At 45.7% G+C, this 113,332-nt stretch carries 121 protein-coding genes and 2 pseudogenes; 84 read left to right on the top strand and 39 right to left on the bottom strand.

All coding sequences use genetic code 11. The features are described 5' to 3' along the window. Window positions 1–48: 48 nt before the first annotated feature. The gene (locus PL85_RS07985) at window positions 49–396 is read left to right on the top strand and encodes a 5-carboxymethyl-2-hydroxymuconate Delta-isomerase (RefSeq protein WP_017043199.1); all 348 of its coding nucleotides are present in this window, start codon (window positions 49–51) and stop codon (window positions 394–396) included. A gap of 17 nt (window positions 397–413) precedes the next feature. Beyond that, window positions 414–839 (top strand): DUF805 domain-containing protein, encoded by a 426-nt coding sequence (locus tag PL85_RS07980; protein WP_026027889.1) that lies wholly within the window; start codon window positions 414–416, stop codon window positions 837–839. Window positions 840–915: 76 nt separating this feature from the next. On the opposite strand, the gene PL85_RS07975 is transcribed toward PL85_RS07980, so the two are convergent. Both PL85_RS07975 and PL85_RS07970 read right to left on the bottom strand, forming a co-directional pair. Continuing rightward, window positions 916–1,254, bottom strand: coding sequence for a DUF3135 domain-containing protein (locus PL85_RS07975; protein ID WP_013855858.1), 339 nt, complete (start codon window positions 1,252–1,254; stop codon window positions 916–918). A gap of 116 nt (window positions 1,255–1,370) precedes the next feature. Then, window positions 1,371–1,988: a helix-turn-helix transcriptional regulator gene (locus PL85_RS07970; RefSeq protein ID WP_115339355.1), complete on the bottom strand. Its 618-nt coding sequence runs from the start codon at window positions 1,986–1,988 to the stop codon at window positions 1,371–1,373. 252 nt (window positions 1,989–2,240) lie between these two features. Between PL85_RS07970 and PL85_RS07965 the strand changes: the two genes are divergently transcribed. Then, window positions 2,241–2,531 carry a co-chaperone GroES gene (locus PL85_RS07965; protein ID WP_010317634.1) on the top strand — a complete coding sequence of 97 codons (291 nt, stop codon included), beginning with the start codon at window positions 2,241–2,243 and terminating at the stop codon, window positions 2,529–2,531. A 69-nt stretch (window positions 2,532–2,600) separates the two neighbouring features. Then, the gene (gene groL / locus PL85_RS07960; protein WP_115339354.1) at window positions 2,601–4,229 is read left to right on the top strand and encodes a chaperonin GroEL; all 1,629 of its coding nucleotides are present in this window, start codon (window positions 2,601–2,603) and stop codon (window positions 4,227–4,229) included. 77 nt (window positions 4,230–4,306) lie between these two features. On the opposite strand, the gene PL85_RS07955 is transcribed toward groL, so the two are convergent. Beyond that, window positions 4,307–5,314 carry an NADP-dependent oxidoreductase gene (locus PL85_RS07955; protein ID WP_088729191.1) on the bottom strand — a complete coding sequence of 336 codons (1,008 nt, stop codon included), beginning with the start codon at window positions 5,312–5,314 and terminating at the stop codon, window positions 4,307–4,309. Between the two features lie 141 nt (window positions 5,315–5,455). Here PL85_RS07955 and PL85_RS07950 point away from each other — a divergent pair, with 141 nt between their 5' ends. Continuing rightward, window positions 5,456–6,409 (top strand): LysR family transcriptional regulator, encoded by a 954-nt coding sequence (locus PL85_RS07950; protein ID WP_232473089.1) that lies wholly within the window; start codon window positions 5,456–5,458, stop codon window positions 6,407–6,409. 742 nt (window positions 6,410–7,151) lie between these two features. Further along, complete coding sequence (locus PL85_RS07945) at window positions 7,152–7,466, top strand: type II toxin-antitoxin system ParD family antitoxin (protein ID WP_088729189.1); 315 nt, start codon at window positions 7,152–7,154, stop codon at window positions 7,464–7,466. Here the strand turns inward: PL85_RS07945 and PL85_RS07940 are convergent. Beyond that, window positions 7,444–8,430 carry an IS630 family transposase gene (locus PL85_RS07940; RefSeq protein WP_088729188.1) on the bottom strand — a complete coding sequence of 329 codons (987 nt, stop codon included), beginning with the start codon at window positions 8,428–8,430 and terminating at the stop codon, window positions 7,444–7,446. The genes PL85_RS07945 and PL85_RS07940 overlap by 23 nt on opposite strands. Before the next feature lie 2 nt (window positions 8,431–8,432). On the opposite strand from PL85_RS07940, the pseudogene PL85_RS07935 reads away from it, so the two are divergent. After that, window positions 8,433–8,750 (top strand): annotated as a pseudogene (locus PL85_RS07935) (TCP-1/cpn60 chaperonin family protein); the annotation flags it as partial. Between the two features lie 190 nt (window positions 8,751–8,940). Continuing rightward, window positions 8,941–9,498 (top strand): VC2662 family protein, encoded by a 558-nt coding sequence (locus tag PL85_RS07930; protein WP_026027420.1) that lies wholly within the window; start codon window positions 8,941–8,943, stop codon window positions 9,496–9,498. 49 nt (window positions 9,499–9,547) lie between these two features. Here the strand turns inward: PL85_RS07930 and PL85_RS07925 are convergent, their stop codons facing one another. Both PL85_RS07925 and epmB read right to left on the bottom strand, forming a co-directional pair. Further along, window positions 9,548–10,021 (bottom strand): MgtC/SapB family protein, encoded by a 474-nt coding sequence (locus tag PL85_RS07925; RefSeq protein ID WP_013855863.1) that lies wholly within the window; start codon window positions 10,019–10,021, stop codon window positions 9,548–9,550. 72 nt (window positions 10,022–10,093) lie between these two features. Then, window positions 10,094–11,116 carry an EF-P beta-lysylation protein EpmB gene (epmB, locus tag PL85_RS07920; RefSeq protein ID WP_115339353.1) on the bottom strand — a complete coding sequence of 341 codons (1,023 nt, stop codon included), beginning with the start codon at window positions 11,114–11,116 and terminating at the stop codon, window positions 10,094–10,096. A 33-nt stretch (window positions 11,117–11,149) separates the two neighbouring features. Here epmB and efp point away from each other — a divergent pair, with 33 nt between their 5' ends. Continuing rightward, on the top strand, window positions 11,150–11,716 hold the full coding sequence (efp, locus tag PL85_RS07915; RefSeq protein WP_017043203.1) for an elongation factor P: 567 nt from the start codon (window positions 11,150–11,152) through the stop codon (window positions 11,714–11,716). A gap of 124 nt (window positions 11,717–11,840) precedes the next feature. On the opposite strand, the gene frdD is transcribed toward efp, so the two are convergent. The 4 genes from frdD to frdA are packed head-to-tail and all read right to left on the bottom strand — an operon-like array spanning window position 11,841 to window position 15,189. Beyond that, window positions 11,841–12,218, bottom strand: coding sequence for a fumarate reductase subunit FrdD (frdD, locus tag PL85_RS07910; RefSeq protein WP_010317640.1), 378 nt, complete (start codon window positions 12,216–12,218; stop codon window positions 11,841–11,843). A gap of 12 nt (window positions 12,219–12,230) precedes the next feature. Then, window positions 12,231–12,614, bottom strand: coding sequence for a fumarate reductase subunit FrdC (gene frdC / locus PL85_RS07905; protein ID WP_094127512.1), 384 nt, complete (start codon window positions 12,612–12,614; stop codon window positions 12,231–12,233). 2 nt (window positions 12,615–12,616) lie between these two features. After that, a complete protein-coding gene (locus PL85_RS07900; protein WP_115339352.1) occupies window positions 12,617–13,375 on the bottom strand; it encodes a succinate dehydrogenase/fumarate reductase iron-sulfur subunit in 759 nt (252 codons plus the stop codon). After that, window positions 13,375–15,189 (bottom strand): fumarate reductase (quinol) flavoprotein subunit, encoded by a 1,815-nt coding sequence (gene frdA, locus PL85_RS07895; protein WP_013855868.1) that lies wholly within the window; start codon window positions 15,187–15,189, stop codon window positions 13,375–13,377. The genes PL85_RS07900 and frdA overlap by 1 nt, the downstream gene beginning before the upstream one ends. A gap of 244 nt (window positions 15,190–15,433) precedes the next feature. Between frdA and epmA the strand changes: the two genes are divergently transcribed. From epmA to cysE, 5 genes are all read left to right on the top strand, one after another. Then, a complete protein-coding gene (gene epmA / locus PL85_RS07890; RefSeq protein ID WP_115339351.1) occupies window positions 15,434–16,408 on the top strand; it encodes an elongation factor P--(R)-beta-lysine ligase in 975 nt (324 codons plus the stop codon). 156 nt (window positions 16,409–16,564) lie between these two features. Next, on the top strand, window positions 16,565–16,999 hold the full coding sequence (locus PL85_RS07885) for a rhodanese-like domain-containing protein (RefSeq protein WP_010317649.1): 435 nt from the start codon (window positions 16,565–16,567) through the stop codon (window positions 16,997–16,999). A gap of 167 nt (window positions 17,000–17,166) precedes the next feature. Next, window positions 17,167–17,634 (top strand): protein-export chaperone SecB, encoded by a 468-nt coding sequence (secB, locus tag PL85_RS07880; RefSeq protein ID WP_013855870.1) that lies wholly within the window; start codon window positions 17,167–17,169, stop codon window positions 17,632–17,634. A gap of 211 nt (window positions 17,635–17,845) precedes the next feature. Then, a complete protein-coding gene (gene gpsA / locus PL85_RS07875) occupies window positions 17,846–18,874 on the top strand; it encodes an NAD(P)H-dependent glycerol-3-phosphate dehydrogenase (RefSeq protein WP_115339896.1) in 1,029 nt (342 codons plus the stop codon). An 86-nt stretch (window positions 18,875–18,960) separates the two neighbouring features. Next, the gene (gene cysE, locus PL85_RS07870) at window positions 18,961–19,782 is read left to right on the top strand and encodes a serine O-acetyltransferase (RefSeq protein WP_010317654.1); all 822 of its coding nucleotides are present in this window, start codon (window positions 18,961–18,963) and stop codon (window positions 19,780–19,782) included. A gap of 62 nt (window positions 19,783–19,844) precedes the next feature. Here the strand turns inward: cysE and PL85_RS07865 are convergent, their stop codons facing one another. The 3 genes from PL85_RS07865 to argE form a co-directional block, all read right to left on the bottom strand. Then, window positions 19,845–20,384 (bottom strand): PadR family transcriptional regulator, encoded by a 540-nt coding sequence (locus PL85_RS07865; protein ID WP_234826548.1) that lies wholly within the window; start codon window positions 20,382–20,384, stop codon window positions 19,845–19,847. 366 nt (window positions 20,385–20,750) lie between these two features. Continuing rightward, on the bottom strand, window positions 20,751–23,384 hold the full coding sequence (ppc, locus tag PL85_RS07860) for a phosphoenolpyruvate carboxylase (RefSeq protein ID WP_026027891.1): 2,634 nt from the start codon (window positions 23,382–23,384) through the stop codon (window positions 20,751–20,753). 232 nt (window positions 23,385–23,616) lie between these two features. After that, the gene (gene argE, locus PL85_RS07855; protein ID WP_115339349.1) at window positions 23,617–24,753 is read right to left on the bottom strand and encodes an acetylornithine deacetylase; all 1,137 of its coding nucleotides are present in this window, start codon (window positions 24,751–24,753) and stop codon (window positions 23,617–23,619) included. A gap of 155 nt (window positions 24,754–24,908) precedes the next feature. On the opposite strand from argE, the gene argC reads away from it, so the two are divergent. The 4 genes from argC (at window position 24,909) to argH (ending at window position 30,046) form a co-directional block, all read left to right on the top strand. Then, the gene (gene argC / locus PL85_RS07850; protein WP_115339348.1) at window positions 24,909–25,910 is read left to right on the top strand and encodes an N-acetyl-gamma-glutamyl-phosphate reductase; all 1,002 of its coding nucleotides are present in this window, start codon (window positions 24,909–24,911) and stop codon (window positions 25,908–25,910) included. A 23-nt stretch (window positions 25,911–25,933) separates the two neighbouring features. Then, entirely contained in the window at window positions 25,934–26,725 is a 792-nt protein-coding gene (argB, locus tag PL85_RS07845) for an acetylglutamate kinase (protein WP_010317663.1), read from the top strand. 93 nt (window positions 26,726–26,818) lie between these two features. Beyond that, the gene (locus PL85_RS07840; RefSeq protein WP_017043213.1) at window positions 26,819–28,042 is read left to right on the top strand and encodes an argininosuccinate synthase; all 1,224 of its coding nucleotides are present in this window, start codon (window positions 26,819–26,821) and stop codon (window positions 28,040–28,042) included. 129 nt (window positions 28,043–28,171) lie between these two features. Further along, a complete protein-coding gene (argH, locus tag PL85_RS07835; RefSeq protein ID WP_115339347.1) occupies window positions 28,172–30,046 on the top strand; it encodes an argininosuccinate lyase in 1,875 nt (624 codons plus the stop codon). 193 nt (window positions 30,047–30,239) lie between these two features. Here the strand turns inward: argH and PL85_RS07830 are convergent, their stop codons facing one another. The 3 genes from PL85_RS07830 to PL85_RS07820 form a co-directional block, all read right to left on the bottom strand. After that, complete coding sequence (locus tag PL85_RS07830) at window positions 30,240–30,494, bottom strand: DUF3624 domain-containing protein (protein ID WP_013855880.1); 255 nt, start codon at window positions 30,492–30,494, stop codon at window positions 30,240–30,242. 129 nt (window positions 30,495–30,623) lie between these two features. Further along, window positions 30,624–32,093: a dihydrolipoyl dehydrogenase gene (locus PL85_RS07825; protein ID WP_115339895.1), complete on the bottom strand. Its 1,470-nt coding sequence runs from the start codon at window positions 32,091–32,093 to the stop codon at window positions 30,624–30,626. Window positions 32,094–32,206: 113 nt separating this feature from the next. Next, a complete protein-coding gene (locus PL85_RS07820; protein ID WP_013855882.1) occupies window positions 32,207–32,935 on the bottom strand; it encodes a redoxin family protein in 729 nt (242 codons plus the stop codon). Window positions 32,936–33,081: 146 nt separating this feature from the next. On the opposite strand from PL85_RS07820, the gene oxyR reads away from it, so the two are divergent. After that, complete coding sequence (oxyR, locus tag PL85_RS07815) at window positions 33,082–33,972, top strand: DNA-binding transcriptional regulator OxyR (RefSeq protein ID WP_026027425.1); 891 nt, start codon at window positions 33,082–33,084, stop codon at window positions 33,970–33,972. Window positions 33,973–34,008: 36 nt separating this feature from the next. Here the strand turns inward: oxyR and PL85_RS07810 are convergent, their stop codons facing one another. After that, on the bottom strand, window positions 34,009–36,507 hold the full coding sequence (locus PL85_RS07810) for a penicillin-binding protein 1A (RefSeq protein ID WP_115339346.1): 2,499 nt from the start codon (window positions 36,505–36,507) through the stop codon (window positions 34,009–34,011). Window positions 36,508–36,656: 149 nt separating this feature from the next. Between PL85_RS07810 and pilM the strand changes: the two genes are divergently transcribed. The 14 genes from pilM to PL85_RS07740 all read left to right on the top strand — a co-directional run bounded on the left by pilM (window position 36,657) and on the right by PL85_RS07740 (window position 51,938). Then, on the top strand, window positions 36,657–37,667 hold the full coding sequence (pilM, locus tag PL85_RS07805) for a type IV pilus assembly protein PilM (RefSeq protein ID WP_115339345.1): 1,011 nt from the start codon (window positions 36,657–36,659) through the stop codon (window positions 37,665–37,667). After that, window positions 37,657–38,259: a PilN domain-containing protein gene (locus PL85_RS07800; protein ID WP_081245065.1), complete on the top strand. Its 603-nt coding sequence runs from the start codon at window positions 37,657–37,659 to the stop codon at window positions 38,257–38,259. Before pilM ends, PL85_RS07800 begins: the two co-directional genes overlap by 11 nt. Further along, on the top strand, window positions 38,252–38,845 hold the full coding sequence (locus PL85_RS07795) for a type IV pilus inner membrane component PilO (RefSeq protein WP_013855887.1): 594 nt from the start codon (window positions 38,252–38,254) through the stop codon (window positions 38,843–38,845). The genes PL85_RS07800 and PL85_RS07795 overlap by 8 nt, the downstream gene beginning before the upstream one ends. Continuing rightward, window positions 38,832–39,353, top strand: coding sequence for a pilus assembly protein PilP (locus tag PL85_RS07790; RefSeq protein WP_013855888.1), 522 nt, complete (start codon window positions 38,832–38,834; stop codon window positions 39,351–39,353). Before PL85_RS07795 ends, PL85_RS07790 begins: the two co-directional genes overlap by 14 nt. 53 nt (window positions 39,354–39,406) lie before the next feature. Continuing rightward, a complete protein-coding gene (locus PL85_RS07785) occupies window positions 39,407–41,092 on the top strand; it encodes a type IV pilus secretin PilQ (RefSeq protein WP_412766527.1) in 1,686 nt (561 codons plus the stop codon). A 186-nt stretch (window positions 41,093–41,278) separates the two neighbouring features. Then, window positions 41,279–41,800: a shikimate kinase AroK gene (gene aroK, locus PL85_RS07780; RefSeq protein WP_010317691.1), complete on the top strand. Its 522-nt coding sequence runs from the start codon at window positions 41,279–41,281 to the stop codon at window positions 41,798–41,800. Between the two features lie 24 nt (window positions 41,801–41,824). Then, window positions 41,825–42,913: a 3-dehydroquinate synthase gene (gene aroB / locus PL85_RS07775; RefSeq protein WP_115339343.1), complete on the top strand. Its 1,089-nt coding sequence runs from the start codon at window positions 41,825–41,827 to the stop codon at window positions 42,911–42,913. 48 nt (window positions 42,914–42,961) lie between these two features. Next, window positions 42,962–44,455 (top strand): AAA family ATPase, encoded by a 1,494-nt coding sequence (locus PL85_RS07770; protein WP_115339342.1) that lies wholly within the window; start codon window positions 42,962–42,964, stop codon window positions 44,453–44,455. Window positions 44,456–44,524: 69 nt separating this feature from the next. Beyond that, window positions 44,525–45,355: a Dam family site-specific DNA-(adenine-N6)-methyltransferase gene (locus PL85_RS07765; protein ID WP_013855892.1), complete on the top strand. Its 831-nt coding sequence runs from the start codon at window positions 44,525–44,527 to the stop codon at window positions 45,353–45,355. Between the two features lie 112 nt (window positions 45,356–45,467). After that, window positions 45,468–46,142 carry a ribulose-phosphate 3-epimerase gene (gene rpe, locus PL85_RS07760; RefSeq protein ID WP_013855893.1) on the top strand — a complete coding sequence of 225 codons (675 nt, stop codon included), beginning with the start codon at window positions 45,468–45,470 and terminating at the stop codon, window positions 46,140–46,142. A gap of 95 nt (window positions 46,143–46,237) precedes the next feature. Beyond that, window positions 46,238–46,924 (top strand): phosphoglycolate phosphatase, encoded by a 687-nt coding sequence (locus PL85_RS07755; protein ID WP_026027427.1) that lies wholly within the window; start codon window positions 46,238–46,240, stop codon window positions 46,922–46,924. 155 nt (window positions 46,925–47,079) lie between these two features. After that, window positions 47,080–48,096: a tryptophan--tRNA ligase gene (gene trpS, locus PL85_RS07750; protein WP_013855895.1), complete on the top strand. Its 1,017-nt coding sequence runs from the start codon at window positions 47,080–47,082 to the stop codon at window positions 48,094–48,096. Between the two features lie 155 nt (window positions 48,097–48,251). Next, complete coding sequence (locus PL85_RS07745) at window positions 48,252–49,016, top strand: substrate-binding periplasmic protein (protein ID WP_088718007.1); 765 nt, start codon at window positions 48,252–48,254, stop codon at window positions 49,014–49,016. Between the two features lie 306 nt (window positions 49,017–49,322). Continuing rightward, window positions 49,323–51,938 (top strand): ExeM/NucH family extracellular endonuclease, encoded by a 2,616-nt coding sequence (locus tag PL85_RS07740; protein WP_115339341.1) that lies wholly within the window; start codon window positions 49,323–49,325, stop codon window positions 51,936–51,938. Window positions 51,939–51,983: 45 nt separating this feature from the next. Here PL85_RS07740 and PL85_RS07735 read toward each other — a convergent pair whose 3' ends face one another. After that, the gene (locus PL85_RS07735) at window positions 51,984–52,874 is read right to left on the bottom strand and encodes a LysR family transcriptional regulator (protein WP_017043227.1); all 891 of its coding nucleotides are present in this window, start codon (window positions 52,872–52,874) and stop codon (window positions 51,984–51,986) included. A gap of 335 nt (window positions 52,875–53,209) precedes the next feature. Here PL85_RS07735 and PL85_RS07730 point away from each other — a divergent pair. From PL85_RS07730 to PL85_RS07695, 8 genes and pseudogenes are all read left to right on the top strand, one after another. After that, window positions 53,210–54,054 (top strand): annotated as a pseudogene (locus tag PL85_RS07730) (TauD/TfdA dioxygenase family protein). Further along, the gene (locus PL85_RS07725) at window positions 54,051–55,487 is read left to right on the top strand and encodes an FAD-binding protein (RefSeq protein WP_115339340.1); all 1,437 of its coding nucleotides are present in this window, start codon (window positions 54,051–54,053) and stop codon (window positions 55,485–55,487) included. Before PL85_RS07730 ends, PL85_RS07725 begins: the two are co-directional and overlap by 4 nt. Before the next feature lie 76 nt (window positions 55,488–55,563). Next, window positions 55,564–57,306 (top strand): L-tyrosine/L-tryptophan isonitrile synthase family protein, encoded by a 1,743-nt coding sequence (locus tag PL85_RS07720; RefSeq protein WP_115339339.1) that lies wholly within the window; start codon window positions 55,564–55,566, stop codon window positions 57,304–57,306. 310 nt (window positions 57,307–57,616) lie between these two features. Beyond that, window positions 57,617–58,195 carry an aminodeoxychorismate/anthranilate synthase component II gene (locus PL85_RS07715; protein WP_115339338.1) on the top strand — a complete coding sequence of 193 codons (579 nt, stop codon included), beginning with the start codon at window positions 57,617–57,619 and terminating at the stop codon, window positions 58,193–58,195. 378 nt (window positions 58,196–58,573) lie between these two features. Next, on the top strand, window positions 58,574–59,785 hold the full coding sequence (locus tag PL85_RS07710) for an aspartate aminotransferase family protein (RefSeq protein ID WP_026027324.1): 1,212 nt from the start codon (window positions 58,574–58,576) through the stop codon (window positions 59,783–59,785). Window positions 59,786–59,851: 66 nt separating this feature from the next. After that, the gene (astA, locus tag PL85_RS07705; RefSeq protein ID WP_026028416.1) at window positions 59,852–60,871 is read left to right on the top strand and encodes an arginine N-succinyltransferase; all 1,020 of its coding nucleotides are present in this window, start codon (window positions 59,852–59,854) and stop codon (window positions 60,869–60,871) included. 31 nt (window positions 60,872–60,902) lie between these two features. After that, window positions 60,903–62,360 (top strand): succinylglutamate-semialdehyde dehydrogenase, encoded by a 1,458-nt coding sequence (astD, locus tag PL85_RS07700; RefSeq protein ID WP_115339337.1) that lies wholly within the window; start codon window positions 60,903–60,905, stop codon window positions 62,358–62,360. Between the two features lie 68 nt (window positions 62,361–62,428). Beyond that, window positions 62,429–63,223, top strand: coding sequence for a DUF1338 domain-containing protein (locus PL85_RS07695; protein WP_013855906.1), 795 nt, complete (start codon window positions 62,429–62,431; stop codon window positions 63,221–63,223). A gap of 103 nt (window positions 63,224–63,326) precedes the next feature. On the opposite strand, the gene crp is transcribed toward PL85_RS07695, so the two are convergent. The 6 genes from crp to PL85_RS07665 all read right to left on the bottom strand — a co-directional run bounded on the left by crp (window position 63,327) and on the right by PL85_RS07665 (window position 68,883). Further along, window positions 63,327–63,959 (bottom strand): cAMP-activated global transcriptional regulator CRP, encoded by a 633-nt coding sequence (crp, locus tag PL85_RS07690; protein WP_010318741.1) that lies wholly within the window; start codon window positions 63,957–63,959, stop codon window positions 63,327–63,329. A 241-nt stretch (window positions 63,960–64,200) separates the two neighbouring features. Continuing rightward, window positions 64,201–65,070, bottom strand: coding sequence for a phosphoribulokinase (locus tag PL85_RS07685; RefSeq protein ID WP_010318742.1), 870 nt, complete (start codon window positions 65,068–65,070; stop codon window positions 64,201–64,203). Between the two features lie 82 nt (window positions 65,071–65,152). Beyond that, window positions 65,153–65,359 carry a YheU family protein gene (locus PL85_RS07680; RefSeq protein ID WP_115339336.1) on the bottom strand — a complete coding sequence of 69 codons (207 nt, stop codon included), beginning with the start codon at window positions 65,357–65,359 and terminating at the stop codon, window positions 65,153–65,155. Between the two features lie 59 nt (window positions 65,360–65,418). Beyond that, window positions 65,419–66,426: a hydrolase gene (locus PL85_RS07675; RefSeq protein ID WP_115339335.1), complete on the bottom strand. Its 1,008-nt coding sequence runs from the start codon at window positions 66,424–66,426 to the stop codon at window positions 65,419–65,421. Window positions 66,427–66,482: 56 nt separating this feature from the next. Beyond that, a complete protein-coding gene (locus PL85_RS07670; protein ID WP_010318745.1) occupies window positions 66,483–66,962 on the bottom strand; it encodes a TIGR02444 family protein in 480 nt (159 codons plus the stop codon). Between the two features lies 1 nt (window position 66,963). Next, the gene (locus tag PL85_RS07665; RefSeq protein ID WP_081245136.1) at window positions 66,964–68,883 is read right to left on the bottom strand and encodes an ABC transporter ATP-binding protein; all 1,920 of its coding nucleotides are present in this window, start codon (window positions 68,881–68,883) and stop codon (window positions 66,964–66,966) included. A gap of 132 nt (window positions 68,884–69,015) precedes the next feature. On the opposite strand from PL85_RS07665, the gene kefG reads away from it, so the two are divergent. From kefG to rplQ, 37 genes are all read left to right on the top strand, one after another. Continuing rightward, window positions 69,016–69,603 carry a glutathione-regulated potassium-efflux system ancillary protein KefG gene (gene kefG, locus PL85_RS07660; protein ID WP_174223808.1) on the top strand — a complete coding sequence of 196 codons (588 nt, stop codon included), beginning with the start codon at window positions 69,016–69,018 and terminating at the stop codon, window positions 69,601–69,603. After that, a complete protein-coding gene (gene kefB / locus PL85_RS07655; RefSeq protein ID WP_094147275.1) occupies window positions 69,587–71,386 on the top strand; it encodes a glutathione-regulated potassium-efflux system protein KefB in 1,800 nt (599 codons plus the stop codon). Before kefG ends, kefB begins: the two co-directional genes overlap by 17 nt. A gap of 31 nt (window positions 71,387–71,417) precedes the next feature. Further along, window positions 71,418–71,618: a YheV family putative zinc ribbon protein gene (locus PL85_RS07650; protein WP_010318749.1), complete on the top strand. Its 201-nt coding sequence runs from the start codon at window positions 71,418–71,420 to the stop codon at window positions 71,616–71,618. A gap of 97 nt (window positions 71,619–71,715) precedes the next feature. Beyond that, window positions 71,716–72,330 carry a peptidylprolyl isomerase gene (gene slyD, locus PL85_RS07645; protein WP_115339334.1) on the top strand — a complete coding sequence of 205 codons (615 nt, stop codon included), beginning with the start codon at window positions 71,716–71,718 and terminating at the stop codon, window positions 72,328–72,330. Between the two features lie 216 nt (window positions 72,331–72,546). After that, on the top strand, window positions 72,547–73,488 hold the full coding sequence (locus tag PL85_RS07640; protein ID WP_013855914.1) for an isoaspartyl peptidase/L-asparaginase family protein: 942 nt from the start codon (window positions 72,547–72,549) through the stop codon (window positions 73,486–73,488). Window positions 73,489–73,617: 129 nt separating this feature from the next. Next, window positions 73,618–74,916, top strand: a complete 1,299-nt coding sequence (locus tag PL85_RS07635) for an adenylosuccinate synthase (RefSeq protein WP_013855915.1) — start codon at window positions 73,618–73,620, stop codon at window positions 74,914–74,916. 218 nt (window positions 74,917–75,134) lie between these two features. After that, a complete protein-coding gene (motX, locus tag PL85_RS07630; RefSeq protein WP_013855917.1) occupies window positions 75,135–75,770 on the top strand; it encodes a flagellar protein MotX in 636 nt (211 codons plus the stop codon). A 161-nt stretch (window positions 75,771–75,931) separates the two neighbouring features. Continuing rightward, on the top strand, window positions 75,932–78,379 hold the full coding sequence (gene rnr / locus PL85_RS07625) for a ribonuclease R (protein ID WP_017046740.1): 2,448 nt from the start codon (window positions 75,932–75,934) through the stop codon (window positions 78,377–78,379). A gap of 17 nt (window positions 78,380–78,396) precedes the next feature. Next, on the top strand, window positions 78,397–79,137 hold the full coding sequence (gene rlmB / locus PL85_RS07620; protein WP_017042851.1) for a 23S rRNA (guanosine(2251)-2'-O)-methyltransferase RlmB: 741 nt from the start codon (window positions 78,397–78,399) through the stop codon (window positions 79,135–79,137). Between the two features lie 423 nt (window positions 79,138–79,560). Further along, window positions 79,561–79,872, top strand: a complete 312-nt coding sequence (gene rpsJ, locus PL85_RS07615; RefSeq protein ID WP_001181007.1) for a 30S ribosomal protein S10 — start codon at window positions 79,561–79,563, stop codon at window positions 79,870–79,872. Window positions 79,873–79,886: 14 nt separating this feature from the next. Next, a complete protein-coding gene (gene rplC, locus PL85_RS07610) occupies window positions 79,887–80,516 on the top strand; it encodes a 50S ribosomal protein L3 (RefSeq protein WP_013855921.1) in 630 nt (209 codons plus the stop codon). A 16-nt stretch (window positions 80,517–80,532) separates the two neighbouring features. Next, on the top strand, window positions 80,533–81,135 hold the full coding sequence (rplD, locus tag PL85_RS07605; protein ID WP_010318759.1) for a 50S ribosomal protein L4: 603 nt from the start codon (window positions 80,533–80,535) through the stop codon (window positions 81,133–81,135). Then, window positions 81,132–81,434, top strand: coding sequence for a 50S ribosomal protein L23 (gene rplW / locus PL85_RS07600; RefSeq protein WP_010318760.1), 303 nt, complete (start codon window positions 81,132–81,134; stop codon window positions 81,432–81,434). Before rplD ends, rplW begins: the two co-directional genes overlap by 4 nt. Window positions 81,435–81,450: 16 nt before the next feature. Beyond that, a complete protein-coding gene (rplB, locus tag PL85_RS07595) occupies window positions 81,451–82,275 on the top strand; it encodes a 50S ribosomal protein L2 (protein ID WP_013855922.1) in 825 nt (274 codons plus the stop codon). 20 nt (window positions 82,276–82,295) lie between these two features. Continuing rightward, complete coding sequence (gene rpsS, locus PL85_RS07590) at window positions 82,296–82,574, top strand: 30S ribosomal protein S19 (RefSeq protein ID WP_010318762.1); 279 nt, start codon at window positions 82,296–82,298, stop codon at window positions 82,572–82,574. A gap of 10 nt (window positions 82,575–82,584) precedes the next feature. Next, a complete protein-coding gene (gene rplV, locus PL85_RS07585) occupies window positions 82,585–82,917 on the top strand; it encodes a 50S ribosomal protein L22 (protein WP_026027327.1) in 333 nt (110 codons plus the stop codon). A 19-nt stretch (window positions 82,918–82,936) separates the two neighbouring features. Continuing rightward, entirely contained in the window at window positions 82,937–83,635 is a 699-nt protein-coding gene (rpsC, locus tag PL85_RS07580; RefSeq protein ID WP_010318764.1) for a 30S ribosomal protein S3, read from the top strand. An 11-nt stretch (window positions 83,636–83,646) separates the two neighbouring features. Then, a complete protein-coding gene (rplP, locus tag PL85_RS07575) occupies window positions 83,647–84,057 on the top strand; it encodes a 50S ribosomal protein L16 (RefSeq protein WP_010318765.1) in 411 nt (136 codons plus the stop codon). Continuing rightward, complete coding sequence (rpmC, locus tag PL85_RS07570) at window positions 84,057–84,248, top strand: 50S ribosomal protein L29 (RefSeq protein WP_010318766.1); 192 nt, start codon at window positions 84,057–84,059, stop codon at window positions 84,246–84,248. The genes rplP and rpmC overlap by 1 nt, the downstream gene beginning before the upstream one ends. Further along, complete coding sequence (gene rpsQ / locus PL85_RS07565) at window positions 84,248–84,502, top strand: 30S ribosomal protein S17 (protein WP_013855925.1); 255 nt, start codon at window positions 84,248–84,250, stop codon at window positions 84,500–84,502. Before rpmC ends, rpsQ begins: the two co-directional genes overlap by 1 nt. A gap of 160 nt (window positions 84,503–84,662) precedes the next feature. Then, on the top strand, window positions 84,663–85,034 hold the full coding sequence (gene rplN / locus PL85_RS07560; RefSeq protein WP_010318768.1) for a 50S ribosomal protein L14: 372 nt from the start codon (window positions 84,663–84,665) through the stop codon (window positions 85,032–85,034). 12 nt (window positions 85,035–85,046) lie between these two features. Beyond that, entirely contained in the window at window positions 85,047–85,364 is a 318-nt protein-coding gene (rplX, locus tag PL85_RS07555) for a 50S ribosomal protein L24 (RefSeq protein WP_010318769.1), read from the top strand. A gap of 24 nt (window positions 85,365–85,388) precedes the next feature. After that, window positions 85,389–85,928: a 50S ribosomal protein L5 gene (gene rplE, locus PL85_RS07550; RefSeq protein WP_010318770.1), complete on the top strand. Its 540-nt coding sequence runs from the start codon at window positions 85,389–85,391 to the stop codon at window positions 85,926–85,928. Between the two features lie 17 nt (window positions 85,929–85,945). Next, window positions 85,946–86,251 (top strand): 30S ribosomal protein S14, encoded by a 306-nt coding sequence (gene rpsN / locus PL85_RS07545; protein ID WP_010318771.1) that lies wholly within the window; start codon window positions 85,946–85,948, stop codon window positions 86,249–86,251. Between the two features lie 29 nt (window positions 86,252–86,280). Next, window positions 86,281–86,673, top strand: coding sequence for a 30S ribosomal protein S8 (gene rpsH / locus PL85_RS07540; RefSeq protein WP_010318772.1), 393 nt, complete (start codon window positions 86,281–86,283; stop codon window positions 86,671–86,673). Window positions 86,674–86,683: 10 nt separating this feature from the next. After that, window positions 86,684–87,217: a 50S ribosomal protein L6 gene (rplF, locus tag PL85_RS07535; RefSeq protein WP_010318773.1), complete on the top strand. Its 534-nt coding sequence runs from the start codon at window positions 86,684–86,686 to the stop codon at window positions 87,215–87,217. Between the two features lie 9 nt (window positions 87,218–87,226). Further along, window positions 87,227–87,580 (top strand): 50S ribosomal protein L18, encoded by a 354-nt coding sequence (gene rplR / locus PL85_RS07530; protein ID WP_013855926.1) that lies wholly within the window; start codon window positions 87,227–87,229, stop codon window positions 87,578–87,580. 14 nt (window positions 87,581–87,594) lie between these two features. After that, a complete protein-coding gene (gene rpsE / locus PL85_RS07525) occupies window positions 87,595–88,095 on the top strand; it encodes a 30S ribosomal protein S5 (RefSeq protein WP_010318775.1) in 501 nt (166 codons plus the stop codon). A 5-nt stretch (window positions 88,096–88,100) separates the two neighbouring features. After that, window positions 88,101–88,277: a 50S ribosomal protein L30 gene (gene rpmD / locus PL85_RS07520; RefSeq protein WP_004398455.1), complete on the top strand. Its 177-nt coding sequence runs from the start codon at window positions 88,101–88,103 to the stop codon at window positions 88,275–88,277. 5 nt (window positions 88,278–88,282) lie between these two features. Continuing rightward, complete coding sequence (gene rplO / locus PL85_RS07515; RefSeq protein ID WP_010318777.1) at window positions 88,283–88,717, top strand: 50S ribosomal protein L15; 435 nt, start codon at window positions 88,283–88,285, stop codon at window positions 88,715–88,717. Window positions 88,718–88,737: 20 nt separating this feature from the next. Then, on the top strand, window positions 88,738–90,072 hold the full coding sequence (secY, locus tag PL85_RS07510; RefSeq protein ID WP_017046739.1) for a preprotein translocase subunit SecY: 1,335 nt from the start codon (window positions 88,738–88,740) through the stop codon (window positions 90,070–90,072). Window positions 90,073–90,099: 27 nt separating this feature from the next. Beyond that, on the top strand, window positions 90,100–90,213 hold the full coding sequence (rpmJ, locus tag PL85_RS07505) for a 50S ribosomal protein L36 (RefSeq protein WP_000868186.1): 114 nt from the start codon (window positions 90,100–90,102) through the stop codon (window positions 90,211–90,213). Window positions 90,214–90,360: 147 nt separating this feature from the next. Beyond that, entirely contained in the window at window positions 90,361–90,717 is a 357-nt protein-coding gene (gene rpsM / locus PL85_RS07500) for a 30S ribosomal protein S13 (protein ID WP_010318779.1), read from the top strand. A gap of 20 nt (window positions 90,718–90,737) precedes the next feature. Then, complete coding sequence (rpsK, locus tag PL85_RS07495; RefSeq protein WP_001118870.1) at window positions 90,738–91,127, top strand: 30S ribosomal protein S11; 390 nt, start codon at window positions 90,738–90,740, stop codon at window positions 91,125–91,127. 27 nt (window positions 91,128–91,154) lie between these two features. Continuing rightward, entirely contained in the window at window positions 91,155–91,775 is a 621-nt protein-coding gene (rpsD, locus tag PL85_RS07490; protein WP_013855928.1) for a 30S ribosomal protein S4, read from the top strand. 23 nt (window positions 91,776–91,798) lie between these two features. Beyond that, complete coding sequence (locus PL85_RS07485) at window positions 91,799–92,791, top strand: DNA-directed RNA polymerase subunit alpha (RefSeq protein ID WP_010318781.1); 993 nt, start codon at window positions 91,799–91,801, stop codon at window positions 92,789–92,791. Between the two features lie 26 nt (window positions 92,792–92,817). Then, window positions 92,818–93,204 (top strand): 50S ribosomal protein L17, encoded by a 387-nt coding sequence (gene rplQ / locus PL85_RS07480; RefSeq protein ID WP_017042856.1) that lies wholly within the window; start codon window positions 92,818–92,820, stop codon window positions 93,202–93,204. A 180-nt stretch (window positions 93,205–93,384) separates the two neighbouring features. Here rplQ and PL85_RS07475 read toward each other — a convergent pair whose 3' ends face one another. After that, entirely contained in the window at window positions 93,385–94,005 is a 621-nt protein-coding gene (locus tag PL85_RS07475; RefSeq protein ID WP_010318783.1) for an FKBP-type peptidyl-prolyl cis-trans isomerase, read from the bottom strand. A 235-nt stretch (window positions 94,006–94,240) separates the two neighbouring features. Here PL85_RS07475 and PL85_RS07470 point away from each other — a divergent pair, with 235 nt between their 5' ends. Next, a complete protein-coding gene (locus PL85_RS07470; protein ID WP_064625935.1) occupies window positions 94,241–94,804 on the top strand; it encodes a LysM-like peptidoglycan-binding domain-containing protein in 564 nt (187 codons plus the stop codon). Between the two features lie 23 nt (window positions 94,805–94,827). Here PL85_RS07470 and PL85_RS07465 read toward each other — a convergent pair whose 3' ends face one another. Further along, entirely contained in the window at window positions 94,828–95,280 is a 453-nt protein-coding gene (locus tag PL85_RS07465; RefSeq protein ID WP_115339333.1) for a GNAT family N-acetyltransferase, read from the bottom strand. 177 nt (window positions 95,281–95,457) lie between these two features. Here PL85_RS07465 and dbpA point away from each other — a divergent pair, with 177 nt between their 5' ends. Beyond that, the gene (gene dbpA / locus PL85_RS07460) at window positions 95,458–96,843 is read left to right on the top strand and encodes an ATP-dependent RNA helicase DbpA (RefSeq protein ID WP_017042859.1); all 1,386 of its coding nucleotides are present in this window, start codon (window positions 95,458–95,460) and stop codon (window positions 96,841–96,843) included. 50 nt (window positions 96,844–96,893) lie between these two features. On the opposite strand, the gene PL85_RS07455 is transcribed toward dbpA, so the two are convergent. The 8 genes from PL85_RS07455 to cpdB form a co-directional block, all read right to left on the bottom strand. Further along, entirely contained in the window at window positions 96,894–98,663 is a 1,770-nt protein-coding gene (locus tag PL85_RS07455; protein WP_115339332.1) for a lysophospholipid acyltransferase family protein, read from the bottom strand. A gap of 4 nt (window positions 98,664–98,667) precedes the next feature. Beyond that, window positions 98,668–99,120, bottom strand: coding sequence for a hypothetical protein (locus PL85_RS07450; RefSeq protein WP_013855934.1), 453 nt, complete (start codon window positions 99,118–99,120; stop codon window positions 98,668–98,670). 10 nt (window positions 99,121–99,130) lie between these two features. Then, window positions 99,131–99,568 carry a YHS domain-containing (seleno)protein gene (locus tag PL85_RS07445; RefSeq protein ID WP_115339331.1) on the bottom strand — a complete coding sequence of 146 codons (438 nt, stop codon included), beginning with the start codon at window positions 99,566–99,568 and terminating at the stop codon, window positions 99,131–99,133. A gap of 10 nt (window positions 99,569–99,578) precedes the next feature. Further along, window positions 99,579–100,346 (bottom strand): NRDE family protein, encoded by a 768-nt coding sequence (locus PL85_RS07440; protein WP_115339330.1) that lies wholly within the window; start codon window positions 100,344–100,346, stop codon window positions 99,579–99,581. Between the two features lies 1 nt (window position 100,347). Next, window positions 100,348–100,896 (bottom strand): hypothetical protein, encoded by a 549-nt coding sequence (locus tag PL85_RS07435; RefSeq protein WP_013855937.1) that lies wholly within the window; start codon window positions 100,894–100,896, stop codon window positions 100,348–100,350. 34 nt (window positions 100,897–100,930) lie between these two features. After that, a complete protein-coding gene (locus PL85_RS07430; protein WP_088721324.1) occupies window positions 100,931–102,064 on the bottom strand; it encodes a D-alanine--D-alanine ligase in 1,134 nt (377 codons plus the stop codon). Continuing rightward, window positions 102,061–102,648: a DedA family protein gene (locus PL85_RS07425; RefSeq protein WP_047690508.1), complete on the bottom strand. Its 588-nt coding sequence runs from the start codon at window positions 102,646–102,648 to the stop codon at window positions 102,061–102,063. The genes PL85_RS07430 and PL85_RS07425 overlap by 4 nt, the downstream gene beginning before the upstream one ends. Before the next feature lie 319 nt (window positions 102,649–102,967). After that, window positions 102,968–104,929 (bottom strand): 2',3'-cyclic-nucleotide 2'-phosphodiesterase, encoded by a 1,962-nt coding sequence (gene cpdB, locus PL85_RS07420; RefSeq protein WP_115339329.1) that lies wholly within the window; start codon window positions 104,927–104,929, stop codon window positions 102,968–102,970. A 289-nt stretch (window positions 104,930–105,218) separates the two neighbouring features. Here cpdB and cobA point away from each other — a divergent pair, with 289 nt between their 5' ends. The 4 genes from cobA to cysC all read left to right on the top strand — a co-directional run bounded on the left by cobA (window position 105,219) and on the right by cysC (window position 109,246). Continuing rightward, window positions 105,219–106,097, top strand: coding sequence for a uroporphyrinogen-III C-methyltransferase (cobA, locus tag PL85_RS07415; protein WP_094133341.1), 879 nt, complete (start codon window positions 105,219–105,221; stop codon window positions 106,095–106,097). 91 nt (window positions 106,098–106,188) lie between these two features. Next, a complete protein-coding gene (cysD, locus tag PL85_RS07410; RefSeq protein WP_234826547.1) occupies window positions 106,189–107,097 on the top strand; it encodes a sulfate adenylyltransferase subunit CysD in 909 nt (302 codons plus the stop codon). Between the two features lie 17 nt (window positions 107,098–107,114). Next, complete coding sequence (gene cysN / locus PL85_RS07405; protein WP_115339327.1) at window positions 107,115–108,545, top strand: sulfate adenylyltransferase subunit CysN; 1,431 nt, start codon at window positions 107,115–107,117, stop codon at window positions 108,543–108,545. A gap of 83 nt (window positions 108,546–108,628) precedes the next feature. Then, a complete protein-coding gene (gene cysC, locus PL85_RS07400; RefSeq protein ID WP_047690501.1) occupies window positions 108,629–109,246 on the top strand; it encodes an adenylyl-sulfate kinase in 618 nt (205 codons plus the stop codon). A 42-nt stretch (window positions 109,247–109,288) separates the two neighbouring features. Here the strand turns inward: cysC and PL85_RS07395 are convergent, their stop codons facing one another. The 5 genes from PL85_RS07395 to PL85_RS07375 form a co-directional block, all read right to left on the bottom strand. Then, window positions 109,289–110,188 carry a TIGR03899 family protein gene (locus PL85_RS07395; protein WP_088721320.1) on the bottom strand — a complete coding sequence of 300 codons (900 nt, stop codon included), beginning with the start codon at window positions 110,186–110,188 and terminating at the stop codon, window positions 109,289–109,291. Between the two features lie 295 nt (window positions 110,189–110,483). Continuing rightward, a complete protein-coding gene (locus PL85_RS07390) occupies window positions 110,484–110,984 on the bottom strand; it encodes a DUF3299 domain-containing protein (protein ID WP_013855946.1) in 501 nt (166 codons plus the stop codon). A 9-nt stretch (window positions 110,985–110,993) separates the two neighbouring features. Continuing rightward, window positions 110,994–112,253 (bottom strand): ABC transporter permease, encoded by a 1,260-nt coding sequence (locus tag PL85_RS07385; RefSeq protein WP_115339326.1) that lies wholly within the window; start codon window positions 112,251–112,253, stop codon window positions 110,994–110,996. Next, window positions 112,250–112,966, bottom strand: coding sequence for an ABC transporter ATP-binding protein (locus tag PL85_RS07380; RefSeq protein ID WP_013855948.1), 717 nt, complete (start codon window positions 112,964–112,966; stop codon window positions 112,250–112,252). The genes PL85_RS07385 and PL85_RS07380 overlap by 4 nt, the downstream gene beginning before the upstream one ends. 69 nt (window positions 112,967–113,035) lie before the next feature. Next, the coding region (locus PL85_RS07375; protein ID WP_139788274.1) for a ZrgA family zinc uptake protein at window positions 113,036–113,332 on the bottom strand (297 nt) is incomplete at its 5' end.

The following is a 113,332-nucleotide window of genomic DNA, read 5'->3' as shown; positions in this document are numbered from 1 at the left end:
GGCTCACCAGTGTTGAAATTTGATCATGAATGAAGAAAAGGAATTCGTATGCCCAACCTTGTTATGGAATACTCGAACTCTGTGGATGAACGTGTGAATGTTCAAGGGTTATTGGAAGATCTTCACCAAGTCGCACTTCGCTGCGGATTATTTGACGCTGACTCAGTAAAATCACGGGCGCTACGCTGCCACCATTGGTGCATTGGTGAAGAGGGCGACAGTGTTGATTTTATTCACCTCAGCTTTGATTTACTGTCAGGGCGGACACCTGAACAAAAAAGAGAGTTGTCACGTCAATTAATGGCGGTATTGCAACAGCAAGCTAGTCAAGTCAGGAGTCTGACCGTGAATGTGCGTGATATGGATAAAGATTGCTTCCAAAAGGTTGTAAATTAACCATTTTAGGTAACAAGATGTCGATTAAAGAACTGCTATTTTCATTTCAAGGACGCATCGGGCGCAAAGTATTTTGGATGTGGAATCTCTGTTATTACGCGTCCATTATGGGCTTCGCACTCGCTGCAAACCAAATATTTCCTGCCTATACGCACCTGATCTTGCCGCTGTTTTTGCTAGTGGTGTTACTGCCTGATTTGGCCATCACGGTAAAACGTTGGCATGACAGAGATAAGTCTGCTTGGTGGTTATTGCTTAATGTCCCTTTGGTGATAGGCCGTATGAGTATGCCTTTTGCGAGTGCCGAGATCGCCACTCAAGCCAGTATGACAGAGTCATTGGTATCGCTGGTCGCACTGGTTTGTGGCTCATGGATTTTAGTCGAATGTGGTTTTATGAAGGGAACGCAAAGCCGCAACCGCTACGGACCTGAACCTGAGTAAACTTGATAGAAAAAAATTGATGAAACAACAGGAGGCCAATGCCTCCTGTTGTTTTAAAAAGCTTCAAATAGCGAGGTTAACGCCAGTCGCTGTGGCGCGGCACAAATGGAATGATGGTCGCGCTCGGTTGAGTGCGCGCCGATTCGCCATCTAAGGCATTTCTAAATTTCATCATCTGTTCGCCGAGCTCACGCATCAGCATAACATTAGCATGGACAGGGTTTTTGCATTGGCTCACCACCAAGTCAATGTGACTTTGCTGAGCCCATAACCTGTCTTGCATGTTGTTGGAAGAGGAGAGGATCATCTCTTCACAGATATCTTTTTTCAGTTGCGTAAAGGCATCTGGATTATGTTTGGCAAGTTCAACCAACTCATCAAAAGAAGGTAAGGCCTGTTTTTGAGGGGGCTCCATATCTTTCTCCTTTACACTATTTCTCTGTTGATTATTTTATCAACACAATGAAAGCATAACCGATCAATAAGGTAGGAGTTGGAACGAAATCGCCATTTCTTACTAATGAGACGATCTTAGCGTGGTGTGATTTGATAACGGCAGCGACGCTCACCCATAATGATGTGTTCGCTCCGCTCAACTACATATTGCTCACCGATCAACGTTTGGAAAATATTAAGTTCAGATTGGCACAGATTAGGGCAGCGTACCGCAGCTTTACAGATAGGGCAATGGTTCTCAATTAAAGTGTAACCGTTCGTTGATGGTATGAGCTCTGCCATATAGCCTTCTTGCTCACGAAGCGTCACTAGCTTAGCTAGTTTTTCTTCTAAACTGTGGCAATCAATTAATGCGTGTTGATACTGTGCTAATGTGTGAGCTTCACGCTCTGCCGCCACTTTGGCTAGTCCTTCTTTACCAAAAAGGTGCTCAACAGCATCAATCACTTGGATGATCAACTCGCCATGCCGATCAGCAAATTGGTCGTGGCCTTGTTGTGTCAAAGACCAGTGTCGAGTAGGGCGTCCGACTTTTACTTTGACATCATGAAACGCCACAATGCCATCATCTTCCAAACTTTGTAGGTGCTGGCGAGCCCCCATGGTGGTAATACCTAGGTCGTCGGCCAGTCGTTTAGCGGTTACCGCTCCATCGCGTTTGATGGTTTGAAGTATTCGGTCAATGGTTTTCATCGCATTCCTCTGTTTGCCTTATCTATTATGAAGAAGCAGCTTAATAAAGCAAATTATTGACTATACAGGATGAGCCGCTAGTAACTTTTGTCAGCACAGAACCAAGATTCGCTATCAATTCGTTAAATAGATCACAAAATTTTCGCTTTCCCCCCTTGGGATCCCTTGCTTGCTCCCCCACTTATCACTCACGAGCTGAGTAATCAGCCTTTTCATAAACCTAACGGAAAATCTAATCAGGAGAGACGACCGATGAACATTCGTCCATTACACGACCGAGTTATCGTTGAACGCCAAGAAGTTGAATCTAAATCTGCTGGTGGCATTGTTCTAACAGGTTCCGCTGCAGAGAAATCGACTCGCGGCGTCATCTTAGCAGTAGGCAAAGGCCGAATCCTTGAAAATGGTTCGGTACAACCGCTGGATGTCAAAGTAGGTGATACGGTTATTTTTGCAGAAAGCTACGGTACTAAAACGGAAAAGATCGACGGTAAAGAAGTGCTCATTATGTCTGAAAACGACATCATGGCGATTGTCGAGTAAGCATTGAGTAATTTTTGCTCTGATTCAAAAACGATTGATTAAAACAGAATTTAGAAAAGGAAATTAAAGATGGCTGCTAAAGACGTTAAATTTGGTAACGATGCACGTATTAAAATGCTAGAAGGCGTTAATATTCTAGCCGATGCAGTAAAAGTCACCCTTGGCCCTAAAGGCCGTAACGTTGTGATAGATAAATCGTTTGGTTCACCTATTATCACCAAAGATGGTGTCACTGTTGCGCGTGAAATTGAACTGGAAGACAAATTCCAGAACATGGGTGCACAAATGGTGAAAGAAGTTGCTTCTCAAGCTAACGATGCAGCGGGTGACGGAACGACAACCGCAACGGTATTAGCGCAAGCGATCATCACTGAAGGCTTGAAAGCTGTAGCAGCGGGTATGAACCCAATGGATCTTAAGCGTGGTATCGACAAAGCTGTCGTGGCGGCGGTTGAAGCGTTGAAAGAGCTTTCAGTACCTTGTTCAGACACTAAAGCTATTGCGCAAGTGGGTACTATTTCTGCGAACTCGGATTCAAGCGTGGGTAACATCATTGCTGAAGCGATGGAAAAAGTGGGCCGAGATGGCGTTATCACTGTTGAAGAAGGCCAAGCACTGCAAGATGAACTCGATGTAGTGGAAGGTATGCAGTTTGATCGTGGTTACCTATCTCCTTACTTCATTAATAACCAAGAAGCGGGCAGTGTTGATCTAGATAGCCCATTCATCCTATTGGTTGATAAGAAAATTTCTAACATTCGCGAACTGCTTCCTGCACTTGAAGCGGTAGCAAAAGCTTCTCGTCCACTACTGATTGTGGCGGAAGATGTTGAAGGTGAAGCATTGGCGACGCTGGTTGTGAACAACATGCGTGGCATTGTAAAAGTTGCTGCCGTGAAAGCACCTGGTTTTGGTGATCGCCGTAAAGCGATGCTACAAGACATTGCTACCCTAACGGGCGGTACTGTGATTTCTGAAGAGATCGGTCTTGAGCTTGAAAAAGTGACCTTGGAAGATCTAGGCCAAGCGAAGCGCATCTCTATCACTAAAGAAAACACCACCATCATTGATGGTGCAGGTGAAGAGCAAGCCATTAAAGGTCGCGTTGCACAAATTCGTCAACAAATTGAAGACGCAACTTCAGATTACGACAAAGAAAAACTACAAGAACGCGTGGCCAAACTGGCAGGTGGCGTTGCAGTGATCAAAGTCGGTGCAACCACTGAAGTTGAAATGAAAGAGAAGAAAGATCGTGTAGAAGATGCACTGCATGCAACTCGCGCAGCCGTTGAAGAAGGCGTGGTTGCGGGTGGTGGTGTTGCACTGATCCGTGCGGCTGCTAAAGTTGCGGGCCTTGAAGGTGACAACGAAGAGCAAAACGTAGGTATTCGTGTTGCACTACGTGCGATGGAAGCACCAATTCGTCAAATCGTGAAAAACGCGGGCGAAGAGGATTCTGTTGTGGCTAACAATGTTCGCGCTGGTGAAGGTAACTATGGTTACAACGCTGCGACGGGTGAATATGGCGATATGATCGACATGGGTATTTTGGACCCAACCAAAGTGACTCGTAGCGCATTGCAATTTGCTGCGTCAGTTGCTGGGCTTATGATCACAACAGAAGCGATGGTAACCGACTTACCACAGAAAGAATCTGCTGGCATGCCTGATATGGGCGGCATGGGTGGCATGATGTAGTAGAGTGAAAACTCTATAATTATAGCTCTAACTATTTAAAAGAAGCCCAAATATTACCATTTGGGCTTCTTATCTATTTAGTCAACAAAATTAATAACGATTTTTCCTTTAGCACGTCCTTTTACTAAACTATTAAATGCTTCTACGCTGTTATCAAACTTGTAAACTGAGTCAATTACTGGGGTTATTGTATTGGCAACATATAAATCAGCTAGGGCAGATAGTTGCTGACCATTAGGTGACATTAATACAAAGCGGTACAATGCTTTCTTTTGCTCTGCTGCTTTTGTTACTTTTCTAGCTTTTAAGGCGAGTAATCCGCGAATAAAAAAGCTTAATCCTAAATTTTTAGTTGTTTGACCATCAAGGTCACCAGAAACAGAAACAACACGTCCACCCATTTTTATAACTTTAAATGCGTCTGCTGTGTAGTCTCCACCTAAAGTATCAAACACGACATCAAAGTCTTTAACTTCATTGAGGTAATTTTCAGTTTTGTAATCGATCACTTGGTCAGCACCAATTCTTTTGACTAAGTCAACATTTGCTGTGCTTGTTGTGGTTGCGACAAAAGCGCCTAAACTTTTTGCTAACTGAATGGCAACCGTGCCTAAGCCACCAGAACCTGCATGAATTAATACTTTTTCACCTGATTGCAACTTAGCAATATCGATTAACGCTTGGTATGCGGTTAGGCCAACTAACGGTATGCTTGCTGCTTCTTCATGGCTCAAATTGTTTGGCTTCTTAACGATATGATCGGCATCAGAAACAGCATATTCCGCTAGTGTGCCTGCATAAGGTTCAGCGACTCTTGAAAAAACTTCATCACCAATGGCTAGTCCTTTTACGTTTGCCCCAATTTCTGCAACAACGCCACTGACATCACGGCCGATACCTGCAGGGAATGTAAGTTTTGAAAAAGCTTTCATATCGCCTCGCAACACTTTGTAGTCAATCGGATTAATACTTGCAGCATGCGTTTTGATTAATACTTGGTTGTTGCTAATTTGTGGTTTTGCTACCGTTTGAAATGCTAAGCTAGTATTTACATCGCCGTATTGGGTCATCATTAATGCTTTCATGTTTTTATTCCTAATTTAATATTTTATAAGGGAGTTAATGCATTGCTGCAACTCGATTGAGATGAATGTTACAGATAAGCTGTCTAAAGAAAAATAGGTAAAACGGCAAATCACTATTGTCTTTAAAACAACAATAGGGCATTGTTTGGCATTATTGATACAGGTTATGCGGGTATTATGGATAAAATGAGGGCTCTGCGTTACTTTAAACGTGTAGCGGAATTAAAAAGTTTTAGTTTAGCAGCGCAAGAATTTTCAGTGCCGTCTTCTTCTATTTCGCGACGAATTAAAGATCTTGAATCAATACTAGGGTTAGAGTTATTAAAGCGCTCAACTCGTATTGTTGAGCTAACAGAACTTGGCTCACTCTATTACGACATGATTATTGAGGGGCTGGAGAAGCTCGATGATGCCGATGAATTGATGATGCAGCGTATGAGTACACCCGAAGGGATACTAAGAATAAGTGCCATGCCTAGCTATGGTGAGCAAATACTGTCGCCTATATTAGAAAAATTCCAGCAAGATCACCCGTTAATAACCCTTGATTTAGACTACTCTGATAGCCTGACCGTGTTAGGTAAAGACCCCATTGATATTGCTATTCGTTCTGGTTTTGCACCTGATGAGCGCGTTGTGGCGAAACAATTAAGTAAAAATAACTTTAAATTAGTAGCGTCGCCAAAACTGCTGTATTCACTTCAACTTTTGTATAACAAAGAGGTGTTATCTTTTCAAGATTTAGAACATTGTCCGACCTTACAACATAGAGTCGCCAGTGGTGCGCTCCCTTGGTGGGTTAATGAAAACAGTCACTGGAAAAAAATTGCTATTAATCCTGTTGTTATTTGTAACAACGGGAAAACATTATTAAATGCGGCGTTGACTGATCGAGGACTGATGTTAGCGCCGTCTTGGGGAGTAGATAAATATATTGAATCAGGGGAGTTAGTTGAAGTAGCAACTGACTTTCCAATAAATATTACTCAGCGTGCTGATGCCGGTATTTTTATATTGTATCAACGCTCAAAGTATCAAATTTCTAAAGTAAAACTATGCATAGATTTTATCATGCATCAACTCAATATTGATTAATTTTATCTAAATTTTTTAAAAAGTTATTGTCATCCTCCCTCTGGGCTAACCAGTGTTCTATCTCACTTTGGCCAATTAATGTAACTTATAACTCGGCTCGGGGGCGTTATGCCTTATGAAAATAATACTTAACCTCAACTCGGGTTAATGAACGAGTATAAAATCCGTTAACTATCTAATAATTTAACAAAAAACAATTTATTGAATAAATGGAATGCAAGTAATTGGATTTAGTTGGATAAGTATTTATATATAAAAATTTTAAATATAACACTAAAGTTGATTATTTCATTAAAATTCAATTGGTTAGAGTTAGTTCCGAATAATTAGGGGGTTAAAGTGGGGGGTGATAAGTAATCCCAACTCAATAAGTCCTATTAAAACAAAAGGATAAATGCTATATGGGGGAACATGTAGTAGATTTTAGCCTAAATCGCTTTTCTAGGAAGCCATAACATATTGATGTTATATCTTTTTTTTGTTTCTGTTTTTCAACAAACGTTATAATTTTAGGGGTTAAAGTGGGGGCGATAATTTCTTCCATATGGTTAGTTCTATAAATACAAGGTGATAATTCATCCATGGGCAGCATATTGTGGCTTTCAGTAGCGTGATCGTATCAATTAATGATGCCAGAAAAGTAGTCAACTGACTTTTACTTTCATCACTCTCTTTTAGTTAAACTTGAATTGGGCGCATATAGTGCGCATAATATGGGTATTAAATGGTTGGAGTGTTAATTATGAATATTACTTTAGGCAAAGAATTCGAAAGAAGGATCACAGAGAAAGTCTCTGATGGTTTATATACCTCAGCGAGTGAAGTGATCCGTGATGGGTTGAGATTGTTGTTTGAAAAAGATGTGACTAAAAATCAACAGCTCGAAATATTACGCGAAGAAGTAGCTAAAGGTTTTGAACAGCTAGCTGCGGGCGAATCGTCAAATCGCAGTGTTATGGATATATTTGAACAAGCCTCTATTTCCGTAAATAAACAGTCTGAAAGTATGGGCGACAATGCCAACCTATACCGAATCAACTTGAAGATGCAGGCTTGAGAACCTGAAAATGATCATTAATTCGAGATGTCAAAGAGCCTGCGATCTCTGGAAGAGTCACAGAAAAAAATTGGTCTATTGCCGCCTTGAAGTCCCGTTTTCTTTTGAAGTAAACGTTGTTCCTCGACTTCTCATTCATTACTTTCCATAGCCGCTCTATTGGGTTGAGGTTTGGACTGTAAGGTGGAAGATAATGCAGTTTAATATTCAGGACAAACGCCGCATCTTTGACTAAGTCACTGCGGTGATATCCCGCACCATCTAATATGATATGAAGCTTATGGGCTAACGAATAACTCTCTCTTAACTTACAGAAAAAACGAACAATCGATTCACTGTTAATGCTCTCATAGTCGTGAACAATGGTTGCACCAATATCCGACAGGTTCAGTGCGCCAATAATGTTCAATCGGCTACGATTACCCGTTGTTTCAATCACTTTATCCTGACCAGTACGTATCCAGCCATGCGATATCTTTGTTGATAGTGTTGGGTGAACTGCATCGATAAAGACTATCGATTCATCCTCGCCACAGCTTGCCTTTAGCGCTTCATACGCCTCTATGAATGCTTGCTGTTTTGCTTCATCAAACTTGTGTGGTATGCCTTTCGGTTGCTTGTAGCTAAAACCATTATGGTGAAGCCATTTGTTCATACCAGAAACAGTATAATCAAGCCCAAACGTCTCTTTAACATAGGCGACAATTTGATGAGTATGAGAATAGGTTTTCTCAGTCAAATGCTCGATTAGGTGCATGGTTTGAATAGCAGAAAGCTTGCTTTGGCTTCCTCCATTCTCAGGCTTAAGTTTTTCAGAAAGTACGTAGTCACTGAGGTGACGTGCAACGGTCGATTCATGAATACGAAGAGCTTGTGAAATCATAGTCTGACTCCAGCCTTCAGAAGCCAGCAAAACAGCCTTAATACGGTCGCAAACTCGACTATCACGCTCAATGTCGTGCATCTGTTCGAGTTGCACTACGTGCGATGGAAGCACCAATTCGTCAAATCGTGAAAAACGCGGGCGAAGAGGATTCTGTTGTGGCTAACAATGTTCGCGCTGGTGAAGGTAACTATGGTTACAACGCTGCGACGGGTGAATATGGCGATATGATCGACATGGGTATTTTGGATCCAACCAAAGTGACTCGTAGTGCACTACAGTTCGCAGCTTCAGTCGCGGGCCTCATGATCACCACAGAAGCTATGGTGACTGAGCTACCGAAGAAAGAAGCGGCAATGCCTGATATGGGTGGCATGGGCGGTATGGGAGGGATGATGTAATCATCCTCTCTCAATAAGAAACCGGAGCTTGCCTCCGGTTTTTTTTCGCATAATTAGCTCAATCCTGACGTTTGAGTGATCCGACTCTTCTAGACTTCGTCTCTTCACTGATCACAATTTGGTGATGATGTGAGTGGAATAGCGTGAACAAACCAAATATTAACGGTTTCATTGGTCAATGGAGATCTTTATGAAAAAAGTACTTTCAGCACTAGCCGTAGTGGCTGCGTTATCTTCTTCTGTTGCGATGGCTGGCACTCCAGTTATGTTTTCTTCCATCAATAACTTCAATGCGCCGGATGAAAATGCGGTATCAGGCGTTCGTGTTGCGGCTCTTTACGGTAAAGTGAATGAGGTTAAAGGCTTAGATCTCGCCGTTGTTGGATTATCTGAAACTGACTCTACGACGGGTGTAAATTTAGGTCTTTTAGGGGCATCGAAAGTCAATCAAGAGATGACTGGTGCTTCACTCGGTTTGTTAAACTGGAATACAGGGCAAACCGTGGGTGCTAACGTGGGTGTAGTGAATCTGACCAACAATGTACAAGGTGCTAACGTCAGTCTAGTGAACTACTCTGAAGGTAATACCATGGTTGATGTTGGTGCAGCAAACTTCTCTGATACATCGAAAGTGCAAGTGGGTTTGTTCAACAAAACCACAAAAATTGAAGGTGTTCAGGTTGGTCTAATTAACTGTGCGGATAACGGTTTCTTTAAGTGTTTTCCTATCATCAACTTTGCTAAATAGCCGATGAATTGAAATCGAAAGAGCAGCATCAAGCTGCTCTTTTTTCACCTTATGTACGACGACGAAAGCGTTGATGAACACCACGGCGCAAACTTTGAAAGCTATTTTCTACCTTATCCACGCCATACAACACACACAATGCTAATACCGTGATAATGATGGATTGCTGTAAGTAACCAAGACCGATCATCAATCCCAGTGATGCCAGTACCCAAATAACAGCGGCTGAGGTGACGCCATGGATTTTCCCATCTTGAGTCATCATCACGCCTGCGCCTAAAAAACCAACCCCAGTAATAATTTGTCCAAGCACGCGAGCTTGATCTAAAGTGTTAGGGGACAGTGATACGGCCATCGCTAGAAAGAGATAAGTCCCTGAGATGATTAATATTGATGTGCGAATGCCCACAGGTTTACCGCGGGTCTGGCGTTCAACGCCAATCAGTAACCCATTGATAGCACAGCACAATAATGCAGACCAACTGAATGGACTAAGATCAAGAAATTGTCCGAGAGATTGCATGATGGTTTTCCCAAAAGTATGAAGGTAAGAGTTCGTTGATTGACACCGAACCGCTCTTTTGAAGTTCTGTAATTACTCAAGATGCAGATCGAGTGGCGTTTTACTGGCTCTGCCACCGATTTCTCGAGTTAGCTTAGCAACAAGATAGCCCGATACTCGCTCAATGACACCTGCCATTATTTCTTTTGCTTTTTGATCACTAACAAAAAAGTGCGCTGCGCCTTGCACTTTATCCAGCACATGCAAGTAGTAAGGCAAAATTCCTGCATCAAATAACGTTTCGCTGAGCGCGACTTGCGCGTCAACGCTATCATTGACACCTTTTAACAATACACCTTGGTTGAGTAAGGTAACATTGATGGCGCGCAGACGACTCATCTGCTGTTTGAATTCTAGATTGATTTCATTGGCATGGTTAATGTGCGTCACCAAAATGACTTGTAAGCGAGTTTCACGCAGCAGATCACACAATGCATCGGTGATTCGAGCGGGGATCACCACGGGCAAGCGCGAGTGAATACGCAACCGTTTAATATGAGGCACGCTGCTGATTGCATCGATGAGCCAACGCAGTTCTTCATCTTTCGCCATTAACGGATCACCGCCCGATAAAATGACCTCATTGAGCTCGGGATGCGCGGCAATATAGTCGACACTTTGCTGCCACACCGGCTTTGAGCCTTTATTCTCTTGGTAGGGGAAATGACGACGAAAGCAGTAACGGCAGTTAATCGCACAACCACCTTTGACTATCATTAGCACTCGGTTGCGGTATTTATGCAGCAATCCCGGAATGGCATTGTTTTGCTCATCAAGCGGATCATTTGAGTACCCATCATGCCATTCAAACTCTTCATTGAGTGGCAAAACTTGACGCAACAGGGGATCGTAAGGGTTTCCTTTTTCCATGCGATCGACAAAACTTTGTGGCACCCGTAGTGCGAAGAGTTTGCGTGCGGCAAACCCGTTTTGCCAAAGGGCAGGATCAATCTCTAACTGCTGGAGAAGCTCTGCAGGGTTTGAGATCGCATTCGTTAATTGTTGAAGCCAGTTTTGCTCAACAGAATCAAGTTTTCGGGTTATTATATGCGGCATTGAATTTAACTCGAAGAATGGTAAGAGGAAAAAATGGCTACTGTTAGCACGAATGAATTTAAAGGCGGTCTCAAAATTATGCTTGATAATGAGCCTTGTGTCATTCTCGAAAATGAATATGTGAAACCAGGTAAAGGCCAAGCCTTCAACCGTGTCAAAATCCGTAAACTTCTTTCTGGCAAAGTGTTGGAAAAAACATTTAAGTCAGGTGATTCAGTAGAAACGGCTGACGTAATGGATATCGATCTTGATTATCTCTATAACGACGGCGAATTCTACCACTTTATGAATAATGAAACATTCGAGCAAATTGCGGCGGATAATAAAGCGGTGGGTGAAAGCGCAAAATGGCTAGTGGAAAACAACACTTGCATGTTGACGCTTTGGAACGGCAACCCAATTGCGGTAACGCCACCAAACTTTGTTGAACTTGAAGTGGCTGAAACTGATCCAGGCTTGAAAGGTGATACGCAAGGTACGGGTGGTAAACCCGCTACGTTGGTCACAGGTGCTGTGGTACGTGTGCCACTGTTCATCTCTATCGGTGAAGTGATCAAAGTGGATACCCGCTCTGGCGAGTACGTAGGTCGAGTCAAATAATAACCTTAAAGTAAGTAAGAAGGTCGCTCGTTAAGCGGCCTTTTTTATTGCTCCAAAGCTGAGTGAGTGCCGTAATAAAAAAGAGCTGCCGAGGCAGCTCTTTGATGTCATCACTTTTCCATCTTTAAATCATAAAGATAAAAACGACTGCGAGCGCGGAAATTAGCCCAGCAAACGCATAACAAGCGATTTTACCCACTAAACCGGTGTGGAATTTTAGGTCATGCATACCGTGGTGAACACGGTGCATGGCATGCCACATCGGTAAGGCTAATGTGCCAATGATAAACAGTGCGCCGATGATGCTAGTCGCAAAACTCGAAACGCGTTCATAACTCATTGCTTCAGCATCGATAATGCCTAATGGTGCTAAAATACCCAACACGAGAATGGTGATCGGGGTAATCATCGCAAACCATGTTCCACCGGCACCAAACAGCCCCCACCAGATAGGTTCATCAGAACGTTTTGGCGTGCGATTTACCTTATAATTGTTGTTCATGACTATAAGCTCCTACACCACGATGAGAACAATCAGTGAGATAAACGCAACCGCTGCCCACTGAGTTAAGACGATGATTTTCTTGTCGACTAGCTTACCTTTCAAGCGGATTGGCATCACTTGCGGCATCATGCTAAAGAAGGTTTGTGCATGCAGCAAACTCCCCGCTAACGCGACAATATTGATTGCGACCACAATTGGGTTTGCCATAAAGCTTAGCCAGCCTTCCCATGCTTCAGGGCCTTTAACCAAGCAGCCCAAGCCAAAGGTAAGGAATAAGGTAAAGAATATCAGTGGCAGTACCGTGGCTTCGCGTAACATGTAGAAGCGGTAGAATGGGTGATCTTTCCACCAAGTACGTGTCATTTCACGAACGTAAGGTTTACGGTTACTCATTCTTATCCCTCCACTTTCTTTGGTGAACCGTCAGGTTTTAGCATGGCAATCACGAAGTCCATTGAAGATTCAACTTTGCCTTGGTTGACGGCTGCTGCTGGATCCACGTGTTTTGGACACACTTCAGAGCAGTAACCAACAAAGGTACAACCCCAAGCACCGTTATCACCATTGATAAGCTTCATACGCTCGGCTTTACCATAGTCACGGCTATCTAAGTTGTAGCGATGAGCAAGGGTCAATGCTGCGGGGCCAATAAACTCAGGGTTCAAACCAAACTGAGGGCAGGCCGCGTAGCAAAGACCGCAGTTAATACAACCAGCAAATTGTTTGTATTTGGCCATTTGCTCTGGCGTTTGTAAGTTGGTGCCATCTTCAGGTTTGCGATCGTTGCCAATGATGTAGGGTTTAATGGCTTCAAGACGCTCGATAAACGAAGTCATATCCACGATCAAATCTTTTTCAATTGGAAAGTTGGCTAAAGGTTCAATTTTCACGCCATTAGGGTAATCGCGCAGGAAGCTTTTACAAGCCAATTTAGGTACGCCATTAACCATCACACCACACGAACCGCAGATCGCCATACGGCAAGACCAGCGATAAGAGAGATCCTTATCAAGGTTATCTTTGATGTAGCCAATTGCGTCGAGCACTGACATGGTGTCATCAAAAGGAACTTCAAACGCTTGCAGGTGTGGCTTAGCATCTTTTTCTGGGTCGTAGCGCAAAATGTCTACTTTTTGAATGCGATTTGCTGACATTATTTTTGCTCCTCTGCGCTTTTCTCTTCTGCCGCTTTTTCCGCAGCGGCAGCCTGTTCTGCCGCTTCACCATAGAGACGAGCTTTCGGCTGAGATTTCGTGATCTTAACCGCGCTGTAGTCGATACTTGGAGCGGCATCAGGTTGATAGAAAGCTAAAGAGTGCTTGAGGTAGTTCACATCATCACGCTCAGTACAACCTTCGTCTAAACGCTGATGCGCACCGCGAGATTCTTTACGCAAGATAGCTGAGTGAACCATAGCTTCAGCCACTTCAAGGCCATAACCGACTTCGATAGCGTACAGAAGGTCGGTGTTGAACACTTTGCCTTTATCTTTAATGCTAATGTTCTTGTAGCGTGCTTTTAGCTCGGTGATTTTATCAATCGTCGCTTGCATTAAATCTTCTTGGCGGTAGATACCACAACCCGCTTCCATGGTGTGACCCATCTCAGTGCGAATGGTGGCCCAGTTTTCATCACCTTCTTGGTTCATTAACGCTGCAATACGCTCTTCTACGGCTTTGACTTGTTTGGCGATAGATTCATCGTTCCAACCTTTGAATTCCGCTGCGCGTTTCACTGCACTTTCACCCGCAACGCGGCCAAAGACCACAAATTCAGCTAATGAGTTAGAACCCAAACGGTTTGCACCATGCAAGCCAACCGAGGCACATTCGCCGACAGCAAACAGACCTTTGATGCGCGTTTCACATTGTCCATCCGTTTCGATACCACCCATGGTGTAGTGTACGGTTGGACGAATTGGGATCGGCTCTTTTGCTGGGTCAACGTTGACGTAAGCTTTCGCCAATTCGCAGATAAACGGCAAACGCTCCTGTAAGTACTCTTCACCAAGGTGGCGAAGATCAAGCAGCACCACATCACCAAGCGGATGTTTGATGGTGTTGCCTTTTTGTTGTTCATGCCAGAAAGCTTGAGAAACTTTGTCGCGAGGACCGAGTTCCATGTATTTGTTTTTAGGCTGACCCACTGGAGTTTCTGGGCCCATACCGTAATCTTGCAGATAACGATAGCCATTTTTATTGACGATGATACCACCTTCACCGCGGCAGCCTTCCGTCATCAAAATACCCGTGCCAGGTAGGCCAGTTGGGTGGTATTGCACGAACTCCATATCGCGTAGAGGGACGCCATGACGATAAGCCATCGCCATACCATCGCCGGTTACAATGCCGCCGTTGGTGTTGCAGTGGTACACACGGCCTGCGCCACCAGTGGCTAATACCACGGATTTCGCTTTGATGGTTACTAGCTCACCTTCGGACATATGAATCGCGATAAGCCCTTGAACTTCGCCATCTTCAACAAGTAGATCCACCACGAAATACTCATCAAATCGATTGATTTGTGGGTACTTCATTGAAGTTTGGAAGAGGGTGTGAAGCATGTGGAAGCCTGTTTTGTCAGCCGCAAACCAAGTACGCTCGACTTTCATGCCACCAAAACGGCGTACGTTGACTTCGCCATTTTCTTTACGGCTCCATGGGCAACCCCACTGTTCCATTTGCACCATCTCGCGGGTCGAGTTGGCAACAAAATATTCAACAACATCCTGTTCACATAGCCAATCTCCACCACCAACGGTATCGTTGAAGTGGTTGTCAAGGCTATCTTCTTCCTTGATAACTGCTGCTGAGCCTCCTTCCGCTGCAACCGTATGAGATCGCATAGGATAAACTTTAGAAATCAGAGCAACTTCTAAATCAGGGTTTGCTTCAGCGGCTGCAATTGCAGTGCGAAGACCAGCGCCGCCTGCGCCGATGACTGCGATATCTGTGGTGATAATTTGCACAGTTATCCTCCGGTGTGTGATGCGGAAAATCCGCTTGTTATAGTTAAAGGTTCGTAAGCCTTAAGTGGTACGGGTAGTGTAGAAGAGCTGTGTAAGGAAAAAATTGATTCTGTTAGGTTTTTGCTTCGGAAGTGCAAGCGCGAGCATACTTATTTTTCTTTGTGTGATAATAATCACGTTAGAATTTGGAATTGCGCTTTAAGTCAGTAAAATTCATATCATCCAAACTTATGTGTGCCAGAACATGAATAGAAAAAACTGGATGCCAACCGCATCAATATCACAACTCAAACAGCGTGCTCAGTTACTCAAGCAGATCCGCCATTTCTTTGAACTACGAGATGTATTGGAAGTCGATACACCAGCCATGAGCCATGCCACGGTAACCGACATTCATTTGCAAACCTTCCAAACCCAATTTGTTGGCCCAGGGTATGCTGATGGCCGTCAACTTTATTTAATGACAAGCCCAGAGTTTCATATGAAACGACTTTTGGCGGCGGGGAGTGGTTCGATTTATCAGATCAATAAAGCGTTTCGCAACGAGGAAAATGGCCGCTATCACAACCCTGAATTTACGATGTTAGAGTGGTATCGGGTTGGTTTTACCCACCATGATTTAATGGATGAGATGGATCAATTGCTGCAACTTATTTTGCAGTGTGGAGCGGCGCAGAAGATGAGCTACCAACAAGCATTTTTGCAGGTACTTGGGGTTTGTCCGTTAGAAGGCTCAATGGACGAGTTAAAATCGGCTGCGAGCCGATTAGGTCTAAGTGACATTGCTGAGCCAGAAGAGGATAGAGATACCTTACTGCAACTGCTATTTAGTGTCGGTGTTGAGGCGGAAATTGGTCAACAGGTACCCGTTTTTGTTTACGATTTTCCTGCATCACAAGCGGCACTAGCTAAGATTAACCCGCAAGATCATCGTGTTGCGGATCGCTTTGAGGTCTATTTCAAAGGGATTGAACTTGCGAATGGTTTTCATGAGCTGGACAACCCACAAGAGCAACTGGCTCGTTTTGAAGCGGATAACCAAAAGCGTAAAACGATGGGGCTGGTCGAACAGCCGATTGACTACCACTTGATAGCAGCATTAGAGGCTGGCTTGCCTGAATGTTCAGGAGTGGCGCTTGGTATTGATCGCTTGATTATGCTGGCGTTAGGCCAAGATCATATTGATAACGTGACGGCTTTTCCTTTTCCGATAGCTTAAGCTTTTAAGCTTATGTGGATTGCGCGCTTGTAGTGCGATGAGCGCGCTGAAAAACGGCAACAGTTTCTTATTATGCAATGTAAGCCCTCGCGTCTGGCTGACAACCTCGTTATACTCCTTGTCTGATTTTAAGCCCACATTGCAAGAGCACAGAATATGCAAGAGTACATCGAATTTTTCCAACACAATATGATTCTATCTTTGGCATGGGTAGGTATTCTCGTCGCCTTAATCATGAGCATCGTGAAATCAACCACGGCAGCCTATAAAGAGATCACCGCTTCACAAACGACGCTTTTAATGAATCGTGAAAACGGTGTTGTTGTCGATATCCGCACGAAAGATGAATTTAAAAAAGGCCATATTACCGATGCGGTTCACATTTTACCGTCAGATATTAAATCCGGTAACTTGGCTAGCCTTGAAAAGCACAAGTCTGACCCAATCATTGTGGTATGTAAAACGGGTCAAACCGCGCAAGAGAGTGCCAACCTGCTTGCTAAAGCTGGGTTTGAGAATGTGAATTTACTGAAAAATGGTCTTGTAGCTTGGAATGAAGCGAACTTGCCATTGGTTCGTGGCAATAAATAATTCACTGATCGCGGTTATCTTGAACTGAGTGTGCTGGCTGAAAAGCCAGCATTTGATGCTAAGAGTTGTGATGTTTTCCACGTAATCGTGAGCTCATCTAGTCATTCGAAATCAGCTCGGTTAGTCTAAAAGCAACACTGAATTTGTAAGTATTTAAGGATTTAATCATGGCTGAAGCCGCACAACAAACAGCACAACAAAATTTCGCAATTCAACGTATCTTTCTAAAAGATGTCTCTTTTGAAGCGCCAAACTCACCTGTTATGTTCCAAAAAGAGTGGAATCCAGATGTGAAGTTGGATCTTGACACTCAAAGTCGTGATCTGGGTGAAGGTGTGTATGAAGTCGTATTACGCCTAACGGTGACAGTGAAAAACGCGGAAGAAATCGCGTTCTTATGCGAAGTGCAACAAGGTGGTATTTTTACTGCTGAAAAAATGGAAGCGGGTCAACTTGCTCATTGTTTAGGTGCATTCTGCCCGAACATTCTGTTCCCATATGCACGTGAAACGATTTCTAGCTTAGTTGTTAAAGGGACATTCCCACAACTTAACCTTGCACCAGTGAACTTTGATGCATTGTTTATGAACTACCTACAACAACAAGCGACTCAAGGCGAGCAAGCAGAAGCTTAATCGTTAATGACGTGAGATCATTAACGTTGGCGTTCCACGTCAGACTTTGATGATAAAAAATGCACAAAGCATCCCAGATAATGATGGTGCGTTGTGCATTTTTTGTTTATTTCGAATGCCAATACCTCCGTTCCTTGCTACTCCGTATTGAAAGCTGTATCGGAAGGAATTTAGGTATAACATGACAACACGAATAGCAATGGACGAAACAATGACAGATCCTAACAGTATTTACGGTAAAGCGATCACCATGACAGTAGTTGGTGCGGGTTCTTACGGCACATCTCTGGCGATTTCTTTAGCACGTAACGGTGCTAATGTTGTCCTTTGGGGACACGATGCTAAGCATATGGCTCGTCTTGATGCTGATCGTGCTAACCAAGAATTTTTACCCGGTATTGATTTTCCCGATTCGCTGATTGTGGAAACCGATTTGAAAAAAGCGGTACAAGCGAGCCGCGATTTGTTGGTTGTAGTTCCGAGCCACGTATTTGGCCTTGTTATGAAGAGTTTAAAGCCTCACTTGTGTGATGATTCCCGTATTTGTTGGGCAACCAAAGGGCTTGAACCTGAAACGGGCCGGCTGCTGATGGATGTGGCCTATGACACCATTGGCGAGCGCTATTCATTGGCGGTGTTATCTGGGCCGACTTTTGCTAAAGAGCTGGCGATGGGGATGCCTACCGCAATTTCTGTTGCCTCGCCTGACGCTCAGTTTGTCGAAGATCTGCAAGGCAAAATTCACTGCAGCAAAACTTTCCGCGTTTACGCCAATAGTGATTTTATTGGAATGCAGCTAGGTGGTGCGGTGAAAAACGTGATTGCGATTGGCGCTGGCATGTCCGATGGGATTGGCTTTGGTGCGAATGCGCGTACTGCATTGATTACGCGCGGCCTAGCTGAAATGTGCCGTTTAGGTGCGGCGTTAGGTGCTCAGCCTGAAACCTTTATGGGGATGGCCGGATTGGGTGACTTAGTACTCACTTGCACCGATAACCAATCACGTAACCGTCGCTTTGGTTTGGCGTTGGGACAAGGGAAAGACGTAGATACGGCGCAGCAAGAAATTGGCCAAGTGGTTGAAGGTTATCGCAACACCAAAGAGGTGTGGTTATTAGCGGCGCGCATGGAGGTTGAAATGCCAATAGTTGATCAAATCTATCAAGTGCTGTATCAAGGAAAAGATGCGCGTGTTGCAGCACAAGATTTGCTGGCTCGTGATAAAAAAGCAGAACGCTAATTCATTGCTCATGATTAGGCACAAAGCCTATTAGCAATCTACATTGACGCTCTAGAGATTGGATGAGGAAGGGTGATCAACCAACGATGAAACATTGCGAAAAACTCAAAGTGTGGCAAGCCATAGTCAAAGAGGCGCGCGAGCAGTCAGAACAAGAACCGATGCTGGCCAGTTTTTATCATGCCACTATTATTAAGCATGATAGTTTAAGCTCGGCCTTGAGCTACATTCTTGCCAATAAGCTGAATACGGCCTCAATGCCAGCGATGGCGGTGCGTGAAGTGGTCGAAGAGGCATTTGCCGCAGACCCCAGCATTATGGAAGCGGCGGCGTGTGACATCTGCGCGACTGTCAATCGCGACCCCGCGGTATCTATGTTTTCAATGCCTCTACTTTATCTCAAGGGCTACCATGCCTTACAAGGCTATCGCGTCGCGAACTGGTTATGGAAGCAAGGTCGAGTGGCGTTGGCTACCTATTTTCAAAACCAAATTTCGGTAGCTTGCCAAGTGGACATCCATCCTGCTGCACGTATTGGCCGCGGCATCATGCTTGACCATGCTACGGGCATTGTGATCGGTGAAACCGCGGTGGTGGAGAATGACGTCTCTATTTTACAAGATGTAACGCTAGGTGGAACGGGTAAAGAGTGCGGCGATCGCCACCCGAAAATTCGTGAAGGCGTGATGATTGGCGCGGGTGCCAAAATTCTCGGTAATATTGAAGTGGGCGAAGGGGCGAAAATTGGTTCTTGTTCGGTGGTATTGCAAGCTGTGCCTCCGCACACTACCGTCGCTGGAGTGCCAGCCAAAATTGTCGGTCGTCCGCAAACCGATAAGCCTTCGTTAGATATGGACCAACAATTTAATGGCCGCTCTCAAAGTTTTATTGCCGGTGATGGTATTTGATTTGGTCGCGGAAAACAAAAAGGGTGATGCTCACAGAGCATCACCCTTTTTTATGGTTGGCATTAAGCCATTGCATCGAGTTCAGTAAGCACTTCTTCAGCCCAATCAACCCACGCTTGGCGAACCAGTAGGTTGCGGCGTAGTGTTAGACGCTCAAGGCGCTGTAGCTTATCGAGAGTAGCTGGTGTTGCATAGTACGCAGACTCAATCTCTTTGTAGTGAGCAACCAATTTTTTCGATTCTTCAACTAATTCACCCAGTTGAATTCGGTAAGGTGTTGCTGGTTGTACCGCGCAAGCGATCAATTTAGCGCTAAATTCATCACGTACGGTTGGGTGAGCTGTAGGTTGGTCAAACCATTCACCTAAAGCGCTGCGACCTGCATCGGTGATGGAGTAAACTTTACGATCTGGCTTGCCATCTTGCGGTTCTAATACACAAGTGACTAGGCCCTGTTGACCCATTTTATTCAGTTCGCGGTAAACTTGTTGGTGGCTGGCTTTCCAAAAATAGCCAATGCTCGAAGAGAACTCTTTTGTGATGTCGTACCCTGTGGCATCGCGAGTGCTCAAAACAGTGAGGATAACGTGTGGTAATGACATGTCTTTAATCCAAATAGTTAATAAACTCAAAAACAACTTGCTCAAACTCGTGTTGTGCTTCTGATGGCATCAATCATGAATGAGTTTAAGCAACACCCACCTTTCTATTGACGGAGTGGGTTGTGTCACCTTAAAAAGCCGTTTATCACCTAGGATTATATGCGTGACGCATATCGACCTGCGATTTGTTATGTTTGTATGCTACCGCAGAGGAGCAGTAGTATATCTAAATAATAAGCATAAAGTAGAATACTTTGTTAGTTTAGCTTAAAAAACTGATAATATGCTCAATAATTTTTGTGATTTAAAATAAAAAGCCGCGCTCAGGCGGCCTTTTAGCTAGTTTGTGAAATAAAATGCTGTTACTTAGCCTGTGTTACGCATTCCTGCTGCAATACCCGCGATAGTCACCATTAAGGCTTCTTCTAACTCTGCTGGTGCGGTTTCGGTTTGGCGAGTGCGGTACAACAGCTCTGCTTGCAGCATATTTAATGGCTCAACATAGATATTGCGCAAACGGATTGACTCTTGACCCCAAGGATCGCTTTGCATTAAGTTCTCATTGTTTTCTACATTTAACACCGCTTTGATGTCTTTCTGTAATTGAGAACGCAAACGCTCACCGAGCGGGCGTAACGATTCATCGACTAAGCGTTCATCGTAATAGCGTGAGATTTCAATGTTGCACTTGGAGTAAACCATTTCTAGCATGCCCAAACGCGTTGAGAAAAATGGCCATTCACGGCACATCTCTTCCAGCAGTGCTTGGTGTCCTTTATCGATAGAAAACTGAATTGCTTCTCCCGCACCTAGCCAGGCTGGTAGCACGAGGCGGTTTTGGCTCCAAGAGAAGATCCACGGGATTGCACGTAAGCTTTCGACCCCACCATTAGGGTTGCGTTTAGCCGGACGTGAACCGAGCGGTAATTTACCCAGCTCTAGCTCTGGCGTTGCTTGGCGGAAGTACGGGACAAAGTCCGGCTCGCCGCGAACAATATGGCGATACGCTTCGCAAGAGACTTCAGACAATACCTCCATTAAGTCGCGCCAATCTTGTTTTGGCTCTGGTGGTGGCAGCAGGTTCGCTTCTAAAATGGCGCTGGCGTACATCGTAAAACTATTGACCGCTACTTCTGGTAGACCAAGTTTAAAGCGGATCATTTCGCCTTGCTCCGTCACACGCAAGCCACCTTTTAAGCTTTTGGGTGGTTGTGAAAGCAGTGCCGCATGTGCTGGAGCGCCCCCGCGACCAATGGTGCCGCCACGTCCATGGAATAGTGTCAGTTCAATTCCGGCCTCTTCACTGACATTAACCAAAGCTTCCATTGCGCTGTATTGCGCCCAACCGGCGGACATTACACCTGCATCTTTAGCCGAATCAGAGTAACCAATCATCACCATCTGGTGGTTTTGAATAAAGCCACGATAGAGATCAATGCCCATTAGCTGGCGGATCACCGTTTCTGCGTTGTTTAAATCATCCAAAGTTTCGAACAGTGGACAAACGTCCATGCGATAAGGGCAGCCACACTCTTGCAACAATAGATGTACGGCAAGTACATCTGATGCGGTACGAGCCATCGAAATCACATAAGCACCAAAGGCTTCGCGAGGCTGAGAAGCAACGATTTTACAGGTGTCGATCACCTCTTGTACCGCTTCTGAAGGCTGCCAGTCACGAGGTAACAAAGGACGTTTTGAGCTCAACTCATTGGTGAGAAACGCAATTTTGTCTTGCTCGCTCCACTGGTCATAATCACCAATGCCTAAATAACGGGTGAGCTCGGAGATCACATCAGAGTGACGAGTGCTCTCTTGGCGAATGTCCAAACGTACAAGATGCACACCAAACGCTTTAATCCGGCGCAGAGTATCAAGCAGCGAGCCATCGGCAATGACGCCCATGCCGCATTGATGTAAAGATTGGTAGCAGGCATAAAGCGGTTCCCACAACTGTGCGATATTTTGCAGTGGTGCTTTGCGTGCCAGTTGTTGGCCATTGATCTTGGCATCTAACACTTCCAGTGTTTCGCTGAGTAGTTCACGCAGGCGTTTGAGAATGGCGCGATAAGGTTCGTGTTCATCTATGCCAGCCAAATCGCGTAGCGCGTCACTGCATTTGGTCATCGACAATTCGCTGACCAGCTCATTGATATCACCTAGGTAGAGATCGGCCGCTTTCCATCGAGAAAGCAGCATTACTTCACGGGTGATTTTATGAGTCACAAAGGGGTTACCATCACGGTCGCCGCCCATCCACGAAGAAAAATGCACAGGGCGTGCATCAATTGGTAGCCCTTCACCTAAGTAGTTGGTGAGGTGCTCATCAAATTCACGAAGAAAATCAGGCACGGCTTGCCATAGAGAATTTTCCACCACCGCAAAGCCCCATTTTGCTTCATCCAGTGGCGTAGGGCGCTGCTTACGAATCACATCTGAATGCCAGCTTTGCGCGATTAACTGTTCTAAACGGCGTTCGGTTTTTTGGCGCTCTTTAAATGAAAGGTCACTGAGTTCAAGCTTGGAGAGACACTCGTTAATTTTCACCAGCTTGTTGATCATCGTGCGGCGTGTAATTTCGGTTGGGTGAGCCGTTAGCACTAACTCAATATTGAGATCGCGTACCGCTTGAGCAGCATCCAATTTACTGATTTTATTTTGATTCAGTTTAGTAAACAGTAAATTAATCGCATCAGGCTCACACACATGTTCTTCACAGTGACGTGAAATGGTGTGGTACTGCTCGGCCATGTTGGTTAAGTTAAGAAATTGGTTGAATGCCCGCGCTACCGGGGTGAGCTGTTCGTTGGGAAGGTTTTTGATCTCTTCAACCAAGCTGTCTCGGTCGGCTTGATTGCCATTACGGGCTGATTTTGAAAGTTTTCGGATGGTTTCCACTTTCTCTAAGATAACGTCACCATGGGCGTCCTGAATGGTGTTGCCCAGCAAACGGCCAAGCATGCTCACGTTACTTTTGAGCGCAGCGTATTTTTCGTTCATTGTCATCCTGCCTTGTAAAAAAATTACATCCATTGTTCCTTGCTAAGTACACAATCTAGCGAAAAGATCCCTGTAGAGTCAAATAAAGCCGACTATTTTTACGATTATTGCTGAATGTTATTGAACGTGATCATTTGGTGAATAATTGGCGTAAATTACTGAAATTTTATTACAAAAATGCCCGACCGTAGAAAAGCTGTCAGGCATTTATCGCTTGAGTAAGCTTGGTAGGCTAGAAGCAGTATTTATACATTGCTTTGGACAAAATCGAGATGGTTGGATCAATAAATTCAAACGCTAGGAATTCATCCGGTTGATGCGCTTGATCGATCGAACCTGGGCCGAGTACCAGTGTTGGGCATAATTGTTGTAAGAACGGTGCTTCAGTACAGTAATTCACGGTTTGTGAAGCGGTATTGCAAATCTCTTCAATGTTGCCAATAAAGGGGTGATCATGCTGACATTCATAACCCGGAATCGCATCATGCAGCGCGGTAATCTCAATGCGACCGGGCCATTTTGCACTGACTTCATTCAGTGCATTGCGCAGCAAGTTATCGAGCCCATCTAGACTCATGCCGGGCAGCGGGCGCACATCGTAATGCAATTCGCAGCAGCCACAAATGCGGTTTGGACTATCGCCACCGTGGATATGGCCGAGGTTCAAAGTGGGGTGAGGAATGGCAAAGCCTGGGTGATGGTACTCTTTGATCAATTTGTCGCGCAGTTGCATTAACGCGAACAGCACTTCATGCATGATTTCGATGGCATTTACGCCCAGAGCAGGATCAGACGAGTGGCCCGATTTTCCTGTCACTCGAATAGCGTTGGCTACGTGGCCTTTATGGCCGCGGATGGGCACAAGGCTAGTCGGCTCACCAATAATGCAGTAATCCGGTTGAAATGGTGCATGTTCAGTGAAATGACTCGCGCCGAGCATAGTGGTTTCTTCATCACAGGTAGCCAACACATACAGCGGTTTACTCTGTTTACTCCAATCGACTTTTTTCACCGCTTCGTAGATAAAAGCAAAAAAGCCTTTCATGTCTGCCGTGCCTAAGCCATAGAAACGATCATTGGCTTGCGTTAACGCGTGTGGTTCAAAATTCCAACGTCCTTCGTCAAATGGAACGGTATCACTGTGCCCCGCGAGCAGTAGGCCACCTTCGCCGCACCCTTTCTTCGCCACTAAATTGTATTTTCCCGGCGCGACTTCAATGGTGTCGACTACAAACCCTAAGCTGGAAAACCAGCTTGCCAATTTATCAATCACACTCTGGTTACCTTCGTCCCAACGAGCATCTGTGGAGCTGATGGAAGAGGTCGAAATCAGACCTTGGTAAACCTCAAGAAAACTGGGTAATTGCATATTATCTTTGCTCCTAGTATTGACAGAGTAATTGTGAGAAGGTAAAACACATATTAAATCACTTTGTGTGAATAAAAAACCGAGTTAAGTGTCTTTTTTGAAATTTATAGTCATTTTTAGATTGTCTTTTTTACCTTGAAATTGGATGTCACGAGATGTTGAAAACCACAATTATCGGAGCTAGCGGTTATACCGGCGCTGAGTTGGCGTATATGGTGCAAAAACACCCACAACTCACGCTATCAGGTTTATACGTTTCCGCCAATAGCCTAGATGCTGGAAAACCAATGGCTGAGCTGCATGGCAAACTCTCCGGTATTGTCGACATGCAGGTACAACCATTAGTGGATCCGGTGAGCGTTGCAAGCCAATGTGATGTGGTGTTTTTAGCTACGGCTCATGAGGTGAGCCATGATCTCGCGCCTATTTTTCTTGCGCAAAATTGTCAAGTTTTCGACCTTTCTGGTGCTTTTCGCGTCAAAGGTGATGATTTTTACCAAAATTACTATGGTTTTAAACATCAACACCTGCAATGGTTAGAAAACGCGGTTTATGGACTGGCGGAATGGAATTATGAGGCAATTAAGCAGAGCCAATTGATCGCCGTTGCAGGTTGCTATCCAACCGCATCGCAACTGGCGATAAAGCCTTTGGTTGAAGCGGGTTTGTTAGATACAACTCAATGGCCGGTGATTAATGCCACCAGCGGTGTCACAGGTGCGGGCAGAAAAGCGACATTAACCAATAGTTTTTGTGAAGTGAGCTTACAGCCATACGGCGTGTTTACTCATCGCCACCAACCTGAAATCGTCGCCCATTTAGGATGTGATGTGATTTTTACGCCTCACTTAGGGAATTTCAAACGCGGTATTTTGGCCACCGTGACGATGAAGCTTGCATCGGGTGTTTCAGAGCAACAAGTCAGCCATGCTTTTGAGAAGGCGTACGCTAACAAACCAGCGGTTCGGCTCAAATCAACCTTGCCGAGCATCAAAGATGTTGAATTCACACCATTTTGCGACCTCGGTTGGCGAGTGCAAGGTGAGCATATTATCGTCGTGTCCGCGATCGATAATTTATTAAAGGGGGCATCGAGCCAAGCGATGCAGTGTTTAAATATTCATTACGGTTTTTCTGAGCTAACGGCTTTGGTGTAACGCACCAAGCGTAAGGGTTAAATATGACAGATACAAAGCAAAATCCATTAGTGATTAAGTTAGGCGGCGCGGCGCTGTCTTGTTCTGAAACGCTAAGCAAACTGTTTGGCGCAATCGCACTGTATCAAGCCCAAGCTCAGCGACGAATTGTCATCGTGCACGGGGGCGGTTATCTCGTCGATGACCTGATGGCGAAATTACAACTAAAAACCGTGAAGAAAGAAGGTTTGCGTGTCACGCCTTATGATCAAATTCCGCTGATTGCAGGCGCGCTGGCTGGGACAGCCAACAAAATGCTGCAAGGGCAAGCGATTAAAGATGGCTTAAACGCGGTTGGTTTATCGCTCGCTGATGGCGGGTTATGCAAAGTCGAAGAGTTGGATCCAGAACTCGGCGCAGTGGGCAAGGCTTCTCCTGGTGATTCACAAATCGTGCAAGCGATTTTAGCCGCTGGTGGTTTGCCTATTATCAGCTCGATTGGCCTGACCGCCGATGGCCAAATGATGAATGTCAACGCCGATCAAGCAGCCGTTGCAGTGGCTGGCGCATTGGATGCAGAACTCGTTCTGCTTTCCGATGTGAGCGGCGTGCTGGATGGCAAAGGCCATTTGTTGTCGAGCCTCAATGAGCAGCAGGCCAATGCGCTGATTAAAGGCAAAGTGATCACGGATGGCATGATTGTCAAAGTGAAAGCGGCGCTGGAAGCGGCAAATGATTTAGGTCGCCCGATTGAAGTGGCGACATGGCGTTACCCAGATAAGCTCAGCAAATTGTTTGCGGGCGAAAGTATCGGGACCCAATTTTTACCTCAATAAACGTATTTAATCAGTTGTTGATAACAGCTGTAAGTAATTAATCACCCAGAGCACTGACCGCCAAGCGCAGCGCCGGGAAATGGAGAAAGTAAGATGAGCAAGGTTCAAGTCAATAAAGTCGTTGTCGCATACTCTGGCGGTCTAGATACCTCGGTAATCATTCCGTGGTTAAAAGAAAACTACGATTGTGAAGTGGTTGCCTTTGTTGCCGATGTCGGCCAAGGTGAAGAAGAATTGGTCGGCATTGAAGAGAAAGCGAAAGCGTCTGGCGCGTCAGAGTGTTATGTGGTCGATCTTAAAGAAGAGATGGTCGCTGAATACATCTACCCAACACTAAAAACAGGTGCTTATTACGAAGGTAAATACCTGCTTGGGACGTCAATGGCTCGCCCAATCATTGCCAAAGCTCAAGTTGAAGTGGCGCGTAAAGTGGGTGCTGATGCGCTGTGTCACGGCTGTACGGGGAAAGGTAATGACCAAGTGCGTTTTGAAGGTGCGTTTGCAGCCCTAGCGCCTGATTTACATGTGATTGCCCCTTGGCGTGAGTGGGACATCGTGAGTCGTGAAGAGTGTCTTGATTTCCTTGCTGAGCGTAACATTCCTTGCGCCGCTTCATTGACGAAAATTTACTCGCGTGATGCGAACGCGTGGCACATTTCGACCGAAGGTGGCGTGCTTGAGAGTACTTGGAACGCCCCTAATGAGGATTGCTGGGTATGGACAGTAGATCCAGAGCAAGCGCCAAATGAGCCAGAGTTTGTCACACTGCAGGTCGCGAAAGGCGAAGTCGTTGGCGTCGATGGTGAACTGATGACGCCTTACAACGCACTCGTTTACCTTAATGAGAAAGGCTCTAAACACGGAGTTGGTCGTATCGACATCGTCGAAAACCGTTTGGTTGGTATGAAGTCTCGTGGTTGTTATGAAACCCCAGGAGGCACCATCATGATGGAAGCGTTGCGTGCTGTTGAGCAGTTAGTGCTCGATAAAGCCTCATTCGAATTTCGTGAAGAACTGGGTGTCAAAGCGTCGCATCTTGTATACGATGGCCGTTGGTTCACTCCGCTGCGTAAATCCATCATGGCTGCAGCCGATGAGCTGGCACAGGATGTTAATGGTGAAGTGGTTGTGAAGCTTTACAAAGGGCAAGCGACAGTGACGCAAAAACGTTCGGAAAACAGCTTGTACTCGGAAGAGTTTGCGACCTTTGGTGAAGATGTTGTGTATGACCAAAGCCACGCAGGCGGCTTCATTCGTCTTTATTCGTTGGCAAGCCGGATCAGAGCATTGAACGAAGCAAAGAAGAATAAAGCCTAGGTTAACCCCCAAGGTAGAGACACAAAAATAACAATAAAAGATCGCTCTAGTAGCGATCTTTATTATAAAAATGATTGAGCAATTTGATGTGGTCAGGCTCAGTCGCGACCTAAGAGCAGGAGATACGCAATGGCATTATGGGGCGGTAGATTTACCCAAGCAGCAGACACGAGGTTCAAAGAGTTCAACGATTCACTTCGCTTTGATTACCGATTGGCTGAACAAGACATTGTGGGCTCTATAGCATGGTCAAAGGCGTTGGTGTCAGTGAATGTTTTGGGCGAAGAGGAGCAGCAAAAACTAGAACTTGCGCTCAACGAACTCAAACTGGAAGTGATGGAAGATCCTGAGCAGATCTTACGCTCTGATGCAGAAGATATTCATTCTTGGGTTGAGCAGCAGTTGATCAGCAAAGTGGGTGATTTAGGCAAAAAGCTGCACACTGGGCGCTCTCGTAATGACCAAGTCGCGACCGATTTAAAATTGTGGTGCCGCCAGCAAGGTCAACAATTACTGTTGGGGTTAGATCGCCTGCAAACGAAATTAGTGTCGGTTGCTCAGCAGCACCAAGAGACGGTTTTGCCCGGTTATACCCACCTGCAACGTGCGCAACCAGTGACCTTTGCGCATTGGTGTTTGGCCTATGTTGAAATGTTTGAGCGTGATTACTCTCGTTTAAATGATGCGATTAAGCGCCTTGATACTTGTCCGCTTGGCTCCGGCGCGCTGGCAGGTACGGCCTATCCGATTGATCGTGAACAGCTTGCTCATCATTTAGGGTTTCGCCGTGCCACGCGTAACTCGCTCGATTCAGTATCCGACCGAGATCACGTGATGGAATTGATGTCGGTGGCGTCGATCTCGATGCTGCATTTATCGCGCTTGGCGGAAGATATGATCTTCTACAACTCGGGTGAGTCTGGTTTTATCGAACTGGCTGACACCGTGACTTCGGGTTCATCCTTGATGCCGCAAAAGAAAAACCCTGATGCATTAGAGCTGATCCGTGGCAAAACTGGCCGTGTTTATGGCTCGCTTGCGGGCATGATGATGACGGTCAAAGCCTTACCATTGGCTTATAACAAAGATATGCAAGAAGATAAAGAAGGGCTGTTTGACGCGCTGGATACTTGGAACGACTGCATGGAAATGGCTGCGCTTTGCTTTGATGGCATCAAAATTAAAACCGAACGGACTTTAGAAGCGGCCAAACAAGGCTATGCCAATGCTACCGAATTAGCTGATTATTTAGTCGCCAAAGGGATCCCTTTCCGTGAAGCGCACCATATTGTGGGCGTAGCGGTGGTTGGCGCGATCGCGAAAGGGTGTGCGCTTGAAGAACTGACCCTTGCCGAGCTTAAAGAGTTTTCGTCGGTCATTGAAGATGATGTTTATGCGATCCTCACCATTGAATCTTGCTTAGAAAAACGCAGCGCTTTAGGTGGCGTTTCGCCAAAACAAGTGGCCTATGCGGTTGATCAAGCCAAAGCGCGTTTAGACAAACGTGACACCACGGCGGTGAAAGTTCGTCCTGCCCGTTTGACGGATATTGAAACGCTAGAAAGTATGGTCACTTATTGGGCGAATATGGGAGAAAATCTGCCTCGTTCACGCAATGAGTTGGTGCGCGATATTGGTTCGTTTGCCGTGGCGGAACACCATGGTGAAGTGACGGGATGCGCCTCGTTATATGTCTATGACTCTGGGTTGGCTGAAATTCGTTCGCTTGGTGTAGAAGCAGGTTGGCAAGGTCAAGGACAAGGAAAAGCGATCGTCTCGTATTTGGTGAATAAAGCGCGGCAAATGGCGATTAAGAAAGTGTTTGTTCTGACTCGAACGCCAGAGTTTTTCATGAAGCATGATTTTATTCCAACCTCAAAAAGCTTACTGCCAGAGAAAGTGCTCAAAGATTGTGAACAATGCCCACGGCAGCACGCTTGTGATGAAGTGGCGCTTGAGATCAATTTGGTTGAGCAGATCATCAAGCGAGTCAGCGTCGCTTAATACGTTGATTACAAACGCGATCATTGCCGTTAATGAGGCCTTGGAAAAAGATCTCAAAAAGATCGAATGATCACGGAACAATTTAAGAAAAGCGTGGTCTATAACTGTACCACTGCTTTTTCTTAGAAGAATCTAAGAAGGCCCCAAACCTACTATTGGTTCTGGGGCTTTTTCTTTTGTGCTCTTTAGCTTTTTATTTGTCGCGCCCTTGCCGCTTACGCCAAGGGAGTACCACAAACTTCATCCACAGATGTAAAAACAGCAAACCGTTAAAGGCAAAGCCCGCTATTAGCAAGCTGATCGATTCAATGGTTTTAGGGTTCTCCCTGCATAACCACCACCACACAAGCCAGCACCCAACAGACAAAACAGTGAGCTGATCCATACAACGTTGGCAGCGGCCGATTTTTTTCCAAAACCACGAAGATTGGCAGTTATTGCAAGGCATAAGCGCGTTCATTAAAGAGAAAATAACGGCAGTATAACGTGCGTGAAGGTGTGAGTCTAAGGCGCGGCTGAAACTAAAGCGTATAAAAAACGGCCGCCCAAGGGCGACCGCATGAATGGATGTTGAAAATTAACAGCCCGGACCGCAGTCCATGCAATGCTTTATCATCTCAGGACCTAAATGCAGTTTAGCGTTTAGATCACGCAGCGCGGTGCGCACGCCTTCTTCAATTACGGGGTGATAAAAAGGCATATCCAACATCTGTGAAATCGTCATCTGATTTTGATGTGCCCACGCCAGTAAATGAGCCAAGTGCTCCGCATTCGGTCCCATCATTTCAGCGCCTAAAAATCGCCCTGTTCCTTGTTCGCCATACACATGCAATAACCCTTTATTGCGCAGCATGACGCGTGAACGGCCTTGATTTTCAAACGACACAGTACCGATAGCAAAACAGCCACAATTTCCTAAACGAGTGGTTAGCTGTTTGTAGGATTCACCGACCATCGCAATTTGTGGGTCTGAAAAAACCGCTGAGATAGAGGAACGACGAAGCCCGGCGCGAATATCTGGGTAGCGGCCAGCGTTATCCCCTGCAATACGGCCTTGATCGGCTGCTTCATGAAGCAGGGGCAGTTGATTACTGGCATCACCAGCAATGAAAATATTGTCTACAGAGGTTTGCAGCGTATAGTGATCGGCCGTCGGTACGCCACGCGCATCAAGGGCTATATCGGTATTTTCAATTGCCAATTTATCTACATTCGGGCGACGACCGGTTGCCGCCAACACATAGTCAACGACAAATGTCTCGAGTTGCCCTTCACGGTTGATGAATTGGATTTCAACTTTGTCGTTTTGGCCTGTTGGAGAAGCAATGCGTTTCATGCTTTCCACTTTAACGTCAGCGTCTAAATAGAATTCTTCTTTAAACGTTTTATCGGCGTAAGCCATCACATCAGGGTCGGTTAATGGGCCAACTTGTCCACCAATGCCGAACAGCTTCACTTTTACCCCTAAGCGATGTAAGGCTTGACCTAGTTCTAAGCCAATCACCCCAGGGCCAAATACGGCAACAGATTCCGGTAAGTCGTCCCACTCAAATAGGTCGTCATTAATGATTAAGCGATCGCCAAGTTCATGCCATACCGCGGGGTAGGCTGGGCGAGAACCGGTAGCAATCACGATCCGCTTGGCGTTGATTTGGGTATGGTTGTCAACTTGCAGGGTGTGGTTGTCGATAAATTGGGCGTAGCCTGAGATTTTGTCTTCAGCGGGGATCTCCTCAACGCCTTCAAGCACAAATCCGACAAAGCGGTCACGTTCACGTTTTACCCGCGCCATCACTTCATGCCCATTAATGACAATTTCACCTTGAGGATGAATACCAAAAGCAGGAGCTTTGTGGATGTGATGGACGCTTTCAGCGGCCGCAATCAGTAACTTAGATGGCATGCAGCCGACGCGAGCGCATGTGGTTCCGTATGGGCCACCTTCGATCATGACGACACTAGTCGTATGTGCTTTTGCTGCACGATAAGCGCCGAGTCCTGCGGTCCCACCACCAATAATGGCTACATCAACGTTTAACTGTTTCATCATCGCTTTCTCTAAATTTGGAATGTGGATAGTCGATGGCAACATTTAATAATGCTGTCATTGAGTCTAAATGAGGAGGATGCCCTAGGAAGATTTTCCTAGGGCAGGCGTGATTAGCCCAGGTAAGCTTCTAGCTCTTCGCTGCCGCCGATGTGTTTACCACCAACGAAAACTTGCGGAACGGTGGTACGGCCTGTGATAGCTCGTAAGCTCACTGTGGTTGCATCTTTACCCAATACCACTTCTTCATATTGAAGGCCGTGGTCAATCAAGAGTTGTTTTGCTTTAGTACAGAATGGGCAACCTGGTTTAGTAAATACGGTAACCGATTCTTGTGTTTTATAGTTAGGTGCAATGTATTTCAGCATAGTGTCAGCATCTGATACTTTGAACGGGTCACCCGGTTCATCAGCTTCGATAAACATTTTTTCGATGATGCCATCTTTGACTAGCATGCTGTAACGCCATGAACGTTTGCCAAAACCGATTTGGCTTTTATCAACTAACATACCCATACCGTCAGTAAATTCGCCATTGCCATCAGGAATGAAAGTAATATTCTCTGCTTCTTGGTCTGCTTTCCAAGCATTCATCACAAAGGTATCGTTCACCGAAACACATAGGATGTCATCAACGCCATGCTCTTTAAACACCGGGTACAGTTCGTTGTAACGCGGCAAGTGGCTTGATGAACAGGTTGGGGTGAAGGCACCTGGCAAGCTAAATACGATAACGGTTTTACCTTTGAATAATTGATCTGTTGTGAGATTAACCCAAGCATCACCTTGACGAGTAGGGAAAGTGACTTGTGGTACCGCTTGGCCTTCTTTAGATACTAACATTCTATTTTCCTTGTGATTTTCTAAGTTAGGTTATGATTTTAAGAGCCGCTGCTCTCATTTGTTGAAGCCATTATGGAAGAAAACCTTTGATAGCTCCAATCGTTTGATGCTATGGTTTTGATAGGTGGATTCTATTGAGATTGAAGATGAACATTCGTGATTTTGAGTACTTAGTATCATTAGCTGAACATAAACATTTTCGTAAAGCAGCAGAAGCTTGTTTTGTGAGCCAGCCAACACTCAGTGGCCAGATCCGCAAACTGGAGGATGAGCTGGGAACAGTATTATTAGAGCGCAGCAGTCGCCGAGTATTGTTCACCGATTCGGGCCTGCAATTGGTCGATCAGGCCAAGCGTATTTTAAGTGAAATCAAAACCTTCAGAGATATGGCTAGCGGCCAGGGTGGCTCGATGAGTGGTCCTATCCATATTGGATTCATTCCCACTTTAGGCCCCTACCTTTTGCCGCGTATTGTGCCTTTTTTAAAAGAGCAATTTCCTGAACTGGAGCTCTATTTACACGAAGCGCAAACCCAACAGCTTGTGCGCCAGTTAGAAGATGGAAAACTCGATTGTTTAGTGTTGGCCTCCGTTGCGGAAACGGCTCACTTTAAAGAGATTGATCTGTATGACGAAGCATTGAGTATTGCCGTGCCTAGTGGGCATGAATGGGCTGCAAAAAGTGAAGTAAGTATGTTGGATTTGAAAGGGCGAACGGTATTGGCTTTAGGTGACGGTCATTGCTTACGCGATCAAGCCTTAGGTTTCTGTTTTGCGGCAGGCGCAAAAGATGACGAACGTTTTAAAGCGACCAGCTTAGAGACGCTGCGTAATATGGTCGCAGCGGGTGGGGGAATTACCCTGTTACCTGAGCTCTCTTTACCAGATGTCAAAGAGAAGGATGGCGTTTGTTACCTTAAAGCGGTCAACCCGCAGCCTTCACGCCGCTTAGTATTAGCTTATCGGCCGGGATCGCCATTGAGGCAGCGTTTTGAGCAGTTGGCTCACGCAATCAAAACAAAGCTAAATGAGAAATAAAAAAAGAGGCTAAATTTAGCCTCTTTTTACTGAGCTTTAGAATAGCTCTTCACCTGTAGGTGAAGAGTAGATGTTGTCAGAGACACTCTCTGCGACATACTCGGTTGGCTCTGTGCCTTGAATGAAGTATTCAAACATCGAGCTTGAATCAAACTTATTGGTTAACAGGCCGGTATCGATATCGATTCTTACCCGCACAATATTGGCGGGAATGGGTTTGTCTTGCGCTGGCACATCGACCAGTACTTGACGCATAAAATCAATCCAAGCGGGTTGTGCCGTTTTTGCTCCCGCTTCTGCACCGGATACACCATCGTCATCTACATTGCTGTTTTCGGTTGTCCTACCTAAGTTGCGGTTATGATCATCAAATCCGACCCAAGCAATAGCGACCATGCCCGGTGCATATCCGTTGTACCACGCATCTTTGGAGTCATTGGTCGTTCCTGTTTTACCACCAATATCACGACGCCCCAGCTTTTGTGCACGCCAGCCTGTACCATTCCAACCCGTTCCTTCACGCCAATTTCCGCCACCCCAAATATTGCTGTACATCATCTCTCGGACAAGAAATGCGTTTTGTTCGGAAATTACTTGTGGAGCATAGTGCGATGCAACATCTTGCTCATCGAACTCATTTGTGTCTGGGGTGCATTGCTGTTGGCAAACGACTTTTGGTGTGGCTTGATACTCAAGTTTGCCAAAGGGATCTTCAACTTTGCTGATGTAATAGGGTTCAACATAATAGCCACCATTGGCAAACACGGAATAGCCTTGCGCCATCTTAACCGGCGTTAAGCTTCCCGCACCTAAGGCAATGGTTTCTGAGCGTGGTACTTGGTCAATATCAAAACCAAAGCGAGTGAGATATTCACGTGTTTCATCCAGCCCAACAGCGCGTAGCACTCTCACTGCCATCACGTTTTTGGATTGAGCTAAACCAACGCGCAGACGCGTAGGGCCAATATAAGTCGGTGGTGAGTTTTTAGGACGCCATGCAGTGCCTTGGCTTTGGTCCCATTGGTTAATCGGCGCATCATTAATGAGCGTGGCTAAGGTCATGCCTTTATCGATGGCGGCAGAGTAGATAAAGGGTTTAATACTTGAGCCGACTTGACGCACCGATTGAGTCGCACGGTTAAATTTATTGTGCACAAAGTTAAAGCCGCCAACCAGCGCCAGTACCGCACCATTTTCTGGGTTCATGGCAACAAAGGCAGTGTTGGCATTGGGTACTTGGCTTAAGTACCACTGTGGTACTTCGTCGGTGGTATGGTCATCACTGTATTCAGCACGATTACGTACCCAAATTTGTTCACCAGCGGCGATGATTTCCGTCGCTGTACTCGGAACCGGTCCTTGTCGAGAATCAGTTAAGAAACGGCGAGCCCAGTTCATGCCTTGCCATTCAATGGTCTGCAATCCTTGGTTCTTAACCCAAACCGTAGCCGATTGGCTGCTTACGTGGGTAACGACGGCTGGTAATAAATCTCCATAAGTCGGTTCATTATTTAAGTGCTCGGCCAGTTGCTGTTCATTCAATGGCGTTTGGCCTTCTTTCCAAACTACTTTTTCAGCACCGCGATAGCCATGACGCTCATCATAGGCGAGTAGGTTATTGATTGCAGCTTTACTCGCGGCTTGCTGCTGTTTGGAATCTACCGTTGTGGTGACAATCATGCCAGAGGTATAGGCCGACTCTTCACCATAGCGCTCCACCATCCATGAACGGGCGATTTCTGCAACATAAGGTGCATTAAGTTCAATTTCAGCACCGTGGTATTTCGACATTAAGGGCTCAGAGCGGGCTTGCGCATATTGCGCTGGGGTTATGTATTTCTCATCAAGCATTCTCTGTAGCACCACATTACGGCGGTTAGTCGCGCGATCTAGAGAATAGATAGGGTTCATGGTTGAAGGTGCTTTGGGAAGTCCTGCAATCATGGCAATTTCACTCAGTGTTAAATCTTTGACTTCTTTTCCAAAATAAACTTGGGCTGCCGCTCCAATTCCATACGATCGGTAACCGAGATAAATTTTATTGAGATAAAGCTCTAAGATTTCTTTTTTCGTCAGCAATTGTTCGATATGAATAGCGATAAAAATCTCTTTGATTTTTCGCATGATCTTCTTCTCATTAGAGAGGTAGAAGTTACGAGCAAGCTGCTGAGTAATGGTACTTGCACCTTGTTTAGCGCTACCTGAGGCGATCACAGCGACCGCAGCACGCGTGATACCAATTGGGTCAAAACCATAGTGCTCGTAGAAGCGGCTATCTTCGGTGGCGATAATCGCTTCGATAAGTTCAGGCGGGATCTCTTCAATACGCAACGGAACTCGGCGCTTTTCTCCAAATTGGGCGATGAGCTTGCCATCTTGACTATAGACCTGCATCGGTGTCTGCAATTGTACATCACGTAAAGTCGCTACATCGGGGAGGTCTGGCTTCACGTAAAAATAGAAGCCAAATATCGTAGTGACTCCAAGAATAATGCAAATCAATGAAAGTAATAACAATCGCTTTATGAACTTCACCGGATAATCCCTGTTTAGTTAAGGCTGCCCTTATGCAAACCCTTGTACTCTAGGCTAAAAATTTAGCTCTAAAAATAAATTGTGGCTTATTTAACCTCAAAATAAGCAAATCGAGCTAAGCCTAAGCAGCGTTACTGGAGCTAAGCCGTATGGGTAAATCATTGGTTACGGGTATAGATATTGGCCACCATAGTATTAAAGCGGTGGTGTTAAAGCTAGCGGGTGATTCATATGCACTCGTCGGTTATAAAGAATTATTTATTACTGAGGACATATTCTCCGATAACCACACGCTGGATTATCAGAAAATTGTAAAGAAACTCAAAGAACTAAGAAAGGGTTTACCACTATTTAGTCGCAAAGTCGCCATATCGGTACCGGACAATGCGGTAATAAGTAAGGTATTACAGATAGATAGTGACCTGCAGGCGCGTGAAAAAGAGTTTGCTATTTATCAGGCATTTTCTCATCAGTCACCGTTCCCGGTAGAAGAACTGAGTCTCGATTTCGTCAAAGTGATGGAAAAAAGCGTAAGTCGCAGTAGCACCGTAAGTTATCAAGTTTACGCCACTCGTAAAGACGTCGTGGAAAGCCGTGCGTTAGCGGCTCAAAAAGCGGGCTTTTTACCGATCGCGGTTGATGTGCAAATACACAGTTTGTTAAACATTTGGCAGTTGGCGAGCAGGGCACAACATCGCAGCGATTGGATGCTCATGGATGTGGGCCATACCCAAACGGCGCTCTGTATTGATTTTACTGATAAAGCCCCTTTTCATAAAGAGATCCCTCTCGGTTGTCAGTGGTTGTCCCAAGACAGCGCGATGTCGGGCACCAATGCGGAATTAGCCGATAAAAACGAGCGCTTTGTGCATGAGTTGATCGAGCGACTTCAACGTCAGTTGCAGCTTTTCACCTCCGTCAATGGCGCGGGCAGTTTAGCAGGCATTTGGCTCTCAGGTGGTGGCGCAGATACTCCGATGTTGGCGCAAGAGATCTCGCGGCGTCTCAAGCTTGAGTGCGAGATTCTCGATCCCTTCCTTCTGTTTAACAATAAGTTAGCGAAACGCCAGCGAGATAAGCAGTCTGGGCAGAGTTTTAGCACCGCAGCAGGCCTTGCACTGCGTGGTATCGAGTGGTTGGAGTCTTCTCATGTTGCATAGCATTAACTTACTGCCTTGGCGAGAGGAACAAAGAGCGGCGCATAAGCGTCGTTTTATGGGCTTGGTCGTCTTAGGTGTGATGAGCGCTGTTGGTATTCAATGGGGTATCGGTTTGTATTTCTCTGGGCAAGCACAGCAGCAAGAGTCTCGTCTGGCCTATTTGAATCAATACATTCAGCAGCTTGATAAACAGATCAATGCATTAAAAATGACGGAACAAGAACACAAGGCACTATTAACTCGCTTATCGGTTGTTGAGTCATTGCAAAGCCAACGCAATAAAACCACCGAGTTGATGAACCTGATGCCACAGCTTATGCCTGAAGGAGTCTACGTCGATAAGATCAAAATGAATGGTGAAGAAATTGAAATTACGGGCATCAGTGACAGCACTGCGCGTCTTGCGACCATGCTCGATAATTTTGAAAAATCAGCCTTACTTTCCGATGTCAACATGCACTCTATCGTGCACGGTAATAAGCGATTTGGTAAGGAGTTTCAGACGTTTAAAGTGTCATTTATGTTTCATTCGCCGACACCACAGGGCGCTGCACTAACCAAGATTCGGTCTACAGGAGGTGTCCATGACTAGTTTTCAAGATCTTGATATGGATGAAATGGCTGAATGGCCGTTGCTGCCTCAACTGCTGGTTATTTTGGTGTTGATGCTGATTATTCAAGGCGTTGGCGCGTGGTTCTACCTGATGCCTCAAAATGAGCAATTGCAGAACTTAAAACAGCAAGAAGAGGTGTTGAAATCGACCTTACGGATTAAGGCCAGCAAAGCCGCCACCTTACCCCAGTTGCAAGCTCAACTGGATGAATTAACTGAACGTTATGATTTTTTATTACGCCAATTACCCGTGCAAAAAGAGCTCGCAAGCATGCTGGCGTCGGTCAATGAACTAGGGCTAGATAACGCGTTAACCTTTACACGTATTGATTGGGGAGAAAAACAGAATAAAGAGTTTCTGTATCGTTTGCCGCTCAATATCGAATTAACTGGGAATTACCACGACATTGGTGATTTCTCCGAGGCGATCGCGAAATTGCCCCGCATTATTAATTTCGATGATGTTGATTGGCAACGGGTTAGCCAGGAAAGCAGTACGTTACATTTTAGGGTGCGCGCTTATACCTATCAATTCAAGCAAGAGGTGGACGATGAAAAACAATAATCTGCTGCTGATGGTGCTGTTTAGTACCAGCGTATTGGTTGGTTGTAAGGCGAATCAAGATTCATTGAAGGTTTATGTGGAGCAGGTTGAGGGGCAAGCACGCAAAGAAGTCTCCAAATTAAAACCCATTATTCAATTTGAAGTTGCTCATTATGCGCAACATGAATCCCGCGAACCTTTTGTGCTGCCTAAAGAAGCGATTGTACAAAATCAGCCTGTAGTGAAGGCAGACTGCTGGCAACCTCCAGCTCGCAGTAAAAATGGCCAGCTAGAGCGCTATCCGCTTAATCAACTGCGATTAAAAGGCGTGATGAGTAGCGGGGGCGCGGTATCGGCATTAGTGCAAACGCCCCAAGGCAAGGTCGTCAACGTGAAAGCGGGACAATATTTAGGTTTGAATCACGGCAAAGTTACTCGAGTTAATTCCAATTACCTGCTGATCAATGAAACCTTGCCAGACGGCTTAGGTTGTTGGAATCAACGTAACGTCAAATTGGCTCTGAAATAGAATTTGAATTTAGAGAAATCACTATGATTAAAGGACTACAGACACAAATGACTATGGTATTTCGGAGCCTCTTATTTGGCTTATTATTGAGTGTGGCAGGGCTAAGTGTGGCGGCAGAAACGGCGCAGACCAACGAGCTTAAAGGCATTGATTTTCGAGTCAATAAAAACAAAGACGCTGTATTGATTGTTGAACTCGCATCACCTTCGACAGTAGTTAATGTGCAGAAAGTGGCTGACGGTTTACAAATTGAACTGCTTAAGACGGATGTCTCCAATGAGAAACTCTATGTCTTAGACGTCAAAGATTTTGCAACCGTTGTTGAGAGTATCGAGGTATTGCGCAAAGAGCCAAGTACACAGTTACTGGCGACCATTCATGGCGAGTTTAAGTATGATTACAGCTTGAAAGGGAAATACCTTGAGGTGGTGATTGGCAAACTGAAAGAACAAGAAAAACCTAAGCCGAAGAGCATTCTTGAGAAAGAGGGCAAGCTTATCTCGATTAACTTTCAAGATATTCCTGTGCGAAATGTTTTGCAGCTTATCGCAGATTATAACGCGTTTAACCTAGTCGTCTCAGATTCGGTCACTGGTAACCTGACGCTACGGCTTGATGGCGTGCCTTGGCAGCAAGTGCTCGATATCATTTTGCAAGTCAAGGGATTAGATAAGCGTGTTGACGGCAATGTGATTTTAGTTGCACCTAAAGAAGAGTTGGATTTACGTGAAAAGCAGCAGCTTGAAAAGGCACGTTTGGCTGAAGAGTTGGGCGATCTGCGTTCTGAAATCATCAAAATTAATTTTGCTAAGGCGTCTGATATTGCGCAGATGATTGGCGGCGAAGGGGCAGTCAGCATGTTGTCTGAGCGAGGTTCCATCAGTATCGACGAACGAACCAACTCACTGCTGATCCGCGAATTGGCTGAGAATATTGTGGTGATACGCCAAATTATTGAATCGCTCGATATCCCGGTCAAACAGGTACAGATTGAAGCGCGCATTGTTACGGTCAACGAAGGTAATTTGGATGAACTTGGCGTACGCTGGGGCTTTACTTCGACCAATGGCAACAACACCGCAGGCGGAAGTATTGAAAGTAATTTATTCCAAGTGGGCAAGTTGGGGGAAAGCACATTGCCCGTTGATGACTTCCTTAACGTAAACTTAGCGGCGACCTCTGCTAACGCCTCAAGTATTGCCTTCCAAGTGGCTAAGTTGGGGTCGGATATGTTGTTGGATTTAGAGCTTTCAGCGCTGCAACGTGAGTCGAAAGCGGAGATTATTTCCAGCCCTCGTTTGATCACGACAAACAAGAAGCCAGCTTATATCGAGCAGGGTACGGAGATCCCTTATCTGGAGTCTTCTTCCAGCGGGGCAACGACGGTCGCCTTCAAAAAAGCGGTGCTGAGTTTAAAAGTGACGCCGCAGATAACGCCGGATAATCGTTTAGTGTTAGATCTCAGTGTCACTCAAGACCGGCCTGGGGATATTGTAAAAACAGGGACGGGAGAAGCGGTTGCAATTAATACTCAGCGTATTGGCACTCAAGTATTGGTCAATAATGGAGAAACCGTGGTCCTTGGTGGAATATTCCAACATAGCGTCAACAATACGGTGGATAAGGTTCCATTGCTTGGTGATTTGCCATTACTTGGTGCATTGTTCCGCCGTTCCTATGAGCAAGTGGGCAAAAGTGAGCTGCTGATTTTCGTGACACCGAAAGTCGTCATTCAATAACTTACGGCTGATATTGCGATTGGTTAAAAAATAAAGTTGCATTAGTGGCACCATATCTAGATAATTTCGGGTCTTATCACGAATCATCTGTGAGGAATAGGTGCCACGAGCGTCTTAACGGTCAGTATTATACTGGCTAATCTTGTGGCGATGTCATTGAATTAACGTTGTAAATTACTGCTAAACATGGCTGAGAAACGCAATATTTTCCTTGTTGGCCCAATGGGCGCCGGCAAAAGTACAATTGGTAGACATCTTGCTCAACAACTGCATATGGAGTTTTTAGACTCAGATACAGTCATTGAAGAGCGTACAGGCGCAGATATCGCATGGGTATTTGACGTCGAAGGTGAAGAGGGCTTCCGTAAACGTGAGGAAGCTGTAATTAATGACCTAACCGAGAAACAAGGTATTGTACTCGCAACAGGCGGTGGTTCTGTTAAGAGTAAAGAAAACCGTAATCGTTTATCTGCTCGTGGTATTGTGGTCTACCTTGAAACGACGATTGAAAAACAACTTGCACGCACGAACCGTGACAAAAAACGGCCATTGCTTCAAACAGACAATCCACGTGAAGTCTTAGAATGTTTGGCTGATGAACGTAACGATCTTTACGCTGAGATCGCTGATTTTACGGTTCGTACTGACGATCAAGGTGCAAAAGTGGTAGCCAACGAGATCGTAAAAATGCTAGAAGAACATTCCTAAGTTCTTTATTTTGGAGTGCAAACCATGGAACGGATTACGGTCAGTTTAGATGAGCGTAGCTACCCAATCTCAATTGGCGCCGGATTATTTAATGATCCGGCCCTCCTTTCTTTTTTATCGGCCAAACAAAAAGTCGTTGTCATCAGTAATGTGACGGTCGCGCCTTTGTACGCGGATAAAATCTTCGCCCTTCTTGCACCGCATGCTTGTAACGTCTCCTTGCTTGAACTGCCAGATGGCGAGCAGTACAAAACTTTAGATACATTTAATACGGTGATGAGTTACCTGCTGGAAGGTAATTACAGCCGTGATGTGGTGATCATCGCTTTAGGTGGTGGCGTGATTGGTGATTTAGTTGGATTCGCCGCAGCCTGTTATCAGCGCGGAGTCGATTTTATCCAAATACCGACCACGCTGCTTTCGCAAGTGGACTCCTCCGTTGGCGGTAAAACCGCTGTCAATCATGCTTTAGGTAAAAACATGATTGGTGCATTTTATCAGCCGAAAGCCGTCATCATTGATACTGAATGTTTGGCGACTTTACCAGCGCGAGAATTTGCTGCTGGTATGGCGGAAGTGATCAAATATGGCATCATTTACGATCATGATTTCTTTATCTGGTTGGAAGAGAATCTCGATAAACTCTATGCCTTAGATGAGCAAGCGCTAAGTTATGCCATCGCTCGCTGCTGTCAAATTAAAGCCGATGTGGTCGCTCAAGATGAAAAAGAGTCGGGAATTCGCGCGTTGTTGAACCTAGGTCATACATTTGGTCATGCGATTGAAGCGCAGCTCGGGTATGGTAATTGGCTACACGGTGAAGCGGTTTCTGCCGGAACTGTGATGGCCGCTAAAACGGCGCAGTTACAAGGTTTAATTAACGATCAGCAAGTTGAGCGGATTGTTTCTATACTCAAAAGAGCAAATTTACCGATTCATACGCCCGAAAGCATGTCGTTTTCTGACTTTATGCAACACATGATGCGTGATAAAAAAGTGCTTTCAGGCGAACTACGTTTGGTGCTACCAACCAGTATTGGTACATCACAAGTAGTGAAAGGTGTACCCGAAGCGGTCATTGAACAAGCGATTGACTTCTGCCGCACCCTGTAAATCTTCATTGATACTAATTTGACAGTTGTCTGTCAGTAGGACGGCCTAATGAGTTTGGCGAATGAATTACGTATATTGGAATTAGATTCGCAAGTCGAGCTACTTGAGCGTTTGCAATTATTGACCAATTTTGGCTCAAATGTCATTACCGTTGGTGGTGGATTAGGTTTTGGTAAATCTTGGTTAGCGCAGCGTTATTTAGAAGCGTGGGCCGAAGATAAAAACCAATCGCTGTTGCTGTGTCATCCCAATCAAGATGACCAGCAGCGTCGAGCGACCATTCTTACCCAAATCGTTTCAGGCCCGTTATTTAATCCTCATGATACACTTTCTGACAGCTTAGCTCGTCTGCTAGATGGTGGCGGTTGTGATGTGGTGATTGTTGTCGATGACGCTCATCTACTCTCCGAAACCTTAGTGTCTGAGCTATGGATGCTGGTGTTAGAAGCACAAGCCAATCCATTGTGGACCATCAATGTCGTATTATTTGCACAAGCTAATAGCCTTGATGCTTTGCTGACTCGTTTAAGCTACGGACAAGAGCATAAACCCGTAGAGCTTGAGATTGAAGCCCTAAGCAATGAAGAAGCGGATCGCTTTTTTGAAAATCTGGTCATGCGTTATGTACCCGATGAGATGGAGCGCCGCGTACGCAACGCTTACAAAAAGGTGAAACGCGTGCCTGGGGAAATCATGGCATTAGGAGAGCAGAAAATGGAAAAAAGGATCATCATCCGTTCGATTATCGGTTCTCCTGTGCAGATCGCTGCCTTGGTTTTACTGCTTCTGCTCATCATCGGTGGTGGTTACTGGTGGCTATTTACCCAGCCCTCACCCGATGAGCAAGCGTCGCAAATTACAGGCACACTCGAGCAGACGGTGATTCCGACGCTCGGGGATGCTGCTGCACCAACAGTCAATACGCTTAACGATGATTCAGCAACTGACGCCACCAATAATGGGAAGCTGCTTGCGAAAAGTGACCCGAGTTATTTAGATGCTGAAGATGATTCCAGTTCGTTACCACCCGATGTGATGGAGAATTCAGAGAGCGTGGGCATAATTGACAGCGATCAGCAACGAGTGGTGATTGAGTCTGATGTTGTGGATGCGCTTTTGGAAGGCAATTCGACCAAAGCCGATACGTCAGTGATTAATAATGCACTTGCTGATGCACAAAACCGCACGGCGCAAACTGTGCCAGTAAGTGAGACTGCCACTGCGCCAACGAAAATCACCTTCTCCTTTGCGAGAGAAGAACTCAAAGCCTTCTCGCCACGCAGTTATACTTTGCAATTAGCGGCAGTCAGTTCGCTTGCTGAAGCACAAAACTTTATTAACACCTACGCGCTGCAAGAAAAGGTGCGTATTTATCCGACAGCACGCAATGATGTGGAGTGGTACATCATCACTTATGGTAATTATCCAACCATCCAGTTTGCGCGTGATGCCGTTGAAACCTTACCGAAAGCGTTGCAATTGCAAGGCCCTTGGGCCAAATCGCTCAGCCAAGTACAGCGAGAGATTGATCGTGCGAAATAACGCTGAGCTTGACGCAAAAATATGTTACATTCCGCAGCCTTATTTCGTGGTTGAAAGATAGAGCAGTAAATGAAGAAGCAGCGTGCCTTTCTTAAATGGGCTGGTGGTAAGTATGGCCTAGTCGAAGAGATTCAACGTCACCTGCCACCAGCGCGTAAACTGGTTGAACCCTTTGTTGGTGCTGGCTCTGTGTTCCTCAATACTGATTTTGAACAGTATTTGTTGGCCGATATCAATCCTGATCTCATCAACTTGTACAACCTGATCAAAGATCAACCTGAACTGTACATCACCGAATCTAAGCGTTGGTTCACGGCCGATAACAACCGTAAAGAAGCGTATCTCGATATTCGCAAAGAGTTCAATAAAACCGATGATGTACTGTATCGTTCGTTGGCGTTTTTATACATGAACCGTTTTGGTTTTAATGGTTTATGTCGCTACAACAAAAAAGGCGGTTTCAATGTGCCTTTTGGTTCCTACAAAAAGCCTTATTTCCCGCAAGCAGAATTGGAGTTTTTTGCCGAGAAAGCCAAGAAAGCGACCTTTATTTGCGAAGGATACGAAGAGACGTTTCGTCGTGCTCGCAAGGGCTGTGTTGTCTATTGCGATCCGCCATACGCGCCACTCTCTACCACCGCCAATTTTACTTCTTATTCTGGTAATGGCTTTTCATTGGATGATCAAGCCTCATTGGCCGATGTCGCCGAAAAAGCCGCCAATGATCGTGGCATACCGGTACTGATTTCCAATCATGACACTAAGTTAACGCGCCGTTTATATCATGGTGCAGAACTTAACGTGGTCAAGGTTAAGCGCACCATTAGCCGTAATGGAGCAGGGCGCAACAAAGTAGATGAGTTGTTGGCACTGTTCAATACAGCGGAATGCGAAGGTTAACATTTCGCAGTTAAATCGGGTGTCGCGCTAGGATATCTTGGCCAGCTTAGGTAGAATTGCGGGCGAATTTTGCTCATCACGCATTTGCGCCCACTAGCCTAAGAGGTCAGGTATGAAAGATTTCCTAATTGCCCCATCTATACTCTCAGCAGATTTTGCTCGTCTTGGCGAAGATGTTGAGAAAGTGCTTGCCGCTGGGGCAGACGTTGTCCATTTTGATGTAATGGATAACCACTACGTTCCCAACTTGACCTTTGGTGCTCCGATTTGTAAGGCGCTGCGTGACTATGGTGTTACGGCACCGATTGATGTCCACCTGATGGTTAAACCGGTTGATCGCATCATTCCTGATTTTGCCAAAGCAGGGGCTTCGATGATCACTTTTCATGTGGAAGCTTCTGATCACGTTGATCGCACATTGCAATTGATCAAAGAGCACGGATGCCAAGCGGGTGTAGTGCTCAACCCAGCTACGCCACTTGCGCATCTCGAATTTATTATGGATAAAGTGGACCTCATTTTGCTGATGTCGGTTAACCCTGGTTTTGGTGGTCAATCTTTTATTCCGCATACGTTGGATAAACTGCGCGCGGTGCGTCAATTGATTGAGCAATCGGGTCGTCATATCCGCCTTGAGATTGATGGTGGGGTCAAAGTCGATAACATTCGTGAAATTGCGCAAGCGGGCGCAGATATGTTTGTCGCAGGCTCGGCTATTTTTGGTCAACCTAATTACCAAACGGTGATTGATGAGATGCGCGCAGAATTAGCCAAAGTGGCGCGCTAAGTCATAATACTGACTACACCTCAATAATCACTACGCAACATACTTATAACGCAACAAGGGGCTTTGTGCCCCTTGTCTATTATTCGGAAGTTAAGATGTCTTTAAGCTCAATTAAATTAATCGCCTTTGATCTCGATGGTACCTTGCTCGACAGCGTGCCAGATTTAGCTGTAGCCGCCGACCAAGCGGTACAATCGTTAGGCTATTCATCAGTATCAGAAATGCAAGTGCGTGATTACGTCGGCAATGGTGCAGATGTGCTGATCGCTCGCTCACTTAGCCAAAGTTTAACCATCAACCCTGATCTTAGCGATGAGATCAAAGCCACCGCTCGTGAGCGTTTTGATGAATTTTATGCCCAAACGGGCCATAAACTGAGCCATTTATATCCCCAAGTGAAAGAAACCTTAGCGCAGCTACACAGTGCTGGATTCACATTAGCTTTGGTGACCAATAAACCGTCTAAGTTTGTACCTGACGTATTGGTACAACATGGTATTGAGCACTTTTTTAGTGATGTGATTGGTGGTGATACCTTCCCGATCAAAAAACCTGATCCAATGGCGCTTAACTGGCTATTGGATAAACATCAACTAACGGCCAAGGAAATGTTGATGGTTGGGGATTCGAAAAACGATATTTTAGCGGCTAAAAATGCGGGTTGTTATTCGTTTGGTTTGACTTATGGCTACAATCACGGTGAGCCCATTTCAGCTTCCAACCCTGATTACGTGGCGGACTGTATCGACCAATTGCTTGATGTGTTGCGAGTTTCAGCATAAAAGTTCACACAATGCGCTAGTAAAATACTCGTCAATGAGTACACTGCATAAACCGCGTTATCGCTAAATCAAGTATCACTTAGCGAATGAGCGCGGTTTTTTTTCACAGACATTTTCAGTCTTATCTCATTTTAAGTAGCAAGGAAATCATCCCTATGAGCAAACCCATTGTATTGAGTGGTGTTCAACCGTCAGGTGAACTAAGTATCGGTAACTATTTGGGTGCTCTACGTCAATGGCAACAGATGCAAGATGACTATGATTGTCAATACTGCGTGGTTGACCTGCATGCGATCACGGTTCGTCAAGATCCGAAAGCACTGCATGAAGCCACGTTAGATGCATTGTCAATCTGTCTTGCAGTTGGTGTTGACCCTAAAAAGAGCACGCTATTTGTTCAGTCACACGTACCAGAGCATGCTCAATTGGGTTGGCTTCTCAACTGCTACACGCAGATGGGTGAATTGAGCCGCATGACTCAGTTCAAAGACAAATCAGCACGTTATGCGAACGATGTGAATGCGGGCTTATTCGGTTATCCGGTGTTGATGGCGGCCGATATTCTACTTTATGGCGCGCACCAAGTACCCGTGGGCAGTGACCAAAAGCAGCACTTAGAGCTTGCGCGAGATATCGCGACTCGTTTTAACAACATCTATAGTCCTGAAAAGCCGATCTTTACCATTCCAGAGCCTTACATTCCTCAAGTGAACGCGCGAGTAATGAGCCTGCAAGATGCGACGAAAAAGATGTCTAAGTCAGATGATAACCGTAAGAATGTCATCACTTTGCTGGAAGATCCAAAGTCGATTATCAAGAAGGTCAATAAGGCTCAGACAGATACTGAAACGCCACCACGCATCGCTTTTGATACCGAAAACAAAGCGGGCATCTCCAACTTGATGAGTTTGTACTCTGCGGCGACAGGCAAAAGCTTTGCTGAGATTGAAGCGCAATATCAAGGTGTTGAGATGTACGGCCCTTTCAAGAAAGATGTTGGCGAAGCGCTGGTTGCCATGCTGGAGCCTGTTCAAGCTGAATACGCGCGCATTCGAGAAGATCGCGCGTATCTTGATTCAGTAATGAAAGCGGGTGCAGAAAAAGCCTCGGCTCGCGCTGCGATCACTTTGAAAAAAGCATTTAAAGCGGTAGGGTTTGTCGAGCGTCCTTAGTTTTTCCTGCGACAATCTAACTCTTTTCGCATTAAATAAAGCTAGGTTTTCCTGGCTTTATTTTTTACTTCTGCTTAATAAAATTTGATCTTTCTCTTTGTATTGTAGGCTTAGGTCTACACTTTAAATCATAACCATGATGATGAGTTTTGAACATGAGACGACTGCTGTTATTAGGATTGATGTTCATCTGTAGTGCCGCCGCCGCAGAGCCAGTTCGTATTTGTGTTGGTGATGTGAATGTTTGGCCCCCGTTCACCTATTGGCAGGGGAGCTCGTATCAAGAAAAAGCCGATTCCTTGACTGGCTCAGCCACAACGCTGGTGTTGGACGCATTAAAATCTCACAACATCGATTACCAGTTTTATTTTATGCCTTGGGCGCGAGTCCAACATGAACTGACGCAAGAGCGCGGTCGCTGCGATTTGACATGGGATGCAAGTTATCGCGCAGAAAGGGCTGAGTACAGCTATTTTTCGGTCCCGCTTTATACGATCCAACTCGGTTATTTTACGCTGCCAGACAACCATGAAGATTTAAAAGACCCATCCGTTGATGGCGTATTATGCGGAGTTAATGGCTTTAATTATGAGAATTTTGCACTGTCTAGAGAACCCTCTCTCTATTTAAATTCCGTACAGCAAGCGCTGAATATGCTGCAAAAAGAGCGGTGTGATTGGTTTGTGAGTGAAATTGAACCCATTTATGGTGGAATTCAGTTGGGTCTATATAAAATTGATCGGCCAATCGTTCATCATTTTCTCGCTAGAAACAAGCCGTACCACGTGCAAGTTCGCCGTAGCTTAGAAAATTCGATGCCGCTGTTAAATCAGCTTAATGACTATTTTCTCGATGCGCAGCAAACTGGTCGCGCGCAGGCGGTCTTTGATCGCTACCTCTCTTTTAGCCAGCCACAATAATCAAACTAAGGTGTTTGTCGTGTATGGAGCACCTTGTTTGCTTTTCTTTTTAGAAAAATAAGACTTTTCACCTCACTGCAATATAACTGTCGAAAACCCCCTTTACCTTCTTTGTTGAAAGTTTGCGCTTAGTTCAAGTATTTGCTCTAGCTATGCGATGTTGATCTCGATATGAATGGTGAATGTTTTTATCTTTCATTTAAAAACACAACACTGTACGCGCAAATGGAACCAATCCCCTTTATAAACGTGATTTACAACACCTTGCTTACCACTTCGGTTACAGAGCAGGGAAAGAGGTGAACAATGGAATCGACACGAATTAAACCCTTTGGCCGAACATTACTCGCTGCGGCGATAAGCTCCACATTGGCTGTATCAGCTCAAGCTGAGATTATTATTTCTCAGTATGTAGAAGGCAGCAGCTTCAATAAGGCCATCGAAATTGCTAACACTAGCAATGCATCCGTCAGTTTAGACAATTTCATTTTAGCGAAATCAAGCAATGGCGGTGGGAACTGGGATACACAGTTGCCCCTGACTGGGCGAGTAATTGCTGCGAACGATGTGTTAGTGATTTCTCATGCCAGCGCCAATAGTGCTATCCAAGCGGTGAGTGATGGAAATGATGGCTCGGTGATTAATTTTAACGGTGATGATCCGGTGGCGCTGCTAAACAGTGATGGTAGCGTACATGATGTGTTGGGAGTGATGGGCGGCATTAACTGGGGCAAGGACACCACTTTAGTGCGTAATAGCGATAGCCTCACGCCCTCAGCGGCTTATCAAGCTGCGCAGTGGAGCGCGTTAGGCAAGGATAATATTGAAGGGTTAGGCGCACTCGATGCCGTTGAGCCACCGGCTGAATTTACCTGTACTCAAGAAGGATCTGAGCCCACCTTTACCTCTATTCAAGCGATCCAAGGCGAAGGGCAAACCTCTCCTTTTATTAGTGGCTACCCTTACATCACCGACCAAGAATATTTTGTCAAAGGTGTCGTGAGTGCCGTTACCAAAGGGTTAACTAAGGGTTTTTATCTGCAAGCGTTGGAAGATGATTACAACTTAAATACCTCTGAAGGTTTGTTTGTTTTTACCGATCAATCAAGCTCAAGTTTAAAACCGGGGGATGTGGTTTGTGTGAAAGGTAAAGTACAGGAATATTACAACCTCACACAACTTAAAGTCGAAAACAACCAATGGCTAAAACAAGGTGAGCAAGAGGCTCCACAAGCGACCGCGATAGAGATTTTGCCCACCGATGAGAACTTTGAGCACACATTAGAGCGTTATGAAGGCATGTTGGTAAAAACCACCCCAGAGCTGGATATGCGTGTGACGCGTACCTTTGGTTATGACTATGCTTCTCGTCGCAATAACATGGTGTTAGCGCAAGGTCGTATTAACATGCAGCCGAACCAGCTATTCGCTGCGGGCTCTGAGCAAGCCAAACAGCAGAGCATCGAAAACGCGCAGCGCCGCTTGTTTATTGAATCAGATGCGAAAGCCGCCGATGGCCAAATTCCGTACTACCCAGAGTTTGGTCGCAGTGATATTGATCAAAATGGTTCGACGGAAGATTACATCCGCATTGATGACAGCATCATAGGTTTAGAAGGTGTGCTCTCATACGGTTACAACGAATATCGTCTGATTGTGACCAATTCGCTCAACCAAGAGAATTTCGTGCGCAATGATCCTCGCAGCGAGAAACCGGATATCGATGAAGGCGATCTGCGCATTGCCACATTCAACGTGCTTAACTATTTCAACTCGCCGTTTGGCGGTGATGCAAATCAGCATGGTGATAATCGTGGTGCTAATAACCTTGCAGAATTTGAACTGCAGCAAGCGAAGATCGTCAATGCGATTGTACGTTTGGATGCTGATATTGTCGGTTTGATGGAAATTGAGAATAACGGTTTCGGTGCAGGTTCGGCGATTGCGCAATTGGTCAATCAGATCAACAGCCAGATCTCGGATAAGAAAAAGCATTACCGTTTTGTCGCGATTGACTCAAATAATGATGGCGTGACCGATGAACTTGATTCTATTGGCACGGATGTGATCACCACAGGAGTGATTTATCGTGAAAAAGTGGTGAAGTTGACAGAAAATCGTGTAATTCCAATGCCAAGCCAACAAGCACCAGAAGTGTTGGATGACAAAGGCAAAGTGATTGAAGATGGTAAAAATTACCAGCGTGACACGCTTGCACCGACCTTCAAAGTTAAAGGTGGCAATGAGAAAATTACCGTCGCGGTTAACCATCTAAAATCCAAGGGTTCGGCATGTTGGGAAGATGCTGCACCAGTTGAACAAGGTGGGCAAGGCGGCAAAGATCTTGATTTTCAAGGTGCATGTGAACAATTCCGTGTCGCAGCTGCAGTTGCTTTAGGTGAAGCGTTACAAAAAATAAAAGGGCATAAAGTCATTTTGGGTGATATGAACTCTTACGGTATGGAAGACCCGATGCTCGTATTGACGGACTACAGCCCAGAGAAGTATGGCAAAACCATTCGTGCGGCACGTAATACTTACATTGCAGGTACTCCTCAGTTTGGTGATAATGGCGCGTTGATTACTCACAATTATGGGTACCTTAACGCTGTGGCGATAAAACACCCAGAGAGCTGGAGTTACTCATTTAATGATGAAGTTGGCGCACTGGATCATTTGCTGGTCAGCAAAAGTTTGAAAGGCAAAGTGGTGGATGCGACCGATTGGCACATCAACGGCGGTGAATCGACACTGTTTGATTACAACAGTGAATTCAAAGGTGATTTACCTAAATATCAAGATCATTTCCGCGCATCTGATCATGATCCTGCCGTGTTAGAACTGAACATCTATGGCGGTTCATTCGGCCTAGGAGCACTCTTCTCATTACTCGGCTTTGGTATGTGGCGACGTCGTCGTTAAGGCTTAAAGTGCGCCCCGTTAACTGACGGGGCGTTTTTGTTTTGCTCAAGCTCGGATTTTTTCAATTAAATAATCAATAAATAGCCTTACACGTGGCGCAAGGTGGTGACGGCTCGGGTAAAGAATGTTCATGGTGTTATCTGATAGATAATAATCTGGAAAAAGCCTGACGAGGTTAGGATCATTGATTTCGTCAGCGAGAAAATTGGCAATCAAGCCGATCCCCATGCCTTGTTGTACCATTGACATCGCACCAAGCGGCGCATTGCAGATATGTTTAGGGCGGGTTTTAATGTTGCATCTCACTCCCTTTGGATTGATTAGCGTGACTTTATCTTGAGGAAGATTCAATAAAGTTAGCGCAACCCATGGGTGCTGCTCTAAATCTCGTAGTTTCCTTAATAAAGGTGCACTAGCTAAGTATTTTTTACTGGCGTATATCCCCATTTTAAAAGGCATTAATTCGCGGCCAACCATTGAGCAAGATGTCAGTTCACCCATTCTGATCAGCACATCTAATTGTGTGGCTACTGGATCTTGTAAACCATCTTCGAGTTGAATATCAAACAGCACATTGGGGTAACTCTCAGAAAATGTTGAAATCAGCGGACTTAAAATATAGCTGCCGACATCAATGGTTGTACCGATCCTAATCACGCCTGCCACATCGGTAGAAAAATGCTGGACGGCCCGTAGCGCGTCTTCTGCCAGCGGTAAGAGGCCATTGGTATGTTGATAAAATGCGTGCCCTTCAGTCGTTAGGCTAACTTTACGGGTAGAGCGATGCAGTAAACGTACGTTAAGATGTGATTCTAGCAAGCTAACTTGCTCGCTCACTTTCGATTTTGCTATGCCTAACGATTCACCAGCCGAGGTAAACGAACCGTATTCAACCACTTTATTAAAAATGGCAATACGTTTTAACTCACTCAACATAATTGTTCCCTTATTGGTAACCTTTCGTTCTTGTTTTGTTATCTAGTCAACCTTTGTCATTCATCAAATAATGACAGCTCTAATTAGAGAGATATAAACCATTTTGGTTTCCTTTAAATACGGGTAAATAATAAATTTCTTCTGAATGATGGCACTATTGAGATATCTATTCCTAAATAAACTGGGATTAATAATTAAATTGGCAATGTCAATCTTATAAATATCAATGTTGTGTAAATATTTTTAATATTATCCAACCGAATTTTCGAAAATGATGGATGCAATGTTGTTTTATTTCTAACGTTTTATTAAAAATTAATTTAAAGGAAAGGGTGATGAATTATCAGGTCACGAAGCTCCATCCTTTTGGAGTAAAAATAGAAGCAAATGGATTAAAAATTCCCATTAGCGAAGTACCAATAGCACTACTGCGTAAACTATTTATTGAGCATCAGTTGGTATTGATACGTGGATTTAAAGCCTTTGAACAGGCCGAGCAATTTGCGGAATATTGCGAGCAATGGGGAGAGATCAGTATTTGGCCATTTGGCCATTTGGCAAAGTGTTAGATTTAATTCAAAAAGATCAGCCAAAGGACCATATTTTTGATAGTAGCTATATGCCGCTGCATTGGGATGGCATGTTTCGTCCTCAAGTGCCTGAATATCAGATATTTCAATGTGTTCAAGCGCCATTGCCAGCACAAGGCGGCCGGACGACCTTCACTCATACAACCAAGGCGCTACAGAACGCAACCGAACAGCAGCGCTCATTGTGGCGAAAAGTCACGGGGCACTACCAGCGAGAGATGGAGTTCTATTGCAGTCACACCATTTCCCCGATTATTGCTCAACATCCCTATCTCTCACACGAGGTCATTCGTTACGCCGAACCACATTTCGCTGAACGTGGCGATCTGCTAAACCCACCAAATGTGACCTTTAGTGGCATTGATAGTGAGCAAATAGCTGAGTTCCACCGTAGCTTACGTGACGCACTGTATGACCCTCGTCATTTTTATGCTCACGAGTGGCAAAATGATGATGTGGTCATTACGGATAACTTTAACTTACTGCATGGTCGAGAAAGCTTTTTATCGCATACCCCACGTCATATCCGTCGAGTTCAGGTGCTAAGCGATCCACCGTTTGATAACCCAAGTTTGGAGTCTTACCGATGAGTGATTACCACACTGATATTATGATCGTTGGAGCAGGCCCTGTTGGGCTTATGTGCCACTATTTAGCGCAGCGCTGCGGTCTGAACTCACAAGTTATTGATAAATCTAATGGGCCACTGGTGGTCGGACGGGCCGATGCGCTTAATGCTAGAACTCTGCAGTTAATTGATATCGTTGACTTATTTGAGCCACTTTACGTGCAAGGCAAACCCTGTAATACCAGTTCGGTATGGGCTGATGGTCAATTTTTGTCACGCCAGTCTCATTGGTGGACAGCGCTGCAAGGCTGCTTCTATCCTCACTTTTTGATGTTGGGGCAAGCGCATATTGAAAAAGCGCTAGATAGTGCAGTCAAAGCGCAGAACGCGGCCGTGCGCCGTGGTTTATCTGTGGTCGATATCACTGTTGATGAGCAAGGCTGCGTGACGGAACTGAGCAGTGGCGAGCGAGTTCGTTCACGTTACGTGATTGGTGCAGACGGTGGGCGCTCTTTTGTACGTCAGCATTTTTCGATTCCATTTGAAATCGAGAGACCAGAAATTATCTGGGCGGTGATTGATGGTGTTATTGAGTCAGATTTTCCGAAAGTGCCAGAAATCATCGTATTTCAGGCTGAGACGTCAGATGTTGCCTGGATTCCACGTGAAGGTGATTTGGATCGTTTTTATATCCGTATGGACACCGAAGAATTTACTCAGCAAGAGGTTATTACGCGTATTAACCGAGCAATGTCGCCGCATTCACTGACGTTTAAGCAGGTTGAGTGGTTTTCTTATTTCTCGGTTAAGGAGTCTGTTGCAGAACGGTATGACCACCAGCAACGGGTCTTTCTAGCAGGAGATGCCTGCCATATACATTCGGTCAATGGCGGGCAAGGGCTCAATACCGGAGTTGCTGACGCGTTCAATTTGATCTGGAAGCTCAACATGGTGTTGCGTGGTCAGGCATCAACTACGCTGCTGGACAGTTATCAGGCTGAGCGCCAACCAGTGGCTCGCAGCGTGATTGAAAGCTCTGGTGCATTGGTGCGTGCAACTAAATATTCTGCGCGAGGAACCCATGCGGAGGACTATGTACAAATCGTTGAACAGCGAGCTGGTAATATCACAGGTATGGGCATTGGGTATGGCAATGGTGGCTTAAACGGTTCTCGAGTGTATGACTTTGAGATGCATAGCGATCAGCAGAGTTGCCGCTTTTACCAATGGCTAGATTACCGCTCCTTTACGCTTCTGTTGACTGGCGATGCGGAGTTACCACCAGAAATTCCTCCGTTTGTGCGTTGCCTTCATCTGTACGATCAAGCGAAGCCTGGGCAGTATTGGAGTGAGAGTTCATTCTACCAGGGGCAGGCTTTACTGATCCGCCCTGATGGTTATATTGCGGCTTTCGCGTCGCTTGCGCACGCGGCTGAACTGTTGGCTGGCCTATAAACTTTTTAACCGAGAGTGAAGGCCGAGGGTTCTGCATCATTCCCTCAATGGTCTTCGCCTTTAATAAGGAAACACTATGCTTGATCATCAACAGCAGCAATGTGTGGATAATATTGCTTTTATTTTATTAGACCAATTATTAGCACAAACAGACGCCACTTTTACTGGGTATCAGAAGTTAAAAACGCAGATAGCTCAGTGTGTCATTGAAAACAAAGTCATTACATTATTACTACCCGCCTTTCCATGTAAAACGAATAACCTAGATAAGGTATTAGGTTATAAGCCTGACTTGGGTGAATATCGAGTTTTACAAAAATTTGTTAATGCCATTCGTGATATTCAATCTGTCTATTCTCCAGGAGTGATGTTTTACATTTTTTCTGATTATCATACATTTTCTGATTATATTAATGTCGATTTAGAACATCATTACACTTATTCTGATGAATTACGGGATATGGTGGAAAATATGAACGCCAGTGATTGTCTAAAAATTATAAACTTTGAGCACTTCTCTGCGTTTGATGACTTAAATGAATATCAATATTTCAATGGATTAAAGCAGCGCTTTGGTGATGCGGAATATGAGCGTGATTTTGCACGTCTTAAACAGCATGATAATGCAATGCACCATACCTATCTGGGCTTGAAAAAATTCATGCATCAGGATCAGAAATATGCGCTTGCTCCGCTGAGTTATAAGAAACGACGTGAGCGACTAGCTCTTATGGCTAAAGGAATGATGGTGCAAGGACGTGCACTCGATAATTTCCTCAATACTCATTTGAGCCACGCTATTCGTCTCAGCATTCATGAACACCCAATGCAAGGCAAAAAATATTCGCTGTTTCTTTTTGATGAGCGATCGTTTAAGACACCTTGGCATACTTGTGTCTTATTTGATGCTTGCCACGGAGAATTTATTATTGATACGCAGGCCAATCACAAACAACGTGAAGGCGTGATTATTCCCGTAATGCATCAAGGAACGCTGTGGTGTTTACTGCGTTTCAATATCGAAGATGCTAACGAGGCACAGTTGATGCGTGAGGTAAAAGCCACTCTACAAGCAGAGCAGTTTGGCCTGACGTTAGAGTCACACCATGGATGCTCACTGACCGCGCTACCGCAGGCTCAAGTGAGCCAATTAGTAAAAGCGTTCTCTGCTGTCTGTTTAAAAGGCTTTAACCCGTTGCCTCAAGCTTCATTTTGGTCTTCGTGGTTTGCCGGAAATCATGCTCTGCTTCCGGAAGAATATGTTCGGAGTAGTACATTAGCAGAGCCCAGTTGGTACGGGCTCAAAACACCGTCAACGAGCATAGCGCGTCGCTATTCTTATACTGACATGACTCCTGATGAATGGGCGATTTACTGTTCATCTTCTCCGCTGAAGGTTAACTTACTGGATGCCTCACTGGCTGCGTTGTGTCTTAATGGTCAAGCAAGTGGTTGGCTGAAAAATACCATTGTGCAGTACGATGATACGGCTACTTATCCTGTGATTATGTCGGGGGATTGGGAAATGAATTTACGCTGGAGCCCATCATTGGCGAAGCATATATCGTCGTCGACTGAAATTGACAATATCAATCAAGTAGCCAATGTTTTAACTCCTATTCTTGAACGTTCACAAGTACAGCATGTGTTTGATTTACAACTTGGCGATATATTACTGGTGAATAACCACACCGTACTTCGTTATGGCGTGTTATCCGAAACAGAATTAGCGGTGCGTCAGCCTTATTCGGTAAATTCCCCTTGGCAGCCTCATAACAAACAACCAAGTAGTGAGCATTTACAAGAAAGCCCAGCTTAAATAAACGACATTTTTAGGAAATAAGCATGAAGAGCCAAGTAAGCGGATTACTTGGCTTTATTTTTATCGATCATTAACTATGGGATAGATTTATTTTATCGTTGTTTCCGCTCTCTTATTCGACCATACGATGAGAAGTGTTACTTTCAAATGAGAGCAAGTAAAATAATGATCACAACCGAACTGGTTACATAATGAACGAATGTGCAAATAGTGTATTTAGCACAGAATCGATAACTTCTTGCCTTTCCAAACCAGTATTGCACAATAGCGCCTCTCGCTGACTTTTACCCAGAGCGTTTTAATTCACATGCTACTTATCATCGATAACTACGATTCGTTTACCTACAACTTGTACCAATACTTCTGTGAGCTGGGAGTTCAAGTGACTGTGGTGCGTAATGATGAAATCGATATCGCTGGCATTGAAGCGCTCAGCCCAACGCATCTGGTGATTTCCCCTGGGCCTTGCACGCCGAATGAGGCGGGAATTTCACTGGCAGCGATTGAACATTTTGCGGGTAAACTTCCTATCTTAGGAGTCTGCCTTGGTCATCAAGCAATTGCGCAAGTGTTTGGCGGGCAAGTGGTGCGAGCCAAAAAGGTGATGCATGGTAAAACCTCACCGATCCAACACACCAACCGTGGCCTCTTTCTAGGGCTCAATAACCCGTTAACCGTTACTCGCTACCACTCGTTGGTGGTCAAAGCTGATTCTCTTGCGGACTGTTTTGAGCTCACCGCTTGGACTCAACAGGCTGATGGTTCGATGGAGGAAATCATGGGTTACCAACATAAAATACTGCCAATTGATGCCGTGCAGTTTCATCCTGAATCAATTAAAACAGAACAGGGCCATCAACTGCTCGCAAATTTTTTGCGCCGTTGAGCCATTCTCAACCGGACTGCGATCACCTTTCTTAACATTTTCTTCATCATTTCTGCTGTTTTTTATCTTTGCAATATTATGCACCATACATCCTGTTGGAATGAGGGATGGCTTGTTGCCTCAAGGCCTTGTTGTGCTTATTCATATTATTTATAAAAAAGCGCTTCATAAAAGAGGTGACTTAATGCATAAATAATCATAAGTAGTGACGATTAGCGGTACTTCTGCCGATCTAAAAGAATAAATCACTATTGAAATGGTTAATAATTTGTAAATACAATGCTGCATTAGCTAAAAAGCAAAACAATATCTTCCACTCAAGCGTTTAATAGGAAGATCGCAATCTGCTTGGCATGCGGTATCAAGAGGGAATGTGTAATGACAGTGGAAAATAGTGTAGATCGCAGTCTGTTTGATGAGGTGATGGTCCCTTGTTATAACCCGATGGAAATGATTCCAGTTAAAGGGCAGGGCTCTCGAGTGTGGGATCAACAAGGTCATGAATACATCGACTTTGCTGGCGGTATTGCGGTGAGTTGTTTGGGCCATTGCCATCCGGCGATGGTTGATGCGATTACCAAGCAAGCCAATAAGTTGTGGCATCTCAGTAACGTGATGACTAATGAGCCTGCTTTGCGCTTGGCGAAAAAATTAACGCAAGTCAGTTTTGCTGAAAAGGTGTTTTTTGCTAACTCCGGCGCGGAAGCTAATGAAGCGGCGCTCAAACTGGCGCGTCGCTGGGCCGCTGATGTCCATGGTGAACAAAAATCAGAAATCATCGCCTTTAACCAAGGCTTCCACGGCCGCACTTTCTTTACAGTGACGGTCGGGGGGCAAGCGACTTATTCCGATGGATTTGGTCCTAAACCTGCGGATGTTACCCACCTACCGTATAACGATATTGAAGCGTTGCAAGCACACATCTCTGATCGCACTTGTGCGGTAATGATGGAACCCTTGCAAGGCGAGGGTGGCATTGTGTCGCCTTCGGCTGAGTTTGTCCAAGCCGTGCGTGAATTGTGCAATAAGCACAACGCCCTGTTGATCTTTGATGAAGTGCAAACCGGTAATGGCCGCACTGGTGAGTTCTATGCTTATCAAGGATTGGGCGTCACGCCGGATATTTTAAGTACCGCGAAATCACTCGGTGGCGGCTTCCCTATTGGCGCTATGCTCACCACAAACGAATTAGCCGCGCATTTTAAAGTGGGCACTCACGGTTCGACTTATGGTGGCAACCCACTGGCTTGCGCGGTAGCAGAAGCGGTAGTTAATGTGGTTAGCCAGCCAGAAACCTTGGCTGGCGTGAAAGAGCGTGAAGCGCTCTTTCGTGAAGGATTGGCTAACATTAATGAGAAGTACCACATTTTTAGTGAAATCCGTGGTAAAGGTCTACTGCTTGGCGCGGCATTAAATGAGCAGTGGCAAGGTCGCGCTCGCGATATCCTACAAGCCGCGGGCAAGCAAGGTTTACTGGTGTTGGTTGCGGGTATGAACGTGGTTCGTATGACGCCTTCATTAGTGATCACCAAACAAGAAATAGAAGAAGGCTTAGCAAGATTAGATAAAGCTATTGCATCACTCATGTAGTGAAAAAGCCTAGCAGCCCAAGGTAGGATGCCTTGGGCCACTTCAAGCATCTGGAGGGAAGTATTGATGCTAGTTGTTCGCCCTATCGCAATGTCGGACTACGATGCGCTACACACATGCGCTATTGAATCCGGTCACGGGTTTACATCACTACCCGTGAATGAAAAGCTCTTAACCAACCGTATTACTCATTCTGAATACAGCTTCGCTAAACCCGACGTCTCAGAGCCAGGAGATGAAGGTTACCTGATGGTCGGTTTTGATTCTGAAACCGGTGAGGTAGCAGGGACGACTGGCGTTGAGGCATCGATTGGCCATGACGTACCATTTTATTCTTATCACATCAGCACGATAGTGCATTCGTCGCCTAAGCTGAAGGTCAACAATACCGTCAAGTTGCTTACTTTTGGCAATAACTACACTGGATGCAGTGAAATTTGTACGCTTTTTTTACGTCCAGATTTTCGTCAAGGGTTGAATGGGCGTTTGATGTCGAAATGCCGTTTTCTGATGATGGCGGAACACCCACATCGTTTTTCTAAAACCATCTTTGCTGAAATGCGTGGTGTGTCTGATGCCGAAGGCAACTCGCCCTTTTGGCAATGGCTGCAAGAGCATTTTTTCTCGATTGATTTCACTATGGCTGATTATTTAACCGGCATTGGTAAAAAAGGGTTTATTGCTGATCTGATGCCCAAACTGCCGATTTACGTCAACTTATTGAGTAAAGAGGCACAGGCGGTGATTGGTCAAGTGCATGACAATACCCGTCCAGCGTTAACGCTACTCGAGCGCGAAGGATTCACCTGCCGTAACTATGTAGACATTTTTGATGCAGGTCCAACGGTTGAGTGCGATTTGCGCAATATCGAATCCGTACGTCACTCGGTGCGAGCTAAAGTGGAAGTGGCCGAGCATTCAAGCTCGCAAGATTATCTTATCTGCAATAGCTCGTTTGAAAACTTTCGTGCTACTGCTGCAAAAGGTGCTTATAACCGCGAAACGGAAACGGTGATCATCTCACCTAAAGTGGCGCAAGCTCTATTGGTTGATAGTGGTGATTTTGTTCGAATTTTGGCGCAGTAAAATAGGTACATTGAAAGGTAAGGATTAACAGATGACTCAGTGGATTGCAGGTGAATGGTTAGCTGGACAAGGCGAGGCAATGCTTTCGCTTAGTCCCTATAACAATGAGACGATTTGGCAGGGCGATAGCGCCACACCCGCGCAAGTAGAAGCGGCGGTTACGGCGGCAAGAGTCGCATTTATAGAGTGGAAAAAACGCCCTTTTGTTGAGCGTGAGCAATATGTCTTAGCCTTCGCTGAAAAAGTGAAACAGCGCAGTGAAGAGCTTGCGCAGATCATCGCCAAAGAGACAGGAAAGCCACTCTGGGAAACGCGTACTGAAGCGGCGGCGGTGGCGGGTAAAATCGCTATATCCATTCGAGCTTATCATGATCGCACTGGTGAAAACACACGCGAAGCGGCGGGTAATCAACTGGTATTGCGTCATCGTCCATTGGGCGTTCTTGCAGTTTTTGGTCCGTATAATTTCCCTGCCCACCTGCCGAATGGCCACATTGTGCCTGCACTTTTAGCGGGTAATACGGTTGTGTTTAAACCTTCAGAGCAGACTCCGTGGACTGGTGAGTTTGTGATGAAGTTGTGGCAAGAAGCAGGCCTACCTGCGGGTGTACTTAACCTAGTGCAGGGCGCGAAGGAAACGGGTATTGCGCTTGCTCAGGCCAAAGGCATTGATGGCCTTCTCTTTACTGGTAGCGCCAATACCGGTCATTTACTCCATCGCCAGTTTGCTGGGCAGCCGGGCAAAATGCTGGCTTTAGAAATGGGCGGCAACAACCCAATGGTCATCTCTAAGCAGTATGGCGAGCTTGATGCGGCAGTGTATACCATTATTCAATCCGCATTTTTAAGTGCAGGCCAGCGCTGTACCTGCGCACGGCGTCTTTACGTTCCTGAAGGGAATGAAGGTGATCTGTTACTTGAAAAGCTGGTCAGTGCCACTCAAAAATTGCGTATTGATCACCCCTTTGCTGAACCAGCACCTTTTATGGGGCCACAAATATCACAAGCGGCGGCGCAGTTCATTCTTGCTGCTCAGGACAATTTACGCGCCTTGGGTGGCGTCAGCTTGCTGGCCGCGACACCTTTGCAGGCGGCGTTTGTCACTCCGGGCATTATTGATGTCACCGCAGTTAGCCAATTGCCTGATGAAGAGTATTTCGGACCATTGTTACAAGTCGTGCGTTACCAAAGCTTAGAGCAAGCGGTACAACTGGCCAATGAAACTCGCTTTGGTTTATCGGCAGGCTTAGTGTCGACCAATGATGCCGAATGGGACTACTTTGTCGATCATATCCGCGCTGGCATTGTAAATCGTAATCGACAATTAACCGGAGCCAGTGGTGATGCACCGTTTGGTGGGCCGGGAGCGTCGGGAAATTTAAGACCAAGCGCCTATTACGCGGCTGATTACTGCGCATACCCAATGGCATCAATGGAAGGTCGTTCGACTGAACTGCCTGCCACGCTCAGCCCTGGGGTTGAGCTATAGCAGTAAACTTTATCTAAAACCCCATGCCGACTAGCATGGTTTAAACCGAGCACAGACAAGGAGGCGTTATGACGCCAACCGTTTTATTTCAATCATTATGGAATGACTACATTCAGCGCCTTTGCCCTTCTGCCGACAAAGTCCATCACTTGCTTCAAGAAGAGGAAGCGTTGATTAATGACCATATTGCGTTGCGAACCTTCAATGTTGCGCCATTAGGTATTGAAACGCTGGCTAAGCCTTTTCTTGCCTTAGGCTACGTTGCCTGTGGTGATTATGTGTTTGAAAGTAAGAAGCTGGTAGCGAAGCACTATGAACACCCTGATCCGACTCAGCCTAAAGTATTCATAAGCGAGCTGAAAGTGGAAGAGTGCTCACCTGCACTCCAAGCCATTGTGGAGAAGCTGGTACATCAAGTCGATAGCAATAAATTAAACAGCAGTGACTTTTTATATGGCGGTCGTCTATGGCAACTAAGCTACAGCGATTATTTGCAGCTTGCCAACGAAAGTGAATACGCCGCTTGGTTGGCGGCGCATGGCTATGGCGCAAACCATTTCACTGTTAGTGTTAATCAACTGCAGGCGTTTAATGAAGTGAAAGCGGTCAATGATCACTTACGCCAAGCGGGTTTTACCATCAATGAAAATGGTGGAGAAGTGAAAGGTACACCTGATGTGCTGCTTGAGCAGTCGTCGACCATGGCCGATAAAGTACCGGTGCAATTTACGGAAGGGGTGGAGGTGATTCCCGGTGGATTCTATGAATTTGCCAAACGCTATCCAATGGCTAACGGTGAACTCTATAGCGGTTTTGTGGCGGCCTCTGCAGATAAGATATTTGAAAGTACAGACATGCAATAGCCTCTCATCTTTTTACTTTCGTATCGAAATATCACCAAAGAAAAAGCCACCTGAGTTCCCCAAGGTGGCTTTATGCATTCAATCTCAATCATTTTGATTGAGATTAACGAGTTCCGTACACTACGATAGTTTTACCGTGGGCAGAAATTAAATTCTGCTCTTCGAGCATCTTCAAAATACGTCCCACAGTTTCACGAGAACAGCCTACAATTTGGCCGATCTCTTGACGGGTGATTTTGATTTGCATGCCATCTGGGTGCGTCATTGCATCAGGTTGTTTCGCTAGGTTGAGTAGCGTTTGTGCAATACGACCCGTCACGTCTAGGAAGGCTAAATCACCCACTTTTTGACTGGTGACTTGTAGACGTCGAGAAATTTGTGCAGACAGACGCATTAAGATGTCTGGGTTCACTTGGATAAGCTGACGGAATTTCTTAAATGAAATTTCCGCAACTTCACAAGGAGATTTTGCACGAACCCAAGCAGTACGCTCTTGGTCTTCTTCGAATAGACCAAGTTCACCGATAAAGTCACCTTGGTTTAGGTAAGAGAGGATCATCTCTTTACCTTCTTCGTCTTTAATCAATACCGCTACCGAGCCTTTGACGATGTAATACAGCGTCTCTGCTTTTTCGCCCGCATGAATCAACGTGCTTTTCGATGGGTATTTATGAATATGACAGTGTGAAAGAAACCACTCTAGTGTTGGATCGGTTTGAGGTTTACCTAGAACCATAATATCTCACTTCCTCTGCAGGGTACGCTTGCCGCTTTCCATATTGTAGCTAAGCCTAAAATAAGCTTACTAGGATAAGAGCACTTTCCAAATGCTGCAAGCTAACTTGTGTTTCGGTTAAGGATAGTATCCTTTTTCAGAAACGATTTCTTGATTTTAATCGTGTCAGTGGCATGATTTTTTACGCAAAACTGTGCACATGATCACGGTATGAAAAGTAACCGTCAACTTGTCCGATCACTTAGCCAATTTTACCTGTTTCAATCAATTGCTGCAGGATCGGTCTGACGATCAATTCCATCGCAAAACTCATCTTGCCACCCGGTACCACAATGGTGTTGTGGCGCGACATAAAAGAGCCATCAATCATGGCGAGCAGATAGGGGAAATCAACATTCTTTATACCGCGCAGGCGTATCACGACGAAGCTTTCATCCAAACTAGGGATGCCCTTGGCGTTAAGTGGGTTTGAAGTATCAACCGTCGGTACCCGTTGGAAGTTGATGTGAGTTCGTGAGAATTGGGGGGTGATGTAATTGAGGTAATCATCCATCGAACGGACGATGGAATCCATCACCGCTTCACGTGAATGGCCTCGATCACGAGTATCACGCACGTACTTTTGTATCCACTCAAGGTTAACGATTGGCACCATGCCTATCAAAAAATCGACATGCTGCGCGACGTTTACATCACCATCGACTACACCGCCATGCAGACCTTCGTAAAACATCACATCCGAGTTTTCCGGTAAATCTTGCCAAGGAGTAAAGGTGCCGGGCATTTGATTGTAGGGCACAGCTTCGTCAAAAGAGTGTAGATAGCGGCGAACTTGGCCTGTGCCTAATTTCCCATATTGGCGGAAAAATTCTTCCAATGCAGGAAAATCATTGGCTTGTGGGCCAAAGTAGCTAATGTGCTTCCCTTGTTCGCGCGCTTTACGAATTTCCACATCCATTTCTGGCCGTGTAAAACGATGGAAGCTATCCCCTTCAACCCATGCTGGTTTAATGTTCATCATATTGAACATTTTGCGAAAGGCTTCAGAGGTCGTAGTTGTACCGGCACCGGACGAGCCGGTGACAGCGATAATTGGATGTTTTGCTGACATGACAAACCCTGTCTGTATGTAACGTACTTGTTATCGATGGCTGCAATATAGCACGAAAAGAGTAGATTGTTTTGAGCTGAAATTATTTACGCAATTGAATATCCACACTTTCATGCAACTCAGAATAGACGATGATCGCTTCCCCTGTTGCGAGCTGTTTCTTTATTTGCTCGATTTTTTGATGCAATGGTACTTCCTGCTCTCCGTAATCAGTACCTTCGCGTAATACAAACGTTTCAATCAAATTATCCAGTGTTTCAGGCGCAATGTGCTGCCAAGGAATAAGCATGACGACCTCTTAAACTGTCATGGAGAAAAGGGTATCGATTTAAAGCGATATGTGATTAATCATGCGTTGCATTGATGGTCAATAGGGTTGCCGTGACGCAGGTTTTCGTAATAGGTTGGAAGTGCTTCTTCGAGCCAAAATTTAGGCTTAAGCGCGCTACCGCTGAGAAAACCGACATGGCCACCTTGGGTAAATAAGCGGTAATGGATATTCTCTGGTAAAGAAAATTTGGGGATCACGGCATCCGTCATAAAGGGATCATCTTGCGCTTGAATGATTTGTAGCGGCACGCGAATTTGTGTCAGCTTTGAAAGGCCTGAGCACTGCTGGTAGTAATCCTGCGCATCTTGAAAACCATGCAAGGGTGCGGTGATGAGATCGTCAAATTCGTAAAGTTTTTTGATGTGTTTAATTTGATGGTTAGAAATACCTAACTCATTATGTAAAAGATGCTGTTTCTTTAGTGCATTTTTTTTCAATGATGTCAGTAAGTAAGCGCGATAAACCTTTGAAAATCCCTGTTCAATGCGTGTGGAACACGCTGCCAGATCGAGTGGAGCGGAGACAACGGTTGCCGCGCTAACGATCGGGTCGTGATTATATTGCGCTAAGTAATTAACCAACATATTGCCGCCAAGAGAAATGCCCACCGCCACGATAGGTCGATTTGGGCATTGCTTGCGTATGTATTCGAGCACAAAGCGTGCATCTTCAACTTCACCAGAATGGTAAGCACGTGCCAGATGGTTCGGTTTGCCGCTACAGCCGCGAAAATGCATCATGACCGATAACCATCCCTGCTGTGCGAAGGCGTACATTAAGCCATTGGCATACGGGCTATGAAAACTGCCTTCTAAGCCATGAAACAAGATAAATAGAGGGTTATTTTGTACTCGCTCTGAGCGCCAATCATCACTCCAAGCAAGGTCTAAAAAATCACCATCAGGTGTAAACAGCGTTTGCCACAGCGGCTCAAAACGTGCGCGTTTGCGCAACAAACGAGGAAGCAGAGTCTGAAGGTGTGGATTTGTTAGTCCAGTAGCAGCGATAAATGAAGTCATAACCATAGCGTATTATTTTTATGAATTGCGACCAGTATACACCGAGCGAGCAATTGATGTAGTTACGGTTTTTGAGAATGAGGCGCCGGGGTTTTAAAAGCGAGATGCAAATGCTCACAGCCAAGCTGGCGACAGTAACGCAGCGTTAATTGTTCACCATGGTTATTCTGCAATGCCAATGCGTTGATACATTCCACGAGGTCAGCTTGCTGCTGCTTTTCAAGCTGCAGCTCAAATTGCAGCGCCTCGCGGTACAGCGTATCTGGCACCATGCTTTTCAAACGTCGTCTTAACTCTCGGTAACTGTGCAGCAGCGCTTCTGAACGGCCGATACATTGAGTGACATTTTGCCAGTCAGCATCGGCAACCGTCACTTGTTGCTCATCAAGCCATTTGAGTAGCAGCAATAAGTTGACGTTGCCGTGGAAGTTATTTTGTAAACTTAAGCACGCCTCTTTCACTTCTCGCACGCTGTAGTATTGCAAACTGAATTGCCATAAGCGTTCTAAGGTCAGTGATAATCGTACGTGCTCTTGGCTCATCTTAGCGACTGAATTCCTGCTCTAGTTGTTCGAGTGTCTCTTGTTCCGACATCCATTCCATTTCGATCGCTTCAAGTGCCGATTTACTGCGAGCTTGAAGCGCAATCACTTCGGTAAGTTTAGCTTTGTTTTCGGCTTCATACAGCGAAGTATCAGACAATTGCTCTTCAGTTTGCGCCAGTGCCGCGTTCAATGTGTCCATTTTCGCTTCGAGTTGTGTCAGTTTTTTGCGAATTGGTGCGGTTTGGATGCGAAATTCCGCTTCTCGGCGCTTTTGATCTTTTTTGGCTGCGGCACTGTTGCTGCTGTCTTTGGCAGGTTGCTGAGATTGAACTTCTCTACGTTCCGCTTTCTGTTGTTCTGTCAGCCACTTGTAGTAGTCGGTCAAATCCCCATCGAAAGGCGCGACTTGACGATCGTGCACCAAGTACAAGTCATCGGTGGTTGCGCGCAGTAGATAGCGATCATGGCTGACGATGACCATCGCACCTTCAAAGGTTTGCAGGGCAAACGTTAGGGCTTGACGCATATCCAAGTCTAAGTGGTTGGTGGGTTCATCAAGCAGCAGCAAGTTCGGTTTTTGCCACACAATTAGCGCAAGCACTAAGCGAGCCTTTTCACCCCCGGAAAACGGAGCGATTTTCTCTAGCGCTTTGTCGCCTTGGAAACCAAAACTACCCAGATAATTACGCAGCTCAAGTTCGTTTTTATCTGGGGCGATTTGCATCATGTGCTGCAGAGGGGTCTCTTCTGGATGCAGTGTTTCTAACTGATGCTGGGCAAAGTAACCAATTTTTACACCTTGCGAATAAGTGAGATCGCCGCCTTGTGGTTTTAACTCACCGGAGAGCAATTTAATTAATGTTGATTTACCCGCACCGTTACGCCCGAGTAATCCAATACGGCTTCCCGGTACAAGGTTGAGGCGAATTTTTTCTAAAATTAAACGTTCACCATACCCGGCGTAGACTTCGTCCATCATCATGATTGGGTTAGGCAGTGCTGAAGGCTCTCGAAATTCGAAATTAAATGGGTTATCAAATTGAGCTGGCAGCACTTTTTCCATTCGTTCCAACGCTTTGATACGACTTTGTGCTTGGCGAGCTTTGGAGGCCTTGTAGCGGAAACGGTCGATGTAGCTTTGCATGTGCACCATCTGCTTTTGCTGCTTCTGGTACATGGCTTGCTGCAAGATCAGTTTTTGCGCTCGTTGATTTTCAAACGATGAGTAGTTTCCGGTGTATTCATTCATGGTTTGATTTTCGATATGGATGATGCGTCCGACGATCGGATCAAGAAAATCGCGGTCATGGGAAATCAAGATCAAGGTGCCGGGATAGTTTTGTAACCAACGTTCAAGCCACATGACGGCGTCCAAATCCAAGTGGTTGGTTGGTTCATCAAGCAGCAGTAAATCCGAGCGGCACAACAGCGCTTGCGCTAAGTTTAAGCGCATCCGCCAACCACCCGAAAATTGCGTTAAACTCCATCCCATCTGTTCTTGGCTAAACCCCAAACCATCAAGCAGTTCAGAAGCACGGGCGCGAATACTGTATCCGCCGATAGTTTCAATCTTTCCATGCAGCTCTGCAACCAAGGTTCCTTGGTCTGCCTCTTCAGCAACGCTGAGGCGTCGTTCTAATTCACGATATTCACGATCGCCATCGATGACATATTCAATCGCATCGCGATCAAGAGCCGGAGTTTCTTGGGCAACCCAAGCCAGTTCCCAGTGAGCTGGTTTACTGAAGGAGCCAGCGTCAATAGATAGCTCATCTTTGAGTAGGGCAAAGAGCGTTGATTTGCCACAGCCATTTTTGCCTACTAGGCCAACTTTATCGCCCGGCTGGATAGTTGCAGAGGCCTTTTCAAGGAGCGGTTTACCGCCGCGCAGTAATTGAATATCAGAGAAGGTAATCATAAAAATCTATTTTTCATATCGAGACGTTATCGCGTGGAATAGTAGGGGCAATAAGGATAAATGTCGATCATTATGCAAATTGCGTTATTATGCTTAATAACATATTGATAACTATTGGGAGCGCAGACAAAAATGTCCACCACCGTCATGCCTGACCAAATTACACCTAAAATATTGGTGATTTATGCGCATCCTGAGCCATTAAACTCCATCGCCAATCAAACTATGCTGCACAATATTGCGTCACTTTCTCACGTCACTGTGCATGACTTGTATGCAACCTATCCCGATTTTTTTATCGATGTGCACGCAGAGCAGCAAAAACTACTTGAGCATGATGTGATTGTGTTTCAACACCCTCTTTATATGTATTCCTGCCCAGCGCTACTCAAAGAGTGGTTTGATCGCGTGCTTGCCAAAGGGTTTGCCTTCGGCGGACAGACGGCGTTGCATGGTAAATACTGGCGTAGCGTCATCACCACGGGCGGAAAAAAAGAAGCGTTTGATGAGCGGGGCTACAACAAATACCCACTGGATCAAATTCTCCAACCATTTGAATTAACCGCGGCTCTGTGTTGTATGAACTGGATGGAACCGTTAGTCCTCTACTGGTCACGTAATGTGAGTGATATGGAGCGCTATCAACACGCTGAGCATTATCGACACTGGTTGCAACACCCACTGGCCACACAAGGAGAGCTTGATGGCGTTAAGCGGTGATTTTTTACAAAGCAGCGTGGTGTTTTTAACCGCGGCTGTGGTGGCCGTACCGATTGCTCAGCGTGCAGGGTTGGGTTCGGTGCTCGGCTATTTGTTAGCCGGTGTAGCCATAGGCCCTTGGGGGCTGGGTTTAATCAGTGATGTGCAAGCCATATTACACTTTGCTGAATTTGGCGTGGTGCTGCTGTTGTTTCTGATTGGGCTGGAATTAAATCCCAAAAAATTGTGGCAGATGCGTGGGCCGATCCTTGGTTTGGGTGGCGCGCAGGTAGTGGTAAGTACCTTAGTCATCGCTAGTATTGCTTATCTATTAGGCGTTAACTGGCAGAGTAGTTTAGTGATTGGTATGGGCCTTGCGCTCTCTTCGACAGCAATCGCATTACGCGTAATTGAAGAGCAAGGGCTAACGCGCAGTGAAGCTGGCCAGTCTGGTTTTGCGGTACTGCTTTTTCAAGATATCGCTGTCATCCCGATGTTGGCCTTTTTGCCTTTACTGGCAGGCAACGCCGGTGGAAGCTGGTTAGATGTGACTTGGATGTTGGGTGGCATTACCGCTTTGCTGGTCGGGGGGCATTTTCTATTGAGCCCGCTGTTTCGTTATATTGTGACCAGTGGTGTGCGTGAACTTTTTACCGTTGCTGCCTTGCTGTTGGTGATTGGGATTGCACTGTTAATGCAGCAGCTTGGCTTGTCAATGGCACTCGGTACTTTCCTTGCTGGCGTGTTGCTGGCAGAAAGTGAATTTCGCCATGAACTTGAGATCGCGATTGAACCGTTTAAAGGGTTATTGCTCGGGCTATTTTTTATTGCCGTTGGAATGGCGGTTAATTTGGGCTTATTGGCGCAAGCGCCGCTGCAAGTGTTGGCGGCTGTATTAGGTCTAGTGGTGCTGAAAGGAGGAATCCTTTATCTCCTCGCGCGTTTATCGGGTACGCGTTCTAAAGCGCGCAGCAAAATGGCGGCGATCCTCAGCCAAGGCGGCGAGTTCGCGTTCGTGATTTTTACTGCGGCAAGCGCGCAGGGCGTGCTATCACCGGATCAAGTGGCCTTTTTGCTCGTTGTGGTCAGTCTGTCGATGGTCACCACACCTTTATTACTGATGATTCAGGACAAATGGTTTGCGCGAAAATTGAACCTCAGCAGTGACGATGAGATGCATTCCGATGTCGTCAATAAACAGCCGCAAATTATCATTGCGGGTTTTGGGCGTTTTGGGCAAATTGTAGGGCGTTTGATGTACGCCAATAAGATTAAAATTACCGTATTAGAAAGCGATGCCAGTCAAATTAAATTATTGAGAGAGTACGGTTATAACGTTTTTTATGGTGATGCGACTCAACTTGAACTGTTGCGCGCCGCGGGTGCAGAAGAAGCTGAGGCGATTGTTATCTGTACTGATGCGCCCGATGAAGTGATGAAAATTGTCGAGCTTTGTCAGCACCATTTCCCGCAGTTAAAGATCTTAGCTCGCGCTCGTAGCCGGGTAGAGGCGTATCAGTTACTCAGCCATGGGGTCGATAAATACTCGCGGGAAACTTTCTTAGGCGCTTTGGACCTCGGCCGACAAGTACTGGTCGAATTGGGCATGCACCCTTACCAAGCCAAGCGCGCCGAAGCACATTTTAGAAAACTCGATAATGCGATGCTCAAAGAGCTGCTACCGCAACATAACCAAGACAAACAACTCGCACTGCGCGCCAAAGAGGCACGTAAAGAGCTGGAAGAAATATTTGGGCGTGAAATGGATAATGATCGCCAATCTCGTCATTATTGGGAAAAATAACGCCAATCAATATTCAGTTGTAGGATGTAACGTGAAACAGAAAAAACGCTTTATTGCTGGTGCAAAGTGCCCAAGTTGTCAGTCACAAGATACTCTGCGCTGGTGGGTTGAAAACAACATAGAGCTCGTTGAGTGTGTCGAGTGCGACTACCATGAACAGCGAAAGCCCAAATCTGTAGAAAAAAGTGAACATGCTCGGCAAGAGATGATCGGGATTTTTAAACCAGAATAATTGAGTTTCTGGAATAGATCTTCATAATACGCCTCATACCGATCGATTTCTTAGGTTTGAAGATGACAACCTAGGAACAAACCTCCTTGGAGTTGTTATGAAAATTGAAAAGAACGTGGTTGTAAGCCTAGCCTACCAATTAGTATTGGAAGATGGTGCAGTCGTAGACCAATCAACAGTTGATGCACCACTAGATTACCTTCACGGTCACAACAATCTAATCACTGGCCTTGAAAATGAGTTAGAAGGAAAAGTTGTGGGCGATAAGTTCACAGCAACTATCGCTCCTGAAGAAGCGTACGGTGAATACAACGATGAGCTTGTACAACGTGTACCTGCTGAAGTTTTCCAAGGCGTTGATGAAATTGAAGTGGGTATGCGTTTTCTAGCGGATACTGACCAAGGCCAAATTCCAGTTGAAATCACGGAAGTGGATGGTGACGAAGTGGTAGTTGATGGTAACCACATGTTGGCTGGCCAAACATTAACGTTTGATGTAGAAGTCGTTGCGATTCGCGCTGCAACTGAAGAAGAAATCCAACATGGTCACATTCACCAAGCTGGTGGCTGTGGCCACGACCATGACCACGATCATGATCATGATCATGATCATGATCATGATCATGAAGGTGGTTGCTGTGGTGGTGAAGGCCATGACCATGGTGAGAAAAAAGAAGGTTGTTGCGGTGGCGGCAGCTGCGGTTCACATTAATCATTTTTTGGTTGGTAGTGCCAAAGTAGGCAGTAATAACCGACTGATACAATGAAATGGAAAGCGTTAATCGTCATGCGATTAGCGCTTTTTTGTTGCTTGTTAATTATTACAGTACTCACTTGCCGCCTACCTGCAACTTCAAGTTATTTGGGTATAGTTAATGTGTAGAACAGAAGTGTATTGCCTCTCAATTTATTAAGTTAAGGAATTCTCATGTCACAACCTTTTGCTATAGCAATTCATGGCGGCGCCGGAACCATCATTCGTCAACAAATGAGCGAATCATTAAAGCGCGATATTTTGAACACGCTAGAAAGTGCTGTTCGAGCGGGGCATCAAGTACTGGCACAAGGTGGTGATGCACTGGATGCGGTGGTTGAGGCTGTGAAAATACTTGAGGACTCTCCGTTGTTTAACGCAGGAAAAGGTTCGGTGTTAACGCATCAAGAGATGGTGGAGATGGACGCCTCTGTCATGCATGGCAAAATGATGGACGCAGGCGCGGTCGCTGGGGTTCGGCACATTAAAAATCCGGTGCAGCTCGCGCGTGATGTAATGAAGCACAGTGATCATGTGTTGTTGATTGGTGAGGGCGCAGAAGCGTTTGCTTTTACTCAAGGGCATCAATATACAGAACAAGATTACTTTTTTACTGAGCGTCGTTATGAACAGTTGCTAGCGATGAAAAGCAACAATCAATTTGCTTTGTCGGAATCAAAATTCCCAGATGACAAGAAATTTGGCACTGTTGGCGCAGTTGCATTGGATAAACAAGGCAACCTTGCGTCTGCTACTAGTACCGGTGGCATCACGAATAAAAAATTTGGTCGCGTCGGCGATTCTCCCATCATCGGTGCAGGAACGGTGGCTGAAAATGGTAATGTGGCGGTATCGACAACGGGCATGGGGGAATATTTCATTCGTAAAATGGTTGCCAGTGACGTTGCCGCTCGCATGCGTTATTTAAAAGAAGATGTTCATACCGCATGTGAAACCATTATTCAGGGTGAACTTAAAACGCTCGGTGGTGAGGGTGGATTGATCGCCATTGATGCGCAAGGCGACATTCATTTTGCAATGAACAGTTCCGGTATGTACCGTGCTTGTGTTGATCGTCAAGGAGAGCTAATCGTAAAAATATATTCGGATGAGTAACTTACGTGCCTAATAACTGAATCATTTATTAAGTTATATTTTTATGACATTTTCGTGTTTAAAAAAGGACTGCAAGGAAAAGGATTCGGTGCTAGAATCCTTTTTTAACTAGCAATCAGACTTGGAAAGATGGGAAATAACGTAGTCGTTCTAGGCACCCAATGGGGTGACGAAGGCAAAGGTAAAATCGTAGACCTTTTAACTGAAGATGCAAAATACGTGGTTCGCTACCAAGGCGGCCATAATGCAGGCCACACTTTGGTCATTGACGGTGAAAAAACCGTTCTTCATTTAATTCCATCCGGCATTCTTCGCAATAAAGTGAAATGCATCATCGGCAACGGTGTTGTGCTTTCACCTGACGCACTAATAAATGAAATGAAGCCTCTAGAAGAGCGTGGTATTCCAGTCCGCGAACGTCTTTTCATTTCTGAAGCTTGCCCACTTATTCTTCCTTACCACATTGCGCTTGACCAAGCTCGTGAAACGGCTCGTGGTAAAAAAGCAATTGGTACGACAGGTCGTGGTATCGGTCCTGCTTATGAAGACAAAGTGGCTCGTCGTGGTTTACGCGTTGGTGACTTGTTCGATATGGCTTCATTTGCAGAAAAGCTAAAAGAAGTGATGGAGTTCCATAACTTCCAACTTGAGCATTTCTACAAAGCTGAACCAGTAAGCTACGAATCCGTACTTGAGCAAGCACAAGGCTATGCTGATTTGCTGACTTCGATGGTGATCGACGTGACCGATGAACTTGATGCAGCGCGTAAGCGTGGCGACAAAATCATGTTCGAAGGTGCGCAAGGTACTATGCTTGATATTGACCACGGTACATACCCATACGTAACGTCTTCTAACACGACTGCTGGTGGTGTTGCTGCAGGTTCTGGTTTCGGCCCTCGTCATCTAGGTTATATTCTAGGTATCGCGAAAGCTTACTGTACTCGCGTTGGTGCAGGTCCATTCCCAACCGAATTGGATGATGAAATCGGTAATCACCTAGGCACGAAAGGCCATGAGTTTGGTGCTACAACAGGCCGTAAGCGCCGTTGTGGTTGGTTTGATGCGGTAGCGATGCGTCGCGCCATTCAAATTAACTCAGTCACAGGCTTCTGCTTGACTAAACTTGACGTACTTGATGGTCTAGAAGAGCTAAAAATCTGTACGGGTTACCAAATGCCAGATGGCTCAATTGCTCAAGTATCACCAATGGCAGCTGACGCTTTTGAAGCGGTAACACCTATTTACGAAACTATGCCTGGTTGGTCTGAAAATACTTTCGGTGCTAAATCAATTGATGCCCTGCCACAAGCGGCGCTTGATTACATCAAACGTATTGAAGAGTTGACAGGTGTACCTGTTGACATCGTTTCTACAGGTCCAGATCGTAACGAAACCATTATCAAGGTTCACCCATTTTCAGTTTAATGGTTGATTGATAAACGTTTTTAAAACCGGCTTTCAGAGCCGGTTTTTTTATACCTGTATTGATGATATTTTGTCCTTGGTGTGGCAATAAATGGCCGAATAACGGCAAATTTTGTCTAAAGAGTTTGCCGCACTGGTCGATAAAGTTATCAAGCCCAGCCCTAGATGAAACTGAGGCTATAATTTTAAGGCTATCGATAGACATAAAGAGTGCAGGTATGAAGCTACGAACGGTAGCAGCTTCATTGTTTTTAGCGCTGACCTCATCCTTGAGTCATGCCAACGTGGCGGAAGTGGGTGAGCCAGTCCCTATTTACACCGAAGCTGAACTAATCAAGTTAATTGAGCAAAATAAACATTTAGAGCAAGTCAAGGCCGACAACTGCCAATTGGTAGAAGATATTGTTGCGCGTGCTACTCGCATCAGCCTGCCTTCCTACGAGTTTTTGTATGGAGATATGCTAGCGTGGGGGGTCTGTGTAGATCAAGATGTCGAACTTGGCTTGTACTATATGGAAAATGCAGCTCATCAAGGTTTACCCGCTGCGTTAGAGCAGCTTGGGCGTTATTATTCGCGTGGTACTTTAGTACAGCAGGATAAAGAGCGAGCTATTCCCTATCTGCGTGAAGCCGCTGCGATGGGCAATATTAATGCTCGTATCCATCTAGCTGAGCTTTTGCTGCGTGATTATGGCAGCCCGCTTGATTATGAAGATGCTTATCGCTGGCTCTATAATTCGGTGACTATCGATCAAAGAATACATTCTCGGATCTCTATGCTCCGGCAGGGGTTAGAGCAGCGAATGCCACAAAATGTGGTTGCGCGAGCCAAGCGCAGAGATACGTTTTGGTAGCCTTCATTATTGCTTTTCTTATTTCGCCCACACGGTTGGGCGAAGTCATTTCTACGCTTTTCCTCTAACGCATTAGCCTATAATAATCAATACGCTGCTGTAGCTTCTGCCGTGAGTCAGTTATACTCTGGCTATCTCTCCTTGCTTTAGCAGGTCTGCCTATGTCTGAAATTATCAATAACGATCCTTTTGCGGATCGAGAATCTAGCAATTACGAAAATCCAATTCCAAGCCGAGAATTCATCCTCGAATTTCTAACCGAAGCCAATGTACCGATGAATCGTAATGATCTTTTTGAGGCATTGGGTTTGTCTGGTGAAGAGCAATACGAAGGGCTACGCCGTCGTTTGCGTGCGATGGAGCGAGATGGCCAATTGGTATTTACTCGTCGCCAATGCTATGCATTACCAGAAAAACTGGAAATGATCAAAGGTCACGTAATCGGACATAAAGATGGTCATGGGTGGGTTCGTCCTGATGGCAGCGTTGGCAAAGATAACGATGTTTTGCTACCTCATCACCAAATGCGTACCATTATTCATGGCGACTACGTGCTGGTACAACCGACAGGCACGGATAAAAGAGGCCGTAAAGAAGGGCGTTTGGTCCGAGTTTTGGAAGAACGTAAAACTCAACTTGTTGGGCGTTTCTTCCTCGAAAATGGCTACTCTTATGTCGTGCCCGATGATTCACGCATCACTCAAGACATCTTGATCCCTAATGAGCACAAAGGCGGAGCTCGCATGGGGAACGTGGTGGTGATTGAAATTACCGATCGCGGTGCCAGAGCAAGAGGAATGACAGGAAGGGTTGTTGAAGTACTTGGGGAAAATATGGCTCCCGGTATGGAGACACAAATAGCGATTCGCACTCACCAGATCCCTCATGAGTGGCCGCAAGAAGTATTAAAGCAAGTCGAAAACCTGAGAGAAGAAGTTCCAGAAGAGGCGAAGCAAGGGCGCGTGGATCTGCGTCAATTACCTTTAGTGACGATTGATGGTGAAGACGCGCGTGACTTTGATGACGCGGTTTATTGCGAAGCCAAAAAAGGTGGTGGCTGGCGTCTCTGGGTTGCGATTGCTGACGTAAGTTATTATGTGCGCCCCGATACGGCTTTGGATAAAGAAGCGATCAACCGTGGTAACTCAGTTTACTTCCCATCGCAAGTCGTCCCTATGCTACCGGAAGTACTGTCGAACGGTCTTTGTTCACTTAATCCACAAGTCGACCGTCTATGCATGGTGTGCGAGATGACAGTCTCTGCAACGGGCAAAATTTCGGGTTACAAACATTACGAAGCCGTGATGAACTCTCATGCCCGTTTAACTTACAACAAAGTACACGCCATTCTTGAAGGGGATGAAGAGCTACGCGAACGTTATCAAGCTGTGGTTCCTCATCTTGAAGAACTCTATTCGATGTATAAGGTGCTAAAAGCAGCGCGTGATGAGCGTGGCGGTATCGAATTTGAAACGATTGAAACTAAGTTTATCTTTAATGCTGAGCGTAAAATCGACAGCATTGAACCTGTTGTCCGTAATGATGCGCATAAAATAATCGAAGAGTGCATGATCCTCGCTAATATTGCTTCAGCATCGCTGGTGGAAAAAGCGAAAGAGCCCGCTCTGTACCGTATCCATGAATCACCGGGAGAAGAGCGTTTGACCGGTTTTAGGGATTTCTTAGGCGAGCTTGGTTTGAACTTAGCGGGTGGGCTAGAGCCTTCGCCAACCGATTACGCTAACTTAATGAAACAGATTGGTGAGCGCCAAGACAAAGAGTTGATCCAAACCATGTTACTGCGTTCCATGAAGCAGGCTGTGTATAACGCGGATAACTGTGGTCACTTTGGTTTAGCGCTCAAACGCTATGCGCACTTTACTTCACCTATTCGTCGCTACCCTGATCTCCTATTGCACCGCGCAATTAAATATTTGATTGCCAAAGAATCGGGTAATCACACCGACCGTTGGACAACCACAGGTGGTTATCACTACTCTTTTGATGACATGGACTTCTATGGTCAGCAATGTTCAATGACAGAACGCCGTGCTGATGATGCGACGCGTGAAGTATCCGATTGGCTCAAGTGTGAATACATGCAAGATCATGTAGGCGAAGAGCTTGATGGAGTCATAGCCAACGTGACAGGTTTCGGTTTCTTCGTTCGTTTAACTGAGTTGCACATTGATGGATTGGTCCATATTTCAACGCTAGCGAATGACTACTATCAATTTGATCCCGTGGGACAACGATTGATCGGCGAAAGTTTTGGCAACATCTATCGCTTAGGTGACGCCGTTAAAGTCAAAGTGTTATCCGTCAACTTGGATGATCGTCAAATTGACTTTGAAATCGTGGGCACTAGCCGTAAGCTGCGCGGAGAAGGCAAGACAGCGAAGAAACGTGCAACGGATGCACGAGAGAAAGCACGTGGCAAGAAGGTGACGTCAAGTAAAGGAAAGGCAACTCCTTTAGTTGAAGCGACTAAACGCCCAGATGAAAAAAGTAGTGAAGGCTCAAAACCTGAACGAAAAAAAAGCAAAACAACAAAAGCACGCAAAAAGAAACCCGCGGCCAAAGCAAATAAAGCGCGTGCTAGTAAATAACGATCAATGGGTAAATCATGAGTAACGAATGTATTTATGGTATTCACGCGGTCAGCGCTGTACTTGAAAAAGATCCAGCGCGATTGATAGAAGCGTTTGTACTAAAAGGGCGACAAGATGATCGCCTGCTTCCACTGTTAAATGAACTGCAACATTGCGGTGTCTCTATTCAACAGATGGGACGTAAAACATTGGATGACAAGGCTCAAGGGGCGAATCATCAGGGCATCATTGCTCGTGTAAAACCAGCAAAACAGCTTAATGAGCATGATTTAGAAGCAATCATCGCACAGCATGAACAACCGCTATTACTTGTTTTGGATGGTGTTACCGATCCGCATAATCTCGGCGCATGCTTACGTAACGCCGATGCTGCCGGGGTCGCTGCAGTGATCGTACCGAAAGATAAGTCAGCACCAATGACGGCAACGGTCAGCAAAGTCGCTTGTGGCGCTGCTGAAACTGTGCCTTTAGTACGAGTGACGAATCTTGCACGTACCATGCGCGCCCTTCAAGAACAAGGCGTATGGTTTGTTGGCACTGCCGGTGAGGCGACGCATGACATTTACCAAGCCAAACTGACAGGGCCCCTTGCGATTGTTATGGGCGCTGAAGGGGATGGTATGCGCCGTTTAACGCGCGAAACCTGCGATGATCTGATCAAAATACCGATGGCGGGCACCGTTTCTAGCCTAAACGTATCAGTAGCGGCTGGGATCTGTCTGTTTGAAGCAGTGAGACAACGCCAAGCTGTATAATTGTGCAACAGGGATAAAAGGATAGGGTAGTGAGTGCTCACCTCATCTTTCTATCCCTTCTATTACTTCCTCAGTGAAAGAAGAAATAGATAGTTTATAAGTTTAATTTCTACACAGCGCTTGCATGTGTAATGGTGATCTGTATAATGCACCGCACTGGTTAAATCCAGTTGTGAACCAATGAGCAGTGAGGAGTAAACTGACCTAGCTGTTAGTTTAGTAACGTATACTCAGCTTATGTTCGCAGTTAATACAATTAGCTCTGTTGCGTTTAGTAATAGATTAAAGTTAATCGAAAATTAACTGACAATGTGCCTAATTTTGGCACTACGGTTTCACATAAATCAATCGGCATTCTCTCGTTTTAACGAGTTTGAGTGGCGATATTGTTTGTGTAATTTTTAATTATTGGAGCTCTGTCTCATGCAGAACCAACGTATCCGTATCCGCCTAAAAGCGTTCGATTACAAACTAATCGATGCTTCTACAGCGGAAATCGTTGAAACAGCTAAGCGTACCGGCGCACAGGTTCGTGGTCCTATTCCACTTCCTACTCGTAAAGAGCGTTTCACTGTTCTTATCTCTCCACACGTCAATAAAGATGCTCGTGATCAGTACGAAATTCGTACTCACAAACGTCTAATCGACATCGTTGAGCCAACAGATAAAACTGTTGATGCACTGATGCGCCTAGATCTAGCTGCTGGCGTTGACGTACAAATCAGCCTAGGTTAAGGGAGATTAGAAGAATGATTGGTCTAGTCGGACGTAAAGTGGGTATGACCCGCGTATTTACTGAAGAAGGCGTTTCTATCCCAGTAACTGTTGTTGAGGTTGAAGCAAACCGTATTTCTCAAGTGAAAACTCTTGAGACTGACGGCTATGCAGCAATCCAGGTAACTACTGGTACTAAGAAAGCCAACCGTGTAACTAAACCAGAAGCTGGTCACTTTGCGAAAGCAGGTGTAGAAGCTGGTCGCGGTCTTTGGGAATTCCGTTTAGAAAACGGCGAAGAGTTTGAAGTTGGCACTGAGCTAAATGTAGAACTTTTCAACGAAGTTAAAAAAGTAGACGTTACTGGTACATCTAAAGGTAAAGGTTTCCAAGGTGCAGTTAAGCGCTGGAATTTCCGTACCCAAGATATGACTCACGGTAACTCTTTGTCTCACCGTGCACCGGGTTCAATTGGCCAATGTCAAACTCCAGGTCGCGTGTTCAAAGGCAAAAAAATGGCAGGTCACATGGGTGCTGAGCGTGTAACGACTCAAAACCTAGAGATCGTACGTGTTGACGCTGAGCGCAATCTGCTTCTTATTAAAGGTGCAGTACCAGGTGCAACTGGCGCTAACGTGATCGTCAAACCAGCTATTAAAGCATAACGTCTAGGAGTAAGTAATGGAATTGATGGTTAAAGGTGCTAACGCACTAACTGTTTCCGAAACTACTTTCGGACGTGAGTTCAACGAAGCCCTTGTACATCAAGTAGTTGTTGCGTATGCAGCAGGTGCTCGTCAAGGTACTCGTGCTCAAAAGACACGTTCAGAAGTTTCTGGCGGTGGCGCTAAGCCATGGCGTCAAAAAGGTACTGGCCGTGCACGTGCTGGTACAATTCGTAGCCCAATCTGGCGTACAGGTGGTGTTACTTTTGCTGCGAAACCACAAGATCACAGCCAAAAAGTAAACAAAAAAATGTACCGCGGTGCTATGAAGAGCATTCTTTCTGAATTAGTTCGTCAAGAGCGTTTAATCGTTGTTGATAACTTCTCAGTAGAAGCACCAAAAACTAAAGAGCTATTAGCTAAGCTTAAAGAACTTGAGCTTAACGATGTACTCATCGTTACTGGCGAAGTAGACGAGAATCTATTCTTAGCTGCTCGCAACCTATATAAAGTTGACGCACGTGACGTAGCGGGTCTTGACCCAGTTAGCCTAATTGCGTTTGACAAGGTTCTAATGACTGCAGAAGCAGTTAAGCAAGTTGAGGAGATGCTGGCATGATCAGTGAAGAGCGTCTACTAAAAGTTCTACGTGCACCGCACATCTCTGAAAAAGCAACTATGACTGCTGAGAAAGCGAACACTATCGTTTTCAAAGTAGCAAAAGATGCAACTAAGAAAGAGATCAAAGCAGCTGTAGAAAAGCTATTTGAAGTTGAAGTTAAGTCTGTAAATACTCTTATCACTAAGGGTAAGACCAAACGTCAAGGTCTACGCCAAGGTCGCCGCAGCGACGTTAAAAAAGCGTATGTGACTTTGAAAGAAGGTCAAGATCTTGACTTTGTTGGCGGCGCGGAATAACAGGAGTAGTTGAATAATGGCTATTGTTAAATGTAAGCCGACTTCCCCTGGTCGTCGTCACGTCGTTAAAGTTGTTAACGCTGACCTACACAAGGGTAAGCCATACGCACCTCTTCTAGAGAAAAACTCTAAGAATGGTGGTCGTAACAACAACGGTCGTATCACAGTACGTCATATCGGTGGTGGTCATAAGCAACACTATCGTTTGGTTGACTTCAAACGTACTAAAGATGGCATCCCAGCGAAAGTTGAGCGTCTAGAATACGATCCAAACCGTAGCGCAAATATCGCTCTAGTTCTGTACGCAGACGGCGAGCGTCGTTACATTATCGCACCTAAAGGTGTTCAAGCTGGTGATACAATCCAGTCTGGTGTTGATGCGCCAATTAAAGCAGGTAACACTCTGCCAATGCGCAACATCCCAGTGGGTTCTACTATTCACTGTGTTGAACTTAAGCCTGGTAAAGGTGCACAGCTAGCTCGTTCGGCTGGTGCATATGCTCAACTTGTCGCTCGCGACGGTACTTATGCAACTATCCGCCTACGTTCTGGTGAAATGCGCAAAGTACTTTCTGAAGGCCGTGCAACAATCGGTGAAGTTGGTAACTCTGAGCACATGCTACGTGAACTAGGTAAAGCTGGTGCTTCACGCTGGCGCGGCGTACGTCCAACTGTACGTGGTGTAGTAATGAACCCGGTTGACCACCCACACGGTGGTGGTGAAGGCCGCACATCTGGTGGTCGTCACCCAGTATCTCCTTGGGGTATGCCTACTAAGGGCTTCAAGACTCGTAGCAACAAACGCACCGACAAGTACATCGTACGTCGTCGTAATAAGTAATCTATATAAGAGGATAAGCCATGCCACGTTCTCTCAAGAAAGGTCCATTTATTGACCTACACTTGCTGAAGAAGGTAGAGAAAGCGGTGGAAAGCGGAGACAAAAAGCCTATTAAGACTTGGTCCCGTCGTTCAATGATCATTCCATCAATGATTGGTTTGACCATCGCTGTCCATAATGGTCGTCAGCACGTTCCAGTATTTGTCACTGATGAAATGATCGGTCACAAACTGGGCGAATTCGCACCAACTCGTACTTACCGTGGTCACGCTGCGGATAAGAAAGCTAAGAAGCGCTAAGGAGTAAATGATGGAAGCTATTGCTAAACATAACTTTGCTCGCATTTCTCCTCAGAAAGCTCGCTTAGTTGCAGATCTAATCCGTGGTAAATCTGTGGATCAGGCTCTTGAAATCCTAACTTTCAGCAACAAAAAAGCGGCTGTATTAGTTAAGAAAGTTCTAGAGTCAGCTATCGCTAACGCAGAACACAACGAAGGTGCAGATATCGACGATCTTAATGTCGCTAAAATCTTCGTAGATGAGGGCCCGGTCATGAAGCGTATTATGCCTCGTGCAAAAGGCCGTGCGGATCGTATCTTGAAGCGTTCAAGCCACATCACTGTTGTTGTAGCAGACCGCTAAGAGACTAGGAGAGTAAGCAATGGGTCAGAAAGTACATCCTAATGGTATTCGTCTTGGCATCGTTAAGCCTTGGAATGCTACATGGTTTGCTAACACCAAAGATTTCGCTGACAACCTAGACGGCGACTTCAAGGTACGTCAGTTCCTTACTAAGGAACTTTCAAAAGCGTCTCTATCACGCATCGTTATCGAGCGTCCTGCTAAGAGCATTCGTGTGACTATCCACACTGCTCGCCCAGGCGTTGTTATCGGTAAGAAAGGTGAAGACGTTGAGAAGCTACGCGCAGCTGTAGCTAAAATTGCAGGTGTACCAGCGCAAATTAACATCGCTGAAGTACGTAAGCCTGAGCTAGACGGCCAATTAGTGGCTGATAGCATCGCGTCTCAACTAGAGCGTCGCGTTATGTTCCGTCGTGCTATGAAGCGTGCGGTACAAAATGCTATGCGTCTAGGCGCTAAAGGTATCAAAGTGGAAGTAAGCGGTCGTCTTGGCGGCGCTGAAATTGCACGTTCTGAGTGGTACCGTGAAGGCCGTGTGCCTCTACACACTCTACGTGCTGACATTGATTACGCAACTTCTTCGGCTCACACTCAATACGGTGTGATCGGCGTTAAAGTTTGGATCTTCAAGGGTGAAATCCTTGGTGGTATGCCAGCTGCAAACGCTGTTGAGCCAAAGGCTGACAAGCCTAAGAAGCAGCGTAAAGGCCGTAAGTAAGGAGTCGACTGATGCTACAACCTAAACGCACTAAGTTCCGTAAGGTTCATACTGGTCGCAACCGCGGTCTAGCTAAAGGTACTGACGTAAGCTTCGGTACATTTGGTCTTAAAGCCGTTGGACGTGGTCGTCTAACTGCTCGTCAGATCGAAGCGGCACGTCGTGCAATGACACGTCACGTTAAGCGTCAAGGTAAAATCTGGATCCGTGTGTTCCCAGATAAGCCAATCACTGAAAAACCACTAGAAGTTCGTCAAGGTAAGGGTAAAGGTAACGTTGAGTACTGGGTAGCCCAAATCCAACCTGGTAAGGTTATGTACGAAATGGACGGTGTACCTGAAGAATTGGCACGTGAAGCGTTCCGCCTAGCGGCTCGTAAACTGCCATTCAAAACTACATTCGTAATTAAACAGGTGATGTGATGAAAGCACTAGATCTACGCGCAAAAAGCGCTGAAGAGCTTAACGCTGAGCTACTGAATTTGCTACGTGAACAGTTCAACTTGCGCATGCAAGCTGCAACTGGTCAACTACAGCAAACTCATACTTTGAAAGCTGTACGCCGTGATATCGCACGCGTTAAAACTGTTTTGACTGAGAAGGCAGGCGAATAATGAGCGACAAAATTCGTACTCAACTAGGTCGTGTTATTAGTGACAAGATGGATAAATCTATCACTGTTGCTATCGAGCGCATGGTGAAACACCCAATTTACGGTAAATTCGTAAAGCGTACGACTAAAGTACACGCACATGACGAAAACAACGAGTGTGGCCTAGGCGATACCGTTGAGATTCGTGAGTGTCGTCCTCTGTCTAAGACTAAGTCTTGGACATTGGTTAAAGTTATAGAAAAAGCGAAGATGTAATCATCGTTATTCTATGATTTTAAACGGCTCCAAAGTTTTTTTGGAGCCGTTTATTTTTTGTCTACCCAATCTTAGGAAAGGGTGGTACAATTCGCGTCCCTTTTAAAGAGGCAGCCCGACCCGAGAGGGTCTAGTTTTAATATTTAGCGGAGCACTAACAATGATCCAAATGCAAAGTACACTTGATGCAGCTGATAACTCAGGCGCGCGCAAGGTAATGTGTATTAAGGTTCTGGGTGGCTCTCACCGCCGTTATGCACATATCGGTGACATCATCAAAGTTACAGTGAAGGAAGCAATTCCTCGCGGTAAAGTTAAAAAAGGTGATGTACTGAAGGCGGTGGTAGTTCGCACCCGTAAAGGCGTACGTCGTCCAGACGGTTCTGTCATTCGCTTCGACCGTAATGCTTGCGTATTGTTGAACAATAATACAGAGCAACCTATCGGTACACGTATCTTTGGTCCAGTGACTCGTGAACTTCGCAATGCGAAATTTATGAAAATCGTGTCACTAGCACCTGAAGTTCTGTAAGGAGCGGCACACATGGCAGCTAAAATCCGTCGTAATGACGAAGTAATCGTTCTTGCTGGTAAAGATAAAGGCAAGAAAGGTAAAGTAACTAAGGTTCTCGTAACTGGTAAAGTTATCGTTGAAGGTATCAACCTTGTTAAAAAACACCAAAAGCCGGTTCCGGCTCTAGGTCAACAAGGTGGCATCGTTGAACAAGAAGCAGCTATTGATGCTTCTAACGTTGCAATCTTTAACGCAGCAACTGGTAAAGCGGACCGTATCGGTTTCCGTTTTGAAGACGGCAAAAAAGTTCGTTTCTTCAAATCTAACGGTGAAATCGTTTCTAACTAATTAGAAGTAATTTGGAGTTCTACTATGGCGAAACTGCATGATTACTACAAGTCGTCTGTAGTGACTGAACTGACCAAACAGTTCGGTTACACAAGCGTCATGCAAGTCCCTAGGATTGATAAAATCACCCTAAACATGGGCGTTGGTGAAGCTATCAACGATAAGAAACTATTAGAAAATGCAGCAGCTGATATGGCTACGATCTCTGGTCAAAAACCACTGATCACTAAAGCTCGTAAATCTGTTGCAGGTTTCAAAATTCGTGAAGGCTACCCAATTGGTTGTAAAGTAACCTTGCGTGGCGAACGTATGTGGGATTTTTTAGAGCGTTTAATCTCTATTGCACTTCCACGTGTACGTGACTTCCGTGGTGTTAGCGCTAAGTCTTTTGACGGACGCGGTAACTACAGCATGGGCGTTCGCGAGCAAATCATCTTCCCAGAAATCGACTACGATAAAGTCGATCGTGTACGCGGTCTTGATATCACTATCACGACTTCTGCTGGTACCGATGAGGAAGGCCGTGCTCTGCTGGCTGCCTTTAACTTCCCATTCCGTAAGTAAGGTGAAGGGTTACTGTTATGGCTAAACAATCAATGAAAGCACGTGAAGTAAAACGTGCAAAGCTAGTAGCTAAGTTCGCAGAAAAGCGTGCAATGCTAAAAGCTACCATCAGCGATGTAAACGCATCTGAAGAAGATCGTTGGAACGCAGTTCTTAAACTGCAAGCTCTTCCACGTGATTCAAGTGCTTCACGTCAGCGCAACCGTTGCAACCAAACTGGTCGTCCACACGGTTTCCTACGTAAGTTCGGTCTAAGCCGCATCAAAGTTCGCGAAGCTTGCATGAAAGGCGAGATTCCTGGACTTCGTAAGGCTAGCTGGTAATTGCCACTTAATCATTTGGAGTAAATCTTATGAGCATGCAAGATCCGATTTCGGATATGCTGACCCGCATTCGTAACGGTCAGGCAGCAAATAAAGTTGCTGTAAAAATGCCTTCTTCAAAGCTTAAAGTTGCAATTGCTGCACTGCTAAAAGCTGAAGGTTATATCGCAGATTTCGCTGTTGAAGGCGAAGTAAAACCTGAGCTAGAAGTTACTCTTAAGTACTTCCAAGCTAAACCAGTAATCGAGCAAATCCAACGTGTTTCACGTCCTGGTCTACGCGTTTATAAGAAAAAAGACGCGTTACCAACAGTGATGGGCGGTATGGGTGTTGCTGTGGTGTCCACTTCCAAGGGTCTGATGTCTGACCGTGCTGCTCGCAAAGCAGGTCTTGGCGGTGAAATCATTTGCTACGTAGCGTAAGGAGTAGGATATGTCTCGTGTTGCTAAAGCACCTGTCGCTATTCCAGCTGGCGTAGAGGTGAAACTAAACGGCCAAGAAATCACTGTAAAAGGTGGTAAAGGTGAGCTGACTCGCGTCCTGAATAAAGGCGTAGTTATTGCACAGGAAGAAAACAACCTTACTTTCGGTCCTCGTGAAGGTGTTGCTAACGCTTGGGCACAAGCAGGTACTGCTCGTGCACTAGTAAACAACATGGTTGTTGGTGTTACTGCAGGCTTTACTAAGAAGCTTGTTCTTAAAGGTGTTGGTTACCGTGCTGCTATTAAAGGCAACTCAGTAAGTCTTACTTTAGGCTTCTCACACCCTGTAGAGCATGAACTACCAGCGGGTATCAATGCTGAATGTCCTAGCCAAACTGAAATTGTCCTAACTGGTTGCGATAAGCAAGTAGTGGGTCAAGTTGCGGCTGACATCCGTTCTTACCGTGAGCCAGAACCTTATAAAGGTAAAGGCGTCCGTTACGCAGATGAAAATGTGCGTAGTAAAGAAGCTAAGAAGAAGTAAGGTAACACTATGGATAAGAAAGCATCTCGCATCCGTCGTGCTACACGCGCACGTCGTAAGATTGCTGAACTGGGTGCAACTCGCCTAGTAGTACACCGTACTCCTCGTCACGTGTACGCTCAGGTTATCGCATCAAACGGCTCTGAGGTTATCGCAGCAGCTTCTACTGTAGAAAAAGCGATCCGTGAGCTAGTTAAGAACACCGGTAACGTAGACGCAGCTAAAGCGGTAGGTAAAGCTATTGCAGAACGCGCTCTTGAAAAAGGCGTATCAGCTGTTGCGTTTGATCGTTCTGGTTTCCAATACCACGGTCGAGTAGCGGCGCTAGCAGAATCTGCTCGCGAAGCTGGTCTGAAATTCTAAGGTAGGGTTGGAAGATGGCTAAAGAACAACAACAAGCTAGTGATTTGCAAGAAAAATTAATCGCAGTTAACCGTGTTTCTAAAACGGTTAAAGGTGGTCGAATCATGAGCTTTACTGCACTAACTGTAGTTGGTGACGGTAATGGTCGCGTAGGTTTCGGATACGGCAAAGCTCGTGAAGTACCTGCAGCGATTCAAAAAGCAATGGAAAAAGCGCGTCGTAACATGGTTACTATCGCTCTTAACGAAGGCACTCTTCACCACGCGGTGAAAGGTCGTCACTCGGGCTCTAAAGTTTACATGCAGCCAGCTGCAGAAGGTACAGGTGTTATCGCCGGTGGTGCGATGCGTGCTGTACTAGAAGTTGCCGGTGTACATAACGTACTTGCGAAAGCGTACGGTTCTACTAACCCAATCAACGTTGTTCGTGCAACAGTTGCTGGTCTAGTAGATGTGAAGTCACCAGAAATGGTTGCAGCTAAACGTGGTCTCACTGTTGAAGCGATTTCGGAGTAAGCACCATGGCAACTATTAAAGTAACTCAAACTAAAAGCTCAATTGGTCGTCTACCAAAGCACAAAGCTACTTTGCGTGGTCTAGGCCTTCGTCGTATCAACCATACAGTAGAACTTGAAGATACACCGTGTGTACGCGGTATGATCAACAAGGTTTACTACATGGTTAAAGTTGAGGAGTAATCAGAATGCGTTTGAATACTCTATCACCGGCTGCTGGTTCTAAGCACGCTCCTAAGCGTCTAGGCCGTGGTATCGGTTCTGGCCTTGGTAAAACAGGTGGCCGCGGTCACAAAGGTCAAAAGTCACGTTCTGGCGGTACAGTTCGTCCAGGTTTTGAAGGCGGTCAAATGCCTCTAAAACAACGTCTACCTAAATTCGGTTTCACTTCTCGTAAGAGCCTAGTGTCTGCTGAAATTCGTCTAGCTGAGCTAGCGAAAGTTACGGGTGACGTGGTCGATCTAAACAGCTTGAAAGCAGCTAACCTAATCACTAAGAACATCGAAAATGTTAAAGTTGTTCTTTCTGGTGAGATTAGCAAAGCAGTGACTGTGAAAGGTCTTCGCGTGACTAAAGGCGCTAAAGCTGCAATCGAAGCTGCAGGCGGTAAAATCGAGGAATAATCTCGAGGAACGAGGTACAGATGGCTAAGAAACCAGGACAAGATTTTCGTAGTGCTCAGAGCGGCTTAAGTGAGCTAAAGTCGCGCTTATTATTCGTAATTGGTGCACTTTTAGTATTCCGAGCCGGTTCTTTTGTGCCGATTCCTGGTATTGACGCAGCTGTACTTGCCGATTTGTTCGAACAGCAAAAAGGTACCATCGTTGAAATGTTTAACATGTTCTCCGGTGGTGCTCTTTCGCGTGCATCTATCTTAGCATTGGGCATCATGCCGTATATTTCGGCGTCAATTGTTGTCCAATTGCTAACTGTAGTTCATCCAGCGTTAGCCGAACTCAAGAAAGAGGGTGAGGCAGGGCGTCGTAAGATTAGCCAATATACGCGTTATGGCACGCTTGTACTTGCAATATTCCAAGCTATTGGTATCGCAACAGGCTTACCAAACATGGTCAACAATCTGGTTGTTATCGACCAAACCATGTTTACCCTGATTGCTACCGTGAGTTTAGTAACTGGCACCATGTTCTTAATGTGGTTAGGTGAACAAATTACTGAGCGTGGAATAGGAAATGGTATTTCCATTTTGATTTTTGCAGGTATTGTTGCTGGATTGCCTTCGGCAATCGGACAAACGATTGAGCAAGCGCGTCAAGGTGAATTGCATGTGCTTCTTCTGTTGTTAATTGCGGTACTTTCTTTTGCTGTAATTTATTTCGTTGTTTTCATGGAGCGTGGTCAGCGTCGTATTGTCGTTAACTATGCAAAGCGTCAACAAGGTCGTAAAGTGTTTGCAGCGCAAAGTACTCACTTGCCATTGAAAATTAATATGGCGGGTGTAATACCTGCAATTTTTGCATCGAGTATTATTTTGTTCCCAGGAACATTAGCTCAGTGGTTTGGTCAAAATGGTGAGAGCAGCACATTCGGTTGGTTAACTGATGTGTCTTTGGCTCTTAGCCCTGGTCAACCTCTGTACGTTATGCTTTATGCAGCAGCGATTATTTTCTTCTGTTTCTTTTACACAGCGTTGGTGTTTAACCCTCGTGAAACAGCGGATAACTTGAAGAAGTCCGGTGCGTTCGTACCCGGCATCCGCCCAGGTGAGCAGACAGCGAGATACATTGATAAAGTAATGACCAGACTAACCTTAGCGGGTGCTCTCTACATTACCTTTATCTGTCTGATTCCCGAGTTCATGATGGTCGCGTGGAACGTACGTTTCTACTTCGGCGGCACATCACTACTTATCGTAGTGGTTGTGATTATGGACTTTATGGCACAGGTACAGACTCATATGATGTCCCAACAGTATGATTCTGTGTTGAAAAAAGCAAATCTGAAGGGCTACGGCCGTTAATTCAGATTTCACTTACGGAGTTTAGCAATGAAAGTTCGTGCTTCCGTTAAAAAAATCTGTCGTAACTGTAAAGTAATCAAGCGTAACGGCGTCGTTCGCGTGATTTGCAGTGAGCCAAAGCACAAGCAGCGCCAAGGCTAATTAGCAGAAATTTTTACTTGAAATATAAAGGTCGGTCGAGTATATTCCTCGGCCTACCTTTTGTGTGCAAAAGAAGTAGTATGCCGCAGCGTATCCTCGACGGGCTTTGCTGCGGATAATTTCTTATATAAGTACTAGGAGTGAATAGTGGCCCGTATAGCAGGCATTAACATTCCTGATCAGAAGCATGCTGTAATTGCATTAACTGCAATCTACGGCATCGGTAAGACCCGTTCGAAAGCTATCTTAGCTGATTTGGGTATTGCTGAAAGTGTTAAGATCAGTGAACTAACTGAAGAGCAGATCGATCTACTGCGTGATGGTGTAGCTAAATACACTGTAGAGGGTGATCTTCGTCGTGAAGTTTCCATGAACATCAAGCGTCTTATGGACCTTGGCTGTTACCGTGGTCTTCGTCATCGTCGCAGTCTACCACTACGTGGACAGCGTACTAAAACCAACGCTCGTACCCGTAAGGGTCCGCGTAAACCGATCAAGAAATAGTCGGAAGGGTATAGAGTACAATGGCAAAACAACCAACTCGCGCACGTAAGCGTGTACGCAAGCAAGTTGCTGATGGCGTAGCGCACATCCATGCATCTTTCAATAACACAATCGTAACTATCACAGACCGTCAAGGTAATGCTCTAGCTTGGGCAACTGCTGGTGGTTCTGGTTTCCGCGGTTCTCGTAAGTCTACTCCGTTCGCTGCACAGGTTGCTGCTGAGCGTTGTGCTGAAATGGCTAAAGAATACGGCCTTAAGAACCTAGAGGTTATGGTTAAGGGTCCAGGTCCAGGTCGTGAATCAACTGTTCGCGCACTGAACGCTGCTGGTTTCCGTATCACTAACATTGTTGATGCGACACCAATCCCTCATAACGGTTGTCGTCCACCTAAGAAACGCCGCGTATAACGTTTCTAGGAAGATTGGAGAAAGATCATGGCAAGATATTTGGGTCCTAAGCTGAAGCTTAGCCGCCGCGAAGGTACTGACTTGTTCCTTAAGTCAGGCATTCGTGCGATTGATACCAAGTGTAAAATTGACAACGCACCAGGTGTACACGGCGCTCGTCGCGGTCGTCTATCTGAGTACGGTGTTCAGCTTCGTGAGAAGCAAAAAGTTCGTCGTATTTATGGCGTTCTAGAAAAACAATTCCGTAACTACTACAAAGAAGCTGCACGTCTTAAAGGCAATACTGGTGAAAACCTACTTCAGCTTCTTGAAGGTCGTCTTGATAACGTAGTTTACCGCATGGGCTTTGGCGCTACTCGCGCAGAAGCACGTCAGCTAGTAAGCCACAAAGCTATCCTAGTTAACGGTAAAGTTGTAAACGTTCCTTCTTTCAATGTTGCGGTTAACGACGTTGTTGCAATCCGTGAGAAAGCTAAAAAGCAATCTCGCATTAAAGCAGCTCTAGAAGTTGCTGAACAACGCGAAAAACCAACTTGGATTGAAGTAGATGGCGGCCAAATGGAAGGTACATTCAAGCGTATGCCTGAGCGTTCTGACCTGTCAGCTGACATCAACGAACAATTGATCGTCGAGCTTTACTCTAAGTAAGGTTAAACTAAAGAGAGGACACAATGCAGGGTTCTGTAACAGAATTTCTTAAGCCACGTCTTGTTGATATCGAACAGATTAGCACGACACACGCAAAAGTAACTCTTGAGCCGTTAGAGCGTGGTTTCGGCCATACTCTGGGTAATGCACTTCGCCGTATTCTTCTATCTTCAATGCCAGGTTGTGCTGTAACTGAAGTAGAGATTGAAGGCGTACTACACGAGTACAGCACCAAAGAAGGCATTCAAGAAGATATCCTTGAGATCCTTCTGAACCTAAAAGGTTTGGCTGTTCGCGTTGCCGAAGGCAAAGATGAAGTGTTCATTACGCTGAACAAATCAGGCTCGGGCCCTGTTGTTGCAGGTGACATCACCCATGATGGTGATGTAGAGATCACTAACCCTGAGCACGTGATTTGTCATCTAACGGATGACAACGCTGAGATCGCTATGCGTATCAAAGTAGAACGTGGTCGTGGTTATGTTCCAGCTTCAGCTCGTATCCATACTGAAGAAGATGAGCGTCCAATCGGTCGTCTACTTGTAGATGCTACTTACAGCCCAGTAGACAAAATTGCCTACTCTGTGGAAGCCGCTCGCGTAGAACAACGTACTGATTTAGATAAGCTCGTTATCGATATGGAAACGAACGGTACTCTAGAACCTGAGGAAGCAATCCGTCGTGCGGCAACTATTCTTGCTGAACAATTGGATGCGTTCGTAGATCTTCGTGATGTACGTGTACCTGAGGAGAAGGAAGAGAAGCCAGAATTCGATCCAATCCTACTGCGTCCTGTAGACGATCTTGAACTAACAGTTCGCTCTGCTAACTGTTTGAAAGCAGAAGCGATTCACTACATCGGTGATCTAGTACAGCGCACTGAGGTTGAGCTACTTAAAACGCCAAACCTTGGTAAGAAATCTCTTACAGAGATTAAAGACGTGCTTGCATCACGTGGTCTATCTTTGGGCATGCGCCTAGAGAACTGGCCGCCAGCGTCTATCGCTGAAGATTAATCGATACTAGTTAGAAGGATTAGGTCATGCGCCATCGTAAGAGTGGTCGTCAACTCAACCGCAACAGCAGTCATCGCAAAGCGATGTTCAGCAACATGGCTAGCTCTCTAGTACGTCATGAAGTTATCAAGACTACTTTGCCAAAAGCAAAAGAGCTACGTCGCGTCGTTGAGCCTTTGATTACACTAGCTAAGACTGACAGTGTTGCAAACCGTCGTCTAGCATTTGCTCGCACTCGTGATAACGAAGTTGTGGCAAAACTATTTAACGAACTAGGTCCACGTTTTGCAGCTCGCCAAGGCGGCTACACACGTATCCTAAAGTGCGGTTTCCGTACTGGTGATAAAGCTCCAATGGCATACATTGAGCTTGTCGATCGCCCAGAAGTAGCTGTAGAAGCTGCTGCTGAGTAATCAGTTCGTATAATTAAAAAAGCCGAGTAGTAATACTCGGCTTTTTTGTATGCGTAGATTTTATCTTTGAACACAGGCTAACCAGATAATTATGCGTAGTGTCGTTTTTGATAGATGTTAAGTAAGAAATACTAATAAAAAAAGGTCAGCGAATGCCAACCTTCTCACTATCAATTCTATTTATAGAATATCGAGTAGCTCTACTTCAAATACTAGAGCTGCAAAAGGAGGAATTGCAGCGCCAGCGCCACGCTCACCGTAGGCAAGATCTTGTGGAATATAGAGTTTCCATTTTGAACCCACAGGCATCAGTTGTAGTGCTTCTACCCAACCTTTGATTACACCTGTTACTGGGAATTCAGCTGGTTGACCGCGAGATACAGAGCTATCAAATACTGTACCGTCAGTCAATTCACCGTGGTAATGAACACGTACTTGCTTGTCAGATGTCGGGATATCCCCCGTACCTTCTGTAAGAATTTCGTACTGTAGACCAGATTCAAGCACGGTCACTTCAGGGCGTAGTGCGTTATCTGTTAAGAATACTTCACCGTCGGCTGCGGCTGCTTTGGCAGCTTCTTGGCGCAGAGATTCTGCACGCATGTGCAACTCTTGCAGTGCATTATTGATTTCATCAATTTCAATTGATGGCATGTCGCCTACTAATGCGGTTGCGATACCTGCGGCGATTGCGTCAACGTTAAGTCCTTCTAGACCACTACCCGCAAGTTGTTGGCCCATTTGTAGACCGATACCGTAGCTTGCTTTTTGCTCTACAGTGTCAAATTTTACTTCAGACATAAACAGTCACTCTTTTTATGTAAATAAACAAGTGCCAAAGGATATCAGTTTCAAGCATGGGATGAAATGCTAATGGAAAATATCCAATATTGAACCTTCAGGTTGTGACAAATCGCAGATCCCAAAGAAAAATGTTCAAGATTGTGTCAACGTTTACGTTATCGCCACCTTGGCTCTATACTGATCCCTCTTGAGTTTTTATACTGTAGCTCGACAGAAAAGGAGACGGGTTAAGATGAATCGTCGTCACAAGAAGAAACCGCAAACTGATTATTTAGCGTTTATCCAACAGAAGTGGCATGCATTCGATTGGCGTGGCCTTATTTTACGTGTTCGCACAGTTTGGCTGGCGCTGCCTAAGCTTCACCAGCGCGCTTTATTAGCGATCGTTCCAGTAGTGTGTTTGCTCATTATTATTCCTTTTCCTGAGCGAACAGAGCAGGCCGCTGTACCGAAAAGTAGTGAGCGTGTGGAAATTAGCATAAATACGGTTGGGTTGAGTGAACAAAAAACGCCTCAACAAACCGATCGTAAATCTGAGTTCTGGCGAGAGTACACGGTTAAAAACGGGGACACTTTGTCGCAGGTTTTTCGGGCAAATGATTTACCGATGTCTGATCTTAATGCCTTAGTCAAAATTGAAGGCAGTGACAAACCGCTCAGCCAAATTACCCAAGGCCAATTAGTTCGCTTCAAACTTGCGGCTGATGGGCAGCTCGATATCCTACAACTTGAAAAAAACGATCAATCAGTGATGTTTTTCAGGCGCTCAGATGGCGGATTTGGCCGTAGTAAATAACACGCTTTGATCAAGGGGGCTATTTACTTGCTGAGCTGCATGTCGATATGCGGGATATCATCTTCTAGATACATCGCCGACGTTTGTTGAAAACCATAACTTTGATAGAAGCTAGCAAGATAGTGCTGTGCACCAATTTCAATATCTTGATTGGGCCACAGCTTCTGGCATTCGGCTAATGCTTGCTGCATTAATTGGTGTCCAAGGCCATTTCCTCTCGCTTCTTTTTGGGTTGCAATGCGACCAATGCTGACACTTGGGTAGCTAATCCCCGTAGGGAGCAAGCGCGCGCAGGCAACAATCTGCTGATCCTGTTCACCAATTAAATGAAAAACACCCGGCTGAATATCTTTATTATCCAATTCAGGGTAAGGACAGGTTTGTTCGACCACAAAGACATCGACGCGCAGTTTAAGTAGTGCATAAAGTTGATGAGTGGTTAATTGTGAGAATGAAAGACAGTGCCAAGTAATCATCGTAGTGCCTCTTTAAAAATGGATGTCGTTACTCTATCAAGCTTAAGTGCATGATTCATTAACAAAGGTTAAGAGTGAGCTACAAACTTGATGAATGATAAATAAAGATTCACTAGCCACACGAGGTTAAATAACGATAATAGGCGTTTAATTTTCGTCTAACGAAAGGACGGTCTCTTGAGTAATCTCTCTTTTTCAACGGTAAATCTACAACCAGAACTTCTTTCTAACCTCGATACTTTGGGATACACCAAGATGACGCCGATTCAGGCGTTAAGCTTGCCAACCATTTTGGCGGGTAAGGATGTGATTGGCCAAGGAAAAACAGGCTCAGGAAAAACAGCAGCGTTTGGTTTAGGCGTATTATCTAACCTCAACGTTAAGCGTTTTCGCGTTCAAGCTTTGGTGCTATGCCCAACGCGGGAGTTAGCCGATCAAGTCGCAACGGATATTCGCACACTCGGCCGCGCCATTCATAATATTAAAGTGCTCACCTTGTGTGGCGGCATGCCAATGGGGCCACAAATTGGTTCGTTAGAGCACGGTGCACATATTTTGGTTGGTACTCCGGGGCGTATTCTTGACCATTTAGACAAAGGTCGTATCGATCTCTCTGAACTCAATACGTTAGTGCTTGATGAAGCGGACCGAATGCTCGAAATGGGTTTCCAAGAAGCGCTGGATGCGATCATCAATGAAACGCCAACCAGCCGTCAAACATTGCTGTTTAGTGCTACGTTCCCAAATCAAATCAAACAAATTGCGCAGCGGATTATGCGTGAGCCTGAAATGGTCAAAGTTGAATCCACCCATGATACGTCCAGCATTCAGCAATATTTTTATAAAGTAGAGGGTACAGAGGCGCGTGATCGCGCGTTAGAACTACTGCTTTTACACCATCAGCCTGAATCTGCCGTGGTGTTCTGTAATACAAAGAAAGAAGTACAAAGTGTTGCTGAAGATCTACATCACAAGGGCTTTAGTGTGGTGGAACTGCATGGTGATTTAGAGCAGCGTGACCGTGACCAAGCTTTGGTGCAGTTTGCTAATAAAAGTATCTCCATTTTAGTTGCAACCGATGTGGCGGCACGTGGCCTTGATGTGGATAACTTAGATGCAGTATTTAACTTTGAGTTATCACGTGATCCTGAAGTGCACGTGCACCGCATTGGGCGTACTGGCCGAGCGGGCAGTAAAGGTTTAGCTTTTAGCTTCTTCAGTGACAGTGAAATGCACCGAGTGGCGATGATTGATGAATATATGGATATGCCCATCGAACCTGCTAAATTGCCTGATGCCAGTGCGTTAAACAACGCGCCTTATCAAGCCAATATGGTCACTATCCAGATTGATGGCGGTAAAAAGCAGAAAGTACGCCCGGGAGATATTCTAGGGGCCTTGACCAGTAACGACGGTATTGACGGTCAATATGTCGGTAAAATTAACATGTTACCGATGCGCAGCTACGTTGCAGTCCATAAATCGGTGGCGAAAAAAGCACTGAAGAAAATGGAAAGCGGTAAGATGAAAGGACGCCAATTTAGAGCACGCCTTCTAAAATAAGCCCCTTCATTTAGAATTAAAGCCAGCGAACAACTCGCTGGCTTTTGCGTTTATGAGGGCTTTGAACTGAAAGGTGTCGAATCCAAATAAGCGCTGGCTTGCTCCTTACCCATGTATTTTGCCAATGTATGCAGCGGAACTTGTTTCAAGTTCACCACAATTAAGCCATCTAACGCATTGTTAAACGCGGGGTCGACATTAAAACAGACGAGCTTGCCATTCATCCCTAAATATTGGCGCAGCAATACAGGAAGGCCCTTGCCATTTTCCATTTTCGCTAACACTTTCGACAGCAGAGAAATGCTTGCCAAAGAGGAGAGCAAGTTGGTTTGCCAAAATGTGTTCCCATTGCTCCGTAGTGGAGTGGAAGGTGAAACCAAGGTTGCCTTTTCATGATCATAATGATGAATAGAGAGTGTTGCGGCCATTAATTGTCGCGCGGTGTGGCTGTAATCGTTGCTAATGCTTACTGGGCCAAACAAGTGCGTGTATTGTGGATGACGCGCGACAAACGCAGCAATACCTTTCCACAGCATTAACAGTGAGTTGAGGTTGCGCTGGTATTTCGAGGAAACCACCGAGCGGCCTAGCTCAATACTGGTATCGAGTGTGTTGATGAAGGCTTCATCATACTGAAATAAGCTACGGGAATAGAGCCCTGCTAACCCTTGCTTCGCTATCAGTTTATCCACTAACCCCAATCGATAAGCTCCAACAATTTGACGGTCTTTCTTGTGCCAAACAAAGAGCTGGTAGTAATGGCGATCATACTCATCAAGATCACAAGCTAAGCCGCTTCCTTCACCTACGGCGCGAAAACTCTCTTCACGAATTCGACCAATCTCTTGCAGTATGTGGGGTAACTGCTCGCTTGCGGCGCAATAGACAATCCAATCACCTTGCTCTAAGAGCTTGCTTTCGCTTGGCAGCGCGGCGAGATCTTGCTCGAGTTTCTCTGCGGTAAGCGAATTAATAATAGGGAGGGGCGATGTCACTAACTCTGGTGAGGATTGCGTTGCGGAAGGTGCTGCACTCATTAAATAGGTATTGAGACGCAGATAATGAACAATGTCTCGTTCCTGTTCAAATGCTTTTACTTCGGAATAGGGGATGGGATTGCCGATGGAAATTTCAATGTTGTGCGCCTGCTTATTCAGTAGCTCGCGGCCGAGCAATGCCGTTCGCAGTAGTGGATGAATTCGCCCCGCTTGATAAAACAGAGTGCTATTTTTACCATTAATAAAGATCGGGACGGTGGTGGCTTGGGCGCGTTTAACAAATTTGGCGACGGATTGACTCCATTCGATATCCGACAGTGTTTGCGATCCTTTGGGGTAAGTAGATACCTCACCTGCGGGGAAGATAATCAATAAGCCACCTTGAGCCAAATGAAGGTTCGCATCTCGAATGGCTTGCGCATTGGTGCTGCGAGCACTTTTGCTATTGAACACATCGACACCGATAAAGAGTTCACTAATTTCAGGCAGGCGCTTTAGCAACTGATTCGCCAGCACTTTAATATCGGTGCGTACTGAACCAATTAAATCGGCTAATATCACCCCTTCAATTGCGCCCAGCGGGTGGTTAGCGACGATCACCACTGGGCCTGTTTGTGGAATGTTATCGATGCTGCCTAAAGCAAGGCGATATTCGATATTGAGTGCCGCTAGCGTGTAGCGCATAAACTCAAAGCAAGAGGGTTTGGCAGGACGCTGCTGATACAGTTTATCCAGTGTTGCAAGACCAGAGGCCCATTCAACAATCGATTCTGCGACGCCAAATGGAGTGTGTCGTGGTAAACGAAAAGGACTGGCTAGCATATAATTACACTCCTTTATTCAGCCACTGGTGCAATAAACCATCACCGTTTTTGAGATCTCGTCGCACCAAAAAAGCCGCACACAACCAAACAAGGCAAGCCATCGCAAATAGCAGGCCGCTATCATTGCCGACCACTTCTCCTACTTGGTTAAACTCTGGCATCACAATGCCAAGAGGCGTAAATAAATGAAAGAAAATCGCACCACTCATAATGCCGACGCTCATCAGTGCACCAAGGCCATGCCAGCGGCTAAACAGCAAAATAGAGGCTATCAGTTCAGCCGTTCCGATTAAATATCCGCCATACACAGCAAACCAACCGAGGCCAGACCACGCACCTAAGGTGCCAAAAATATAGTTGGTTTCGTAAGAGCCGGAAAACTTAAAGACAAGCGATTGAATAAAAACAAACGCAATCAAGAGTGAGGGAAGATGCTGGCTAGCTTTAAACGTCATGGTGTAGCTCCTACTTAATTAAATTGGGCCAATTTTTATCGGCTTGTTGGATGTGCACCGCTTGGTTGGCATCCCATAATGTTTTGATCTTTTTGTCGTAATTGAGATAGAGCTTGCCGTCGACAATCGCCCATTGATTGGGATCTCCCGGAGCAAAATCGTTCTTTTCAGAGACGGCCCAAGCGCAGTAGCCGCCATACTGCGGCGCATATTGGTTAGGGTTATTCAGAAACAGTTCAAGGTTCTCTTTTGAAGAAAAATACCACTGCGCATTTTTATAAAGGGTCGAAAAATCGGAGGAACCTTTTACTGGCTCTCCTTCGGTGAAGTAGGCGACGGTGTCATAGCCACTCAGCGCTTTATTGCTCAGAAAGCTGGTGTAAATTTCATCCTCAGCGAGGCTCACGCTGCTGACAATTAGTAGTAATAGTCCTAGTAAACGTTTCATTGTTGATTCCTCATAAATTGGCGACCCAAGGCGTGGTTTTGTCGATCTCATCGCGCTGCTGGTGGAGTGATGTCTCACTGAGCTGTAAGCAAGGTGAACCTGAGATATAGGTCATATACTGCTGCTGTTGTGTGACGCGTAAATAGGTAAAGCTAACGGTGTGCGCATCTTGACGATGCATACAGGGTGCCCAATGTGGATGGGCGACATGGTGGTGGGTGTGAAACTTTAGTCGCTGTTGCACACTATCTTCCTCAGCGATTAAAGCTTGATAGAGCTGTGAGCGGTAGTGTTTCACCTGTTCTAAATCGGCACTGGATGAAAATAGAGGCGATTGCGTCACCGCAATTTGGCTCTGTTCACCATTCCACGCCAGAGCCATTACATTGCCTTGTACATCAGTTAAATTAGGGTCGAAAGCAAGCAAAGTGAATGGTGCAAATTGCTGAAGATTAAGCTGTGTAAACGCTTGGATAACCTTCTCGACACTGACTTGACTGGATAAATGCTTAAGCAATTGACCGCGGCTCACTAAGCGTTCGGCATCGGCTCCTTGGGGGATTTTACCTTGGTAATTATTGAGCAAGCACAAAGCCAAACCGCATTCATTAAGGCTGATCCAACTGCCTCCACCGGCAGGATCAATCGGCATCAACACTTCAACACCAGCTTGCGTGTATTGTTTAGGCGGCAACGCTAATGGGCGGTTTTTTTGTTCATCACGGTTAAAAAACAGATGATAGCCGTGTTTGTCGAGTAACCAAGAAACTGAGCACATGTTATTGCCCCCGAATGAAGGAGGCCGTGGCTGGCGCTAAGCCGAAAGCGGCATCGGTTTCTACATGCAGCAAATGAGCGACCACTTTAGCCATCGCAAAATGGTGCTGTGCATGCAAAGTGGCGAAGCTTAACTCTCGCTCCCATGTTGATGAGAGAGAGCACACTTGCGTTTCCTGCAATGAGGTTTCAACAAGTACCGTAACGGATTTTTGGAGTGAGGCCGAGCACTGCGTTAACCATTGAATTAAATACTCAATTTCGGCCAAGGCCGCAGCGCGGGACGTCTCAACGAGGTGGCCCCGACGGCGTTGGTTGTAATCAATAGTGCTAGTTGAGTTAGCCAGCGCATGAAACAGATCCAACCAATGACGAAAATGTTGCCCCACTGAACTGGCGACAATTGGCGTGGCTAAGTGGGTGTAGTGCCTATCTTCTAACTGTTCGAGAAACTGGTGCGCTTGCTCCAGTGTTTCAATGCCGCCTTGGATCACGGGGGCATGATTAGGCTGCGATGCGCTTTGTTGTGAACTTGTGGTGATTGCAAACATATTTCTATCCCTATGATTGTTCTTATGGATAAGGTTAATCCGTGCTTGGGTAGTGTTCGGTTAAGGCCTTTTCTTTGCGCCAAGCGTTCAGCAGTTCAGCCATTTTGGGTGTTTGATGGCCTAACTTTCGCTGTTGCGCGCCAATGTCGAATAAGATTCGGTACTGTCTGAGTAAGGTCGAGAAGATCTCTCGCAGCGGTGTTTCTCTATCCCAAATATGAGCGGCTTCACTGCTTGCGCCATTGATTTCCAAAATCGTGAACTGTTCTCCAGCCATCAATTGGTGAATATTGGCAAACTTGATATCGAGCCGCCCATAGTGAAACCCGTCAACATTGTTAAAAATCTCATCTAACTTGTTGGTGAGAGCGCGAGTAATGTAACGGTTACCATTGCGGAAAATCGATCCGCGACTATGGCTGCCCGCAAAGGCGAGTTGAAACTCCTGCCCTGCTTCAAGAACCCAATCGAGCTTCTCAAGGTGGCGAGGAAAATAGAGGTGAGGGAGTTGCCCCGCGCGTGGGCAGCGTTCAATTAACTGCTTTAAAGTGTGAATGCCATCCCCAGTGACAAACGGGGCGTACTTGAGCGTGATGGAAATAATGTTGCCTTGAGCCTCACCGGGATAGCGCACATAAAACACGCCAGCTTCAGCCTGATACGGCGCTTTTTGTTGCAGTAAAAAACGGGCATTAATCGGGAATGATTGAATGTAGTCACTCAGTTGCTGTTCATTTTGCAGCAGTTTGACGCCAACGCCGCGGCAGCCTAAATCTGGTTTAGCGACAAGAGGGAAATCCAACGATGCTTGTTGCATTGCAGACAGAGCCTGTGCTGTTTGCTGCTGAGCGGTTTGATGGCTTTTCGTTCTGGTGATAAAGGGCGATATCCACTGCTGAGCGTATTCACCGGCTAGATTAAGAATGTCGTGTTTTGACTCTCCAACCATGCCGCTGAGCTTGATGCCGGGGTTTGCAATTAAGGGTAAGCCCCAGTTGCCATAACGCAGCCCTTGCAGCAGGCTTTGAATCACCACCGGAGTGTAGAAAAACCAACTGGGCAGAAATTCATAAGGAGAAATGCTGCGTTTGGTGTCTTGCTCTAAAAGCGGCATACCCGCGTTGATTTTGCCATGTGCAATGCAAGGTATTTCTAATTTGGCGTTCATGACAATCCTTTAGAAAATGATTTGTTGAGAAGACGATTAGTGAGCATTAATAGCCCAACCGCGATAGGAATAATGATCCATTGATAATGAGAGGACTGTTGCCAAACCTGACTCCCTAGGTAATAAAGCGTTGAAAAAACGATCAGTGTCCACAGTGCTGTGGCCGTCAGTACGGAGCACAGAAATAGCGCCAACGGAATAGAAAAAAAGCCGCTCAAAGTAAAGCCCACCGTTCTTAGGCCGGGGACAAAGCGAATAATAAACAGATTTAAAAAAGTATGATGGTGCAGTTTGCGACGGACGGTTCGAAAATGTTTATTGGTCAGCGCTTGATAACGAAGCGGACGAACGCGTTGTGCCACTTGGCCTAAGTAATACAAACCGAGATCGCCACTAACAATGCCGACAAAAATAGCCAACAACGCCAAGCCGGGGGGCATGAGATTTTGCAAAGCCAGTGTGGCGGCGGTGACAATAGCGACATCCTCTAACAAATAGGAAAGCAAAATTACGCCGATGAATAGTAAAGTCAGTGAATGACTTTCGGCTGTTAGAAAGGTTTGAATGTCGATAGCAAGCCCCACACTTCCTCCTTAGCAAATTATGATCAAGTATAGAATAAGGCGCTGATTGCGCTTTTATTCTCATTACGAGGACAAAGACCTGCCAAAGAATAGAAAAATTGCATATTTGATGATTTTTTATAATTAAATTTAATCAAACTAATGTTTGAAAATTAAACAGAGGTTGTAACGAGCCTTAAATGAAGTGTGGATAGTCAAGAACCATCAAGATCAGAGTTAGGGTTGTCGAGCGGGAAATAAAAAACGCAGCGAAAGGCTGCGTTTGTGAGGTGAAAGCGCCTTAATTCATTGGCCTCTTTCAATCGATTTGAGTGGGGGTTTATTGGGTAAGGTCAATCTTGTAAACCGCAAAACCAACTTCATCGTTTTCCACCAAAGTCATTGGGTATTGGCCTTTCTCTTTGATGAACTGTACTGCTTTCTCGCTTGGAGAGGTTTCAAAACGAATATCTAACGCGGTATTAGTTTTAATCGGAGCAAACGACCAGTTGTTATCAGCACTTGGCGTAACTTGACCTTTTTCTTTACTCACGCGCGAAATGTAGTTGGCGACGGCCGTGCGGTTTTCGTCGGGTGAGTCAAAGGCAACAAATTGTGCGCCTGTGCCTGCAAATTTATTGCTATAAGCGCGGTAGTTATTGGTGGCGACAATAAAGGTCTGTTTTACATCGATAGGTTTACCTTGATAAGTTAAGCCTACAATGCGCTCAGCATCTTTATTCGCCACTTTACAATCACCATCGTATTTGGCGGGTTGAGTCACATCGATTTGGTAATTCACCCCATCCATCACATCAAAGTTATACGTGCGGAAATCAGCCCAATTGATCAAGGATTGTGGTTGAGTGCTGTGCGGATCAATCTGATTAAACTGCCCCGCGCTGCATTCCAACCATTCCTTCACTTCTTTACCCGTCATTTTCAGCGCGACTAATGTATTAGGGTAAAGATAGAGATCCGCTGCGTTACGAAATGTCAGTTGGCCAGCTTCGACTTCAGTGAAACCGGCAGGATCATCTTTACGGCCACCAACTTTGAAAGGGGCTGCGGCCGATAACACCGGCAAACCATCAAGATCAGGGTCGCCTTGAATAAAGCGTTCCACATAATCTTTTTGTGCAAGGTTAACGATTTGCACGGTTGGGTCATCTTGTACCAAGGCTAAAAAGCTGTACATCACATCATTTGCTTGGCCAATCGGTTGATTCACGAAATCTCGCGTGCCTTTGTGGTCTGACTCTAAGGCTTTCACTATGCCTGTATCGGCTGCTGCCAATGATTTCTTATTGGCTTTATCGAAGATTGGGCGAGCTTGGGATTGACCATTCACGACTGACCATTGGCCATCTTTGCTTTGCAAAGTCAGATCCATCACACCGACATGGCTACCCCAGCGCCCCGGCATGACAGCGGTTACGCCATTAATGGTGCCTTTAGTTACATCTGCTCCTGGCAGTTTGGCAAAATCTTGGCTAGGGAATACCGCGTGAGAGTGACCAAAAGCAATCGCGTCAATGCCTTCTACTTGGGTGAGGTAGTAAACCGAGTTTTCTGCACCAACGGAATATGGGTTAGCTGAGACACCAGAGTGCGGGATCGCCACGATCACATCGGCACCCTCTTTTTTCATCTGCGGGATCAGCTCCTCGGCTGTTTGCTTGATGTCTTTGGCAAACACTTTGCCATCAAGATTTTTCTTATCCCACACCATGATTTGTGGTGGGACAAAACCAATGTAACCCACTTTAATTTGGTGCTCTTTGCCATCGGTATCTTTGAACGTGTGCGTTTTAATGAGATAGGGATTGAAGAGGTGTTTGCCCGTTTGTTGGTCATAGACGTTGGCATTGACATACGGGAATGCGGCGTCGTTAATACTCTCCTTTAAAAAGGACAAACCGTAGTTAAATTCATGGTTACCAATGTTACCCACATCGTAGCCGAGCTGATTCATCGCTTTGTAAACTGGGTGAACCTCACCAACCTTGATGCCTTTGGCGGCCATATAGTCGCCCATTGGGCTACCTTGGAGCAAATCACCGTTATCGACCAAAATGCTGTTTTCGACTTCGCTGCGCGCTTGCTTCACTAACGTCGCCGCACGAGATAAACCAATTTGGTTCGATGGTTTGTCTTTGTAGTAATCGTAATCCATCACATTTGTGTGAATATCGGTCGTTTCGACGATACGCAGTTTAATGGTGTCCGCCATTGCTGGGCCAGCCATTGCTAACATACCGCTCAAAATCGCGATGGAGAGAGGTTTCACTGCCACTTTCATTGTGTACTCCAGTTAGGGGTAGGGAACAAATAACTCGTCTAATGTAACAAAATCTTATGAAACGATGATTTCAATGAATATCAATTTGTGATGTTACGCGTTAACTCACCGGCATTCTGTCGACAAGATCTCATCATTGATTGGCTTTTAATCAGAGAGATAGTCACTTCTTATTCGGAATTATCCATTCCCTTATCAGCTTTTGATATAAAAAATGAAATTTTAGAATTTCAGGTAATATGAAGAGCCCGCCATAATGCGTCCATGAATTAAGTTATGGATAACAATAATGAGTACGACGGAAACCATTTCTCAGTTGCCAATCAAAGGGCCGCGCTTAGTTGCGGTCAACAATGATGCTTTGGCAAGTAGCGCTCCATCGTACGTCAAAAGCCAATTGACCTGCGGTGAAGTGGCTTTGATTGGTGCAGGGCCGGGTGACCCAGAACTGCTGACGCTCAAAGCGTTGAGCTTTCTACAACAAGCCGACGTGGTGTTGTACGACTACCTAGTGTCTGATGAAATTATGGCGCTGGTGCCGAGCGATACCATCTTAGTCTGCGTGGGTAAGCGCGCTGGACACCACAGTGTTCCTCAAGAAAAAACCAATCAATTGCTGATCGATTTTGCGCAGCAAGGTTACAAAGTCGTGCGTATTAAAGGCGGCGATCCGTTTATGTTTGGCCGCGGTGGTGAAGAGTTGGAAGTGCTGTTTGATGCGGGAGTGAAATTTCAGGTGATCCCCGGTATTACAGCGGCGGCAGGCGCAACAGCCTATGCGGGAATTCCACTGACTCATCGTGATTATGCGCAATCCGCTCTGTTTGTCACCGGTCACCTTAAAGCGGAAAACGATGACATGGATTGGTCAACACTGGCACGTGGTAATCAAACCTTAGTCATTTACATGGGCTTGATGAAGTCGAGTTATATCCAGCAGCAGTTGATTGAACATGGACGCCAAGCCAACACACCAATCGCGATTATTGAACGCGGTACTCAGCGTTCACAAAAAGTCTTCAAAGGGCAGCTCAGTGACTTATCACAACTGGCGGCGCGGGCGCAGGCTCCGGCCTTGATTGTGGTGGGCGAAGTGGTGGCGCTGTCGGAAAAACTGCATTGGTTTGGTGAACAACCCGCGCAGCAAAACCAAGTGAATTACGCCTGATTGCAAGGCTAGTCAGTTAGTTCCAACTCAATACTCAAACCAATTTCTCATTGCACAAGGCTCGCAATGCGAGCGAAAAGGAAGCATGCAGATGGATCAACAACGCTTAACCCATTTACAACAGCTCGAAGCCGAAAGTATTCATATTTTACGTGAAGTGGCCGCTGAATTTGATAACCCAGTAATGATGTATTCGATTGGTAAAGACTCTTCGGTGATGCTGCATTTAGCGCGCAAGGCTTTTTATCCGGGGAAAATTCCCTTCCCACTACTGCATGTGGACACCGATTGGAAATTTCGTGAAATGATCGAATTTCGTGATCGTATGGCGCACAAGTATGGTTTTGAGCTTTTGGTACACAAAAACCCAGAAGGGATCGCGATGGGGATCAGCCCTTTTGAGCATGGATCTTCAAAGCATACTGACATCATGAAAACCCAAGGTTTAAAACAAGCGTTGAACCAATATGGTTTTGATGCTGCTTTTGGTGGTGCGCGTCGTGATGAAGAGAAATCACGCGCGAAAGAGCGTGTTTATTCTTTTCGTGACAAGAACCACACGTGGGATCCGAAGAACCAGCGTCCGGAGCTATGGAAAACCTACAACGGCCAAATCAATAAAGGTGAGAGCATTCGTGTTTTCCCGTTGTCGAACTGGACTGAATTGGATATTTGGCAATACATCTATTTGGAAAACATCGAGATCGTACCGCTGTATTTATCGGACATTCGCCCAGTTGTCGAACGCGATGGGATGCTGATCATGGTTGATGATGAGCGGATGAAGCTTCAATCCGGAGAAGAAGTTCAGCACAAGAGTGTGCGTTTTCGCACGTTAGGTTGTTATCCACTTACTGGCGCAATTGAATCAGAGGCCAATACGCTAACGGGCATCATTGAAGAGATGCTGGTGGCCACTTCCAGTGAACGACAAGGCCGCGCGATCGACCACGATCAATCAGGATCGATGGAATTGAAAAAACGCCAAGGTTATTTCTAAGCCTCTAAGGAAAGATTATGAATAGTGCAGTTCAGGCTCAGCTTTCTGAGATCGGTATTGAAGCTTATCTCACGCAACACCAGCACAAATCGTTACTGAGATTTCTGACTTGTGGCTCGGTTGATGATGGAAAAAGTACCTTGATTGGTCGTTTGCTTCATGACACAAAACAGATTTATGAAGATCAACTGGCCGCCGTCCATTCCGATAGCCAGCGTGTTGGCACGACGGGCGAGCGCCCCGATTTAGCTCTGTTAGTTGATGGCCTGCAAGCGGAACGTGAGCAAGGGATCACCATTGATGTGGCGTATCGCTATTTCTCTACTCAAAAGCGCAAATTCATCATTGCCGATACTCCGGGGCATGAGCAGTACACGCGCAATATGGCGACAGGCGCATCCACTTGCGATCTCGCGGTGATTTTGATCGATGCCCGTAAAGGCATTTTGGATCAAACGCGTCGCCACTCATTCATTGCCAATCTGTTAGGTTTGAAGCATTTTGTGGTGGCGGTGAATAAGATGGATCTGGTCGATTACTCACAAGAGCGTTTTGAGCAGATCCGTCAAGACTACGTGGAATTTTCAAAGCATCTGCAAGGTGATACTGATATTCAGATCATCCCACTTTCTGCTCTGGAAGGGGACAACGTGGTCGAAGCAAGCCAACATATGCGTTGGTATCAAGGCCCATCACTGCTGGAGCTACTTGAAACGGTGGACGTTGATCAGCAAAAAGGAGCCGGTGAGTTTCGTTTTCCAGTGCAGTATGTGAACCGACCGAATCTCGATTTTCGCGGTTTTGCTGGCACGATTGCAGCGGGCAGCATCAGCGTTGGAGATGCAATCACCGCACTTCCGTCCGGAAAAACATCCACCGTGGCACGTATTGTTACTTTCGATGGAGATTTGCCGCAAGCGCAAGCAGGCCAAGCGGTGACGTTAACGCTCAGCGATGAAATTGACATCAGCCGTGGTGATCTTATTTTGCTGCAAGGAGCGCAGGTTGAATCAACTAACCATCTATTAGCCGATGTGGTCTGGATGACAGAACAACCGCTCAAAGCCGGGCGTGAATACAACATCAAAATTGCAGGTAAGAAAACCGTCGGCCAGTTGCAAGCGGTGCGTCACCAGTACGATATTAATAATTTATCGACTTATCACAGTGAAGAGTTGCCGCTCAATGGCATTGGCTTGTGTGAATGGTCGCTAACAGAGTCGATCGCGCTGGATAAATACTTAGACAGTGCCAATACTGGTGGTTTTATCATCATCGATCGCCTGACGAATGTGACGGTGGGGGCGGGCTTAGTTCGAGATAGTTTGCAAAACATCGCTCATGCTCAAAGCGCCCATTCTGCATTTGAAGTGGAATTGAATGCCTTGATCCGCAAGCACTTTCCACACTGGGAAGCCAAAGATCTTCGTCAGTTACTCAAGGCTTAACTGTGGTGATTTGATTCGGTGTGAGGGATTGCCGCTTACAGCGTCCCTCTATTGGCTAGTTTGAGACAACAAAGGATAGAGTAATGAGTACGAATTTGGCCAATAAAGATGAAAATGTTGTCTGGCATCAGCATACGGTGGATAAGTCGTTCCGCGCCAATTTAAAACAACAACAGCCAGCAGTATTGTGGTTTACGGGGTTGTCAGGGGCGGGAAAATCAACCATTGCTGGTGCGTTGGAACAGCGTTTAGCTCAACTCGGGTATCACACCTATTTACTCGATGGGGATAATGTACGCCACGGCTTGTGCAGCGACCTTGGGTTCTCAGAGCAAGATCGGCGAGAAAATATTCGCCGTATTGGTGAACTCGCGAAGCTGATGGCCGATGCTGGGTTAATCGTGTTATCAGCATTCATTTCACCGCATCGTGCTGAGCGTCAATTAGTGCGCGATATGCTGCCACAAGGTGAATTCATCGAAGTGTTTGTCAATACCAAGTTGGACGTGTGCGAGCAGCGCGACCCGAAGGGGCTGTATAAAAAAGCGCGCGCTGGTGAAATCAGTAATTTTACGGGCATTGATTCTGAGTATGAGTCGCCGCAAAACCCTGAGATCGATCTTGCGGCTGGCGAAAAAAGCATTGATGAGCTGGTGGAAATTTGCCTAACAGCGCTGCAAGTGCGAGCGATTATCGCCTAATGTAGAAGAGGGCTCATCAGCTTGAGCCCTTTATTTTTGAGGCTAGACGGCGTGATGAAAAGAGCTGCTGGCAACTTCGGTGTGGACAGTGAATTTCTGGCTAAGCACCGCCAACATCTGATCGTAGTACTGCATATTCGGTTTATTACCCAGTAGCTTACACAGCTCATTGCCAGTGGGACTGAAACGGTAATAGAGCAGCCTTACCCCTTTACTCATCGATTGCAGTGACAGATTCTTGCCTTGGTAGGTCAACAGCAGTGCCGGTTCAAGTTCAATTTCTCCAGATTCCAGTTCAGTGGCATGCAGTAAGCCAAGCTCGATCAGTACCAACAGGCTCGAATAGGGTAATTGGAAACTACCCATATTGATGACAAATGTGTTGATGCGTTTTCCTAAACTAAAAATACCGTTAGTAGCACGAATGCCGACCAACAGCTTGCGGCTGTTATCGCTACCAAAACAGCAGGCTAACGCTGAGGCTTTTTGGAGTATCTGTGCCTCTTTTGGTGTCATGTCTTGTAATACTTGCAGCGCTTTCATTGAGGTTGAACCGGGGTTGGTCACCTCGCGTTTGAGTACTTGCGCCCAAAGTCGCTGCATCGAAGAGTTGTGGATGTCTTGCGCCATATCGAAAAAACGGTGTAACCAATCTTGATCAGGCTCTCCCGCGGTCTCGTTTTTACAAGAGATATGCGCCAGTTTGACGATCTGCTCTAGGTTTTTTTGTCGCTGCTCTTTACGTTGCTGTTCTCTAAATAAGGCGCGATCAAGCGAGGTTTTTTCTGGCGGATCCGTTTGTAGCAGCGCATCTAAGCCGTGATATTGAGCAATATTCAAAATGCGACTACCACTGTCTTTGATGTAGCTCGATTTTTTTTCGTGGCTTTGACCTGAGTTAGCTTGATGTTCAATCACTACAGGGTTGTTGGTATCTGCCATTTTATGTCCGCTTCAATCACCCATTTCATTCATGGATTAAAATGTAACGTGTAACGCATTTTCCATCTAGGAAAAACATTCGTTCTAGATCATAAATTTGCGCTATCCCTAATGATAATAACTTGTTAAAATTGTTATCGGAATTTGTGGGGCGCTTATGAAGTGTTGGAAAGAAAATAGACTGAAAAAGCACCTATCGATTACTTTACTATTGTTGATATATGTCGCTTTGCTAGCGTATTTATCTAAATATATCGTTTAGTTTAGATGAATCAATAGGTTGCTATTTTGTTAACTACATGTCGTCGTATTCTTCGATCGCAGTGCCTTCGATCACATACGCTGTTTCGGCCAGATCGTGGCTAACACTTTCGGTTTTCAGTGTTCCAATCAGATAAATTACATCCCAGAGCTGCTGGATTGGAGCACCTTGCGGATATTTCACATAAATAATTTGGTTTGGTGGCGGTGGCGGCACGTGAATGCATGCGCCAAAGTAGGGCACCAGTAGAAACTCAGTAACGTTATTGGCGTCACCTTCCAGTGGGATCACAAAGCCGGGTATTTTGACCACGCTGCCATTGAGCTCTTTTCTAACTCCGCCGATTTTTGATTGTGCAGCCGTCATTTCGCCATCATGGTTCAATGCTGGCATGCCATCGGCGTTGAATTGGTTACGTTCGTTCTCCGGGATCAGATCGATCCAATCGAGCGTCAGTACTTGTTCATTACTCTGTGCGTACATCGGTAACAAGCCTGATAGCAGCAGCGTGCTGATAAGCAGTAGTTTTTTCATCGTTAAGTCCTAAATTCGAATGGTCATTCCATCGCTAAGTGATTGTCTATAGGCGCGTAGAGCCGGGATAACACCAATAATAATGCCAGCCAGCTGTACATAAGCTAATAATTGCCACTCATAGCTGCTTAAGGTGCTGAGTGTGATTTGAATGCCATAATGCTGTGCAATAAAAGGTTGCGCCAGTGCGAGCAGTGAATACAACCCCGCTAATCCAACGCAGATGCCAATGAAGGTCAGCGTCGTCGCTTCGCTGATAAGCAGAGCAAAAATATGTTTAGGTTGTGCACCCATGGCGCGCAGAATCGCCATTTCACGGCGTCTTTCCTGCAAGCTTGTCAGTAAGCTGCTGAGCATACCAAGTAACCCTGCCGCCACCACAAAGACCGACACCGCCATTAAAGCTTGTTCTGCTATTGACATCATACCCCACAGTTCTTGCAGAGCGACGCCGGGCATAATGGCGCTCAAAGGTTCTTGGCGATAGTTATTGATTTCACGTTGCAGTGCAAAGGTTTGAATTCTCGATTTTAAACCGATCAACATGGCGGTGATCTGCTTGGGTTGAAAGTTGTGTTGTTCAAGCTGCTCTTTGGATGGTGAATTGCCTAAATGCGCACCCGATTCCCAACCCACGTGAATGGCTTCAATCGCTTCTAATGAGACATGCACCGTTTTGTCTACGGGCGTTCCCGTTGGCGCTAAAATGCCCACCACTTTAAAGGGGAGGTTGTCGTGGCGGCTAAAACCCACATCGCTGATCCCATGCGCAATAATGATGTCACTGCCAATATGGTAACCTAAGGTTTCGGCGACATCTGAACCCAATACCGTTTCAAATAAACCATGAAAATCAGTGCCTTGAGAGAAGGTGAGTGGTTGCTTACTTCCATGTTTGAAATGCTCGAAATAATGGTGATTGGTGCCCATAACGCGAAACCCTTGGTGTGAGTCACCCAAGGAAATGGGGATCGCCCACTTGACGCTGCGATGCTCACTGAAGGCTTGGTAGCTTTTCCAGTCGATATTATTGGTGGCATTACCAATTCTAAATACCGAATAGAGCAGCAAGTTGACTTGTCCAGAGCGGCCACCGACGATTAGATCCGTCCCTGAAATGGTGTTGGCAAAGCTCTCTTTGGCTTGAGTTCGAATGCGTTCAACCCCCATTAACAGAATGACTGAAATGGCAACCGTCAGAATGGAGAGTAGCGCTGTGGTTTTGCGGTTAAGTACGCTTTTCCACGCCAGATTGGTAATTACATTCATGCTGTCACTCCTGCCTGATTCAATTGAGGGAGGTAAACTGCGCGGTCAAATAAAGCTTCTAAGGTGGGATCGTGGCTCACAAACACCAGCGTTGAACCTGCCCGATTCGCCTCTTCCAATAACAGTTCGATAAACGCGAGTCGATTGTCGTGATCCAGCGCAGAGGTTGGCTCATCGGCGATGATCAGCTTGGGTTCTCCAATCAGTGCTCTCGCCGCCGCGACACGCTGCTGCTGGCCAATACTCAGTTCGATAACCGGTTTAGTCAGTAGTTCAGGTGCAAGATGTAAGCGAGTGAGTAACTGTTTTGCTTTCTCAATCAGATCGCCTGCAACATTCTGCTTGCGAGTGCTGGAAAAATGGCAAGGTAGCGTAACGTTTTCAATCACTGAGAGATAAGGCAATAAATTAAATTGTTGGAAAATGTAGCCAATGTGATCGGCTCGAAAACGATCCCGTTGACGGGAAGTTAACGTCGACAGGTTGGTGCCTAAAATAGAGACCTCCCCTCGTTGTGCTTGGTTGATCCCAGTCAGTAAGCTCAGTAAGGTCGATTTGCCACAACCACTTGGCCCTTTAATAAAAAGGTGCTCTCCACGTTTTACACAAAGATCTTGGATAGATAAGGCTGGTTGTGAGCTATTCGGCCAACGAAATTCGACCTCTTTCAATTCAATGACAGACGTCAGCGATAGAATATGCAAATCACTCATTGTGAATTCCTTTAACGACAGTGAACCTAGAGTAAGTATGTGCTTACTCTAGGTTGTTGCTTATACGCCTTAAAACGTAATGCGAGTGCTGTTTGTTTTCAACTCAGAGGCAGATTGTGCTTTGTCTGTCAGTACATTGGCAGAGATAGTTTGGGTATTTGGGAACAAGTTAAACCATTGCGTGTCGAGGTACTGCAATTGCGGCATGTTATCGCAGTGATATTGGTACTGAATCGTGAATTCACCGTGACCACTGTGCTCGCCTTCATCATGCACATCTTTTTTATGGTCATGGTGTGCGTGTTGAGCATCTTTATCTTGATGTTTATCATCATGTTTTTCATGATGGTCGTGGTCGTGGTCGTG

The organism is Vibrio anguillarum, from assembly GCF_001989995.2.
In the GTDB taxonomy this organism is placed as follows: Bacteria; Pseudomonadota; Gammaproteobacteria; order Enterobacterales; family Vibrionaceae; genus Vibrio; species Vibrio anguillarum.
The sequence above is the reverse complement of the archived record's forward strand: the minus strand, read 5'-3'. Positions and strand labels throughout refer to the sequence as shown.

Excerpts from the sequence above, each read along its gene's own strand:
- rplP (WP_010318765.1), top strand. The coding sequence starts at position 83,647 with ATGCTACAACCTAAACGCACTAAGTTCCGTAAGGTTCATACTGGTCGC.
- rplO (WP_010318777.1), top strand. The coding sequence starts at position 88,283 with ATGCGTTTGAATACTCTATCACCGGCTGCTGGTTCTAAGCACGCTCCT.
- PL85_RS07840 (WP_017043213.1), top strand. The coding sequence starts at position 26,819 with ATGAGCAAGGTTCAAGTCAATAAAGTCGTTGTCGCATACTCTGGCGGT.
- rpsH (WP_010318772.1), top strand. The coding sequence starts at position 86,281 with ATGAGCATGCAAGATCCGATTTCGGATATGCTGACCCGCATTCGTAAC.
- rplF (WP_010318773.1), top strand. The coding sequence starts at position 86,684 with ATGTCTCGTGTTGCTAAAGCACCTGTCGCTATTCCAGCTGGCGTAGAG.
- oxyR (WP_026027425.1), top strand. The coding sequence starts at position 33,082 with ATGAACATTCGTGATTTTGAGTACTTAGTATCATTAGCTGAACATAAA.
- crp (WP_010318741.1), bottom strand. The coding sequence starts at position 63,959 with ATGGTTCTAGGTAAACCTCAAACCGATCCAACACTAGAGTGGTTTCTT.
- PL85_RS07790 (WP_013855888.1), top strand. The coding sequence starts at position 38,832 with ATGAAAAACAATAATCTGCTGCTGATGGTGCTGTTTAGTACCAGCGTA.
- rnr (WP_017046740.1), top strand. The coding sequence starts at position 75,932 with ATGTCTGAAATTATCAATAACGATCCTTTTGCGGATCGAGAATCTAGC.
- rplC (WP_013855921.1), top strand. The coding sequence starts at position 79,887 with ATGATTGGTCTAGTCGGACGTAAAGTGGGTATGACCCGCGTATTTACT.
- PL85_RS07735 (WP_017043227.1), bottom strand. The coding sequence starts at position 52,874 with ATGTTGAGTGAGTTAAAACGTATTGCCATTTTTAATAAAGTGGTTGAA.
- cysN (WP_115339327.1), top strand. The coding sequence starts at position 107,115 with ATGAATAGTGCAGTTCAGGCTCAGCTTTCTGAGATCGGTATTGAAGCT.
- PL85_RS07720 (WP_115339339.1), top strand. The coding sequence starts at position 55,564 with ATGCTTGATCATCAACAGCAGCAATGTGTGGATAATATTGCTTTTATT.
- PL85_RS07380 (WP_013855948.1), bottom strand. The coding sequence starts at position 112,966 with ATGAGTGATTTGCATATTCTATCGCTGACGTCTGTCATTGAATTGAAA.
- efp (WP_017043203.1), top strand. The coding sequence starts at position 11,150 with ATGGCTACTGTTAGCACGAATGAATTTAAAGGCGGTCTCAAAATTATG.
- rplX (WP_010318769.1), top strand. The coding sequence starts at position 85,047 with ATGGCAGCTAAAATCCGTCGTAATGACGAAGTAATCGTTCTTGCTGGT.
- PL85_RS07435 (WP_013855937.1), bottom strand. The coding sequence starts at position 100,896 with ATGTTTGCAATCACCACAAGTTCACAACAAAGCGCATCGCAGCCTAAT.
- groL (WP_115339354.1), top strand. The coding sequence starts at position 2,601 with ATGGCTGCTAAAGACGTTAAATTTGGTAACGATGCACGTATTAAAATG.
- PL85_RS07390 (WP_013855946.1), bottom strand. The coding sequence starts at position 110,984 with ATGAAAAAACTACTGCTTATCAGCACGCTGCTGCTATCAGGCTTGTTA.
- PL85_RS07865 (WP_234826548.1), bottom strand. The coding sequence starts at position 20,384 with ATGTCATTACCACACGTTATCCTCACTGTTTTGAGCACTCGCGATGCC.
- astD (WP_115339337.1), top strand. The coding sequence starts at position 60,903 with ATGACTCAGTGGATTGCAGGTGAATGGTTAGCTGGACAAGGCGAGGCA.
- PL85_RS07795 (WP_013855887.1), top strand. The coding sequence starts at position 38,252 with ATGACTAGTTTTCAAGATCTTGATATGGATGAAATGGCTGAATGGCCG.
- PL85_RS07670 (WP_010318745.1), bottom strand. The coding sequence starts at position 66,962 with ATGAGCCAAGAGCACGTACGATTATCACTGACCTTAGAACGCTTATGG.
- PL85_RS07640 (WP_013855914.1), top strand. The coding sequence starts at position 72,547 with ATGTCACAACCTTTTGCTATAGCAATTCATGGCGGCGCCGGAACCATC.
- PL85_RS07715 (WP_115339338.1), top strand. The coding sequence starts at position 57,617 with ATGCTACTTATCATCGATAACTACGATTCGTTTACCTACAACTTGTAC.
- rpsN (WP_010318771.1), top strand. The coding sequence starts at position 85,946 with ATGGCTAAACAATCAATGAAAGCACGTGAAGTAAAACGTGCAAAGCTA.
- PL85_RS07695 (WP_013855906.1), top strand. The coding sequence starts at position 62,429 with ATGACGCCAACCGTTTTATTTCAATCATTATGGAATGACTACATTCAG.
- epmA (WP_115339351.1), top strand. The coding sequence starts at position 15,434 with ATGAATAGAAAAAACTGGATGCCAACCGCATCAATATCACAACTCAAA.
- cysE (WP_010317654.1), top strand. The coding sequence starts at position 18,961 with ATGAAACATTGCGAAAAACTCAAAGTGTGGCAAGCCATAGTCAAAGAG.
- PL85_RS07825 (WP_115339895.1), bottom strand. The coding sequence starts at position 32,093 with ATGAAACAGTTAAACGTTGATGTAGCCATTATTGGTGGTGGGACCGCA.
- slyD (WP_115339334.1), top strand. The coding sequence starts at position 71,716 with ATGAAAATTGAAAAGAACGTGGTTGTAAGCCTAGCCTACCAATTAGTA.
- PL85_RS07745 (WP_088718007.1), top strand. The coding sequence starts at position 48,252 with ATGAGACGACTGCTGTTATTAGGATTGATGTTCATCTGTAGTGCCGCC.
- rpsE (WP_010318775.1), top strand. The coding sequence starts at position 87,595 with ATGGCTAAAGAACAACAACAAGCTAGTGATTTGCAAGAAAAATTAATC.
- PL85_RS07440 (WP_115339330.1), bottom strand. The coding sequence starts at position 100,346 with ATGTGCTCAGTTTCTTGGTTACTCGACAAACACGGCTATCATCTGTTT.
- PL85_RS07710 (WP_026027324.1), top strand. The coding sequence starts at position 58,574 with ATGACAGTGGAAAATAGTGTAGATCGCAGTCTGTTTGATGAGGTGATG.
- aroB (WP_115339343.1), top strand. The coding sequence starts at position 41,825 with ATGGAACGGATTACGGTCAGTTTAGATGAGCGTAGCTACCCAATCTCA.
- PL85_RS07820 (WP_013855882.1), bottom strand. The coding sequence starts at position 32,935 with ATGTTAGTATCTAAAGAAGGCCAAGCGGTACCACAAGTCACTTTCCCT.
- epmB (WP_115339353.1), bottom strand. The coding sequence starts at position 11,116 with ATGCCGCATATAATAACCCGAAAACTTGATTCTGTTGAGCAAAACTGG.
- rplR (WP_013855926.1), top strand. The coding sequence starts at position 87,227 with ATGGATAAGAAAGCATCTCGCATCCGTCGTGCTACACGCGCACGTCGT.
- rpmD (WP_004398455.1), top strand. The coding sequence starts at position 88,101 with ATGGCAACTATTAAAGTAACTCAAACTAAAAGCTCAATTGGTCGTCTA.
- pilM (WP_115339345.1), top strand. The coding sequence starts at position 36,657 with ATGGGTAAATCATTGGTTACGGGTATAGATATTGGCCACCATAGTATT.
- PL85_RS07985 (WP_017043199.1), top strand. The coding sequence starts at position 49 with ATGCCCAACCTTGTTATGGAATACTCGAACTCTGTGGATGAACGTGTG.
- PL85_RS07485 (WP_010318781.1), top strand. The coding sequence starts at position 91,799 with ATGCAGGGTTCTGTAACAGAATTTCTTAAGCCACGTCTTGTTGATATC.
- frdD (WP_010317640.1), bottom strand. The coding sequence starts at position 12,218 with ATGAACAACAATTATAAGGTAAATCGCACGCCAAAACGTTCTGATGAA.
- rplW (WP_010318760.1), top strand. The coding sequence starts at position 81,132 with ATGATCAGTGAAGAGCGTCTACTAAAAGTTCTACGTGCACCGCACATC.
- rplN (WP_010318768.1), top strand. The coding sequence starts at position 84,663 with ATGATCCAAATGCAAAGTACACTTGATGCAGCTGATAACTCAGGCGCG.
- PL85_RS07955 (WP_088729191.1), bottom strand. The coding sequence starts at position 5,314 with ATGAAAGCATTAATGATGACCCAATACGGCGATGTAAATACTAGCTTA.
- PL85_RS07465 (WP_115339333.1), bottom strand. The coding sequence starts at position 95,280 with ATGATTACTTGGCACTGTCTTTCATTCTCACAATTAACCACTCATCAA.
- cpdB (WP_115339329.1), bottom strand. The coding sequence starts at position 104,929 with ATGAAAGTGGCAGTGAAACCTCTCTCCATCGCGATTTTGAGCGGTATG.
- PL85_RS07930 (WP_026027420.1), top strand. The coding sequence starts at position 8,941 with ATGAAAAAAGTACTTTCAGCACTAGCCGTAGTGGCTGCGTTATCTTCT.
- cysD (WP_234826547.1), top strand. The coding sequence starts at position 106,189 with ATGGATCAACAACGCTTAACCCATTTACAACAGCTCGAAGCCGAAAGT.
- PL85_RS07685 (WP_010318742.1), bottom strand. The coding sequence starts at position 65,070 with ATGTCAGCAAAACATCCAATTATCGCTGTCACCGGCTCGTCCGGTGCC.
- PL85_RS07455 (WP_115339332.1), bottom strand. The coding sequence starts at position 98,663 with ATGCTAGCCAGTCCTTTTCGTTTACCACGACACACTCCATTTGGCGTC.
- rlmB (WP_017042851.1), top strand. The coding sequence starts at position 78,397 with ATGAGTAACGAATGTATTTATGGTATTCACGCGGTCAGCGCTGTACTT.
- rplB (WP_013855922.1), top strand. The coding sequence starts at position 81,451 with ATGGCTATTGTTAAATGTAAGCCGACTTCCCCTGGTCGTCGTCACGTC.
- PL85_RS07430 (WP_088721324.1), bottom strand. The coding sequence starts at position 102,064 with ATGAACGCCAAATTAGAAATACCTTGCATTGCACATGGCAAAATCAAC.
- PL85_RS07385 (WP_115339326.1), bottom strand. The coding sequence starts at position 112,253 with ATGAATGTAATTACCAATCTGGCGTGGAAAAGCGTACTTAACCGCAAA.
- rplQ (WP_017042856.1), top strand. The coding sequence starts at position 92,818 with ATGCGCCATCGTAAGAGTGGTCGTCAACTCAACCGCAACAGCAGTCAT.
- PL85_RS07980 (WP_026027889.1), top strand. The coding sequence starts at position 414 with ATGTCGATTAAAGAACTGCTATTTTCATTTCAAGGACGCATCGGGCGC.
- PL85_RS07970 (WP_115339355.1), bottom strand. The coding sequence starts at position 1,988 with ATGAAAACCATTGACCGAATACTTCAAACCATCAAACGCGATGGAGCG.
- PL85_RS07740 (WP_115339341.1), top strand. The coding sequence starts at position 49,323 with ATGGAATCGACACGAATTAAACCCTTTGGCCGAACATTACTCGCTGCG.
- PL85_RS07770 (WP_115339342.1), top strand. The coding sequence starts at position 42,962 with ATGAGTTTGGCGAATGAATTACGTATATTGGAATTAGATTCGCAAGTC.
- kefB (WP_094147275.1), top strand. The coding sequence starts at position 69,587 with ATGGCGTTAAGCGGTGATTTTTTACAAAGCAGCGTGGTGTTTTTAACC.
- PL85_RS07725 (WP_115339340.1), top strand. The coding sequence starts at position 54,051 with ATGAGTGATTACCACACTGATATTATGATCGTTGGAGCAGGCCCTGTT.
- PL85_RS07755 (WP_026027427.1), top strand. The coding sequence starts at position 46,238 with ATGTCTTTAAGCTCAATTAAATTAATCGCCTTTGATCTCGATGGTACC.
- PL85_RS07885 (WP_010317649.1), top strand. The coding sequence starts at position 16,565 with ATGCAAGAGTACATCGAATTTTTCCAACACAATATGATTCTATCTTTG.
- PL85_RS07470 (WP_064625935.1), top strand. The coding sequence starts at position 94,241 with ATGAATCGTCGTCACAAGAAGAAACCGCAAACTGATTATTTAGCGTTT.
- PL85_RS07665 (WP_081245136.1), bottom strand. The coding sequence starts at position 68,883 with ATGATTACCTTCTCTGATATTCAATTACTGCGCGGCGGTAAACCGCTC.
- PL85_RS07445 (WP_115339331.1), bottom strand. The coding sequence starts at position 99,568 with ATGAAACGTTTACTAGGACTATTACTACTAATTGTCAGCAGCGTGAGC.
- rpe (WP_013855893.1), top strand. The coding sequence starts at position 45,468 with ATGAAAGATTTCCTAATTGCCCCATCTATACTCTCAGCAGATTTTGCT.
- motX (WP_013855917.1), top strand. The coding sequence starts at position 75,135 with ATGAAGCTACGAACGGTAGCAGCTTCATTGTTTTTAGCGCTGACCTCA.
- frdC (WP_094127512.1), bottom strand. The coding sequence starts at position 12,614 with ATGAGTAACCGTAAACCTTACGTTCGTGAAATGACACGTACTTGGTGG.
- argB (WP_010317663.1), top strand. The coding sequence starts at position 25,934 with ATGACAGATACAAAGCAAAATCCATTAGTGATTAAGTTAGGCGGCGCG.
- PL85_RS07395 (WP_088721320.1), bottom strand. The coding sequence starts at position 110,188 with ATGGCAGATACCAACAACCCTGTAGTGATTGAACATCAAGCTAACTCA.
- rpsK (WP_001118870.1), top strand. The coding sequence starts at position 90,738 with ATGGCAAAACAACCAACTCGCGCACGTAAGCGTGTACGCAAGCAAGTT.
- secB (WP_013855870.1), top strand. The coding sequence starts at position 17,167 with ATGGCTGAAGCCGCACAACAAACAGCACAACAAAATTTCGCAATTCAA.
- PL85_RS07475 (WP_010318783.1), bottom strand. The coding sequence starts at position 94,005 with ATGTCTGAAGTAAAATTTGACACTGTAGAGCAAAAAGCAAGCTACGGT.
- rpmC (WP_010318766.1), top strand. The coding sequence starts at position 84,057 with ATGAAAGCACTAGATCTACGCGCAAAAAGCGCTGAAGAGCTTAACGCT.
- gpsA (WP_115339896.1), top strand. The coding sequence starts at position 17,846 with ATGACAGATCCTAACAGTATTTACGGTAAAGCGATCACCATGACAGTA.
- PL85_RS07680 (WP_115339336.1), bottom strand. The coding sequence starts at position 65,359 with ATGCTTATTCCTTGGCAGCACATTGCGCCTGAAACACTGGATAATTTG.
- PL85_RS07830 (WP_013855880.1), bottom strand. The coding sequence starts at position 30,494 with ATGCCTTGCAATAACTGCCAATCTTCGTGGTTTTGGAAAAAAATCGGC.
- cysC (WP_047690501.1), top strand. The coding sequence starts at position 108,629 with ATGAGTACGAATTTGGCCAATAAAGATGAAAATGTTGTCTGGCATCAG.
- PL85_RS07925 (WP_013855863.1), bottom strand. The coding sequence starts at position 10,021 with ATGCAATCTCTCGGACAATTTCTTGATCTTAGTCCATTCAGTTGGTCT.
- rpsJ (WP_001181007.1), top strand. The coding sequence starts at position 79,561 with ATGCAGAACCAACGTATCCGTATCCGCCTAAAAGCGTTCGATTACAAA.
- PL85_RS07785 (WP_412766527.1), top strand. The coding sequence starts at position 39,407 with ATGGTATTTCGGAGCCTCTTATTTGGCTTATTATTGAGTGTGGCAGGG.
- PL85_RS07975 (WP_013855858.1), bottom strand. The coding sequence starts at position 1,254 with ATGGAGCCCCCTCAAAAACAGGCCTTACCTTCTTTTGATGAGTTGGTT.
- PL85_RS07450 (WP_013855934.1), bottom strand. The coding sequence starts at position 99,120 with ATGACGTTTAAAGCTAGCCAGCATCTTCCCTCACTCTTGATTGCGTTT.
- PL85_RS07765 (WP_013855892.1), top strand. The coding sequence starts at position 44,525 with ATGAAGAAGCAGCGTGCCTTTCTTAAATGGGCTGGTGGTAAGTATGGC.
- rpsC (WP_010318764.1), top strand. The coding sequence starts at position 82,937 with ATGGGTCAGAAAGTACATCCTAATGGTATTCGTCTTGGCATCGTTAAG.
- cobA (WP_094133341.1), top strand. The coding sequence starts at position 105,219 with ATGAGTACGACGGAAACCATTTCTCAGTTGCCAATCAAAGGGCCGCGC.
- rplV (WP_026027327.1), top strand. The coding sequence starts at position 82,585 with ATGGAAGCTATTGCTAAACATAACTTTGCTCGCATTTCTCCTCAGAAA.
- rpsS (WP_010318762.1), top strand. The coding sequence starts at position 82,296 with ATGCCACGTTCTCTCAAGAAAGGTCCATTTATTGACCTACACTTGCTG.
- argC (WP_115339348.1), top strand. The coding sequence starts at position 24,909 with ATGTTGAAAACCACAATTATCGGAGCTAGCGGTTATACCGGCGCTGAG.
- argH (WP_115339347.1), top strand. The coding sequence starts at position 28,172 with ATGGCATTATGGGGCGGTAGATTTACCCAAGCAGCAGACACGAGGTTC.
- astA (WP_026028416.1), top strand. The coding sequence starts at position 59,852 with ATGCTAGTTGTTCGCCCTATCGCAATGTCGGACTACGATGCGCTACAC.
- PL85_RS07940 (WP_088729188.1), bottom strand. The coding sequence starts at position 8,430 with ATGCACGACATTGAGCGTGATAGTCGAGTTTGCGACCGTATTAAGGCT.
- aroK (WP_010317691.1), top strand. The coding sequence starts at position 41,279 with ATGGCTGAGAAACGCAATATTTTCCTTGTTGGCCCAATGGGCGCCGGC.
- PL85_RS07635 (WP_013855915.1), top strand. The coding sequence starts at position 73,618 with ATGGGAAATAACGTAGTCGTTCTAGGCACCCAATGGGGTGACGAAGGC.
- rplE (WP_010318770.1), top strand. The coding sequence starts at position 85,389 with ATGGCGAAACTGCATGATTACTACAAGTCGTCTGTAGTGACTGAACTG.
- PL85_RS07900 (WP_115339352.1), bottom strand. The coding sequence starts at position 13,375 with ATGTCAGCAAATCGCATTCAAAAAGTAGACATTTTGCGCTACGACCCA.
- PL85_RS07675 (WP_115339335.1), bottom strand. The coding sequence starts at position 66,426 with ATGGTTATGACTTCATTTATCGCTGCTACTGGACTAACAAATCCACAC.
- rpsQ (WP_013855925.1), top strand. The coding sequence starts at position 84,248 with ATGAGCGACAAAATTCGTACTCAACTAGGTCGTGTTATTAGTGACAAG.
- secY (WP_017046739.1), top strand. The coding sequence starts at position 88,738 with ATGGCTAAGAAACCAGGACAAGATTTTCGTAGTGCTCAGAGCGGCTTA.
- ppc (WP_026027891.1), bottom strand. The coding sequence starts at position 23,384 with ATGAACGAAAAATACGCTGCGCTCAAAAGTAACGTGAGCATGCTTGGC.
- PL85_RS07800 (WP_081245065.1), top strand. The coding sequence starts at position 37,657 with ATGTTGCATAGCATTAACTTACTGCCTTGGCGAGAGGAACAAAGAGCG.
- rpmJ (WP_000868186.1), top strand. The coding sequence starts at position 90,100 with ATGAAAGTTCGTGCTTCCGTTAAAAAAATCTGTCGTAACTGTAAAGTA.
- rplD (WP_010318759.1), top strand. The coding sequence starts at position 80,533 with ATGGAATTGATGGTTAAAGGTGCTAACGCACTAACTGTTTCCGAAACT.
- PL85_RS07965 (WP_010317634.1), top strand. The coding sequence starts at position 2,241 with ATGAACATTCGTCCATTACACGACCGAGTTATCGTTGAACGCCAAGAA.
- kefG (WP_174223808.1), top strand. The coding sequence starts at position 69,016 with ATGTCCACCACCGTCATGCCTGACCAAATTACACCTAAAATATTGGTG.
- PL85_RS07945 (WP_088729189.1), top strand. The coding sequence starts at position 7,152 with ATGAATATTACTTTAGGCAAAGAATTCGAAAGAAGGATCACAGAGAAA.
- rpsD (WP_013855928.1), top strand. The coding sequence starts at position 91,155 with ATGGCAAGATATTTGGGTCCTAAGCTGAAGCTTAGCCGCCGCGAAGGT.
- argE (WP_115339349.1), bottom strand. The coding sequence starts at position 24,753 with ATGCAATTACCCAGTTTTCTTGAGGTTTACCAAGGTCTGATTTCGACC.
- trpS (WP_013855895.1), top strand. The coding sequence starts at position 47,080 with ATGAGCAAACCCATTGTATTGAGTGGTGTTCAACCGTCAGGTGAACTA.